This window comes from Vibrio sp. V15_P4S5T153 (assembly GCF_963874485.1).
Taxonomy (GTDB): Bacteria; Pseudomonadota; Gammaproteobacteria; order Enterobacterales; family Vibrionaceae; genus Vibrio; species Vibrio anguillarum.
Genome location: NZ_CAWNHR010000017.1, coordinates 155,770 through 269,949, shown reverse-complemented (window position 1 = coordinate 269,949; position 114,180 = coordinate 155,770). Strand labels below are relative to the sequence as shown.

The 114,180-nt window shown below is 36.6% G+C and carries 115 protein-coding genes, 32 tRNA genes and 1 other RNA gene (2 of these 148 cut by a window edge); 95 read left to right on the top strand and 53 right to left on the bottom strand.

Going from position 1 to position 114,180, the window contains the following annotated elements; translation table 11 throughout:
- From AACT42_RS11675 to AACT42_RS11665, 3 genes are all read right to left on the bottom strand, one after another.
- A protein-coding gene (locus AACT42_RS11675) for a hypothetical protein (RefSeq protein WP_094133438.1) crosses the window boundary here: on the bottom strand, positions 1-1,586 show its 5' portion. It extends 52 nt beyond the left edge of the window; only the first 1,586 of its 1,638 coding nucleotides appear in the window; it begins with the start codon at positions 1,584-1,586; its stop codon lies off the left edge, out of view.
- Between the two features lie 65 nt (positions 1,587-1,651).
- Positions 1,652-2,479, bottom strand: coding sequence for a hypothetical protein (locus tag AACT42_RS11670; RefSeq protein WP_094182801.1), 828 nt, complete (start codon positions 2,477-2,479; stop codon positions 1,652-1,654).
- Positions 2,480-2,536: 57 nt separating this feature from the next.
- Positions 2,537-3,058, bottom strand: a complete 522-nt coding sequence (locus tag AACT42_RS11665) for a hypothetical protein (RefSeq protein WP_045595359.1) — start codon at positions 3,056-3,058, stop codon at positions 2,537-2,539.
- A gap of 479 nt (positions 3,059-3,537) precedes the next feature.
- Between AACT42_RS11665 and traF the strand changes: the two genes are divergently transcribed.
- The 3 genes from traF (at position 3,538) to AACT42_RS11650 (ending at position 5,918) form a co-directional block, all read left to right on the top strand.
- A complete protein-coding gene (traF, locus tag AACT42_RS11660; RefSeq protein WP_094132902.1) occupies positions 3,538-4,722 on the top strand; it encodes a conjugal transfer protein TraF in 1,185 nt (394 codons plus the stop codon).
- A gap of 195 nt (positions 4,723-4,917) precedes the next feature.
- Positions 4,918-5,757: a metallophosphoesterase gene (locus AACT42_RS11655; protein WP_094132900.1), complete on the top strand. Its 840-nt coding sequence runs from the start codon at positions 4,918-4,920 to the stop codon at positions 5,755-5,757.
- Positions 5,754-5,918 (top strand): hypothetical protein, encoded by a 165-nt coding sequence (locus AACT42_RS11650; protein WP_176432215.1) that lies wholly within the window; start codon positions 5,754-5,756, stop codon positions 5,916-5,918. The genes AACT42_RS11655 and AACT42_RS11650 overlap by 4 nt, the downstream gene beginning before the upstream one ends.
- A 23-nt stretch (positions 5,919-5,941) precedes the next feature.
- On the opposite strand, the gene AACT42_RS11645 is transcribed toward AACT42_RS11650, so the two are convergent.
- The 4 genes from AACT42_RS11645 to AACT42_RS24815 form a co-directional block, all read right to left on the bottom strand.
- Positions 5,942-8,791, bottom strand: coding sequence for a hypothetical protein (locus AACT42_RS11645; RefSeq protein WP_094132898.1), 2,850 nt, complete (start codon positions 8,789-8,791; stop codon positions 5,942-5,944).
- Between the two features lie 12 nt (positions 8,792-8,803).
- Positions 8,804-9,610, bottom strand: coding sequence for a hypothetical protein (locus AACT42_RS11640; protein ID WP_094182800.1), 807 nt, complete (start codon positions 9,608-9,610; stop codon positions 8,804-8,806).
- Positions 9,611-9,662: 52 nt separating this feature from the next.
- The gene (locus AACT42_RS11635; RefSeq protein WP_094182799.1) at positions 9,663-10,016 is read right to left on the bottom strand and encodes a hypothetical protein; all 354 of its coding nucleotides are present in this window, start codon (positions 10,014-10,016) and stop codon (positions 9,663-9,665) included.
- A gap of 310 nt (positions 10,017-10,326) precedes the next feature.
- Positions 10,327-10,509 (bottom strand): transposase, encoded by a 183-nt coding sequence (locus AACT42_RS24815; RefSeq protein ID WP_094132684.1) that lies wholly within the window; start codon positions 10,507-10,509, stop codon positions 10,327-10,329.
- 115 nt (positions 10,510-10,624) lie between these two features.
- Between AACT42_RS24815 and AACT42_RS11630 the strand changes: the two genes are divergently transcribed.
- The 3 genes from AACT42_RS11630 to AACT42_RS11620 are packed head-to-tail and all read left to right on the top strand — an operon-like array spanning position 10,625 to position 13,378.
- A complete protein-coding gene (locus AACT42_RS11630) occupies positions 10,625-11,032 on the top strand; it encodes a LexA family protein (protein ID WP_094132686.1) in 408 nt (135 codons plus the stop codon).
- On the top strand, positions 11,029-12,288 hold the full coding sequence (locus tag AACT42_RS11625; protein ID WP_094132688.1) for a Y-family DNA polymerase: 1,260 nt from the start codon (positions 11,029-11,031) through the stop codon (positions 12,286-12,288). The genes AACT42_RS11630 and AACT42_RS11625 overlap by 4 nt, the downstream gene beginning before the upstream one ends.
- A 52-nt stretch (positions 12,289-12,340) precedes the next feature.
- Complete coding sequence (locus AACT42_RS11620) at positions 12,341-13,378, top strand: hypothetical protein (protein ID WP_094132690.1); 1,038 nt, start codon at positions 12,341-12,343, stop codon at positions 13,376-13,378.
- 53 nt (positions 13,379-13,431) lie between these two features.
- Here the strand turns inward: AACT42_RS11620 and AACT42_RS11615 are convergent, their stop codons facing one another.
- From AACT42_RS11615 to AACT42_RS11600, 4 genes are all read right to left on the bottom strand, one after another.
- Positions 13,432-15,021 carry a phosphoethanolamine transferase gene (locus tag AACT42_RS11615; RefSeq protein ID WP_094132692.1) on the bottom strand — a complete coding sequence of 530 codons (1,590 nt, stop codon included), beginning with the start codon at positions 15,019-15,021 and terminating at the stop codon, positions 13,432-13,434.
- A gap of 110 nt (positions 15,022-15,131) precedes the next feature.
- The gene (locus AACT42_RS11610) at positions 15,132-15,491 is read right to left on the bottom strand and encodes a diacylglycerol kinase (RefSeq protein ID WP_094132694.1); all 360 of its coding nucleotides are present in this window, start codon (positions 15,489-15,491) and stop codon (positions 15,132-15,134) included.
- A gap of 150 nt (positions 15,492-15,641) precedes the next feature.
- Positions 15,642-16,196 carry a hypothetical protein gene (locus AACT42_RS11605; protein WP_053319171.1) on the bottom strand — a complete coding sequence of 185 codons (555 nt, stop codon included), beginning with the start codon at positions 16,194-16,196 and terminating at the stop codon, positions 15,642-15,644.
- A complete protein-coding gene (locus tag AACT42_RS11600; RefSeq protein WP_094182798.1) occupies positions 16,193-17,197 on the bottom strand; it encodes a hypothetical protein in 1,005 nt (334 codons plus the stop codon). Before AACT42_RS11600 ends, AACT42_RS11605 begins: the two co-directional genes overlap by 4 nt.
- A gap of 75 nt (positions 17,198-17,272) precedes the next feature.
- On the opposite strand from AACT42_RS11600, the gene AACT42_RS11595 reads away from it, so the two are divergent.
- From AACT42_RS11595 to AACT42_RS11515, 17 genes are all read left to right on the top strand, one after another.
- Positions 17,273-18,121 (top strand): hypothetical protein, encoded by an 849-nt coding sequence (locus AACT42_RS11595; RefSeq protein ID WP_094182797.1) that lies wholly within the window; start codon positions 17,273-17,275, stop codon positions 18,119-18,121.
- A 550-nt stretch (positions 18,122-18,671) separates the two neighbouring features.
- Positions 18,672-18,757 (top strand) — tRNA-Leu (locus AACT42_RS11590).
- 38 nt (positions 18,758-18,795) lie between these two features.
- A tRNA-Tyr gene (locus AACT42_RS11585) sits at positions 18,796-18,886 on the top strand.
- A gap of 53 nt (positions 18,887-18,939) precedes the next feature.
- Positions 18,940-19,030, top strand: a tRNA-Ser gene (locus AACT42_RS11580).
- A gap of 5 nt (positions 19,031-19,035) precedes the next feature.
- Positions 19,036-19,122 (top strand) — tRNA-Leu (locus AACT42_RS11575).
- 9 nt (positions 19,123-19,131) lie between these two features.
- Positions 19,132-19,219 (top strand) — tRNA-Tyr (locus tag AACT42_RS11570).
- Position 19,220: 1 nt separating this feature from the next.
- A tRNA-Leu gene (locus AACT42_RS11565) sits at positions 19,221-19,305 on the top strand.
- Positions 19,306-19,345: 40 nt separating this feature from the next.
- A tRNA-Ser gene (locus AACT42_RS11560) sits at positions 19,346-19,432 on the top strand.
- Positions 19,433-19,439: 7 nt separating this feature from the next.
- Positions 19,440-19,515, top strand: a tRNA-His gene (locus tag AACT42_RS11555).
- A gap of 5 nt (positions 19,516-19,520) precedes the next feature.
- A tRNA-Leu gene (locus tag AACT42_RS11550) sits at positions 19,521-19,604 on the top strand.
- Positions 19,605-19,712: 108 nt separating this feature from the next.
- A tRNA-His gene (locus AACT42_RS11545) sits at positions 19,713-19,789 on the top strand.
- Between the two features lie 8 nt (positions 19,790-19,797).
- Positions 19,798-19,890, top strand: a tRNA-Ser gene (locus AACT42_RS11540).
- Positions 19,891-19,895: 5 nt separating this feature from the next.
- Positions 19,896-19,981 (top strand) — tRNA-Leu (locus AACT42_RS11535).
- A 9-nt stretch (positions 19,982-19,990) separates the two neighbouring features.
- A tRNA-Tyr gene (locus AACT42_RS11530) sits at positions 19,991-20,078 on the top strand.
- Position 20,079: 1 nt separating this feature from the next.
- Positions 20,080-20,164, top strand: a tRNA-Leu gene (locus AACT42_RS11525).
- Between the two features lie 40 nt (positions 20,165-20,204).
- Positions 20,205-20,301 (top strand) — tRNA-Ser (locus AACT42_RS11520).
- 39 nt (positions 20,302-20,340) lie between these two features.
- Positions 20,341-20,426, top strand: a tRNA-Tyr gene (locus AACT42_RS11515).
- Positions 20,427-20,526: 100 nt separating this feature from the next.
- Here AACT42_RS11515 and AACT42_RS11510 read toward each other — a convergent pair.
- The gene (locus AACT42_RS11510) at positions 20,527-20,796 is read right to left on the bottom strand and encodes a hypothetical protein (RefSeq protein ID WP_094131802.1); all 270 of its coding nucleotides are present in this window, start codon (positions 20,794-20,796) and stop codon (positions 20,527-20,529) included.
- A gap of 92 nt (positions 20,797-20,888) precedes the next feature.
- On the opposite strand from AACT42_RS11510, the gene AACT42_RS11505 reads away from it, so the two are divergent.
- Together AACT42_RS11505 and AACT42_RS11500 are read left to right on the top strand one after the other, a co-directional pair.
- Positions 20,889-21,641 (top strand): HAD hydrolase family protein, encoded by a 753-nt coding sequence (locus AACT42_RS11505; protein WP_094131801.1) that lies wholly within the window; start codon positions 20,889-20,891, stop codon positions 21,639-21,641.
- A 3-nt stretch (positions 21,642-21,644) separates the two neighbouring features.
- Complete coding sequence (locus AACT42_RS11500) at positions 21,645-22,733, top strand: cysteine protease StiP family protein (protein WP_094131800.1); 1,089 nt, start codon at positions 21,645-21,647, stop codon at positions 22,731-22,733.
- A 398-nt stretch (positions 22,734-23,131) separates the two neighbouring features.
- Here the strand turns inward: AACT42_RS11500 and glyA are convergent, their stop codons facing one another.
- From glyA to AACT42_RS11480, 4 genes are all read right to left on the bottom strand, one after another.
- Positions 23,132-24,367, bottom strand: a complete 1,236-nt coding sequence (glyA, locus tag AACT42_RS11495) for a serine hydroxymethyltransferase (protein ID WP_094131798.1) — start codon at positions 24,365-24,367, stop codon at positions 23,132-23,134.
- Between the two features lie 104 nt (positions 24,368-24,471).
- Complete coding sequence (locus AACT42_RS11490) at positions 24,472-24,945, bottom strand: hypothetical protein (RefSeq protein ID WP_045595376.1); 474 nt, start codon at positions 24,943-24,945, stop codon at positions 24,472-24,474.
- A gap of 539 nt (positions 24,946-25,484) precedes the next feature.
- A complete protein-coding gene (locus AACT42_RS11485; RefSeq protein WP_094131834.1) occupies positions 25,485-26,663 on the bottom strand; it encodes a hypothetical protein in 1,179 nt (392 codons plus the stop codon).
- Between the two features lie 109 nt (positions 26,664-26,772).
- Positions 26,773-27,552: a hypothetical protein gene (locus tag AACT42_RS11480; RefSeq protein WP_094131835.1), complete on the bottom strand. Its 780-nt coding sequence runs from the start codon at positions 27,550-27,552 to the stop codon at positions 26,773-26,775.
- Positions 27,553-27,620: 68 nt separating this feature from the next.
- Here AACT42_RS11480 and AACT42_RS11475 point away from each other — a divergent pair, with 68 nt between their 5' ends.
- The gene (locus AACT42_RS11475; protein WP_094182796.1) at positions 27,621-28,313 is read left to right on the top strand and encodes a hypothetical protein; all 693 of its coding nucleotides are present in this window, start codon (positions 27,621-27,623) and stop codon (positions 28,311-28,313) included.
- A gap of 92 nt (positions 28,314-28,405) precedes the next feature.
- On the opposite strand, the gene AACT42_RS11470 is transcribed toward AACT42_RS11475, so the two are convergent.
- A complete protein-coding gene (locus tag AACT42_RS11470; RefSeq protein WP_020331835.1) occupies positions 28,406-29,071 on the bottom strand; it encodes a Bax inhibitor-1 family protein in 666 nt (221 codons plus the stop codon).
- 115 nt (positions 29,072-29,186) lie between these two features.
- Positions 29,187-29,405 carry a hypothetical protein gene (locus AACT42_RS11465; RefSeq protein WP_020331834.1) on the bottom strand — a complete coding sequence of 73 codons (219 nt, stop codon included), beginning with the start codon at positions 29,403-29,405 and terminating at the stop codon, positions 29,187-29,189.
- Between the two features lie 75 nt (positions 29,406-29,480).
- Here AACT42_RS11465 and AACT42_RS11460 point away from each other — a divergent pair, with 75 nt between their 5' ends.
- From AACT42_RS11460 to AACT42_RS11445, 4 genes are all read left to right on the top strand, one after another.
- The gene (locus AACT42_RS11460) at positions 29,481-30,035 is read left to right on the top strand and encodes a regulatory protein RecX (protein ID WP_045595380.1); all 555 of its coding nucleotides are present in this window, start codon (positions 29,481-29,483) and stop codon (positions 30,033-30,035) included.
- The gene (locus AACT42_RS11455) at positions 30,036-30,770 is read left to right on the top strand and encodes a hypothetical protein (RefSeq protein ID WP_094133494.1); all 735 of its coding nucleotides are present in this window, start codon (positions 30,036-30,038) and stop codon (positions 30,768-30,770) included. It abuts the gene before it with no gap.
- 197 nt (positions 30,771-30,967) lie between these two features.
- Positions 30,968-31,357 carry a hypothetical protein gene (locus AACT42_RS11450; protein ID WP_094133495.1) on the top strand — a complete coding sequence of 130 codons (390 nt, stop codon included), beginning with the start codon at positions 30,968-30,970 and terminating at the stop codon, positions 31,355-31,357.
- Between the two features lie 97 nt (positions 31,358-31,454).
- Positions 31,455-33,689 (top strand): hypothetical protein, encoded by a 2,235-nt coding sequence (locus tag AACT42_RS11445; RefSeq protein WP_094133496.1) that lies wholly within the window; start codon positions 31,455-31,457, stop codon positions 33,687-33,689.
- A 28-nt stretch (positions 33,690-33,717) separates the two neighbouring features.
- Here the strand turns inward: AACT42_RS11445 and AACT42_RS11440 are convergent, their stop codons facing one another.
- Positions 33,718-34,395, bottom strand: coding sequence for a hypothetical protein (locus AACT42_RS11440; protein ID WP_141193238.1), 678 nt, complete (start codon positions 34,393-34,395; stop codon positions 33,718-33,720).
- A 460-nt stretch (positions 34,396-34,855) separates the two neighbouring features.
- Between AACT42_RS11440 and AACT42_RS11435 the strand changes: the two genes are divergently transcribed.
- The 4 genes from AACT42_RS11435 (at position 34,856) to AACT42_RS11420 (ending at position 38,094) form a co-directional block, all read left to right on the top strand.
- Entirely contained in the window at positions 34,856-36,652 is a 1,797-nt protein-coding gene (locus AACT42_RS11435) for a competence protein CoiA family protein (protein ID WP_094133499.1), read from the top strand.
- 9 nt (positions 36,653-36,661) lie between these two features.
- Complete coding sequence (locus AACT42_RS11430; RefSeq protein ID WP_094133500.1) at positions 36,662-37,189, top strand: CinA family protein; 528 nt, start codon at positions 36,662-36,664, stop codon at positions 37,187-37,189.
- A gap of 117 nt (positions 37,190-37,306) precedes the next feature.
- Positions 37,307-37,681: a hypothetical protein gene (locus tag AACT42_RS11425; RefSeq protein ID WP_094133501.1), complete on the top strand. Its 375-nt coding sequence runs from the start codon at positions 37,307-37,309 to the stop codon at positions 37,679-37,681.
- A 62-nt stretch (positions 37,682-37,743) separates the two neighbouring features.
- Entirely contained in the window at positions 37,744-38,094 is a 351-nt protein-coding gene (locus tag AACT42_RS11420) for a hypothetical protein (RefSeq protein WP_094133502.1), read from the top strand.
- Positions 38,095-38,110: 16 nt separating this feature from the next.
- Here the strand turns inward: AACT42_RS11420 and AACT42_RS11415 are convergent, their stop codons facing one another.
- Entirely contained in the window at positions 38,111-38,851 is a 741-nt protein-coding gene (locus tag AACT42_RS11415; protein WP_094133503.1) for a hypothetical protein, read from the bottom strand.
- Positions 38,852-39,064: 213 nt separating this feature from the next.
- Here AACT42_RS11415 and AACT42_RS11410 point away from each other — a divergent pair, with 213 nt between their 5' ends.
- On the top strand, positions 39,065-39,604 hold the full coding sequence (locus AACT42_RS11410) for a hypothetical protein (protein WP_141194974.1): 540 nt from the start codon (positions 39,065-39,067) through the stop codon (positions 39,602-39,604).
- A 526-nt stretch (positions 39,605-40,130) separates the two neighbouring features.
- Positions 40,131-41,462 (top strand): RNA-guided endonuclease InsQ/TnpB family protein, encoded by a 1,332-nt coding sequence (locus AACT42_RS11405; RefSeq protein ID WP_094133298.1) that lies wholly within the window; start codon positions 40,131-40,133, stop codon positions 41,460-41,462.
- Here the strand turns inward: AACT42_RS11405 and AACT42_RS11400 are convergent.
- Together AACT42_RS11400 and AACT42_RS11395 are read right to left on the bottom strand one after the other, a co-directional pair.
- Positions 41,455-42,468: a metallophosphoesterase gene (locus AACT42_RS11400; protein ID WP_094134078.1), complete on the bottom strand. Its 1,014-nt coding sequence runs from the start codon at positions 42,466-42,468 to the stop codon at positions 41,455-41,457. The genes AACT42_RS11405 and AACT42_RS11400 overlap by 8 nt on opposite strands.
- A 7-nt stretch (positions 42,469-42,475) precedes the next feature.
- Positions 42,476-43,234, bottom strand: a complete 759-nt coding sequence (locus AACT42_RS11395) for a hypothetical protein (protein WP_094134077.1) — start codon at positions 43,232-43,234, stop codon at positions 42,476-42,478.
- 130 nt (positions 43,235-43,364) lie between these two features.
- Here AACT42_RS11395 and AACT42_RS11390 point away from each other — a divergent pair, with 130 nt between their 5' ends.
- The gene (locus tag AACT42_RS11390) at positions 43,365-43,553 is read left to right on the top strand and encodes a hypothetical protein (protein WP_094134076.1); all 189 of its coding nucleotides are present in this window, start codon (positions 43,365-43,367) and stop codon (positions 43,551-43,553) included.
- 49 nt (positions 43,554-43,602) lie between these two features.
- Here AACT42_RS11390 and AACT42_RS11385 read toward each other — a convergent pair whose 3' ends face one another.
- Complete coding sequence (locus AACT42_RS11385; RefSeq protein WP_094134075.1) at positions 43,603-43,827, bottom strand: hypothetical protein; 225 nt, start codon at positions 43,825-43,827, stop codon at positions 43,603-43,605.
- A 51-nt stretch (positions 43,828-43,878) separates the two neighbouring features.
- A complete protein-coding gene (locus tag AACT42_RS11380) occupies positions 43,879-44,439 on the bottom strand; it encodes a hypothetical protein (RefSeq protein ID WP_038129619.1) in 561 nt (186 codons plus the stop codon).
- Between the two features lie 258 nt (positions 44,440-44,697).
- On the opposite strand from AACT42_RS11380, the gene AACT42_RS11375 reads away from it, so the two are divergent.
- Positions 44,698-45,045 carry a hypothetical protein gene (locus tag AACT42_RS11375; protein WP_094134074.1) on the top strand — a complete coding sequence of 116 codons (348 nt, stop codon included), beginning with the start codon at positions 44,698-44,700 and terminating at the stop codon, positions 45,043-45,045.
- Between the two features lies 1 nt (position 45,046).
- Here AACT42_RS11375 and AACT42_RS11370 read toward each other — a convergent pair whose 3' ends face one another.
- From AACT42_RS11370 to AACT42_RS11360, 3 genes are all read right to left on the bottom strand, one after another.
- A complete protein-coding gene (locus AACT42_RS11370) occupies positions 45,047-45,670 on the bottom strand; it encodes a ribonuclease H family protein (RefSeq protein ID WP_094134073.1) in 624 nt (207 codons plus the stop codon).
- Positions 45,670-46,167 (bottom strand): hypothetical protein, encoded by a 498-nt coding sequence (locus AACT42_RS11365; protein WP_094134072.1) that lies wholly within the window; start codon positions 46,165-46,167, stop codon positions 45,670-45,672. The genes AACT42_RS11370 and AACT42_RS11365 overlap by 1 nt, the downstream gene beginning before the upstream one ends.
- 97 nt (positions 46,168-46,264) lie before the next feature.
- Entirely contained in the window at positions 46,265-47,524 is a 1,260-nt protein-coding gene (locus AACT42_RS11360) for a DUF945 family protein (RefSeq protein WP_094134071.1), read from the bottom strand.
- Positions 47,525-47,855: 331 nt separating this feature from the next.
- On the opposite strand from AACT42_RS11360, the gene AACT42_RS11355 reads away from it, so the two are divergent.
- Together AACT42_RS11355 and dcm are read left to right on the top strand one after the other, a co-directional pair.
- Positions 47,856-48,494, top strand: coding sequence for a hypothetical protein (locus AACT42_RS11355; RefSeq protein ID WP_094134070.1), 639 nt, complete (start codon positions 47,856-47,858; stop codon positions 48,492-48,494).
- Between the two features lie 70 nt (positions 48,495-48,564).
- A complete protein-coding gene (gene dcm, locus AACT42_RS11350; RefSeq protein ID WP_094134069.1) occupies positions 48,565-49,758 on the top strand; it encodes a DNA (cytosine-5-)-methyltransferase in 1,194 nt (397 codons plus the stop codon).
- Positions 49,759-49,794: 36 nt separating this feature from the next.
- On the opposite strand, the gene tilS is transcribed toward dcm, so the two are convergent.
- A complete protein-coding gene (gene tilS, locus AACT42_RS11345; protein ID WP_094134068.1) occupies positions 49,795-51,042 on the bottom strand; it encodes a tRNA lysidine(34) synthetase TilS in 1,248 nt (415 codons plus the stop codon).
- Positions 51,043-51,341: 299 nt separating this feature from the next.
- Here tilS and AACT42_RS11340 point away from each other — a divergent pair, with 299 nt between their 5' ends.
- Positions 51,342-51,599: a hypothetical protein gene (locus tag AACT42_RS11340; protein WP_020331815.1), complete on the top strand. Its 258-nt coding sequence runs from the start codon at positions 51,342-51,344 to the stop codon at positions 51,597-51,599.
- A gap of 232 nt (positions 51,600-51,831) precedes the next feature.
- Positions 51,832-52,401 carry a hypothetical protein gene (locus tag AACT42_RS11335; RefSeq protein WP_094134067.1) on the top strand — a complete coding sequence of 190 codons (570 nt, stop codon included), beginning with the start codon at positions 51,832-51,834 and terminating at the stop codon, positions 52,399-52,401.
- Positions 52,402-52,447: 46 nt separating this feature from the next.
- Here the strand turns inward: AACT42_RS11335 and AACT42_RS11330 are convergent, their stop codons facing one another.
- The gene (locus AACT42_RS11330; RefSeq protein WP_094134066.1) at positions 52,448-53,287 is read right to left on the bottom strand and encodes a hypothetical protein; all 840 of its coding nucleotides are present in this window, start codon (positions 53,285-53,287) and stop codon (positions 52,448-52,450) included.
- Between the two features lie 70 nt (positions 53,288-53,357).
- Here AACT42_RS11330 and AACT42_RS11325 point away from each other — a divergent pair, with 70 nt between their 5' ends.
- The gene (locus AACT42_RS11325) at positions 53,358-55,055 is read left to right on the top strand and encodes a hypothetical protein (protein ID WP_094134065.1); all 1,698 of its coding nucleotides are present in this window, start codon (positions 53,358-53,360) and stop codon (positions 55,053-55,055) included.
- Between the two features lie 213 nt (positions 55,056-55,268).
- Here the strand turns inward: AACT42_RS11325 and AACT42_RS11320 are convergent, their stop codons facing one another.
- Both AACT42_RS11320 and AACT42_RS11315 read right to left on the bottom strand, forming a co-directional pair.
- The gene (locus tag AACT42_RS11320) at positions 55,269-55,541 is read right to left on the bottom strand and encodes a hypothetical protein (protein ID WP_094134064.1); all 273 of its coding nucleotides are present in this window, start codon (positions 55,539-55,541) and stop codon (positions 55,269-55,271) included.
- Between the two features lie 75 nt (positions 55,542-55,616).
- Positions 55,617-55,862: a hypothetical protein gene (locus tag AACT42_RS11315; protein WP_094182793.1), complete on the bottom strand. Its 246-nt coding sequence runs from the start codon at positions 55,860-55,862 to the stop codon at positions 55,617-55,619.
- A 129-nt stretch (positions 55,863-55,991) separates the two neighbouring features.
- On the opposite strand from AACT42_RS11315, the gene AACT42_RS11310 reads away from it, so the two are divergent.
- On the top strand, positions 55,992-56,561 hold the full coding sequence (locus AACT42_RS11310; RefSeq protein WP_094133768.1) for a hypothetical protein: 570 nt from the start codon (positions 55,992-55,994) through the stop codon (positions 56,559-56,561).
- 21 nt (positions 56,562-56,582) lie between these two features.
- Positions 56,583-57,494, top strand: coding sequence for a hypothetical protein (locus tag AACT42_RS11305; RefSeq protein ID WP_094133767.1), 912 nt, complete (start codon positions 56,583-56,585; stop codon positions 57,492-57,494).
- Positions 57,495-57,815: 321 nt separating this feature from the next.
- On the opposite strand, the gene ssrA is transcribed toward AACT42_RS11305, so the two are convergent.
- From ssrA to nhaA, 7 genes are all read right to left on the bottom strand, one after another.
- Positions 57,816-58,192: a transfer-messenger RNA gene (gene ssrA / locus AACT42_RS11300) on the bottom strand.
- 143 nt (positions 58,193-58,335) lie between these two features.
- The gene (locus AACT42_RS11295; protein WP_094182792.1) at positions 58,336-59,160 is read right to left on the bottom strand and encodes a hypothetical protein; all 825 of its coding nucleotides are present in this window, start codon (positions 59,158-59,160) and stop codon (positions 58,336-58,338) included.
- A 118-nt stretch (positions 59,161-59,278) separates the two neighbouring features.
- Positions 59,279-59,587: a hypothetical protein gene (locus AACT42_RS11290; RefSeq protein ID WP_094132117.1), complete on the bottom strand. Its 309-nt coding sequence runs from the start codon at positions 59,585-59,587 to the stop codon at positions 59,279-59,281.
- A 285-nt stretch (positions 59,588-59,872) separates the two neighbouring features.
- On the bottom strand, positions 59,873-60,727 hold the full coding sequence (locus AACT42_RS11285; protein WP_094132116.1) for a hypothetical protein: 855 nt from the start codon (positions 60,725-60,727) through the stop codon (positions 59,873-59,875).
- 119 nt (positions 60,728-60,846) lie between these two features.
- Positions 60,847-61,356 carry an RNA chaperone Hfq gene (locus AACT42_RS11280; RefSeq protein ID WP_094132115.1) on the bottom strand — a complete coding sequence of 170 codons (510 nt, stop codon included), beginning with the start codon at positions 61,354-61,356 and terminating at the stop codon, positions 60,847-60,849.
- Between the two features lie 17 nt (positions 61,357-61,373).
- On the bottom strand, positions 61,374-61,913 hold the full coding sequence (locus tag AACT42_RS11275) for a hypothetical protein (protein ID WP_020331804.1): 540 nt from the start codon (positions 61,911-61,913) through the stop codon (positions 61,374-61,376).
- Positions 61,914-62,147: 234 nt separating this feature from the next.
- Complete coding sequence (gene nhaA, locus AACT42_RS11270; RefSeq protein ID WP_094182791.1) at positions 62,148-63,335, bottom strand: Na+/H+ antiporter NhaA; 1,188 nt, start codon at positions 63,333-63,335, stop codon at positions 62,148-62,150.
- A gap of 242 nt (positions 63,336-63,577) precedes the next feature.
- On the opposite strand from nhaA, the gene AACT42_RS11265 reads away from it, so the two are divergent.
- The 3 genes from AACT42_RS11265 (at position 63,578) to AACT42_RS11255 (ending at position 66,706) form a co-directional block, all read left to right on the top strand.
- The gene (locus AACT42_RS11265; protein ID WP_176432213.1) at positions 63,578-64,354 is read left to right on the top strand and encodes a metallophosphoesterase; all 777 of its coding nucleotides are present in this window, start codon (positions 63,578-63,580) and stop codon (positions 64,352-64,354) included.
- A 128-nt stretch (positions 64,355-64,482) separates the two neighbouring features.
- Positions 64,483-65,142, top strand: a complete 660-nt coding sequence (locus AACT42_RS11260) for a hypothetical protein (RefSeq protein ID WP_094134254.1) — start codon at positions 64,483-64,485, stop codon at positions 65,140-65,142.
- Positions 65,143-65,458: 316 nt separating this feature from the next.
- A complete protein-coding gene (locus AACT42_RS11255; protein ID WP_094134253.1) occupies positions 65,459-66,706 on the top strand; it encodes a hypothetical protein in 1,248 nt (415 codons plus the stop codon).
- A gap of 73 nt (positions 66,707-66,779) precedes the next feature.
- Here AACT42_RS11255 and AACT42_RS11250 read toward each other — a convergent pair whose 3' ends face one another.
- Entirely contained in the window at positions 66,780-67,607 is an 828-nt protein-coding gene (locus AACT42_RS11250) for a hypothetical protein (protein WP_053319138.1), read from the bottom strand.
- A gap of 156 nt (positions 67,608-67,763) precedes the next feature.
- Here AACT42_RS11250 and AACT42_RS11245 point away from each other — a divergent pair, with 156 nt between their 5' ends.
- The 7 genes from AACT42_RS11245 to AACT42_RS11215 all read left to right on the top strand — a co-directional run bounded on the left by AACT42_RS11245 (position 67,764) and on the right by AACT42_RS11215 (position 72,764).
- Complete coding sequence (locus AACT42_RS11245) at positions 67,764-68,153, top strand: hypothetical protein (protein WP_053319137.1); 390 nt, start codon at positions 67,764-67,766, stop codon at positions 68,151-68,153.
- A 10-nt stretch (positions 68,154-68,163) separates the two neighbouring features.
- On the top strand, positions 68,164-68,703 hold the full coding sequence (locus tag AACT42_RS11240) for a hypothetical protein (RefSeq protein WP_053312502.1): 540 nt from the start codon (positions 68,164-68,166) through the stop codon (positions 68,701-68,703).
- Positions 68,704-68,707: 4 nt separating this feature from the next.
- Positions 68,708-68,986 carry a hypothetical protein gene (locus AACT42_RS11235; protein ID WP_094134252.1) on the top strand — a complete coding sequence of 93 codons (279 nt, stop codon included), beginning with the start codon at positions 68,708-68,710 and terminating at the stop codon, positions 68,984-68,986.
- A gap of 140 nt (positions 68,987-69,126) precedes the next feature.
- Positions 69,127-69,966 carry a hypothetical protein gene (locus tag AACT42_RS11230; protein WP_094134251.1) on the top strand — a complete coding sequence of 280 codons (840 nt, stop codon included), beginning with the start codon at positions 69,127-69,129 and terminating at the stop codon, positions 69,964-69,966.
- Positions 69,967-70,060: 94 nt separating this feature from the next.
- Entirely contained in the window at positions 70,061-70,699 is a 639-nt protein-coding gene (locus AACT42_RS11225) for an RNA ligase family protein (RefSeq protein ID WP_094134250.1), read from the top strand.
- Positions 70,700-70,711: 12 nt separating this feature from the next.
- Positions 70,712-71,893 (top strand): potassium channel protein, encoded by a 1,182-nt coding sequence (locus AACT42_RS11220; protein WP_094134249.1) that lies wholly within the window; start codon positions 70,712-70,714, stop codon positions 71,891-71,893.
- Between the two features lie 79 nt (positions 71,894-71,972).
- Positions 71,973-72,764: a hypothetical protein gene (locus AACT42_RS11215; protein WP_094134248.1), complete on the top strand. Its 792-nt coding sequence runs from the start codon at positions 71,973-71,975 to the stop codon at positions 72,762-72,764.
- A gap of 45 nt (positions 72,765-72,809) precedes the next feature.
- Here the strand turns inward: AACT42_RS11215 and AACT42_RS11210 are convergent, their stop codons facing one another.
- The 3 genes from AACT42_RS11210 to AACT42_RS11200 form a co-directional block, all read right to left on the bottom strand.
- Positions 72,810-73,445, bottom strand: a complete 636-nt coding sequence (locus AACT42_RS11210; protein WP_094134247.1) for a hypothetical protein — start codon at positions 73,443-73,445, stop codon at positions 72,810-72,812.
- A 413-nt stretch (positions 73,446-73,858) separates the two neighbouring features.
- Positions 73,859-76,420, bottom strand: a complete 2,562-nt coding sequence (locus AACT42_RS11205) for a TerD family protein (protein ID WP_094134246.1) — start codon at positions 76,418-76,420, stop codon at positions 73,859-73,861.
- 92 nt (positions 76,421-76,512) lie between these two features.
- Positions 76,513-77,121, bottom strand: a complete 609-nt coding sequence (locus AACT42_RS11200) for a hypothetical protein (protein ID WP_094134245.1) — start codon at positions 77,119-77,121, stop codon at positions 76,513-76,515.
- Between the two features lie 315 nt (positions 77,122-77,436).
- Here AACT42_RS11200 and AACT42_RS11195 point away from each other — a divergent pair, with 315 nt between their 5' ends.
- The 5 genes from AACT42_RS11195 to AACT42_RS11175 all read left to right on the top strand — a co-directional run bounded on the left by AACT42_RS11195 (position 77,437) and on the right by AACT42_RS11175 (position 81,244).
- Positions 77,437-78,048, top strand: coding sequence for a hypothetical protein (locus tag AACT42_RS11195; protein WP_094134244.1), 612 nt, complete (start codon positions 77,437-77,439; stop codon positions 78,046-78,048).
- Positions 78,049-78,067: 19 nt separating this feature from the next.
- Positions 78,068-78,520: a hypothetical protein gene (locus tag AACT42_RS11190; RefSeq protein ID WP_094134243.1), complete on the top strand. Its 453-nt coding sequence runs from the start codon at positions 78,068-78,070 to the stop codon at positions 78,518-78,520.
- Positions 78,521-78,612: 92 nt separating this feature from the next.
- Positions 78,613-79,830: an AAA family ATPase gene (locus tag AACT42_RS11185; RefSeq protein ID WP_094134242.1), complete on the top strand. Its 1,218-nt coding sequence runs from the start codon at positions 78,613-78,615 to the stop codon at positions 79,828-79,830.
- 345 nt (positions 79,831-80,175) lie between these two features.
- Positions 80,176-80,913: a hypothetical protein gene (locus tag AACT42_RS11180; RefSeq protein WP_094134241.1), complete on the top strand. Its 738-nt coding sequence runs from the start codon at positions 80,176-80,178 to the stop codon at positions 80,911-80,913.
- 88 nt (positions 80,914-81,001) lie between these two features.
- Positions 81,002-81,244, top strand: a complete 243-nt coding sequence (locus AACT42_RS11175) for a hypothetical protein (protein WP_094134240.1) — start codon at positions 81,002-81,004, stop codon at positions 81,242-81,244.
- A 183-nt stretch (positions 81,245-81,427) separates the two neighbouring features.
- On the opposite strand, the gene AACT42_RS11170 is transcribed toward AACT42_RS11175, so the two are convergent.
- The gene (locus AACT42_RS11170; protein WP_094134239.1) at positions 81,428-81,688 is read right to left on the bottom strand and encodes a hypothetical protein; all 261 of its coding nucleotides are present in this window, start codon (positions 81,686-81,688) and stop codon (positions 81,428-81,430) included.
- 143 nt (positions 81,689-81,831) lie between these two features.
- Positions 81,832-82,581: a single-stranded DNA-binding protein gene (ssb, locus tag AACT42_RS11165; RefSeq protein WP_094182787.1), complete on the bottom strand. Its 750-nt coding sequence runs from the start codon at positions 82,579-82,581 to the stop codon at positions 81,832-81,834.
- A gap of 158 nt (positions 82,582-82,739) precedes the next feature.
- Here ssb and AACT42_RS11160 point away from each other — a divergent pair, with 158 nt between their 5' ends.
- Positions 82,740-83,258 (top strand): disulfide bond formation protein B, encoded by a 519-nt coding sequence (locus AACT42_RS11160; protein ID WP_094131637.1) that lies wholly within the window; start codon positions 82,740-82,742, stop codon positions 83,256-83,258.
- 29 nt (positions 83,259-83,287) lie between these two features.
- Here the strand turns inward: AACT42_RS11160 and AACT42_RS11155 are convergent, their stop codons facing one another.
- Positions 83,288-84,046, bottom strand: a complete 759-nt coding sequence (locus tag AACT42_RS11155; RefSeq protein ID WP_094131638.1) for a hypothetical protein — start codon at positions 84,044-84,046, stop codon at positions 83,288-83,290.
- 31 nt (positions 84,047-84,077) lie between these two features.
- Entirely contained in the window at positions 84,078-85,094 is a 1,017-nt protein-coding gene (locus AACT42_RS11150) for a hypothetical protein (protein WP_094131639.1), read from the bottom strand.
- A 114-nt stretch (positions 85,095-85,208) separates the two neighbouring features.
- Between AACT42_RS11150 and AACT42_RS11145 the strand changes: the two genes are divergently transcribed.
- The 17 genes from AACT42_RS11145 (at position 85,209) to AACT42_RS11065 (ending at position 91,760) form a co-directional block, all read left to right on the top strand.
- Positions 85,209-85,532, top strand: coding sequence for a hypothetical protein (locus AACT42_RS11145; RefSeq protein ID WP_020331782.1), 324 nt, complete (start codon positions 85,209-85,211; stop codon positions 85,530-85,532).
- 506 nt (positions 85,533-86,038) lie between these two features.
- Positions 86,039-86,116 (top strand) — tRNA-Arg (locus AACT42_RS11140).
- Between the two features lie 237 nt (positions 86,117-86,353).
- Positions 86,354-86,429 (top strand) — tRNA-Arg (locus AACT42_RS11135).
- 258 nt (positions 86,430-86,687) lie between these two features.
- A tRNA-Met gene (locus AACT42_RS11130) sits at positions 86,688-86,762 on the top strand.
- A 91-nt stretch (positions 86,763-86,853) separates the two neighbouring features.
- Positions 86,854-86,929, top strand: a tRNA-Arg gene (locus tag AACT42_RS11125).
- A gap of 75 nt (positions 86,930-87,004) precedes the next feature.
- Positions 87,005-87,081: transfer RNA gene (locus tag AACT42_RS11120), tRNA-Met, on the top strand.
- A gap of 106 nt (positions 87,082-87,187) precedes the next feature.
- A tRNA-Met gene (locus AACT42_RS11115) sits at positions 87,188-87,264 on the top strand.
- 92 nt (positions 87,265-87,356) lie between these two features.
- Positions 87,357-87,432 (top strand) — tRNA-Arg (locus tag AACT42_RS11110).
- Between the two features lie 454 nt (positions 87,433-87,886).
- Positions 87,887-87,971, top strand: a tRNA-Ser gene (locus AACT42_RS11105).
- A 409-nt stretch (positions 87,972-88,380) separates the two neighbouring features.
- Positions 88,381-88,473, top strand: a tRNA-Ser gene (locus AACT42_RS11100).
- 169 nt (positions 88,474-88,642) lie between these two features.
- Positions 88,643-88,714: transfer RNA gene (locus AACT42_RS11095), tRNA-Lys, on the top strand.
- A gap of 562 nt (positions 88,715-89,276) precedes the next feature.
- Positions 89,277-89,361 (top strand) — tRNA-Leu (locus tag AACT42_RS11090).
- Positions 89,362-89,495: 134 nt separating this feature from the next.
- Positions 89,496-89,570: transfer RNA gene (locus tag AACT42_RS11085), tRNA-Gly, on the top strand.
- A 277-nt stretch (positions 89,571-89,847) separates the two neighbouring features.
- Positions 89,848-89,923: transfer RNA gene (locus AACT42_RS11080), tRNA-Asn, on the top strand.
- 112 nt (positions 89,924-90,035) lie between these two features.
- Positions 90,036-90,108 (top strand) — tRNA-Lys (locus tag AACT42_RS11075).
- Positions 90,109-90,190: 82 nt separating this feature from the next.
- Positions 90,191-90,266, top strand: a tRNA-Asn gene (locus tag AACT42_RS11070).
- Positions 90,267-90,668: 402 nt separating this feature from the next.
- Positions 90,669-91,760, top strand: coding sequence for an AI-2E family transporter (locus tag AACT42_RS11065; RefSeq protein ID WP_094132298.1), 1,092 nt, complete (start codon positions 90,669-90,671; stop codon positions 91,758-91,760).
- 146 nt (positions 91,761-91,906) lie between these two features.
- On the opposite strand, the gene tenpIN is transcribed toward AACT42_RS11065, so the two are convergent.
- On the bottom strand, positions 91,907-92,386 hold the full coding sequence (gene tenpIN, locus AACT42_RS11060) for a type III toxin-antitoxin system TenpIN family toxin (protein ID WP_094132296.1): 480 nt from the start codon (positions 92,384-92,386) through the stop codon (positions 91,907-91,909).
- A gap of 676 nt (positions 92,387-93,062) precedes the next feature.
- Positions 93,063-94,160: a GTPase gene (locus tag AACT42_RS11055; protein ID WP_094132294.1), complete on the bottom strand. Its 1,098-nt coding sequence runs from the start codon at positions 94,158-94,160 to the stop codon at positions 93,063-93,065.
- Between the two features lie 317 nt (positions 94,161-94,477).
- Between AACT42_RS11055 and AACT42_RS11050 the strand changes: the two genes are divergently transcribed.
- The 3 genes from AACT42_RS11050 to AACT42_RS24810 all read left to right on the top strand — a co-directional run bounded on the left by AACT42_RS11050 (position 94,478) and on the right by AACT42_RS24810 (position 97,541).
- Complete coding sequence (locus AACT42_RS11050) at positions 94,478-95,230, top strand: hypothetical protein (RefSeq protein ID WP_094132292.1); 753 nt, start codon at positions 94,478-94,480, stop codon at positions 95,228-95,230.
- Positions 95,227-97,209 carry a hypothetical protein gene (locus tag AACT42_RS11045; protein ID WP_094132290.1) on the top strand — a complete coding sequence of 661 codons (1,983 nt, stop codon included), beginning with the start codon at positions 95,227-95,229 and terminating at the stop codon, positions 97,207-97,209. Before AACT42_RS11050 ends, AACT42_RS11045 begins: the two co-directional genes overlap by 4 nt.
- A gap of 170 nt (positions 97,210-97,379) precedes the next feature.
- Complete coding sequence (locus tag AACT42_RS24810; protein WP_141193189.1) at positions 97,380-97,541, top strand: RNA 2'-phosphotransferase; 162 nt, start codon at positions 97,380-97,382, stop codon at positions 97,539-97,541.
- 103 nt (positions 97,542-97,644) lie between these two features.
- Here AACT42_RS24810 and AACT42_RS11040 read toward each other — a convergent pair whose 3' ends face one another.
- On the bottom strand, positions 97,645-99,021 hold the full coding sequence (locus tag AACT42_RS11040; RefSeq protein ID WP_094182786.1) for an RNA-guided endonuclease InsQ/TnpB family protein: 1,377 nt from the start codon (positions 99,019-99,021) through the stop codon (positions 97,645-97,647).
- 280 nt (positions 99,022-99,301) lie between these two features.
- On the opposite strand from AACT42_RS11040, the gene AACT42_RS11035 reads away from it, so the two are divergent.
- The 6 genes from AACT42_RS11035 to AACT42_RS11010 all read left to right on the top strand — a co-directional run bounded on the left by AACT42_RS11035 (position 99,302) and on the right by AACT42_RS11010 (position 105,291).
- The gene (locus tag AACT42_RS11035; RefSeq protein ID WP_094131691.1) at positions 99,302-100,267 is read left to right on the top strand and encodes a hypothetical protein; all 966 of its coding nucleotides are present in this window, start codon (positions 99,302-99,304) and stop codon (positions 100,265-100,267) included.
- A 97-nt stretch (positions 100,268-100,364) separates the two neighbouring features.
- Entirely contained in the window at positions 100,365-100,838 is a 474-nt protein-coding gene (locus tag AACT42_RS11030) for a hypothetical protein (protein WP_094131692.1), read from the top strand.
- 14 nt (positions 100,839-100,852) lie between these two features.
- Positions 100,853-101,437: a hypothetical protein gene (locus tag AACT42_RS11025; RefSeq protein ID WP_094131693.1), complete on the top strand. Its 585-nt coding sequence runs from the start codon at positions 100,853-100,855 to the stop codon at positions 101,435-101,437.
- Positions 101,438-101,448: 11 nt separating this feature from the next.
- On the top strand, positions 101,449-102,435 hold the full coding sequence (locus tag AACT42_RS11020) for a hypothetical protein (RefSeq protein ID WP_053314534.1): 987 nt from the start codon (positions 101,449-101,451) through the stop codon (positions 102,433-102,435).
- Between the two features lie 15 nt (positions 102,436-102,450).
- On the top strand, positions 102,451-104,007 hold the full coding sequence (locus AACT42_RS11015) for a hypothetical protein (RefSeq protein WP_094182785.1): 1,557 nt from the start codon (positions 102,451-102,453) through the stop codon (positions 104,005-104,007).
- 96 nt (positions 104,008-104,103) lie between these two features.
- Positions 104,104-105,291: a hypothetical protein gene (locus tag AACT42_RS11010; RefSeq protein ID WP_094133642.1), complete on the top strand. Its 1,188-nt coding sequence runs from the start codon at positions 104,104-104,106 to the stop codon at positions 105,289-105,291.
- A 181-nt stretch (positions 105,292-105,472) separates the two neighbouring features.
- Here AACT42_RS11010 and AACT42_RS11005 read toward each other — a convergent pair whose 3' ends face one another.
- Genes AACT42_RS11005 through AACT42_RS10995 form a run of 3 tightly spaced genes read right to left on the bottom strand, consistent with a single transcriptional unit; the run spans position 105,473 to position 107,579 of the window.
- A complete protein-coding gene (locus AACT42_RS11005) occupies positions 105,473-105,712 on the bottom strand; it encodes a hypothetical protein (RefSeq protein WP_094133641.1) in 240 nt (79 codons plus the stop codon).
- Between the two features lie 28 nt (positions 105,713-105,740).
- Positions 105,741-106,127 carry a hypothetical protein gene (locus tag AACT42_RS11000; protein ID WP_094133640.1) on the bottom strand — a complete coding sequence of 129 codons (387 nt, stop codon included), beginning with the start codon at positions 106,125-106,127 and terminating at the stop codon, positions 105,741-105,743.
- A gap of 9 nt (positions 106,128-106,136) precedes the next feature.
- Entirely contained in the window at positions 106,137-107,579 is a 1,443-nt protein-coding gene (locus AACT42_RS10995) for a GTPase (protein WP_094133639.1), read from the bottom strand.
- 407 nt (positions 107,580-107,986) lie between these two features.
- Between AACT42_RS10995 and AACT42_RS10990 the strand changes: the two genes are divergently transcribed.
- From AACT42_RS10990 to AACT42_RS10955, 8 genes are all read left to right on the top strand, one after another.
- Positions 107,987-108,985, top strand: coding sequence for a DUF2333 family protein (locus AACT42_RS10990; RefSeq protein WP_094133638.1), 999 nt, complete (start codon positions 107,987-107,989; stop codon positions 108,983-108,985).
- Positions 108,986-108,990: 5 nt separating this feature from the next.
- Positions 108,991-109,335 carry a hypothetical protein gene (locus AACT42_RS10985; protein ID WP_094133637.1) on the top strand — a complete coding sequence of 115 codons (345 nt, stop codon included), beginning with the start codon at positions 108,991-108,993 and terminating at the stop codon, positions 109,333-109,335.
- A 350-nt stretch (positions 109,336-109,685) separates the two neighbouring features.
- Positions 109,686-109,751, top strand: a tRNA-OTHER gene (locus AACT42_RS10980).
- Between the two features lie 456 nt (positions 109,752-110,207).
- Positions 110,208-110,657 (top strand): hypothetical protein, encoded by a 450-nt coding sequence (locus AACT42_RS10975; protein WP_094133636.1) that lies wholly within the window; start codon positions 110,208-110,210, stop codon positions 110,655-110,657.
- Between the two features lie 34 nt (positions 110,658-110,691).
- Positions 110,692-110,913 carry a hypothetical protein gene (locus tag AACT42_RS10970; protein ID WP_054390393.1) on the top strand — a complete coding sequence of 74 codons (222 nt, stop codon included), beginning with the start codon at positions 110,692-110,694 and terminating at the stop codon, positions 110,911-110,913.
- A 50-nt stretch (positions 110,914-110,963) separates the two neighbouring features.
- Positions 110,964-111,617 (top strand): hypothetical protein, encoded by a 654-nt coding sequence (locus AACT42_RS10965; RefSeq protein ID WP_053319112.1) that lies wholly within the window; start codon positions 110,964-110,966, stop codon positions 111,615-111,617.
- 257 nt (positions 111,618-111,874) lie between these two features.
- Positions 111,875-112,444, top strand: a complete 570-nt coding sequence (locus tag AACT42_RS10960; protein WP_176432211.1) for an RNA-guided endonuclease InsQ/TnpB family protein — start codon at positions 111,875-111,877, stop codon at positions 112,442-112,444.
- A complete protein-coding gene (locus AACT42_RS10955; RefSeq protein ID WP_176432210.1) occupies positions 112,374-113,081 on the top strand; it encodes an RNA-guided endonuclease InsQ/TnpB family protein in 708 nt (235 codons plus the stop codon). Before AACT42_RS10960 ends, AACT42_RS10955 begins: the two co-directional genes overlap by 71 nt.
- Positions 113,082-113,137: 56 nt before the next feature.
- On the opposite strand, the gene AACT42_RS10950 is transcribed toward AACT42_RS10955, so the two are convergent.
- A protein-coding gene (locus AACT42_RS10950) for a hypothetical protein (protein WP_094182782.1) crosses the window boundary here: on the bottom strand, positions 113,138-114,180 show its 3' portion. Its footprint extends 370 nt past the window's final position; 1,043 of the gene's 1,413 nt are visible here — the last part of the coding sequence; the start codon falls outside the window, past its right edge — the gene reads right to left on this strand; it ends in the stop codon at positions 113,138-113,140.

Below are 114,180 nucleotides of genomic sequence, written 5' to 3'. Positions count from 1 at the left end.
CCATCACCAAATAGAAGGTCATGTTGCTTATTCAATACACTTACGAAATCAAAGTTGCTTCCTTGTTCATAACCACAGATCTTTAGTCCATTTTCCTTAAGAACTCCAACAAGCGAAGGTGATACATTCTTTGGAACAATCGCAACAGAGAAATCGTTTAATCGAATAGGATTACTCATTTTTAACTCGAAGTAGGTATACGGAGCAACAATTAGACTATTTCTTAAATCATCGATTCTAGTTATAAGTTCATGCGGCAACTGGTCAACGAAAAAGCTTTCACGTAGTTCATCGTTAACTTCACACCGAGATTGAACAAGTGCTTCTGTAGCTGCATTATTGTAAATTGATGACACATTTCCATTAGGATCTTTGAATTTGTAGTAAGCAGCTAATTCTTCGATTATCGCACTCAGTTCATCTTTAAGGCTCATGAAATACTCAGTTACTTCTTCTTCAGATTTTAACTGGTCTATGTAATTCTCGATTTCTTCTAGAGAGTGTAATCGCTCTTTTACTGATGCAGCAATCTTAACTATCGAAGTAGAAAACAAACTATCACATGTAATCAATTTTCTATTCATTTCTTTTGACAGGTTGTTTAGAGTCGCTAACTCTCTTTCTACTCCGTAGATCTCATCATGCGAAATATCTTCTTTGTCGTAATCTACATCATGCTCAGATGTTTTAAAGAAAAAGGCTTTTCCAAAGCCAGGCTCAATTGTCTTTGATACCCAGTCTTCAAAAGTTCCGCGTGGCACATGATTTTTGAAGTATTCCTCAAGATCGCTTATGTATTTCGACTCGTCAATTGAAGGTGTTCTTCTAAGGTGTTCTTTTAAATCATTCCTTGCATTGTCACAATAGCTTACATAGAGCTTTGGAATCCCGTCATCAAAGTACATGCTGTTTTCTATGAATGCGTTTAACTTCCTAAGTTCAATCCTGTTTTTTCTTGAGTTGCCATCGCTTCCACCTGTACTGCTTAGCATTTTCATTTTTAACTGCACGTCAGCCAGAAGGAGTTTTGATATTTCTTTATTAGCATCATCATCAGGAAGATCTAAAACATTGTTATTAATAAGAGCTTCAATTGATTCATTAGATAAAAAATGTATCTTTTTCTCCTTAGGGATCTCCTTAGGCTTACAGGGGTTGAGTATATTTTTCTCTTTCAAATAGAGTAATTTTACAGCAGGATTCTTAACCAACAAGTTTCTTGCTGAAATAGCTCCTTTTAATAACTCAGGATGTATAACTGTTTGGGTTTTATATTTCTCGCCAACATTAACCTGATTTGCTTGCAGGGCTGCATCTAACCGATCATTTAATTGATCCCAGAATGAGTGATTCAATTCAAAAGATACATCTGGAAATACTGAGCTGTACACATCAATAGATGAAGCGTAATTATTGTTGAAATCAATTTTTTTAGGGTCAAGAAGTAGTACGCAAGAGCCATACTTAAAGAACTCTTGGTCTGAAGGGATGAAGCCAAGTGAAGGATTTGGAAGCCCTCCGATTAGGTTTGCGAACTCTAAATCACTTTCTGTTAAAGCGTGTGCTAATGCTATTCTTTTTTTCATTAATAATGACCATTATATTTATTTCTTCTAAAATTATAACATAATGGTCATTGGCAATTAAATAATTAAAGTTCTATAGATAGGCTGGTGCAACCTTCCTCAAGTTGACTTAATACCAAGGTAAAGCAGTCGTTATCGTTCACGTTGAATTCATGCCTTTTTAAGGCTGCGTATCCAAGTAAAATAGACTTTGCATCTCTTACTGTGTTTTTCTCAAGTGCAACATCTACAGCCGCTCTAACTATCATGTTAGGGTTATCTTCGAACTCTTTTACATCTAAAGCAGATATAACTTTTCTGGAGGTTATTTTATTCAAGCTTTCGCCACCAGGACATGCGAATTCTGAAGATATTAAGTGTGATTCATAATCTTCAAAAAGCACTCTAACCATGAAATCATTGTCATTAAGAATACTTACTCGAATATCATCATAATAAACAAAATCAGGGTGTTCTCCAGTTCTATAGTATTTAATTAGATCTTCAAACACAGAATTCCAGTCTGGTGCTTGCGATGATTCAGTAATTACATCAACAGGACATTCTATGAATTCAATTGGAAGTAAAGGAGCATCATCAATATCGCGGTTGATCATAAACAAGTGCTTATGACAAGTGATAGAGTCTTTATCTATAAGTTTAAGGTATTCATTGGGTTTGCTGCGCTGTAGCTTGAATAAGCTACTTGCTATCATGGATTCAGCTAAATCTTTAAGATCTTTGGTTCCCATCAATACTGACTTGGTATTAATTAAGTTCAGATCTTTCTTGCATTTGCTCGAAGTGTGCTTTTCAATGGCATGGTATTTTGAAAGCAGGCAATCGATGTCGATATCAACTGATGTGCTAACTCTAGCTTCATCTGATGAGTAGATAATCAGATTTAAAATCATAAAAAACATCCCTTTGCTTTCTTGAAAGGGATATTTATATCATAATATTAATTAGTTTCAAGAGTACTCGACTGAAATTTCATTTGTTTTTTCTCTTCTTACAAACTCAATACGTTTTTCAAGTGGGTAACTTTGCGAATATGGTGAAACAATTCCATCATGACCTAGCCAAGACCAAAGACGAGGATTTCCATATCTTGTTATTATTTCTGTTTTGTCATTACTATCTTGTAAATCGTAAACAAGCTCATTTTCCCCTTTGTTATGAAATATCCATAAATCAACGATAAATCTCTTATCTACTACAGCAAAGTAATGTTGATTTTCATCAGTTACGTTTGGATTCGAAACTATAGGGTTGTCGCCTCTGAAAAATCCGTAAACTTCGGCTTCACCTTTAAGCTTGTTTGCGACAAAACACGCACATTTAACACTGTCCGCGATATCATCCCCAGATGATAAGTATTTTGTCGCACTCACATTATCTGAACCTAGCACTGGTTCGCCACGCAAATTGCCAAAATAGATACCTATTGATTCTGGAGATTGAAACTGTTCTTTTAGGAATTTTTTATCCATTTTGTCATCTCCTAATCACACAAAAAATGTGACGAATATCTTTATTTAACTATAGCATGACAAATACAATATAAAAACTAAGTTGAATATTTTTATAATAATATTCTAGTGATCGGGATCACATTTCTGCTACTTTATGGTAATTTTGATTTGATTTTATTTGCCATATGTTTTTATAGTTTGCGTTTTTTATAAAAAACTAAATCGTGAATTTTTTATCTTTTTAACTCAAGTTGTTGATTTAACTCTACTAATAAAAATCAGGCTAAGTTTTGTTTTTATATTTATGTGATTATTAATTTAATTATAACTTTATTTATAAGAGTAAGCCAGATATGTTACACCAATGTTAACGAAGAGTTTCGGTTAAATTTTACTTGATTTTCCATGTTTTTGGTTATACATTGATAAAAAATTAAGTAATGATTATATATTAAACTTAATTTGTTTTTATTTACTATTAATTTATAGGTTCACAAATGAAGAAAGTATTACTTACATTGGCTGTCTCTGCCGCATTCTCATCACAAGCTTTTTCAGCAACAACCTTTGACGCTCGTTCAGTAGGTATGGGTGGAATCGGTGTTTCTACTTCAAACTACCTTATGGCACCATTCCACAACCCAGCCCTTGTAGCAAAATATGGCGATAGCGATGACGTGGGTATCTTGCTACCTTCTATCGGCGTCAATCTACAAGATAAGGGCGAAATGGTAGATGGTATTGATAGTGCTGTTGATGCCATTGACGCTTTAGAAGCGAACCGCACACAACAGAACGCTTCAAATGTTGTTGATGCTCTTGCAGCGTTAAATCGTGATAGCGCTTATGTACAAGCTGGCGTTGGTATGGCAGTAGCGATTCCAAATCAATTGGTCTCTGTGAACTTGTTCACTCAAGGCTATGCAGACGCATTTGTTTACGCAGATGTCGCTGATAGTGATTTGAATGAATCGGAACTTCTTAACCCTTCTCACACATATGACTCTACAGCAACTGTCGCTGGTATCGCTGTTGTTGAATTTGGCGCAGCTCTAGCTAAAGAGTACAAACTAGAAAATAGTGTAATTTACTATGGTCTAACACCGAAAATCCAACAGGTGAAAACCATCAACTACGTTGCAGATATCAACAACTTTGAGTTTGATGATATGACAGATGATCAGTACCAGAATTCTGAAACAAGTTTTAACCTGGATGCTGGCGTTGCATATACAATGAATAACGGCTTGTCTCTTGGTCTTGTTGGTCGAAACTTAATTTCACAAAGTTATGATACCGTTGAGCTAGATGGTGTAAAAGCAAGCTATTCGATTAATCCTGTTTTCGTAGCAAGCGCAAGTTACAACTATAGCTGGTTCACAGTTGGTGCAGATATTGAGCTAAATGAAACAGAGCGATTCGAAGATATGTCTGGATTCATGAATTCAATTGATTCTTCATCAGATAACACTCAGCTAGCTGGAATTGGTATTGAACTAAATGCGTGGGACTGGGCGCAACTTCGTGCAGGCTACCAAACTGACATTGCCAACAATCTTGACGATCAATTCACAGCAGGTATCGGGCTTTCTCCATTTGGTACGGTTCGAATTGACCTAGCTGGCTCTTATGCTGGTGAAAATCAATTGGGTGTTTCACTACAAACATCTATGACATTCTAAAAGAAATCTCAAAAAGCCTAATCTTTAAGAGCCTTACATGTTAAGGCTTTTTTTATTCCATAATCCTAAACTAATTAAATACTAAGACTTTCACACTTCCTCTGGTACAATAATTTCATCTATAAATTTTAAATATCTAATCATACAGAATTCGAACATAGTTTATTCAGATAACCATTAAATGAGATTAATTTCATGAATGAATTTATCAAACAACTGGATTTAAGCTCAGCAGAAAATATCTATATACCAGGAGATATTCATGGGGAGTTTAATTTTCTACAGTTAGCCCTTAATGAATTAGGGTTTTCTAATAAAGATCATTTACTACTAGTGGGTGATAATATTGACCGTGGCTCACAGAACTTGGAAATGATTGCTTATGTACTTAGCATTGAAAACGGTCACTCCGTTGAAGGTAATCACGAAAGAATGGCAATCAACGCCTTTGTAAACAACGATAGAGCAAGTTATCATGCATGGTATCAAAGCGGTGGCGATTGGATTGATAAATATCCTGACTGCATGACTAAGTACATGCTTTCTAAGCTCAATGGTCAATTACCATATTGTATTGAATTTGAGTTCTTAGGTAAAAAGATTGCAGTTTCTCACGCTTCAATTCCTGATTATGACTACTTAGAACTTATTAAACAGGGTGTATCCAAGAGAAATATTGACTTGTTAACGAGCCATCACGAAGAGTTTGTTGAATATGGTGTTTTAAAGAACGAGCATCATAACGTTCCTGTAAAGGGCTTGGATCTTTCAATTCATGGTCATACTGGGGTTTCTAAACCTGTAATGGTTCATAATCGAATTTACCTGGATACAGGCTTGAGCAAAGATGCTGGTATTGGCGAAGGTTCGAAGAACTTCCTCAGCATTTTATGTTTCAACAAGACCAAGGGTACATCACTCGTACACTTCAAAAGAAACCTTTTTATGAAAGGGATTGAGTGGCTGGAAGATGTTGATAATAAAAAGACATACGAACAACTACAGAATCTAGGTTTTAAGGTAGATCCAAAATGAATATTGACGATATAGTTATTCTTGATGAATACGAAACTTTGATTGAGAAGTCATTTTCAAAGCAAGATGATGGAAAATCTGTTTTTTTGGATAATAAAGCCTCTAAAGAAATCATGATTCAGAAAAAGTCAGAAATAAAACAAAAGAAGAGTAAAAAATAAGTGGAGCCATGCTCCACTTATTGTTAGAAAGATAACGCCTCTTTCAATTTTGCACCAATCCCTTTATTTTCTTCTTCCTGAACTCTTCTTTTATACTCTTGGGTAATAACGTGATTTATATATGGTTCAGTTTGTTCTTTAACCGCAGTACCGAAGTAATCCCAACCTGTATTCGTAGCTTTCAAAGGTAAGCCCATTTTTTCAGCGTAAGGGACTACCAGTTTTCTGAATAATAACTCAGGGTCTCGAAGCATATTATCTGTTATTTTGAATCCCATTTGATTCTCAATAACTGAGTAGTCTTTTTTATAGTTACAAATCGCCATTTCGTTAGCCAATGCCTGTAATGCATCGTACTCATCGTCATGCCTTTCAAATGTTCGCTTAGAGAATGCGTATAACTCAAAATCCTTCGCGATTTCCGCCTGCTTTTTAAGCATAAAATCGATAGACTTTAGCTTAAACTCAATATTTTGCTCAAGTGCTTTAATTTTTATTTTGTTAACAAAACCCCCATTCTCTTTTTGAAGATTGAGTATATGGATTTTGTCCTGCTCTGTTTCTTCAGCAGCCTTATATATCGCATCACGATTTTTATGGAGTTCAGTAACCATTACTGCAAAAGATTTATATCTTTTATGAGCATTTGATAATGCTTCAGCCCTCTTAAATACATCATCAGTAAACTTTTCCTTGTTACCAATAACCATGTCACCATTTAACTCTTTGTTGACTTTATTTAGGCTTTTAATCAAGGAGCTTACCAATTTCTTTGGACTCATTCTTTTCGCTTGTTCTGCCAATAATATTTCGCTGCTTACATCCATAAAATCCGTAAAATCGTCTTTAGTAATTATGTCTTTTATGTACTTATCAAAAATGTCAGGGTGTTTTGCTTCTCTATACATTTGAGCTACAACTGCTAAAGTTGTAATAGCAGGAGCATCGAGTTTTTTAACGGCTTCAATTACCTTATTTTTTCCAAGTCTTGAAAAAATACCTGATATATTATTATCCATTTGGTTATTAAACACCCTGTTAATTTCTATATCTTTTTCACTTAGGTATTTTTTAACCATTTTCCAAGAACCAGAACTTGTCATGTTGAAATACTTATCCTTACCCTCTTTCATATGTAAGTATTTTCCAACTGACACCACCAGCAATGAACCAACAGTTAAAAATGCAGCAGGAGCAAAATAAGTACTGCTTTGCAATGCGTTAACAGCATTATTAAAGTTCGTCATTACAGCATCAGGATTTCTTATATAAGTGAAAAACTCAGTAAGAATATTTCCGTAGTTAATTGGAGCGCTTATGTAATCTGCATCTTTCACTGATGTGGCAGACTGAGCTATATTTGCAACCACATTCATCCCTACAGCGATGTTTATGCTATTTCGGATAAACATGTCTTGTCTTTGATATGCCCTATCTCTTATTACTTGATCGCTATGAATTTTTCCATCCCGATCAATTTTGACATCAGCACTATTGTCTATTTGTTTCTTAATGTGCTCACCGAAGTGTTCCCTTGTCGCAATCGATAGGTAATCAAGCATTCCATGTTCCATAGAGATATTTTCATCTGGCAGGATCTTTTTGACTGCTCGTTCATAGAAAAATTTAGGGTCTGCATATTGAGAAGCGCGAATCTTATGCTTACTATCGTTTGCTCCTACAAGATCTTTATAATTCTCTGTGGACAAAGTAATTATATCGTGCCTAACCAACCATGCTTGATGTTGCAATTGAGAATACTCTTCACCATTATGCTTTACTTTGTCTGTTATAGACTCAAAGTATTCCAGTTCAGAAACAATGTCATCAAGATCAGACTTGTCTGCTTCACCTTTGAGCACTCTCCCTTGCATCTCATAAGCCATAGCCACTAGATTAGCAAAAGAATGATATACAATGTGCTTATTGTGAAGCTCTGAGAGTCTGTCGAATATTTCATTATACGCTTTAGTGTTTGAAGTGATTTTATCCTTTGTAGGATCACTCTCTAATTGCTTATTAAGAATTTCAACATACATGTCAATTACTGACCTGAATGAATACCCTCGTTCCAAGCACTCTTCTATCACTTCTGGCTTGATAGCCTGCATGATAGCTTCAAAATCCTCGTATCCCTCACCAGTAATCCTTTGTAGTGTTTCACGCATGAATTTTTGCTCTTTACTTGGGGTTCCTGTAATAGCGCCAGAAAACTCAGATACAAATCTGAGAGAGAGCAACTCGTGCGCCTCTAGACCCTTAAAAACACTTTTGATTCTCTTACCAAGTCTAGGGATTTTTCTGAGCGATATTGATAGCCCGTTAGAGCCACCTAGAAGGTCATCAACGGATTTTTTGTATGCCTGTGCTTCGCCCTCTTGAAAGCTTCTTTGAAAATGTTCCCAAGATTTATTCTTATAGTGAACCAATGGTCTATTTTCGTCGTCAATGTGTTTTATTGACATACCAATTGCCATCGTGAGACTTGCAGCCGATGCCAAAATCCCTGCAACTGCAAGAGGATTACTTGTTAATGAGATAAAATTCCCCATTTTATAGCTTAAATAATCCATAAAAGTGGGATCTATCGGGCAATATCCGATATGTTCACCGAAGTAGATAGGATCTTCATTTTTAGTTGAGTTTGCAACGCTAACAATGCCTTTCCCCGCTTCTTGAATTAATGATGGAATATTCCAATCTGCAAAAAATGGCTTAAGATCAGCATAGCCTGGATTAGCATTTATGTATGATTTAAGGTTAGACACGAGTATTAGCATACCAAATGGTAATACCTTCCAACTCCCATCAACAATTTTTTCTCTTACTGTTTTTTTCTCGTCTATAGATATGCTGTATTTGTTATTGTTCATTGTTTTTCCTAACTACATATTTAGCGCAAAGTCTTTTTTTACTTTCAATTTTGGCGTGTGCTCATTCATGATTGTGCTGAATCTATTTATGGTATCTGAGTACTCATTGTACTTTTCAGGCCAATGACTAACTGCAAACACTTCCGCAAATGCTTCTGAAGACCCACTAAGAGATTCAGTAAACGAGTATTTGGTTGTCCTATACCAATCATCAGAGAACGATTCAGGTAATCCAAACTTATTCTCATATCTATGACCAAGCTCATGAACCAGTAAATATCTCATATGACCATATAATTCATTATCAGAAAGTGATGTGTGTTTAATTAAAACCTCATCATTTTCTGAATCGTATTTAGCTAGAGAGCGAATATCCTTAGCACCAACAAAAGAAATTTTCACACTTCCTTCCATAGCTCTGGCATGGAATCCGTCTAGTGAATTTATTGTTTGAACCAAATCTTTGCACTTCGCAAGAAATGCCTTTTCAGAAAGCGGGCTTTTGTTCGAAAACTCAATATTTCTGTATTTAAAAACATTATTTTTTTCGTTTTTAATGAAGCTGTCCACTATGTTCTCTATTTCTATTTCGTCCCAATACGTAAGCACGGCTTTGATATTGCTACCATGAAGACCATATTGTTGAAACATATCAACTTCACTTTTAATACTTTTTAATTTTGACAAGTTTTCTTTTTGCCCCTTTGGACATCTACCAGTTAAAGGAAAATGCTCTATCCACTCTTTCATTTCATGGATTCTAGATTCATTATAATCAAGAAGGCTCTTACCTTTTTCTTTTAACTCTTCTTTATTCATTTTTTCAGCCAGACTTTTTATTTGTTAAATTATATCACACTTTTTCAGCTAGCTAGAAAGAGTAATTTATAGATAGCATATTAGCATCGCTAATTTTACTCATGCCGAGCTTGAATCCAAGCTCATCACCAATGACGGTTCCTACTGCGCAGCCAACCAAGTTCATCACCATGTCATTTGTATCAAATCCACCGTAATCAACTTCGTCGTACAGTTCTTTTGCCACACCTACTGCTGCGCAAGTATAAAATCCAGAATCCTTATCTTCAAAGAAAGACTGCGAAGCAAATCCTATCGCGGTAGACGCACCAAAATGTAATATTTTGTCATCATCGACATTTGCTGATAGGGCATTTGATGCGAATACAAGTGATAGTGACAATGTGAGCGTCTTTAATATTTTCATTTTTAATCCTTTATTGAGTATTTAGGCTTGATTTTTGACTTTTTTCTGTCAGTATCTTTTTTAATTAACAAACAAAATCATTTTTTATTCAATCATTATAATATCTATGAGAGCTACAGATCTATGAATAATATTGATATTTTAGCAGTAAAATCAAACCTATCTATCTATGCAAGAGATATGCTTTCAGACCGTAGAAACCTCATGGTTTTTCTACCCAAAAGCGCCAAGTGCTCCATCTAAATCTAATGAGCCTAAGCGAAATTAATTTAGGTGGTGGTGAAAGGCGCACCACCACGAAGTGGTGGCTTTAATCAAAACCTTCCTGCTGATCCAAATACTGTTTTACGATGTCTAGCGGCGCACCTCCACAACTAACCAAACAATAGCTCCTGCTGTAAAAAACGGGCTTCCAGTAAAACTTACCCAAGTGCTCAGAAAACTCCTTTCTTACCAGTCTTGATGTGACAGTTTTTAGACTACGAGAAATCAACCGATGATTGTCTGCTTAAGCAGGCTTCATATTACAATTTCTGATGTTTTTCATGTTTGCAGTTACAGGTTCGTGATAGTACACTTAACACTGTGTATCCATACAGTGTTTTATCATGAACATCATCCCATTCAAAGCTTCTGCTGGAATCACTGGGTTTGAATCCCCAGCCAATGATTACCATACTTCGTCACTCAGCTTAGATGATCTCCTAATTCATAATCCTAACTCAACCTGGATAGGCTGTGCCAACGGCGATTCTATGGAAGGTGTGGGGATCTACAACAATGACCTTCTAGTCGTGGATAGAAGCAAAGTGGCAACTCATCATTCCGTTATAGTCGCGACACTGAATGGCGAATTTGTTTGTAAAATATGGGATGAAAAGCGACATCTACTGCTTTCCGCTAACGATAAATATCAAGCTGTCCCTGTTACCGAATACGACTCTTTTTCTTTCGAAGGGGTTGTTATACATTCTATCCGCAATCACTCTCAATCAACATTGGAGCTGTTTAAATGACCTACGCTTTGGTTGATGCAAATTCATTTTACGCGAGTTGTGAATCTGTTTTTAGACCTGATTGGAGAGGGAAACCCATCATTGTGTTGAGTAACAATGATGGTTGTATTGTTGCGGCTAACAGGCAGGCAATCGAGTTAGGAATAAAGAAATTTGAACCCTACTTCAGAGTTAAAGATATGTGTGAGCTTAAAGGCATCATAGCTCTTTCATCCAACTACGAGCTTTACTCCGACCTCTCAATGAAAATGATGGGGGTAATTGGTAGGTTTGCGCCTGAGCAATATATATACAGTATTGATGAGTCCTTTTTATCATTCAAAAGGACTTATCCCGCAATTCCATGCTTGCTAACTCATTGCATGAACTTGAGAAGGGCTGTTTGGAAAGAGTGTAGACTACCTGTAGCTGTAGGGGTTTCTAAGACGCTTACACTAGCTAAGATTGCGAACCATGCTGCTAAGAAGTTGGGGTATAGAGGGGTTTGTGTACTTGAAGAAAATAAGGAAATTGAAGCTGTTTTAAAGCAGCTTCCCGTTTCTTCTGTATGGGGCATAGGAAGTCAGCTATCATTCAGAATGAAGTTAATGGGAATTAATACTGCTTGGGATTTGGCAAGCGCCCCAATTGACAAAATTAAGAGAAACTTCAGTGTGGATGTTGAACGAACGGTTAGAGAACTTAATGGTCAGGAGTGCTTATATTGGGACTCAGTTCGTCCAGCTAAAAGGCAGATATTCTCAACTAGAAGTATGGGAGAGAGGATCACAGACCAGATTAGCCTCGAACAAGCGTTGACTAAACACGCTTGCATAGCTGCAAAAAAGGCTAGAGAACAAGGTTCTTTGTGCAAGACAATCATGTTTTTTGCTGGCAATTCACCACATGATGAATCACACCGAAGCTTTAGATTTTTACATGAGTTCACGTTTCCAACTTCTGATTCCCTTCATCTTTCACAGGTAGCGACACGCGCAGCAGAGGCATTATTTCAAGAGGGTATTCGCTATTACAAGATCGGTGCTGGCTTGATTAGCCTTATCGATGGGAAGCACTATCAAAATGACCTTTTCAACGAAAAACCAGTTAATGACGAATTGATGCATGTACTTGATTCTATAAACCACAAATATGGATCTGACACCCTTTTCGTTGGGTCTCAAGGTATCAACCCAAAGTGGGGAATGAGAAGGGATATGCTAACACCTCGATATACAACACAGTGGAGCGATATCCCAAGAATAAAATGCTCATAATTTATGATAATAATGATATAATTGAAAAAAATTATAATAAATAGGTGATGCAATGAGCATACAAAATGAAGAAATGAGTAAATGGCTTATTCTGTCAAAAATTGAAGAGGACAAAAATACATTAGGTGTATTAGATGGGATTTCCAAACACCCCAACATGCTTTCTTCAGCAGAAGACAAGTCTATTTTTTTTGATGAATTTAGAGAATATTTTCAGGTTGAAAAAGACGATTATGATCTTGTCGATGATCTGCATAAAAAAATCTCTGATTTTCACTTTTCAGAACAAGGTGATTCTCATTTTGTAGGTATCAAATTCGAGAACTCTATCATATCAATAGGGATGAATGGCTCATTTTCCATAGTAAAACAAACAGATAATGGGTTTGAGTTTACTAAGCATAGCTATGATAGATACAAAGGATTCATATCTAAGGTAATCTCAGACATGCATAAGGATATGATTAATTTATCTCCAAAACTAAAGATTAACCGAGCAATACGTGAGGCGACTAAAACTGAAAATCTTAGAAGAGAGTTGCGAATAAAAAATGTTCCTCCTATGCCTGAAGACTTTTGGGAAGCAATACAGAGATTAGCGGATTATTCAGAAAACTTTCAGGAGTTCCAAATCCTATTGAGACCAAATATGGATGATATCAGTGATCGTTGTTTAACTCGCTTAGGTAGAGCTTCAGAAATTTTAGAGCGTGACCCTGACTTACTTAGTGATGATGATTATAAAATCACCGTATATCGCTGCCTTCCAGCAGGAAAAGAAATCGAAGCTGGTGATTGGGTTACAACCGATATCGAGTATGCAAAAGCTCATATATCAAACGTAAAGGGCGAGTGGGAAATCATTGAGAGGTCAATTGCAGGAAATGAATTGATACTTGGAGCAGATCCTCTTGAAATGTATTACGCACCAAGAAGCATTTGGGGTGACTTACGGTCAATTCAAGATGTGTGGAAGTCTGTTACATATCGAAAGCCGATGAAATATGAATCTATGGAGCGAATTGTAAATCGCGCTTTAAAGGAGCAAGGACTAACCTCTAAAGAGGTTAGCGCTGAATATTCAATCTAATGAAAAAAGACTGAATCTAAGGCTAAGATTCAGTCTTTTTGATTTCATGAGATTTAAATTCTACACTCAGAAATAAAACTCATTTCTGGATTGATATCTTTTGTTTCAACACCGAAGAAATCAATTAAGCTATGGAAGAAGTTATCGTGAGAGTAGCTATTTGATGCAGCTTTTTCTCTCAAGCAAGCTTCATCAATACCTTTAGCCTCTGCATACCCCTCTCCCATCCATAGTAGTAAAGGAACTTTCGTTTGCTCTTCTGGAGCAAGTACGTATGGGGTTCCGTGTAGGTATAGACCATTCTCTCCAAGTGACTCACCATGATCGGACAGGTAAAGCATAGCTACATTGTACTTATCTTGATAAGACTTAAGCTTGTTAATAACTTGGCTTAAGAAGTAGTCTGTATAAGCAATAGTATTGTCATATACATTCACGATTTCTTCATCGGTGCAGTTCTCAATATCACTTCGATCACAAGAAGGAGTAAATTGTGTCATGCTTGATGGGTAACGCTTGTAATAAGTTGGACCATGACTGCCAATTGTATGAAATGCAATCATTTTATTTCCTTCTGAAGATAAAACTTTATCGTCAAAATCCTTAAGCATTACTTCATCATAACAGGTAAGCCCATCACAAAGTTGCTTATCAGATGATGGGTCGATTTGAATTAGCTCTAATCGTTTCGCTACAGCTTTATCTCCACCATCATTTTCATACCATGAGATAGAGACATCGGCTTTAGAAATAATATCCAATGCGTTACTTTGATTGTTAGCAACATCTTTCCTATACCCGTCTCTATCCATATTAGAGAACATGCATGGAAGAGAGTGCGCTGTTGCAGTTCCACAGCTACTTACGTCCTGAAACGAGATAATGCCTTCACCTTTTGTATACTTGTTGGTATCTCGCTGATAGCCATTGTATGCAAAATTCTGTGAACGTGCTGTTTCACCTACCACTAAAACAAACAAAGTCGGCTTCCCATTAGATGCTGAGATCATTTTAGCATCCTCACCTAATTCATTGAATGGTAGTTGCTCTTTAGGGAAAACGGTATTCTTAATGTATCGAGTAGAATAATAGATGTGAGTAGGAACAATCATCTTGTTTAGATACTTATTGTTTCTACCTACAGACGCGTAATCCTTGTAAAACAGAGCCGCTATAGCGACAATACCAACTACTGCTACTACTAGCCCTACTGCTCGGTGAATCATACGTGTTTTTAGAGGCTTGTCAGTATCGATTTTAACCAATGCGATAAGGATTGAAGGCACAATACCTGTGAAGAACACGTACATTACAGAACGCATGTTTACATATGAAGCTGCTTCACTTGAATGTGTTTCGAAGATATTTTCAATCATTCCATAATCGAAAATTACCTGGTAAGTGTTTGTTGCATAACAAGCGGCTGCTGACGAAATAGTAAACAGGATAAAAACAGGTCTGAATACAAACTTAAATCCAAATGCTGAAAAAATGATGAAAAATGCAAATGACAGCAATAATGGTGAAGTGTATGAGAACAGATGGCTTTCTGAACCTTTCGTTAGCTCAATAAGTTTTGAAGTAACAGGAGTATTCAGAACAAAGCCAAAGTACAATGACATAATTGCAAGAAATGCTGTCATTGAGATCTTATATTTTTCCCTTAGCGATGAAATGCTAAAGGAAGCAGGTGGATTAACTGCTTCTGTAGTCAACTTTACTTCCTCTTTTTAATTTTTTTAATAAATTAATATTACGCAAATAGAACGGCAGACCAAGTTAGAGCGACTAGGACTAAAGCGAAAAACACCGCAGCGGAACCAATATCTTTTGCACGTCCACTTAACTCGTGAATTTCAGAACCAACACGGTCTACTACTGCTTCGATTGCAGAATTGAGCAGTTCTACAATAATTAGAAATACAACAGAACCCACCAGCATGAATTGCTCCATTACTGTGAAGTCACCAAAGGCTGCAACCAAAACAGAAACAGCTAGAGCAAAGAACTCTTGTCTAATAGCCGCTTCATGAGTGAATGCTGACTTAATGCCTTTAAATGAATAACCTGTTGCTTTATATAATCGAAAAACGCCAGTATGCCCTGGTTTCATTGTATTACCCTTCCTTTAAAGAATTATTACATAATACTGATTTCCAATTATTTATCAATACCTTGAATACATTATTTTGCATGGTATTTTTTAATCAATAAAACCCGTCATATAGACGGGCTTTTAATCGTTAAAAATGATTAGATTTGTTTAATGTGCGTAAGCAAGACCTGTGATTTCTTCTGCTTTTTTCACAAAATCTATTCTTGATAGGTTATTTCTTAAAATATCAAAAAGATCTTCTTTTATTACATTGTTTAGCATTGACTTTATGAAGTCATAAATATTTTTTTCATTATGAAAAATAGACCCTTCACAATGACCTAAAACACTTTTCAACTCACTGCCGATCATTCCAGAGCAATATACTAGACATTCCTGACATTTTGTTGACGCCAATTTTTCGACCATACTATTGATTTCCCAGACATTTTCCTGATAACTTCTCGACCTAGATAGCTTATCAAAAACATCTGGCTCAGTTGATAAAACAGACATAGTAAACTGCCGCATATGCGATAGCACCACCTCTTCAGATATTTTATTAACTAATAAAATGTCATTTAACTTCAAATTGCGACTTGAATCAGCCCACAGAAGCTGATCAATCTCTTTTTGATTTAGATAGTTAGAAGAGTTTTTTTGTATCGCAGACATCAATTCTTCTTTTGATTTGTAGTTAAAAATGTTTTGAACGATATTCATGACTTAACTCTTTTTTTTCTTTTAATTAAACCAAGTTGTATATTGAGATTTTTATTCTCTATTCGATTACCATTAATAAAGGTGCTGATATATAGATGGTCTTCTCTCTTTAGGTGCTTGAATGCATCCTGGCAGGCAAAAGTGATTTCTGTTGGGGGGGAATATCTACAAGCAAGTGAACTATAAAACGATAACTGGATTGAAGCCTTGTGAAGCTCTGTATAGAATCCTTCATCAGCTCTAGTGTTGATAAAGTATAGGTAATTATCACCAATTCTAATGTCAAACTCCACACTTAGTGTTTTGTCATTTAAGTCTGCTATCGATTTTTCTAATTTTTCAATTTCTGCTTTAATCTCTTTAATCGATACAATTTCCATCTCATCGTTCAGATACGCGACATCCTCATCTGTTGCCCCGCGAGATTTCATTAACTCGATTTCAGACTTCTTGTTATTAATTGATCTTTTGATTCCTTCGGTTGCATTGAAGTCAAATCTCAAAGACTGTCTATCAACAAATTCGACTGAATGTTCATCAATAAATTTTTTATAGTATTCAGTCAATTTTTCGCTGTCATATTCATCTACACCGTCAATACTCATTAGTCCAGAAACAGAACTTCTCAAGCAGTCTCTAAATTTTTTTGTGCTTCCTTCAAATCCACTAACAAACTCAATGATGCCAAGGTTTAAATGCAGTCTTCTGCTACCATTCTTCTTAGCAATTGAAACATAGTATCGGACGCCTTCAATTAAATCGCTTCTATCCCATCTATAGGCACGGTTAAAGATAACTGGAAACTTTGATTTTATGGTTAAAATACTGCCTTTTCTAGAGATTACAGTATCGCCCCCGTCCGCCTTTATTTGTTCGTTCGCTTCTTTGATTTGCTGATCAATATCACTACCTCTAAAATTACAGTTCTTATCGATTTTTATGGCTATTTTATTGGATTTAACTTCATATCTACTATACTTAGAAATTTCATCAATATTCATTCTTCTTTCTCTTTATTTTCTTTTGATTGTTAAATATTATATGCATTTAACGAATGCAAATAAAGAATAAAGTCCATGAATTATAAGAACACGGTTACGATTTTAAACAATTTTTCCCATAACACTACAATTGAATATTTACTAACAAATTTGTCTTCAAGTCATTTTGAGCCAGATGATTACAGCCACCTTAAAAGCTTGAAAAATCTTAATGTTGGTCAAGCGATACTAACTCTGTTGGAAAAGGGGTGTGAAGATGGAGACCCATACTGTATTGATGTTACTGTTTCTAACTATCTAGAGAAGAAACTAACAAGAGAAGCTTTACCGTTAGTGCGCAAACACCGAAACACTAAAGATATTGATGTTGCTATTGCTTGCGCTAAGGTTGAGTCTTCACTTGGGTATTTAGGTGACTCAATTAAGATATTGCTAGACCATAATATCAATTCATTTAAAGCATGTAGTCATCTTTATACCTTCACCATCATCAACTTTGCTTCAGCATTTTGCCAAAAATCAGATAAAAACGCGTCAACATTAGAAATCGACTTGGATCCTACTACACTAACTCTTGTAGAGTGCGCTGAAAAAGATATTGATGCCGAGTTTATACATCAGGTGACTAAGTTCATGGTATTTTCAACCTGGTTCTACAATAACGCTCAGAGGATAATCAATAGTTCTGAAGATTTAGGTATTGATGTTTCTACATTAACTATTGATGGTGAAGACTTCTTAGGTTCATTAGCAACTGTCACAAAACTTGTTGGTGAATTACCTAAGTTATGTTTTGAAGGGACACTAAAAGAACAAAAAGAAAAAATATTTGAAAAAAACAAACTTCTTGATTTCAAACGCATCTCATTGATTAATCTATGGAATTTTCTATACTCGACAGATGAAAGTAAAAGTTTTCATTAAAAAGTTTAGTTTTTTTCGATTTATGGGTTGACGAAGATTAAGTTTAGTTTTATATTTTAATCATCGAAGCACGGGAACAGATTCCGATGCGTTTTTCAAATAAGTTTTTGAGGAAATGAAAATGTTACATTCATACTTACATCTAAGTTATCTATCGCTTTATAACTAGGTTGTGTTGCACCTGTCAGGTTCAGCACACGCTCCCTGGCAGAAGTATGAGTTTTCATTTCTGTAAATCTATAGGCTGAATCTATAAGTTCAATCTATATCGGGGAGGCTATAATTAGTCTCCCCTTTTCGTCTTGGTTTGTTTTAAATTTAATTTTATACGGTTTAATTATGTCTTACTTATCGCATTTACATTATTCACTAAGTTATTCACTGCTATCTACGTAGCATTGTGACCAGATACGTATACCTGGAAGCAATGTAACTAGAAGCTTCCAGACCTATCGTATCTATGATCTGCGATATGTCTATAAGGGGGCTTCTACGGAAGCCCCCTTATTGTTTTTAAAGTCAATTAAAAACTAGTTGATTTTCAAAACATGCTCTTGTGGCGTAATTGGTAGGCGCGGAAGGTTGAGAGCCTTCTAGTGGAAACACTGTCCCAGTTCAAATCTGAACTGAGCACCATTTTAAATAGGAATATTTTTTATATTCCTTAATATTTCGGATGTGTAGTCACGTATGGATCGTGAGTGGGCTGTAACCCCAATGTGTGCGAAAGCCACCAGCAAGGTTCGATTCCTTGTACATCCACCAGAATATTGGTGATAGTGGTTGAGAGGGCAATTCCCCTCTATTACCAAAAATTTGGAGAGTTGGCAGAGCGGCTGATTGCACTCCCCTGCTAAGGGAGACTGTACTAATAGTGCAGCGAGGGTTCGAACCCCTTACTCTCCGCCAAATTTGCATCTATGGCGTAATAGGTAGGCGCGGCAGGCTCAGAACCTGCTGGTGGAAACACCGTACCAGTTCGAGTCTGGTTAGATGTACCATAACAAATTGGTTGAGTAGCGAAGTGGCTAAACGCCTCTGACTGTAAATCAGATCTCCCATTGGAGTTCGAAGGTTCGAATCCTTCCTCAACCACCATGCTGACATGGCGTAATTGGTAGGCGCGAGAGATTCAAAATCTCTTACCGTAAGGTGTCTGGGTTCGACTCCCAGTGTCAGCACCAAGTTCTAAAGAGCATTCAAGAGTGTTCTTCAGAATTTAATAGAGGATTGGCTGAGCGGCGAAAGCAACAGTCTTGAAAACTGTAGGATGTTAACAGCGTCCCAAGGGTACAAACTTATCCTCTGCCAAATTATGGTGACGGTAGTTCAGTGGTTAGAATTTCTGGCTGTGAACCAGAAGGTCGCGAGTTCAAGTCTCGTCCGTCACCCCATATCTGCTTCTATGGCGTAATAGGTAGGCGCGGTAGGTTGAGAGCCTGCTGGTGGAAACACCGTACCAGTTCGACTCTGGTTAGAAGCACAAAATTTCGGGTGTGTAGTCACGTATGGATCGTGAGTGGGCTGTAACCCCACTGTGCGCGAAAGCCACCAGCAAGGTTCGATTACTTGTACACCCACCAGAATACTGGTGATAGTAACTCAGTTGGTTAGAGTCCCTGATTGTGATTCAGGAAGTCGAGGGTTCGATTCCCTTCTATCACCCCATTTACACTGGAGAGATGGCAGAGCGGCTGAATGCACTAGCTTGGAAAGCTAGCAGGCGCAGAGAATGCGCCTCGCGGGTTCGAACCCCGCTCTCTCCGCCAAACTTGCATCTATGGCGTAATAGGTAGGCGCGGTAGGTTTAGATCCTACTGGTGGAAACACTGTACCAGTTCGAGTCTGGACGATGCACCATAACAAATTGGTTGAGTAGCGAAGTGGCTAAACGCCTCTGACTGTAAATCAGATCTCCCATTGGAGTTCGAAGGTTCGAATCCTTCCTCAACCACCATGCTGACATGGCGTAATTGGTAGGCGCGAGAGATTCAAAATCTCTTACCGTAAGGTGTCTGGGTTCGACTCCCAGTGTCAGCACCAAATTCTAAAGAGCATTCAAGAGTGTTCTTCAGAATTTAATAGAGGATTGGCTGAGCGGCGAAAGCAACAGTCTTGAAAACTGTAGGAACTGTAGGATGTTAACAGCGTCCCAAGGGTACGTCCCTTATCCTCTGCCAAATTAAATAGTTGGATAAATCATAAATCCCGCTAATTAAGAGTAGGTAGCGCGTAAGTGGAAGCGCCCTGGACTGTAAATCCAGTGTCTCAGACCTTGGAGGTTCGATCCCTCCCCTGCCCACCATTTTTAAAATGCTGATATGATGGAATAGGCATCCATAATAGGCTGAGATCCGATATCTTACTACATTCGGGGTCTAATCTCGATATGATAGGCATTCATATCAAGGTAACTTTTTATTAGCTTTAATATATAAATGCTCTTCTGCTAATCCTCTAATTTCGTTAAGAGTCACACCAGCACTTAAGATTGTGATTGAAGACAACCCCAAAAACGCCAACGCTTCAATCAATAGTGTTGATTTTTCGAATGAATGAAGAATTGAGCACATAGTGATAGCACTCAAACCCAATCCCAAAAGTCCAGAGACAAAACTTAGAATATGATCATTTTTAATCACTTCTTTTCTTGTATTTTCTATATACTTAATCATTAAAATTCATGCCTTTCATCTTTTCATTGACAACGAACCAAAAAAACATATAATTCATGAAAATCTTAATAATCAGATAAATAAAGGTAAGTATGATTTATTGTTTTAGTGACTTAGATGATTCACTCTTTCAGTCTGCGCATAAGTGCAGCGTTGATACTGAAAACTGTAAACTCGTTTCATTTAAAGAAAATGGCGACATGCAAGGTTTTAGCACTCCTGCTCAGCAACAGTTTATTGATCTTATCAAGAAAAACGGCACTCTGATCCCAGTAACCGCAAGAACCGTTAATAGTTTTAATCGTGTTTCAATGGATTTTGACTCATACAAAGCAATCTGTCATGGAACAATCGTTCTTGCGCCGAATGGCGCTATTGATCCTGAATGGAAAGAATACTTGGAAGATCAAATTAGTATTCATAATGAAAAGTTTCAACAGCTTGTAGATCTAGTTCGAACATTAGTTAATGAGATTAATATTCAGCCAACTATGTTTGGCGTGAAGGAAAACTACGGTTATCCCTGCTACTTTAATTTGAAAGTCGAATCAAAAGACTCAAGTAAGCTAGAAAAGCTATTCTATCATTTTCATAGTTTTGTTAACTCAAACAGAGAATTTGATGAGTTCGCCATTCATTGGAATGACAGAACATTTGACATTTTACCTCCGTACACCAGCAAGGCGAAAGCAGTAGAGTTTATTTATAAAAAGCTTGGAATCACAAGCAGTGACCTGGTATTTGGTCTTGGTGATTCTCTCAGCGACTTACCATTCATGAATCAATGTGATTTTTTGATGATTCCGAAAAACAGCCAAATTGTAAAAAGAAAAAATTTAGGATAGAACATGAACAAACCAATGCAAGGTTCTTACAAAGAGAGTGATTGCTTATTTTTAATGCAAGAAGTACAAGTCAAGTTTGAAACGGCTGAACAAAGAGAAAGTAAAGTTCAATCAGGTATTGTCCATTACTCCGAAAAGGTAGGTAATGAATCACCTCCCACTGAAGAATACAGTAATCTTTTTTATGAGATGATGGAAAAGTATAAGGGGCGATTAGCGACAGAAGTTATGTCTTTAGCTAAAAAAATTGTTTCCAATCGTTCAGCATACGGTACGGTAGATAATCCTATCGTATTACTATCTTTAGCACGAGCAGGTACACCAATTGGCGTTCTCCTGAAAAGAGCACTTGATAAGCTTCAAGTATCTTCTGTTCATTACAGTATTTCAATCATTCGAGATAAAGGCATTGATGAAGTAGCTTTAGACTACATTGTTCAGAATTATGACGATGGTGCTGCGGTCTTTATCGATGGCTGGACTGCGAAAGGGGTTATTACCAAAGAGCTTCACCAAGCTGTAGAGAAATACAATGCATTGAAAGGAACCAATATTCCGAAAGAGCTTTTTGTGATTAGTGATATTGGTGGTACTGCTGATGTGACAGCAACTTACGATGATTACACAATGCCTTCAGCATTGATGAACTCAACTGTGTCTGGTCTACTGTCTCGCTCTGTTTTAAATGATGAGATCCTTGCTACTGGTGGATTTCATGGATGCGTTGTCTACCGACACTTAGCAGAGCACGATCTCTCAAATTGGTTTATTGATGAAATTGATAAGCTTATGGATGTACATTCAGTTTGTGATGATGTTGTTGTTTCAAAAGAAGAACGTCAACTGGTTACTAAAAAGTTTATGAATACCATCATGACTGAATACTCGGTATCGAACATTAATCGAGTTAAGCCTGGTATCGCTGAGGCTACACGCATTATGCTTCGTCGGACACCAGATCTTTTAATGGTTAAAGACATGCAACATGTGGATACTGCACATCTGGTTCAAATCGCAATTGAGAAAGGTATTGAGATTGTGGTTATTGAAGATATGCCATTTGGCGCTTGCTCAATCATTCGTGATTTATAGTTCAGGGAAGATGCGAGTGAAGATGACTAAATGTAAAAATATCGAAAACTCAATAACATATTGTTTAGTTGTAGCTCTTTCATTCAGTATTTTCGCGCATGTTTTCGTTAGTGTTGTTTATGGGATTTGCAATCCTGAATCAATCAAAGAAGATTCACTTTTTAAATATAATTTCTTCTCTCTTTCCCAAGGCGAAACTAACATGGTCTGGGCTATCACATCAGGTATTATGCTCATTATATCAGGGTATAGACTATTAGCACTCGCCAGAGGGAAGTAAACAAGAGCTGAAGCTTAGTTAATTTTAAGGCACCACATGGGAAAGTGGTGCCTTTCTATAACTAGAATCAATGAAATCTTATCTCATTGGGACATTAATATTTGTGCAGTATCGAGTATCAATACACTGGATATTGCCTACAAATATTTAGCATTTTTTCTTTCACCTTAAGAATGACACTTTCATCACCCTTACTATCCAAAATATCTGCAATTCCATCGCCTATCACATCCATTTCATCTAGACCAAAACCGCGTCTCGTTACGGCAGGCACACCAATCCTAAGTCCAGATGTTACAAATGGAGACTGGGGATCGTTAGGCACTGAGTTTTTATTTAGTGTGATGTTCGCTAAACCAAGAAGGTGCTCAGCTTCTTTCCCTGTAAGCTCTTTGTTCTGTAAATCAACCAAAAACATATGAGACTCTGTGCCATTCGAGACAATTTTATATCCACGCTCTGAGAGCTTTCTAGAGAGTCTTTGTGCATTATTCAATACGTTAGACTGATAGGTAGTGAATTCTTCGCTCATAGCTTCTTTGAAGGCTACAGCTTTAGCGGCAATGACATGCATCAAAGGACCGCCTTGAATACCAGGGAAAATTGCAGAATTTATTTTTTTAACGATGTCTTGATTATTTCTCGCAAGAATCAAGCCCCCTCTTGGACCGCCTAGTGTTTTGTGCGTTGTTGATGTTACAACGTCAGCTACATCGAGTGGGTTCGGATACAATCCAGCAGCTACGAGTCCCGCAACATGAGCCATGTCAACCATAAGCAAAGCGCCAACTTCGTCAGCGATATTTCTAAATTCAGTCCAATTTGCGATCTTTGAATATGCAGAAAAACCTGCAACGATGAGCTTAGGCTTATGCTGGACTGCTAGCTTTCTTACTTCCGAGTAATCAATGAATCCATCATCATTTAAACCATAACCAATAAAGTTGTAATTCTTACCTGAGAAATTAACGGCAGAACCATGTGTTAGATGACCACCATGATCAAGTTTCATTCCTAAAACCGTATCGCCAGGGCGTAAAATAGCTTGATATACAGCGGCGTTGGCTTGAGAACCTGAGTGAGGTTGAACGTTAGCGTATGTTGCATCAAAAAGCTTCATGGCTCTTTGCACGGCTAATGATTCGATATTATCAACGAACTCACACCCTCCGTAATAACGCTTGCCAGAATATCCCTCAGCATATTTATTTGTTAAGCATGACCCCTGAGCTTCCATGCAAGCTTTGGATGCATAGTTTTCAGATGCTATAAGTTCAATATGATGCTCTTGTCTTTCTTGTTCATTATTGATTTGAGAAAAGATTTCAGGATCTGTATTTCTTAAATTATTCATAATGGTCTCTTTTATTATTTGTACGCAGGATATTATACCATTAGATAGATGAAATTTGAAAAACAATCCCATAAAACCCACAGTTAGACTATTTTATAAACAGTTTATTTTGACAATAGACTTCGACATTTTTCTAAAGCCTGCTTAAAACTCAAACCTTTAAAAGACTTATCTTTCGCACTTTTGATTGCGCAAACCAGTTCTTTATCATCAAATTTTTCAACTGCCGAATGAACCTCATTGAAGCTTGCTTTATATGTTCTGATAACAGCATTGTTCCTACTCAACATTTGAACTTTAGAGATGTTTTTAGGACTGTTATTCGTACAATAGTGGAAAGCATTATCGGCTTTCCCTTCAAAAAGCCTATTCTCTCGCAATCCTTCAGCGCAAACGATAGTGGAAGCTTTATTGTTACTACAGTAGTCTAATCTTTCTTTTAGGTTTCCGTAGAATTCTTTGTGATTAGATAGACCTGACTCGCAATCAATGATATCTAAGGGTTTTTGAAGAGCGTATGAATTGAAAGAGATAATTCCAATTCCCACACAAAATATGGATCTTGCTATTGATTTCATTTTCTTATTCTTTATTTATTATTATTAATTAAATTATTTTTAAGGAATAATATATCAATAGTGACAAAAAATCAAAAATTGCACCATTGCTAATCAAGTAATGTTAACTTTCAACTCTAGATTACAGAAATGTTTGATGTGAATTCAATAATCACTATAATGAAAATAGTTCAAAGGTCACGAGACAAGAAATGAATCCGCAATATATTGATACAAAGGTCTATACCTCAGACATAGAAATAATGCGAATGTATGCAGAATTGTGCGGTAAGACAACTGACAACTTATCTGAACTCAAACTCAGGGAAAATCGAGTTGGCATAAGCATGTGGTCAGATGGTAAATGTTTCGGCTTGTTTGCAAAAGGATCCTCAATAGATAGGAATAAGGGATACAAAGAATTAAGCGAGGAACAAGTACGAGATCAATTTTTACAATTGAAGACTGAACACTCCATTAAATAATTTATTTTGTTTGTTTATAGAAAATATAAAGAGGGCGTGTTAACCCTCTTTTAATAATTGCTGAAAATTTAAAGTCTACATCACTAAAGTTGATTCTGAAGTTTTTTCTGTAGAGTATCTAGCTCGTTTGCTGACAATTGAATCTTCAAAGTTCTTTAGCTTGGCTGAGAATATTTCGTCAACCTCTATAAACTCAGAAACCTCATCAGTAAACTTTTTAGAAATTTCAGTCAATTGAGATTTTAATTCACTTGGCTGTAGACACAACGCATGAACAACAGCGGCGTTTGTATAATCTTCGAATGCTCTACAGGCTTTCCAGCGCGTTTCATTTGGAATTTCACCAAGAACCCCTTCGACTTTACCGTAATACGTCGAATACTTCTTACCAACAAATGAAGATATTAAGCTATCTAGATCCTTTTCGCTTTCCGAGCAAAAACCTCGTAGTTTTGTTAAACTAGGAATGTTCTTTATCAAGAAAGATGGATCAACATGCTCATAAGAAAACTCATCTAAAATTATAGGGTTAAGTTTCGTTTTAGGGAATTCCATTTTATCAATTGCTGGTTCCATCCACTCATTATGAGTCTTTAAATGTTCGCTTAGATTATTAAAGAAGACAGAGCGAGGATTAATCATATGGTGCTTGATTTGTGTTAAGACTTCACCTTTTTGCTTATATTCACCAGCCTCTTTCATCCTTACGTCACTATCTTCAGAATAGCTGGCGTTATAACCATAAATTTCATTCTTCAATTCAATGAGTTTGTATAATTCCTTGAAATTTTGGTGAGAGCAATTTTCAATTTGTTCTTTTATTTGGCTTGCGAACTTTGCCTGCACGGAATCAGATTCAGAATTAATAAACTGATCCAAAACTTTATGTATTTTAATTAACTGCAACTTAGAAAAATCACTTACAGGTTCATCAGGAAGATGCTTAACAGCGTCGATGAATACCTTTGAATGAGAGTGAATTCCATTATTAACAGAATTTTCTAAGGAACCTAACTGCATGAACATATCCTTTATTGATATATCATTTAAGTCAGTCTTATTGGACTTTAAATCAACAAGGCATACAGCGATTTTCGCTAGTGCTCTCTCCGTTCTAATGCAAATAGCAGTAGCTCCAGAAAGAACATCTTTGCTTTTCTTGAACCTAGACATCGTGATGAGTTCATTAACATCTTCGATCATCACTTTACCTATGGCATCAGATATCGCTTTATAGATCTGAATATCGTTCATAATTTCGATTCCTTTATTTTTATTTTTATTTTATATCAGAATTATATCATGAACTAAAAAATAAGTGTATAAAAAAGAGCCACTATGTGGCTCATAGAACGAATTTCTACTAATACGTTAGTTCTCTGCTTTTTTGCGCATTAACCTTTTTAACTGAATTATCAAAAACTCTTTTCGTAATCTCAGTAAACTCAGCGAAAGGAGATTTTTTCATTTCCATCTTAAAGTATTTTGGTTTATCGAAAGCGTCAATACCTTTTACACCAATAGGAACATGATATACGTCATGAAGAGTTCTAGTGCTGCTATCAGGATTAACTTTTGTTCTTGCTACTTCAATAATTGCCTGACCTACACCATGTCGAGTAGAGATTTTAAATGCTGAAATCTCATTATCATTACAAACGTATTTATCAAACTGGGTTCCACTTAACCCACTAAATTTAGGGCTTTCATCAAATGGCGTTCTTAGATCAAGCATTTCTTCGAGTCGTTGTTTTAGAGAGATTCTTCTTGGTCTGTATCCTGGAGCATCTTCAAATTGCGTAGACAATCTTAGAGCCTGCTCCTTAGTAACCTCAGTGATCTCCCCTGTGTTATGACCTTTGCACTCAATATGATAAAATTTTGAGTTATCAGCGGCATCTTTAACGCATTCTTTAGTGTGGTTTTCAGGAGATGTACTTGTAGAGTTGCAGCGGTTTAGATTGGTTCCCGCACCACTACCTTTTAAAATAGCGATCCAGTGCTGTCCATATTGGGTATCATTTAACAAAAGATCTTTATCATAGACATCCAAGTCAACCATAAACGTTTTTAGGTATTCTGGATTTTTCTTTTTTTCTTCCAAATAGATAGCCTTCAGTGACTCAAATAAATTGTCAGTCATTATTGTTTACCTTTTATTAATTTTTTTATATTATACCACTTTAATTAGTATAATAAAAAGGATTAGAGATGGAGTTGGCATCAAAGACATATGCTGTCGAAAAACATGGAGAACAACGATATGGGTTACTCCCGTATGAGTATCATTTAGAAATGGTTGCATCTATAATTCGTGAGTATTTCGAAGGTCATATATTTCATGATAGTTTAGTCAACGTTGCATACTTACATGATGTGATAGAAGATACTAATACAACTCTTGAAGATTTACTGTCTCGATTTACTATTACTGAATCATATGCAGTTGTTCTTCTTAGTGATGAAGATGGTTCAACGAGAAAAGAGCGCAAAACACTGACATATCGTAAGTTCACAGAGTTTAAAGATCTTCTGATTAAAGCTCTTGCAGCCATACTGTCTCGATTTACTATTACTGAATCATATGCAGTTGTTCTTCTTAGTGATGAAGATGGTTTAACGAGAAAAGAGCGCAAAACACTGACATATCGTAAGTTCACAGAGTTTAAAGATCTTCTGATTAAAGCTCTTGCAGCCACTATTAAGTTTTCCGATAGACTAGCAAACTTGAGACATTCAATCTCTCAAATCAAAGATATGGATGAGGGAAAAGCTAAAAAAAAGTCCATCTCTAAGCTAAAAATGTATATGAATGAGCATCAAGAATTTGTATCCATATACAAGGACTTTGTTTTATCTGAGAAGCTAAAGAAGGATGTAATCGAGTTTGACTTCTCTGTATAAAACATAAAAGCCAGAATCGGATTCTGGCTTTTTAAGTAATCAAACATTATGACATAAAAAAAGCAGCTAATGCCGCTTTCTTTATTATTAGTTTAATCTTTCAAGATGTCTGAGAATCCCAAAAGCTGAATTAGGCTTAAGAACATATTGTAGATTTGAACAAACAATGTGATTGTTGCACGGATATAGTTTGTTTCTCCACCGTTGATGATTTCAGATGTTTGCCACATGATAATTGCGCCTGAAAGGAACATTACCGCAGTGGATATTACCATTGAAATTACAGATGATTGAAACAATACCACGTTCATAATCGACATGATAAATGCTGAAATCATACCAACAGCTAGGAAGCTTGCGAACTTAGACATCTTAAGTCGCATCTTAATAGTCCAAGCCGAAAGAACCACAAATAGGATCGCGGTAGACATTAATGCTGTTGTAATAATCTCACTACCATTCGAAATTTGCATTACTTGGTTCAAAATTGGACCCAAAGTTAATCCAAGGAAACCTGTAAAGACGAATGTTAGTGGTAAACCAGCAGCGCTATCTGCATTTTTCTCAACCAAATAGAGCAACACGAAGTACACTGGCAGCATGAAGTACCAAGGTATTGCACCAATACCTGAAGACATAGAGATAAATGCTACACCTGATGCGGTTAGTAAATTCATACCCAACAGCATATACGTGTTCTTGAGAACCTTCTCTTCCGCAGAAATCGGAACTTTATCTATTGTTGCTTCTTGTTTCATAAAAAATACCTTCTTTTCTTTTGATGTTTAATATATATAATAAAAACAATAAAAACTCAAGTGAATAATGTAAGATTTTGTTAATCTGACTTAATCTTAAGGTTATTTAAATGATTTAATCAATCGTTAGCGATTTCTTTTTCTTAAAGCAAAAGTAAGGTTGAGCGATATCATAAGCTGTAGCATAGATATCGCTATCGAATTTTCGAATTTCTATCTTACCTAGATCTAATAGCGACTTAGCTTCTTCCTGCATATCATCTGATACATCATTGATATGCACTCTGCCTTCATCTTCGATACGCTGTATAAGGCTCTTAGTAACTTTTTCCATAATTAACTCTTTCATGTATACTTTTTATTTCGATATTAAATAATAAACTATTGCTTAGCAATAAGGAGTGACTAAATGTTTGCAGGAAAGGTAAAGCCAGCACGAACTATTGATAACGTGTTCAATTCAGCATACTGGCACTTACAACGAAAAGATATGAGCGAGCATGAAATCCTTACCAAGCTTCAGAATAAGACAGATAATGAAGAATGGATTGCTACTGTCATGGCTTCACTTAGAAATGATAACTACATCGATGATAAGAGATTTATTGCTAGTTACATAAGAAATTGTTTTAATAATAAAAAACAAGGACCGAATAAAATAAAGTCTGCGCTTATACATGAGAAAAAGGTTAATCATCAAGAACTTATCGATGAGATGCTTCAAGATCCTGACTATGATTTTTTTGATCTAGCTGTAGCTGCATTGCGGAAAAAATGGAAAGGTGACAGTATCGATTATAAAACTCGGTCAAAATATTACGCTTATCTTGCTGGAAGAGGTTTTACGAGCGACATGATTAATCATGCTATTGAAACCCTGAAAGAAGAAACCAAAGAACAGAATGATGTCGAATTTACAGCACTAATTGTTGGTGTTAGTTCAAAGAATAAAAGAGATATGTAAATGAATACAGAAGAATTCGGTAAAATTACACATTTAACACCTGGCAGGGTGTTTGATTCTAACTCATACTGGTTTAAAGGCGGCTCCTTTTTAAAAATGGATAACTGCCTTTACAAAGAGTTTGAAAAAGCCCTCTCTGAAGTAAAATGGGTTCAAGACCCAGCAAAGGTTTACAATGAGATCCCAGAGCATATAAAACTTCCTGAATCAGAGATTCCCAAAAACCTAACCCGCTCTCAAACTAGGGATCTTTTAAATGCTCATGCTAAGACAAACTTCCCAGAAGAACTAAAAGGGTCTATAGAAAAGCTTCTGCTTAGCTATCAAACTGAAGAGCTTCAAAGTTTATACAACTTCCAAATTGTGTTCGCTGACTTATGGAATGGGAGTGAAGGTTGTCCTTGGCATTGGGATGGTACTGATGGTGGTGACGCGTTAATCCTTGCGTATTTCAGTGATCACAAAAAGTGGAAACCTGAACTTGGTGGTCAGCTTGAGATAGGAAAGAATTTAGGCTCGGATTCTATGTATCTTTCTAAAATTGGAGAAGTGGAATCTTATGGGTTTGTGCCACCTCAACAAAGAAGCTTCATTATTGTGAACAATAAAAACCCGTGTTTTATTCACCGATGTAACAAGTTAATTGACCCTAAGATAAGAAGAATGACCCTTACTCTTGGTCTTAAGTTTGTAGTCAAAGATGATTGGTCTCAGCCATCGAAGGTGATTTGGTAGATAGATACCCGCTTAACTGCGGGTTTTTAATGGCTACGCCACAAACTTCAATAAGCGATTTTTATTTGTTATTTAAAAGCATATATTTTCTTATTGACTTTTCATACGCAATTCGTATAATTATTTTAAAGGTTGAGACAATTCAGCTAAAACAAAAAAACACACACACATTAAACAATATAAAAGGAACACTGAATATGAACGCACAATACGATGAATTAATGCTCGATCAAGAAGCTTTAGCTAAAGCAAACAGCCTGAGTGTAGTAGACCAAAATGAAATGCGTCTGGATGCCTTGTTTGGTAATCACGTAAGTAAGCCAAATAACCACAGTCATCGTCAAGCTTCTCGACCATCTCTTCGCGTTGTTAAGCAACAAGAAGAATCACAAGCTATGAGTGAAGATTTCGAAATCGACCTAGTTGGACTAGATGATGTTGAATGCGCTTCAAATAGTGTTATTGGCGGATTCTCATTCGGCAAGACTCTAACTGAATTGAAAGAGCACGGTGGCGCACCAAAGAAAAACACATCTCGTCGCGGTACTGGTTATTTAGGTCGCAACGGTCGCAACCGAAAAGCTTAAAAATCTTGATATCGAGGGGGTATCACCCCTCTGAATTGAACTGACATATCAAGTATTTACATGCTATAATTCCTCCTGACCACAAGGAGGATTTTTCATGCAAGAAAAACAGGGGTTTAGCTTAGAACCCACTTCAACTAGCTTTCTAGATTCAATTTTTGGGGATAAGCAGCATTTCGAAATATCTCAAATCGCAGAAGGTTTTTTAGACTACATTCAAGGAATGTCTGAAAAGCACAAAATACAACGCGTCCTTTCAAAATTCCAAGAGTCTATGAGCATAGACTATCTCTCTATGATTGCGGGTTATGAAGAATTTGTTGATTGCTTTGATAATATGCAAGTTGGCATTTACCCTGAGTTAAAGATTGAGCCAGGAATTACCTTCTCTGATTACCTTGTCAAAGCAAAAGTCGTAAACAAGTCCGAGCTTAAGCGTATGCTTGGCAAGCATTTCAAGGTAAGTTATAACGCAACAAAGTCAGACCCTCAAGCTCTTATTAAGATGTGTGTAGGCTACGGAACTCTTTTTGTTGGTGATGACAGGATCTACGCGTTCAATAATTGCATTGAATATCGAGTCTTTAATGCCGCAGCAAAAATTCTCGGTATGCCAACATTCAAAAACTCACTAGATTTTGATAAGAAATATGAGCTATCAGAAGAGTGCCTTAACATTCTAAAAAGCTCTAACATAAAGAACGAACTTGATAAGCTAGGTAGTGGTTACGATAGCGATTACCTTTTCTCACCTCATTTCGTTATGGAAATGTTTGAATTCATTTACCAGCTATGTCAAAACTCAGCAAGCATTTTCGAAAACGAGCAAAGTGAATCGTTCAACACCGCCTATAATCTCATAGCATTAACCTTATATCCAATATGCAGCATCTTTAACTCTCCTGCATTTATCAGTTACACGATTAGCAAATTTGGTGGCAATCACCTACTTCCGATCATAAACAACATCTATAGAAGGTTTATGATTATTGGCACGCTTTCTCCTATGTTTGAAGGCAAAGGGAAACTCTCCACGTTATCCATGTATTCAGCACTCTTGATTGATAGCGTAGTCTCCGATGGTGAAATGGGATATTTTGAAAGTCTTGATAGAGTTTTTAGTAACATCCCTGAAATCCATAGGTTTGGATACTTCATTACTCACGATGAAAAACCTATAGAGTCTATTAACTCGCCTATCATTAAACACTACTTCAAGCTCTTCCAAGAGCTGAACACCAAGAATTTACCTGGTATCAGGAGTTCCGCAGAACACTTGCCTGACGATCTAAAACATGAAGCTATCTCATCATTAGACAATCTAGAAAGCAGATTCGAGGAATTGTACAAGATAGAGATCAATGACGAAAATTCGTCTCATCTCTTCATTAAAGTGTACGCAATTTTAAGAGGGATTAAAAACGCCTACAAGCAGAAGAAAAAATTTATTCGCATATCTGAGGCAATAGTTGACAGGAGAGAGCTTGCAAGAAGCCATTTTGATAACAATAAGCTATCAGAAGCTCAAAGCGTTATTGCTGAAGTCGATAGTCTTCAAAAGAACATTCATGAAGCTCTAATCACATTTACAAAGCAAACATTTGAAGCTATTGATTCATGCTTCGAAGCACAGAAAAACATCTCTGATTCAGATTCAGTCTCGTCAGATTCTGCTTCTGCAACCGATATGGTAGAACGGGAGAAATTAGATGCGTTAAAAAACGCAAATACACAAAAGGTTTTGCAGCTTGAAACCGCAATTGAAAAGCTTAATACCGATAATCAGCGCCTAAACGACATCCTGTCAGATAAGAACGAGCTTATCTCAAATCTAGAACAGCGCTTACAAGGCGCATTATCAAAGTCTTCTATTACCATTAGCGATTCGCTAAAACAGTGTATGTATGGCAACCCTTCATACAATGACGTAGTTACTGCTATTCGTGAACTATACCCTCACGCAACTTTCGCTGACAATATCGAGAAGGTAATTTCAAAATGCAACTACGAAAATCCAGCTCGTGTATTTAAGTACCTAAACCTAATTTGCTCAGACTACTTCAATAGCATCAAAAGCGGAAAGCCTGACGCAGTATCAAAAGAGATACTTGAGCCGTACTACAGCGCAAACGAGAGCAATACAACAGTGCAAGATATTAAGCTCCGCTCAATGCGCGAGTTTCCCTTTAATGGGAGCAAGGTTCTAATCACCAAGCACTTAACCATTGGTGAAACTTTCAACCCTACAAAAACAGTACAGATATTCTTCGATATCCATTTCAATGAAGTGCGAATCGGGTACATAGGACAGCACTTAAAGACAAGCAGTTGATAGCTGGGGGCGGATATCCGCCCCCTTATTATTTGAAATGTGCTAAGTACTCTTCTTGGTAGTACTTAACAATTTGCTCAGCGTTTTCGAAATGAGGCTCAATAGAAGAGATATTTAAACACTCCTTTACTTGAGAGGATAGTTTTTCAAATTCTCGATTAAACTGATCTTCTTTGAACTTAGGAATGATGCCAGATTTAAGGCTTTGACCATAAATTAGCCTATGCGCAATCTTTGCGTCATTAACAATTAGGAATCCAATCAGTAGCTCATTTTCTTCATCTGAGTTGTTTTCAAATCGAGAGTTTAAGAGATTGATTAACTCAATTCTTACGCTTGCTCTAGTGTTGCTGTATAGGTAATACAAGCCATTAGTGCTAGAAAGAAGAACCTTTTTTTCTAATATGGCTAACTCTGTTAAATCAACAGGCTCCAATTTCAAGCAATGAAGAGCTGGCTCTATTGCAAGAATTGCGGTATCAGCCCATTTGTACTTTGCTGGTAAACCATTCTCGGAAACAATCTCGGAGATTTTTTGGTAGATACTATTACGAGTAACTTTTGAGCGAATTGTTTCGATTAACTTGTTTTTGATTTCGAATTTCTTTTCAATTGAGTCGAACGTAACAAGGGTTTTACCGTTAAATATGATCTTGATTTCACCAGGCTTGGTTATGACTTCAAAACATTCTTGCATATTTATCATTTTCTATCCGTATGAGTTTACAATTTTCTTACTAATTAGAAAATCCATAACATCTACAAGAATGTTGGAAATGTAGTCGTCATCAACTGAAATCTTCCTAGACCTAAAATAAATCTCATCATGTAGAGCGATTGATGAAATGCCCCTTCTAATACATGACTCACAAAACTTAAGCCATTCATTGAAATCAGCATTAGATAAAAGAAGATTGTTGATTGTTTTCCTTTCGAAGGAAGGCACATAATCAACAAACTTAGCAATTACAGATTCTAATATTTGCATTTTTATATTATTTTTTAGGTTATTGTTAATAACAACTTACATTATAAGATCCATACAGTCAATTTACTGTTTATCATTAATTCCTAAAGTATGATGACCCACTCACTTCTTGATTCCAATTCATGATATTTTGAGCTATAGTTACTTATCAAAAAATTAAAGACTAAAGATTGTATTTATGGATTATAACAACTGGAAGATATCAGTTCGTGGTGCAGACAAAAGCATTACTGCAAATGATGTTGTATCATTTGCCAATCAGAATGATTCTGTGACGCTTTTCGGTCTACGAAGAGAGTTAACAGGCTCTATGTCTGATGAAGCTCCTTTATTGATTTGTGAGCACTGTAGAAACCCAGTTACAATCTCTAGAAGACATAAATCGGTTTTTTTGAAGCATCAACCATTTTCAAATCGTAAAACTGGTGATGCTGTTTATTCATGCCCATTTTATAAAGGGAAAAGTAGCCCAATCTTCGATAGGATCGAAGATAAATCGGAAAGTCGCTTAAGTAAATTCGTAAAACTTAACTTAGTCAAATGCCTTTTGAAAACAAATTCAGTCAAAAAGAACACGATTCAACTAGACCCCAAAATTATCGATTCAACAGGCACAGGTGAATGGCGAAGCCCTGATGTGTACTTTGAGCAAAACAACGATCAAAAATGGGCATTTGAGGTGATTAATGTCTGGATTAATCCTCAAACAATTGAAGAACGTGAACGATTCTATATTGCCAACAATATAAATTTGGTCTGGCTAATCCCAGAAGAACGATTGAATGCATTCTCCATTACCTATGGAGACCTTATGTTTGGAAGCAATAAAAATCACAATGTGTTTTCATTAACAGTTAAGAATGTTCGAGAGTCCAGAAGAAAAAAAGACCTGTTTTTAACAGTAAATTACCCAACATTTGATAATAAATACCTAAAGATTAAGTCAAAAGTTGTTCAGTTAAGAGATCTTAAGACAACATTGCCTAGTGGTTTGCCATACGCAGTAAATGTAGACTCCATTAGCTATGCTGACATTCGTTCCTATCTGATAAAAAGTGGGTTGATTACATATATCCGCTCAGATGATGAAATTAAGATTGAAGCTCAAAAGCGGGTTACACAAGAGTTGATGAGATTACATAATCTATCTAAGAAATTTATTTTTGACTCACTTGTTGCCGCAAAGTATCTGAAAGCTATCAAGAAACAGTATCAATCACTCCCTGGCGATATTCAAAGTATCGTCTACAAAAAGTATGAATCAGCATCAAAGAGACTGAATGCCAACTTAGAAACATTGCGCGTCATGGATAGAATCGCATTACATTCAATGCATCCTGATAAAGATTTAGATTTCATGAAAGAACTAAAATCTACTCGTTTAAGCTTAGTTCAGTTTGATAACTGCAATGACATTCAAAACGCATTCTCTGGAGTTATTAAGGATAGACTTAAGGATGAACTAAGTAAGGTTAAGCTCAATGACTTGAACATTCAGTCTCAAAATATTCGTGATTTTGATGAAAACGACCTGATTATGCTGGAGCTTCATATCACTAAAATGAAGAGAACCCCTTCATTGATCAATATGCTCACATGCTCGTATCTAATGAGAAAAATTGATTCAGTAAAATCACCTTCTGATACCTTGATACGTGACAGGATTAATTTATCTAAGTCAAATTTTGAATTGATTATTCAGAATCAAGTATCCACTCTATCAAAGAGCACAGAGAAACTTGAGAACCAAGATTTGGAAGTATTACGTTTATTAATTGTAGAAGTTACTCACTTAACCAAAACGACAGGAAATAGATTCTTTTGCAAGAATTACTTCCTTAAAAACAGTAAAGCTCTAATTCTTGATTTGATAAAGACGATTGATCAAGCCTATTGGATTTCAGGCTCAAAAAACGAATATAAGAAAATTTATGCGGGACTTGTTCGCCATATTAGTGGATTACCGCAGTTTTAAGGATTAAATATGAATAATAAACACTCTCAGGCTATAGTTCAAACATTACTAGAAAAGTCAAATGTCGAATTCTTGCATAAATACCTAATAGATAATGGCTTTACTATCTCTTGCGCGGAAAGCTTAACAAGCGGTCTTGTTCAGTTAGCCCTTTCCTCACAATCAGGATCTTCAAAGTATTTCGTCGGAGGATTAACAGCGTACTCAATTCCGATGAAAGTAACGTTGTTGGGGGTTGATCATGAAGAAGCCGTTCGTTCGAATGCTGTTTCTGAGTTGGTTGCCAGACAAATGGTAGATGGGTGTACAAAGCTATTTTCTTCTGATATTGCAATCTCAACAACAGGATACGCAGAACCATTTACTGACGATAATGGCGTTGACCGTAAAAGACAAGCATTCATTGGAATCAAAGTTAATGGAGATATAACCGCACTCGAAGTAACCAGTGAAGAGCTTCAAGATAAGAATCGAGTCGAGGCGCAATTTTATGTGGTTAACAAAGCAATAGAGCTATTAATAAATCTTATTTCATAAAGATGTGATCAAATTATCAACAAAAGGAAAATGCGCAAGTTAAGTAAACTTGCGCTTTATTTTTATTCTTAATTGTTTAGAATGTAAAAAATTAATCAATAAGAATAAGAATTAAAAATGAACAAACTAAACAATAGAAATACTTTGCTTTTTAAGTGCCTTATTATAGAGATGTGTGCAGATAGAGTTCGTCAGTCAGAAAGCTTGAATCCAATAGACTACGTGAATTATATACAGCAAAGAACTTTGGCAGAAATATTTACAATAGATCCGTCATCGACTTCTGATTTTTACGAATATTTTCTCAATCTTTGTGGTTCAGAAGATTTGTTCTACCAGCTAATGTCTGAAGAGAATCAGAAATTGTATAAAGAAGATCTGGAAATAGTCTGTAATGTTATTACAGACAAAGTCAATGAGTTCGGTGAGATCTACGTTGGTATCGCATTGGAGCAAGAAGATGCAGACAATATTCTGTATTTCTTTAGATAAAAAATTTCTAATGCGTTGTCGAATATAGTATAATTAATAAAAATTAATTACTTAAGAAAATTATGATCACAGTAAAAACAATTTCTAATAGATTTTTATCTAGCAAATTAAAACCAAAGGTTACTATCGGAAAAGGCGGTAAGGTATGTGCTGGTTTCGGTGTATTTGATCGTGAAAATAATGCATATGAGATCCCTGTTTTAGTAGAGCGCAGAGCTAATGGGATGGTTTTCCATAAGTGGGATCTCGACCATTCACCTATTATTGAACAGCGTGAAGATTTTAGCTTTGTAGGTACAATGGAAGAATTACGCGCCATTTGTGATAGTGAACTGGCAACAGTTGAGCATGTTGATTTATTCTTAAAACAAAAGACCCGAGATAATTCATCTCAAGGTCTTATGTATGGTTAAGTTTAGAATTGGCACGTTACATGGTTAAACCATCCATCTTCATGGATGGTTTTTGCTGTTTAGCCATCCAAGCGTTAAACACCTTTTCGAGGTCAGGGTTCTGCTCTACAAAAAACTTCATGCTTGCGTTTGAGGGATTATCCTTTGTAGTCAAAAGTTCACCAAGCATCTGATCCTGAGCATCTTCATTTGCAAATGATATAATCTCATTTTCAGACTCAAAGACCCAAACATCCTCAAAATTTCCAGCTCTGCGAACAAAACTTTTTAAATCCAAATCGTATCCGAAGGTTCTTGCTTTAATGCCGTTTGGCTCAATACCAAGCTCTTCCATTCGTTCTGAAATGCTATTTAAGGCTTTGAATACTTCAGTGCGCATTTCTGGGAAGTCAGTAAATTTTAATCGCAAAGATATATTACCAGGAATATTTCTGTTGCTTTCAGACACATCTAAATAATTCAATAGCGCTTTATTTTCAAAAGCTTCTTCGGCTATATCGCTAAACAAATCCTTCAATGATGTCTCATCATTTAAAACTAATGCTTTACTTAATGGGAGGTTATCAATTGTATCTTGAGACAACACAATTGTAGTAGTCTTTTTAGCGATGTTAATATCATGCTCCAAAGCGAGTGTTTTGACTGCTTGTTGAGCTTGCTCTCGTGCAAAGCGGCTATCACTAGAATCACCAGTCATTAACTTTGAGACTTTAAATAATTCAAATCTAGCAATTTTATTGGATGGTTCTTTTATCATATTCTTCTCATCAACTAATCTTTTTTATTCTATTAATTATATCATTCTAAGGTTCGCTTAATCAATCAGTAATCATTTTTTATTTTTAACAATTTAATAAAGCGATTTTTCGGCAAACTTACTTGTTATATATCAATATTATATCGCAAACAATTGAGCTATACACCTAGTTATGCTTTAATGAGTTACATAAAAATATTCGGCGGACTAGTAATGAATTTTTGGAAAAAAAGTAACCGCGTAATGCTACATCTTATGACAATTCTAGTGATAGTTTCTGGTGTTTTCATTTATAAAAATTCGGTTTTAATCTCAGATCAGGCACTTATCGACGGGAAGGAGCCTGGATTGAATGTTTATGTTTCTTTCCTAGAAAACCCAGATGGTGCAAATATAGACGAACTCTTTTACCCTGCTCAATCACAGTTGAGTTTTTTCGAGAATAGAATTGATGACAATGATGCATCGATATCAAAAATGTATAATGTGGTTGATATAGACTTTAATGAGTCATTAATAGACATTAGAGACAACTTTAAAATTGAAGTTGAAAATTGCAATAATACTTTTGAGCGCCTATCAAGTCGCGCTGGATTTACCAAGATTGAGTCTAAGCATAACATCAGGATTTATGCCCACACTATAGACTGTAAAGATTTGTATTTACATTCTTTTGTATTTATGAAGGATACAGGTCACGGATTTAAAGTGTACAAGACAACATTTAACCAAAAAAAACTTAAGAGTGGTTAATATCCAATGTTTGGCGATAAAATTAAAAAATGCTGTAGAGAGTCCTTGGATAATAATGGTCAGGGATTGAATGGTGGTTTAGCATATTTCGGAGAATTCAATTCAATTAGTGGTACTTGCAAATGTGGCATTAAGTGGTATAGAGCCGAAACAAGAAATGATTCAATTCAAGGATATAAGGGTAAATGGTCTCAATATTCATATACCCCGACAGATAAGCTTAAACCCTATTACCTCAAAAAGCATCCTAACAAAAGAACCGAACAAGAAACAATTTTAGCTCAGCATAGAAAACTGAGACTCTATAAGCGAATTGTATTCATCCTATTATTTCTTATGAGCTTATTCCTGTTTACATAAAATACAAATTTCACTAAAGCCGCAGCACAATGCCTACGGCTTTTTTTATCCTTCCTGTCCGAAAGACTCCATCTAAGTCATGAAGTGATTTAGGTGGAGATGGATAGGATATTTTCGTAATAAGATAAAATTTGAAACACGGTAAAACATGAGTTAAATTAGTCAGATGAGATCAGAAAGAGTGTTAATAAAGCCTAATCATGATGATTATTCTTCTTGCAAGAAAATCGCACGATTAAGCAAGCAAGTCTTTAATCAGGCGTTGTACTACAAGCGTCAGGCTTTCTTTCGCTCTGAATTTCTTTCATTTTCTAATCTCGACCAGCTAATGAAAATTCACCATAAGTCGCTTTACGATTCATTGCCTAATGCTGGTTCTCAAGCAGTGATTAAAAAGCTGAGTGGTGATTTTGATAATTTCTGGAAAGCCTTAAATGATTGGAAAGCACATCCAGAAAAATACACTGAAAAACCACAAATACCGAAGTATAAAAAACAGGGTCAATTAAAGACTTTTCTTTTACCTGCAAAGCCGATTTCAGTAAAAGAATCACATATTCTTTTGCCAAAGAAAATGAATATTTCCCCTGTCATTAGCCGATTTGCAGAAGATAAAAAGGCTAATTCAAGCTGTGATATTTTCAAGGAAATTCGCATTGTCCCTCATGGGAGTTGTTTTTGGATTGAAATCGTTTATGACGAAACCCAATCCAAAAATCACTTTAAACAAAATGTAAAACTCAACCCTGATAATAAGTTAGCTATTGATATTGGCATTAATGTTCTGATGGCAGTAACAAGCAATCAAGCCAATTTTAAGCCTGTCTTGATCAACGGCAAGCCAATCAAGAGTATTAATCAATATTTCAATAAACAGAAAGCTAAACTCATGAGTCAGAGCAAGAAACGCAAGATTAATAGGCTTTCGATAAAACGCTACAACCAGATAAGAGATTACTTCCACAAGTGCTCAAATTACATTCTCCAGCTTTGTTTAAAACACGATGTTGGCGAGGTCATTATCGGTAAAAATAAAAACTGGAAACAGGCGGTCAACATCGGCAAAGTAAATAATCAGAAGTTCGTTTCTATTCCTCATTTCCAGCTAATTGGTCAGCTTAAATATAAGCTCGAAGCCTACGGCATCCTTGTTCGAGAGCGCGAGGAAAGTTACACCTCTAAAGCGGACTCCTTAGCTTGTGACAAGCTTCCTGCATATAAAAAAGGAGTCTCACACATCTTTAGCGGAAAACGGGTTAAGCGTGGCTTATATCGCTCATCAACAGGTAAAACCATCCACGCTGACGTGAATGGCTCCTTGAACATATTAAGAAAAGCATCGAATGATGACTTCATTGAAGGTCTAATTCGTAGTGGCTGCGTCTTTCAGCCGAGCTACTGGACACCGAATGGTTCAGTGGTTAAAAAATCAAAACCGTTAGACTGTTTCTCTGACGGGGCTGATTTTAAGCTCCATCTAAATGGCATCGCTATTTAGGTGGAGTTATTGACTTGAAGCTTATCTGGATAGGAATCTGTTCTCTCACTTCCCTCAGTTCCTTTCTATTGATATAGCCAAATGGATCGCTTTGAATAAGCGTATCCCCGATATAATAAGATATTTTTTCATGTATATGACCATGAAACCAAAAATCAGGCTGCAACCTTTTGATCAATGGGTCGAGATTAGAACAATACAAACTTGTACCTTTACCAGAATATTTGGCATATAGGTCAATATCCCCACTCTCTAATGGGTTTAGTCTCGGTACTATACCTTCTGAGTTCAACTTTCTAATTGCATCTTTGAATTCAATTGGTGTACCTTTCTTAAATCTCGACGCAGACTTAAAACTTGGGCTGTGATGTGTGATTACAATCACTGTTCTATTTTCATTTTTGTGTTTTTCGATTGTCTCATCCAAAAACAACACACATTCTTTATGTCTTAGGGTTTGGTCAATTGGTTTTAGTCTGGCATATGAATTTTTTCCGATAAGCTTTTTCCGAATAGCTTTAAAGTCTCGGAATCGATACGTCCCTTGACCAAGATACTCAGATACGTAATCTGCATCTTCTTTATTTAGAGCAATATCTGTCCATAAGGTAGATCCTATAAATGCAATCTCTCCATCTTCACCCTTTAGAATAATCTCATCATTATCAAGAACAAATACACCATCAATCTCATTGAGTTTTTCAATACCTTTCAATGACTCACTATCAAAGTTAGAATTGTAGTATTCGTGGTTTCCTGGCACATACAAAACAAGATCAAATCGACTCCTAAATTCCGAAACTACCTCTTTCGCGAGCACACCCTTTCTAAGTTTGAAAATATCTCCTGCTAGAATAAGCACATTGAAATGATCACAGTGGATAGGTTTAATGGCATCGAATTGACTCCAAAATACACTTCTTGGATATAAATCGTTAAAGTTTTCCGTATGAATATCAGATGTCTCGTAGATATCTATTCTTTTATTTGTAATTACTTTACTCATATTTCACCTATAATATAGATTCAACTACATGCTTGTCATACTCACTTTTCAGGCTTTTATTTAGCTCATACTTCATAACTTTATTGACCCAGCCCAACTGCCTATCAGCCAATGCTTCAAGGCTTCCTAGAGCACTAATAGTTCCCGTGCCAACCCTAGCTACATAATTTTCTTTATCACTGTATTCAATTTTGTATCCAGATTGTTTATCAATCTCAAATACCATTTTAACCTCATAATCCTCTGTAATAGCGGTACTAAAGTTATAGTTGATTGTATTTGAGTATTCGAAATCTCCCTTTTTACATTGGTAGTTCATTACCCAAGATCGTTTAAAACTTCTGACTGTACCTACCATTTTCAGTGAATCGCAAAAATCTAAGTATTCTCTGTTTTTAGCAATAGAAGACTTAAGATCTTCAGGTGTCCCTTTTCTCAATAAGTGCATACCAATATTTTCAGTTTCTTTAGCTTTACTTACGTCATTTTTGATTATTCTCAGGCTCTCTTTAACATCTTCACTGATAGCGGCTTCTGTTATTACCACATCATTTTTCACCTGAGAGGATCCCTGATCATCTTTCGGTAATGTTGCTAGTCCATAGCTAAGCATAGCACAAACTATGATAGCAATTGTTGTGAAATCAGAGCGATCAAAACCGCTTTCTTTAGAATCGTCGCGATTTTTCTTTCGCAATAACTGTTCTTTAGCTTTTGCTAGCTTATCCGATAGATCCGATTCGGATTTAGTCGTTATCTTTCTCATAATTCCTTCTTTATTCTAATTAATTAAATTGATTTTTACTCATTAATATACAATTTGACCAAAAATTGTCAATAAAAAACACCTCATGCTATCATTAGATAAATGAATAAAAAATAATAAAGTGAATAAAATGAATATCAATACTTACCATGCTCGAAAAGTACCAACCGTATACATGGCAAGTCCCTCAACGCCCAGGGCAAATGAGAATGAATTAAATCATTTCAAGGATTCATCTCAAAACAGAAAAGTAATTGGTTTGGAGCAAAAAAGCGCTGGTGATAAGAGTAAAGGTTGTTCCGTAGATGTTTTTGTTTAATAAATAAAAAACCGAGAAGCATCTCGGTTTTTTGTGTCTTATCTGACGATTAAGGAGTAACTAGCTCGATATGTTCTCGACATTCTGGATTTTCAGCAATATTAACGCCTACCCATAAGCACATAACCTGATCTGGTTTCAACTCAGGAAAAGCTTCTAGAACCCTAGTACATGGATCTAGAGCGGTTTCATATTGGTGATATAGGTGCTGCATTAATCGTCCAGCTTTTACGACAGTATGATCTTTACTCAAATCAGGCAAATCAAAATTCATTAGCCCACCAGCCTTTTCTTTTAATTTAATCTAAATTATATTCAAGTCAGCTTAAGCTGCTTGCGCTATCTTCTTTTCTACATACTGCCACTCGATCAATGGGTTAACAATTAGAACTAATGTTTGCCCCTTAATTGTCATCTTGATTCCATCATAGCCTAGTTTAGCTGCAATTCTACCTTTTAGCCTGATAATCTCATGCTTTAAAAAGTTCAACTTACCAGCTTTAGTGGCGTTTGGCGTGTAATCTGCCTTAGTAGGAATAACGTCAATGAAAGCTTCTAAGTCAACAATATTGCTTCGACCAAGGAAGATAAAATCAGAAAACATATCCAGTATGTTCCCATCATCCACATTACATATTGATTTCAAAATCGCCATATTTTCTGGTGTTTTTTGAAGATTTCGAGATGATATGATATTCTCTTTATTGATTGAGCACTTGTAAATACTCATACCTTTATCTTCGTAGCTTTTGAGGGTTTCTGGATTTTCGTTTGCAAAGAAGCCATCGAAAACATTGCTAACATCGTCGTTAAGCAATCCCACATCTAAACGAAGAGCGATACCATTTGCTGACTTATTAGCATGGTAGAAATCAGTGTATGACATGTTCCCTCCTATTTCTTATTTAGGTATTATAGAACACTAGAGGCTATAAAGATAGTTTTTATTATACATATAAAACACAACAAAACAATAAAAAACGAATAAAGAATAAGACCCTACATTATGAGTAAGTCAAAAAATAAATTATAAGATTTTTTATCCTTCATCGGAATTGCACTGCCAATAGATGCGTTAGCCATAGCGAATTAAGGAAGCACTAAGTTAACAAGAGATTTCCAGCGATATGATAGAAATGGCGATATGGTTTTAGAATTGGAAGAGTGGAAAGCATATGCTTATAGATCTCTGATAAATAAAAACTCAGAAACCAACCGCATACTTTTCGAAATGGACATAGATCTTTCTGACACAATCTCAAAGGATGAATTCGATATCTTTATAAAACGACATAGCTTGGGAGCTATTATTAACGAGTCCATTGTGTATTCATGGGGGAGTGACCAAGACAATAACATCTATGAAGCGCCTAAGTCAGATTTCATAGTCGATGTACAAACATTCCCTTATTTGACCATCTTTGAAAGTATAGACACCAACAAAGATGGTCACATAAGCAGATCAGAGTTTTTCAAACTCAAAGCCAAGTGATTTACTTCTTCCCAAAATCAGCAGGGATTTCTTGTGACCACTCTTTTGTATGCCACTTACGAATTTCAATTGAGCCAGCATCTTTACAAGTTCTAAGGAACTGATCGGCCTCTCCCATTAATCGCACAAGCTCAGGGTCTGCATTGCCACTGCGGATAACGTCTGAGTTGTGTGCTTTGTTTTCATACCAGTAAATGGCATTCGCTGAATCACTGTAAATGATTAGTGGTAAGTTGTATACATTCGAGTTCATCAGGTATTTGATACCATCAACAAGCGCTAGATACTCACCAATGTTTGCAGAACCACCAATGAAGACTTTACTTCTAAAGACCTCTTCTTTGGATACGTTTAATACGCCCCTATAAATCAGTTCTTGTGTCTTTTGTGAATAAGAGGCATCAACTGTTAGGCATTCGAATAACGGCATGTCTGGTACATGTTGCTTAGCTTTTTCTGGGTAGTATGCTTTCCAACCCTTCTTAAAGGCTTCGTTAGCCTCGCTTGGCGGGAAGCTTTTGTACTTAGCGCCAGGGAATTTATTAACTGCTGCTTGTGTTTCAGCCCACGTTTTCATAACCCCTTTCTTTCTGCCTACCCAAACAACATATACTTTCTTAGCCATTATTTTTTATCCTTTATCATAGATTCTTTTATAGCGATTAGGTCAACAAACTGTTCTTTGATTGAACCATTCTCTTTAACAAGCAAGTCATTCTCGCCAATGATGAATGTCCAATTTGCATCGTAGCTTAACAGGCTTTCATTCACCCCTTTTACACCTAATATACGGACGCTACCATTCATATCCCAGATGCCAACACTAACTTTACTTTCAAGTGTAATTGATTGACCGCAAGAATTGGCAAATCCAATAATCTCAACCTTATCATCGTTTAAGATTGAAATGTTTGAATCTTTTATCGAGTACGTCCAATCTGTTGTATTCTCAATAACTGTTAACACATTCGTCTTATGACGATCATATGAATCAATAGCAGCTTTATTGGCAACAAACATGGCGAAAACTGCTAGAAGAGAGAATGTAAGCATCAGGGCTAACAAGGTTAGTACGATATGCGTAGAAAAAACATGCTTCTCTTCTTCTGTCATACTACTCATGCTTTCCTCCATTATACACAAAACGAATTAAAAGTAAATAAAAGGTGAAACTTCTCGTTCCACCTCTTTTTTGGTTACGTGACTTAACTAAAAGCCATTACATATTTTTTGGAAGTAGAATTTCATTCCCGTTAATGGTTAACGTTCCTTCTTTCACTTCGGCGTGAGTCTCAATGTTTTTACCATTATCAGAGATAACGCCTTGATCAATGTGATCTTGAATCATAAATGGAGGAATTCCTAGTTTAGCTGTCATTGCTTTATCAACTGACACATTTAATTCAGCAGTAACTTTTTCTAAGAATTCATGTAAAGTTCGCGGCTCTTCAGAGAAGCTCTTAAACTTAACATCTAAGTCAATATCAAACCAATCTGATTTCAACTCGTTGATTTTGAATGTTATGCCTTTCTTAAACATGCTGCTAAGAAGCTCACCACTCATATTTCGAGAAATATCATCACTTTTTTCAGATGCGTCAATGATGTCTTTCATGTAAACATCGTTTAACTCCCAATCAAGCGTATAATCTGATTCTTTTAGCTTGATGCCATTAAACATGCCTGTAACGCCATCTAATTTGATTTTTTGATGAATAGACATTGAGTCTGTCATGGTTAAATCAGAAGTTGCCGTTAGCTTTCCGAAATCTATAAATTCCTTGTTTTCATTCAGCATGATTCGATCAGCGGAGAAATCAGTCTTAGCTTCGGTAATCCATCCGTTTTTCCATTTATAAGTTTCAGTACCACCAAACTTAGAAATGTCAAAAGTCTTATCACCATCCTTTATGTTGAGGTTCTCAATTTGATAAACAGCGCTCATCTGGTCTTTATCAAATTCACCAGAAAGTGAAACACCTTTAATTCGGAATTGACTCTGAATCTTTCTACCGTAACTACCGATGTAGTGTTCGCTCTTCTGCATATCAGGGAAATTAAGCTCAAACTTAAACTTTCCATCAACTTTAGCTACCCAGTTCAAGCTAATATCTTTAAGTTGTGGCATTTCCTCAACTGTTGACTCGCTAATTTCGTTAAAATCAAGTGTGATCTTTCCTGGAATCTCGACAGGTCTAATTTTTACAGCATTTTTAAGGTATAGCTTATCAGTATGCCCTTTCATGGAAAGTTCAAAAGTGTCGGTTACACTGAAGAACCCTTTTTCTGCATTTACCAGCTTGATGCTCAGGTCGCCGTTACTGCTAAAGTCTTTAATGAAGCCATCACGCACACCCTCATATTTTTTAGTAAATACGTGATTTCCATAGATAGTACCACCAGCAAGTGCAATTGCGATTGCAGAAGCTAATATGATCCCTTTGCTGCTTTTTTGTTCGGTTTGTTTATTTGTAGACATTTTTATTATCTCTTATTTAATAGCTGATAAATGATAACACTATGCAGCAATTCTTTCAATAAGTCATTGTTTTTTATTTCCCTTAATTATGAAGCGTGTTTGAAAAAACTAAGTATTGCTTCAAATTATTAAGTAATTTATTTGTGATATTTATAATAACTCTAGACTATGAATCAATCATTAGGTTGCAATTAAGTAAGAAAAGCCACTTGATTTTACACTTAAACTTATCTTTTAATGGATTATTTTTGACTTTTTATTATGGAATTAAAAAATCTTTGCTGATAGAATTAAGAATGCAAAAATTTAATAATAATAAATAGGTGTACAAATGTCATCGGAAAAGTATACAAATTCAGTTAGTAGCACTGATAATGCCATTGATATTGAAAAGGAAATTCAAGGCATTACTCAGATGCAGCAAGAGCAAAATAGAATAAAGCTAGCGAAAGCTAAAGAGAAAGCTAAAGAGAAAGCTAAGAAAACACACTCTATAATCAATATCATTGCACTTTCTCTATGTGCTGGAGGCTTTTTCATGCTTAAAGATCGCATCCTTGATGATAATGGATCCGTTAGTAGCCCTACAATGAAGGTGGTTTCGTTTTCTGATGTTAGTCAATGCTCTTCTTTTGCCGCAATAAATCCAGACTTTAAATCAATTAATTGTAATAAACTTTCAGTTCAGGCTCATGAAAAGTCTGAGCAGACTGGTGGTGCATGGATAATGCTCAATGGTGAAAACCGTAAGAGATGCTATAACATTCCAAAAATGGATGGGTTTTCTGTAATCAAGCAAAAAAATGGCGATAAAGCTTTTAGCATTCCTTTGTACTACGTTAAGAATATCGACTTGAGCAAGCCAGGACTATATTTTCCTAGTGGTCATCAAGCACTGCTAAACAATGATGAGACAAAAACAATGCAAAACATAGCGATATACAATAAGCGCTCTGATGTTTGTAACTAAAAAAGGCGCATAGCGCCTTTTTTAATATAAATAAGTTTAATAAATAAAATAAAGAATAAAAAGAAACTATATGATCAAATATTTCTCACCTGAGCTGGTCAGTGACTTGCTCGGCGTATCATTACGCACAATAAATACCTGGATAAAATCTGAAAAACTGATTGCTTCTTCGCAACGAGGATTTACGCGAGAAGATCTGGCACATCTTGATGGATTGTCGTTTCTTCTTGACGATAAAATTGAACCAAATGTAACTCAATCCGTTAATTTAAAGTCTATTGAACTATTCAGTGGTGCTGGTGGAATGGCGCTAGGATTAGCCAATGCAGGATTTAATCACGTACTGCTTAACGAAATCGATAAGGATGCATGTGAGACTTTGAGAGCAAACATCAATGGTAATATTGTTAATGATGCAATTGAAAATATTGATTTTACAAAGTGGTATCGAAGAGTAAATTTGATTTCTGGTGGAGTACCATGCCAACCATTCTCACATAACGGAAACCGACTAGGGTTTGAAGATACTCGTGGAACACTATTCCATCAGTTCGCAAGGGCAATAAAAGAAGTTGAGCCAGATGCTTTTATTATGGAAAACGTAAAAGGATTAGCGACTCATGATAAAGGTAGAACGCTAAAGACTATGGTTTCAGTGCTTGAGGATTTAGGCTACAACGTTGAAGCTCCCAAAGTACTCAATGCGTTCCACTACGGAATACCTCAAAAGAGAGAAAGACTATTCATTGTAGGATTCAGAGAAGATTTGAAGATACAATTCAAGTGGCCTGCAAAAAACCCAGACATAAAAGTTGTCTCAGATGCTCTGTGTAGCGGCTCACTGTACCCAATAGATGTACCTGAATCCATAGGTCAAAAGTACCCTAAAAAGGCTCACGGGGTCTTTGATCTGATTCCTGAAGGCGGTAACTGGCGAGATTTACCCGATGCTATAAAAATTGAAGTAATGGGAGCCAGCCTATTTAATGGCGGGGGTAATTCAGGGACGTTTAAAAGGCTCGCAATGGATAGACCATCCCCCACCCTAACCTGTTCACCAGCCCAGAAACAAACAGGGAGATGTCACCCTATAGAAACAAGACCATTATCCGTAAGAGAATATGCCAGAATCCAATCTTTCCCTGACCATTGGGACTTTAAAGGTACTATGGGAGCGCAATACAGACAGATTGGGAATGCTGTTCCACCAAAACTTTCTGAAGTACTAGGGGAAAGAATAGTAAAAGCAATAAAGCCCATTTGAAATTACCCACTGCATTAGCAGTGGGTTTTTATCTAATTAATCCTTTGTGAGGATTGGTCTATACTTAGGCTCTTTACTTAAATAAAGGTCAGATACCCACTCCCCAACTGTAACAACCTCACCGTTGAATAATTTAATAGGGTACTTTTCCCTTTCCCAAGATGGCACACGCTGTTCTTGTAGGAATTTCTTTAAAGTTCTATTGCAGCCTTTGAATCTAAATTTTAAGGATCCTTTGTACACTGAATCTTCTAGCTCTGTTGGTTCAATAGAGATACCAACATCCCCTTTCTTAGCAGGCAAGAAACTGACAGCCAGCCTTTGATTATCTTTAACAATATGCAGGGCATTATCAAAGAACATGATTTTTGTCTGATGTTCAATCTCAACGGTAAATTTAGTGTCATTTGATGACAAACCATTTAACCTTTCGATTAGATATGCAGTCTTTCCTGACGAGATTGCTTGATGACCATTGCTTTTAAGCCATGCTCTCACCAGTAGTGTTTGTGAATCACCATCTAGATTTTTCACAAAATCATTTACAATAAGTTTTTCTTTCTCTTGATGTGAGCAGTTTTTAAGCCATTCATTTGCTTTTTCAGCATTCATTTCTGAGGCAAGTTGACACAATGAAGCTGATTTTGAGATAGAGGATGATGCATTTCCCCATCGAGTTCTCAATAATGGAAGAACTTCATTCCTTAGGAAGTTTCGATCATAGTCAGAAGACTGATTTGATTCGTCCTCTACCCATTTCAAATAGTTTTCCTTTGCGTAAGCCATGAGTTCATCTTTAGAATAACCTAGAAGTGGTCTAGCAAGAATTCCATTACCCAAATCTCTAGTTGGGCGCATTGATGCAAGACCATCAACACCAGCCCCTCGCATTAATCTAAGTAAAAAAGTCTCTGCCTGATCATCCATGTGATGCGCAGTAAGTAAAACATCTCCATCTGAAATATTTTCAATGAAAAACTCATACCGACAATCTCTAGCTACACTCTCAAGATTGTTAACGCCTTTAAGGTGAAATTGTTTAGATTTGAATTTCGCTCCAATCTGCTTACAGAATTCAAAGCAAAAGCTCTCCCACTTTTCAGCGTTATCGGAAATCCCATGATTTACATGTAGGCAGTAAAGAGATTCATGAGATACGCGTGAAGCAGCGTGAGCTAGTACAACACTATCTACACCGCCACTTAAGGCAATATTGATTTTATTACCTTGGAAGTTCTCAATGACAGTTCTTACTGTGGATTGAATTTGTTCTGTAATAGTCATGATTTTTGCTAATTTTGGATATTGTCTTGATTATACCCACAAAAACATCAGAGTCAATATACATTTCTGTATGTTTTTTCATCATTTGGGCTGAATATCAAAAAAAACCTTTACACAGCACTTAAAAAAAGTAAAATCAAAATCAAATAAATTAACTAATAAAAATTATTATTATGAGAAATAAATTTGACGTTATAGAAGCATCAATAGATGACATAAGTGTGATTGGATTCATTATAAGCAAAACAGAGAAATCCATAAAAGTTTGTTATAGAGACCCAAAATCTGGCGAAATCGAAATGAAGAATACCAATGATGGCATAACCATCACTGGCGATGCCGATCCTTCCACTTTACCTATCTCACTAAATCAAGTACTTGAACATTACAAAGAGCAAGACTCTCGAATTTTCAAGAAAGGCGATAAAGTGTCATTCATTGACCCTAAATCCAGAAAAATACTGAAAGGGGTTATCGAATCCAATATGGGTGAATACTCTAAAGTTCTAATGGCTGACGGTTCTCACAAACGCGTTCTAAAGACATCTTTTCAGTAAGAACAAGAGGCCAATTTTTTATTAATAACCACCAGAAAGCTCTGGTGGTTTTTTTCGTCATTTAATAAACACTTAGTTGCATTCATTCCGTTGAAGAATTTGAAAAGAATTGTTATTAAACACAGTAATACTTTTTATTGAATATTAAAATTGTAATATCTAGCTCCATTTGTTATTCTATTAGTAGAAAAATATTAAAACTAAATAAATAATAACAAAGAAGAGAATTGATATGACAAATTTAACGAACAGACAGATCACAGATGCAATCAAAGATCGATCTCCTGCTGATATTTTGAAGAATGATGCTAAGATCGGATTCAAAGTTGAGCCTAGCAACCTAAAAGAAGATGGATTTACATTGTGCGCATCGTTCAATTTAAGTAACGCAGAACCTGCAATTAAGCATCTTCTACATAAAGCATTAGGAAGTAAGCGTTCATTCGCAAACTTCACAACCTTAAATGATGGCACCAAACTGGACTCGTTCGTAATCAAGTCTGAATTCACTTCTTTCTCACTAGATACCGATCAAGATAAAACATATACTCTGGAAGATTTGAAAGGGAATAAAGATCTACAGAAAAAGTTCTTAGGTGAGTTTGCTAAGCGTCACTTTATCCAACCATTGAGAACTACAATGGCTGACTATATGGAAGTGGATAAGCGAAAAGAGATGAAAATTTCTGGAACCCCAACAGGAAAAGAGCAAAGCCAAGAATCCTTTCGTGGGAAAGTGGCTGAATATATTAAATCGTTTATTCCTGGCGCTAAAGGTCGAGAAGTCGGTCTAAGCATCTAGACCGAAATCTGACTTAAAAAAGCAGAGTCATCGACTCTGCTTTTTGTTATTGAACTTTAATTGTGATATCCGAAACATTCGAAAGTTGTTTCAGTTTCTCTTGCAGGTTTTTATGATTCGCAAGCTTTTCTCTCACTTCAATCACCCACTTCGCGTTCATTAGTGTTGATTTCAATATAAAAGTGTTTAGTAGATTGATATCCGTTGCCTTCATTAATCTAACTCTATACAACTTTCCACTTAAGTCTGTATCAAGCTTAATATCTTGATATTTTTTGAACATATTCTGGATATTGATTATCTCTACTTGGTATCCCATTGATTCAGGATCATAAATATCTAGTAGACCATCTCCTGGTTCAGACAGGCTAATTGAAACTCTGTTTTCAGGGTTTTCAACAACATGCTTCACTGAATCTTCATCTAGAGTGTATACTTCCCAGTCTTGTTGGTCGTATTCAAAAACATCAATGAATTGCAATGCCTCATTGAAAAAGTCTTTAATTATCGTAGCTCGCTTTTTGATTGGATTGTCACTTGCCTTTTCTTCAAGAGCTGATGTAAAGATGATGGGCGCTAATGCTTTTCTCACAGCCGACAAAAATAATTCTTCATTAGGGAAAAATTCAGAATCACCTAACGATCTATTAACCCATATTTTTTTCTCATTATTCTTAGTGAACCTTAAGAGTTCATCATGATTATTGAACCCAAGAATCGAATAGAAGATATCTTTCATCTTTTGCTTTTCAGGGATTTCTCCAATTCTAAAACTTTTTCCCAACTCAAGATCGTCTTCTGAAGGCAGGTTCTTTTCCCATATCGTGATAAATGAGTCCATTACCAACTGTAATTTTTTACGCGGGATAATTATCTTTTTTTGCATAACTTTCAATTCTCTTCATTGATTTATTTAATTGATATATAATAAATTAAAAAAGAAGTCAAAGAAAGTCATGACCAAATTAATTAATTCAAAGGAAGCTAAAGTCTTAAGGGATAGGCTTACTCATGCAAATCTCGCAAGTAACCAGGAACCTATTGATGTTACTGTCGAATTGCTAGCAGCACATATTGAAACTATAGCTCCCATATTAAAGAAAAATCCTCATGAAATGCTGAGTGCTATTAGCCTTAATATCGTTAATGAGCTTAAAGCTGCTGCCAACACAAACTCCACTCGGTATTTTCAGCTTATTGGAAGAACTTCAAATCTCATTAGTGAAAGACAGTACGCACTTGCAAATGAGCTTCATAATCTTGGCGCATCACAAGAAGAAATTTTCTCCGCTACAAAACTGGTATGGTGTGATAACGATTTTTGTTTTAAAGGATTTACATTCGACCCAATAAGGATAGACCCATCGTACTTAGCTATGATGTTAGATAATCCTCATAGTGATAAATACAGGGTTGCGTCACTGCTGAAGATGAACCCTCAAAACTCAATCTTCACTGCTTATCCTAAAGCTAAGCAACTATCTATCAGAATGGTTGAAGGGATGAGTGCTGCGGGGAGTATAACTGTTAGTTCTTATGAAATAAACATCTCAAAAGAAAAGCTTTTAGAGTTCTACAAAGCTAATGGCTTCGATCAGGCATGTTGCTATATAAATGAAGTAATCAACCACGAACTTGCGCACATTATTCAAAATTTTGAACCAGGATGGTCTCGCGGTATGGCTGAAGCATTAACATTCCCGCATTACATTGGACAACTACTCAGCCAATCGAGAACGAGATTACTGAATGCATACCCAAATCTAAAAAAGGCTGTTGATACTTATGATCAATGCCGATTAGAACTCGCGCAAAAATATGAGTGCAACCCGAATGACATATTCGAATACATCAATGACGATGAAGAAAACATCATAATTAGTTACGCCGATGAGATTGATAACCAACCTGAATCTAGATTTCTAGAGCGGCTAGAGGATTCAATTTATGACGTTAATGGTAAGAAAACATTCTCAAAAGATGAGCGATTAAAATGGTACGAAAACACTATTGGTGAATCAATGGCAAGGTTTGTTGGGAGAATTAACAGTCAGTCAGGTTCTAACGAACCATTTAACAAGTCTTTTCCTTTTCTCTCTGAATTCGCGATTTTAAGTCAGTATCCAAACATTCCTTTATTTAGGGGAAAAGATGATTTTGAATATAATCACCAAGACTTACCGAACGAATACTACTCATCATCTCTTGGGTTCATTGATTTCTATCAGAATGGACAGACGCTAGTAAGCCTAGTTAGTGATAAGTGCAATATATCTACCGTTGTGCATGAGTTCTTAGGACACTACGTTTATGAGAATGTGTGTAATGCTGCTAATATGCCAGACTGTCCATCATGGTTAATTGATGGTCTTAAAGATCTTGATAATTCAATTTTCGAAGGTCTATTTAGTAAGTGCGCAAAGCACGAAAGATTTTCAGAACATGCTGAAAGCTTGATGCTAACTCATGCAGCAAAACACACCAGCCCAAAACTAAAAGCTGCTGCAAGAGTTCTTGAGAAAGAGTTAGCATCAACACTATCATCGGAATCGTTACACTTAAGAGACGATATTCAAGAGTGTCATAGTTTTTCTAAGTTCTATTCAAGAATTATGGGCGCTGATGAGTCAAATGCAATCTCATTGTCCAGATAGCAAAAAGGCAAGCTATGCCGCTTGCCCTATCTATTACTTTTTAGTTTGAACAGCCCAGTTGTTGCGTTTACGGCTGTTACGAAGTGCTAGATTACGTTTCATGATATATCTCCGAATTATTTTTGTTTTTATATAAAGTTAAAATCGAGAGCTTTGGATGCTCTCGATTTTTAATTCGCAGCCAAGCTCTTGATAATTGAGCTTGGTATATCATTAAAGAAAGATGTTTTCTTCAATACCTTGCTTAGTAGCTTCTGTACTTAGCAGCTCAATTAGTTCGTCATTTTTTGTTTCTACAACCATTTGTACGGTTGCATACTGATGAATTCGAATTAACGATTCAGCAATTTTTTGCAAGTTACCGCAAGGAAGATCACGGAACATGCTAATACCTTCGACACTGTCATTAATCTTTTTATCTGTGATATTAATCTTAATGCCAGTTCGAACGGTAGGATCCGTCGATGGCGTAATAACTTTTATCATTGTAAAACCTGTTATATTGTTATTATCCCAACCAGATAATGTTACTGATTGTTTTTGTTGTTGTCAATAGATTATCTATTTAATATCTAGCGGAATTTCTTCTGGAGAAGGACTCCATTCAAAAAGCCCAGAAACAACGTTCTTACAGAAATCCAGAATGATTTCCCACAAAAATTGAGCCAGAGGCTTAATCAAATCCATGAAGTTTGACACATACTCATTTACGTCTTTGTCTGTAACGTATGCATAAAACGCAACTAAACCAAGCAGAAAGCAAAAAACGATAAAGAGAAAGCCTGCAATTTTTTTTGCTAGCCCCATAATAAAATAACCTTTCTTTTAATTTATGATTAGATTATACATTCATTGAGATTAGAGTCAAGCATTTAAAATTCTTTCTTTTTCCATGTCTTCTTATGGGATATAATTTGAGCTTAAATGAGGATAATTATGAATATAAAAAACACAATCGGCTTACTCTCTATCCTGCTTTCCTCTAATGCCTTATCCACAGAAGTAAAATCAATTCCCCTACCATTAGGGGTAAGCTTTGGGATGACATTAGAGCAAACGAAGTCATTTTTAAGTGGGTACGAGCTAACTGTGCCAAGAGGGTATCCGAACACTATTGTGGTTGATAATCCTAACTCTCAAAACTTCATTTATAAACGGCTAGGCTTTTACTTTAATGAGCGTGGTCTTCAGTACGTCCAGGTGCAATCCAAAACTATCGGTAATGATCCTTATGGTAGAAATGGCGTTACGCTTTACTACAGCGAAAAGAAGCGGATATTAACTGAGAACCCTTCACTTGATATTGTTCACTTTGAGTTTGCTGATAGACGAAACACATACGATAAAACCAGCTTTTATCAATGCCTCAACTATCTAAATTGTGGTAAATACAAAACATACCTTTTAAACGGTGATGAAGTGAAGGTGCTTTTGAGCCTAAACCCTAAAAGTGATACTGAAGGGTATATAAATATTGATTATAAAGGCGATTATTGGGATTGGTAATCAAGCAGCAAGGGAAAAGAAATGATTTTAACAAACAGTATCGATATTGATTCTAAATTTCTAACGATTCAAGATGAGTCATATACACTCAACTTATTAGATAGCAATATAAGGCTTGAGTGTAATTCACATGAATTCAATGACCTTAAGAAAGCTATCGTAGCTTCATATGAGCTAACTGAAAATTCAAACCACTGGATTCAACAAAGAGTTAAAACAGTATTGAAGGCTCATAGGGCAGCGTTTGATTTTTTGGTTCATGAAGGTTACTTCAGTGAACAATTTGTCATTACAGACAAGTCTTTTGATAAGAATCATTTTAATCGCTTACAGATGACGATTGAAGATTTTCTGCATAAGTACATGAATTCAGTGAAGGGATTTCCTGTAGCCACAAGGGAATTATTTGACTTTCTTAATAGAAAAATTGGAAACAAAACAGAAATTTGCATCAATGATGGCGAAAGTCAGCTTAATGAGTGGAACGATCTCAACCATAATTTTAAACCACTAAACGAAGAAGAGAAAAAGAAAAGGTATAAGCTGGAACCCTTTTGTGTCAGTAATGCCTCTGTATTTATTGGGTTTGTTAGACCTGAAACTACTGTACAAAACATTCTAAAAATCAAAAATAGCTCAATAACATTTGAAGTCAGTGGCGATGATGTACTAAAAATGTACAAACTATTTCTTACAGAAGATCAATTTAACCTACATAAACAAGGCATAGAGTGCTGGAAACTATTTGATGACACAATTAAAGCGAACAAAATCTTTTTTGATAATTTAGAAACAATTGGCTTTGATAAAAAGTGGGCTGAATTCAAGTCGGACGAAGAGCTTAACAAAAATAGACTTTCAGATATCATGACTGAATATGATCAAGCGCTTATCAGCATCGATACCTTATCATCATACATATCGAAGCATTAGTGATTTGCTCATTTTGACTAATGGTGATCTGGCATTGTTAAATGCCAGATTTTTTTGTTCCGAAAAATAGAAAACTCCAGACCGAAGCCTGGAGTTTCTAACTAAAACAAAATTAGGGATAAGAACATCAAATTATCTTAAACAAAAATGGCAAAGGATAAAAACAAGGTCTCTGTAAAAGCCTGGATACCAGACCTTCACAATGCAGTCTCGGAATCGGAGCAATTCATGAATCGCGTCCTTCGTTAATAAATAACGATAATATGCTCGAAAACTGCATTTAACTAATTGACTATTTCCCGATAAATCAACAAGTTGAATTGGTGGAGATGGGCGGATTCGAACCGCCGTCCAAATGCATTCCAGAAAGCAAATACTTACAGCTTTATCTTCTCTTATCATTAACAATTTAGGCTGAGAGAGACAATCACCTAAATGTCTTCAGCACATCCCATACGGGTTACTACGCAATATCGGCTGTATTTCTTGCGCTCTTCCCTAATCTAATAATGACCCATGCATATACAACACCGATTAGGGCTGGTGTTGTGCATGAGGCAACCTACTGGTTATTAAGCAGCGATTGCAGTGAAATGTTCGTCGTTTGCGAATATTTTAATTTCGGTTTTTTTACGAGGCCAACCGACCCTCGGCTGATTGCAGACCTTCCAACACCTGTCGAGACCTATTTCATCCCCAAGCTTTTACAGAAACCTAATTTTTAAAGAACTTTGGTTTGTTGCTAACCTTTGATGTTGTAAATAATACACCATCTAAATTATTTTGCAAATGTTTTTTATGTTCTTTTTAAAAAAATTGAAAATTTTTGTCTGATTGCTCATTACATAGTCAATGCGGTGCGATTTAACCCCATTTTCTCAACTCTTTCAACTAAGCTTACTAAATCACTTGAACGGTAAGATTCAATATAGTCAACCGCCTGCACGTTGTGAATAGCCAAAGAGTTCAGATTCTTGTCATAAACACCATCAATGTTCTTGATCTTCAATAAGATCGGGAAATGCTCTTTATCCATATCTTTTTTCAACTCTAAAAAGTCAGGATGATCAGAGCTAACAATGTTTGCACCAGGCTTAACCTGAAGGAATGCTATCCCCTTACTATTTTCGGTATCTCTATCCTTAAATGAAGAACGCGCATTAACAGCATTCTTTAAGTCTTTGGAAGCATATAATGCTCGACCTAAGAAGCTAGGTATCATACTTTGCTTCAATGCTTCTTCACTATCTGCTTCAAACCGCTCAATGTTCCCAAAGTCCATACTTTGCGCGATAATCATTCCCGAAAAGTCTATTTCATCCGTTCTGTTCATTCTGGATATAAGGTTGATCGCCCCCTTATTCAGATCAGACAATCTATCTGGAGAAATTCCTTTTGGAGTAAACAACGTAACTTCGTCTCCATCAAACTTAGCGCCTAAAGTGTATCCTTTAATCAAAAATAGCTTCAAAACTGTACGTTTGTTTATGTTAGCTAAAGCCTCTTTGCTTTCACTACAGTCTGGCTCGATAAATTCAGCAAATTTTTCTGCTGACACCGTTCTTTCATAACGCAGTTTATCGGTAAAGATCGCGTGATGGAATTCCGTTTGATTAATCTTTAACCACTCTTTTGATTTTTTGAATACTTTAAGGTTTGTTTTCATTTTTCGAGTTTTCTATATTATTAATAACCAAAGAATTATATCATTTAATTCTTAATAAAAAAATAAGCCGCTAACTACGCCTTAGTTAGCGGCTTATTCATAAGGTCTTTTGTAAGTTTTAAAGCATATCAGGCATAAACTTGAATTCTTCAAAGACTAACTCACAATGAGATTCAAGCTGTTCCATTGTTACCTTTTCATTTGAAGCTGTAGCTTTACATAGCGTAAATGTTGCCATGTTGGTGAAGGCTCTCTTTAAAAATACAAAATATCCAATTTTAGCCAAATTTAAAGCCTCTGGATCAGGCTTTCGTAAGTACACACAAAGTTGACCGCGATACAGGCTTAGGATGAATGATTTGGTTTCAACCTTCTCTCCGCTAAAGCCACCAGCAGCCTCTATTTCTTTGACCCTGATATTTGGCACTCTCCCTTTGCCTTCGATAATGTACTGTACGCATTCAATAAATTTAACCTGATCTTCACTTAGGTTATTCTGTCTTGCGGATTTAACTACAGAATCCTAATTTGAGTAATGACCAATTCTGCTCTCTTTTTCCTCACCCGTATTCTTACTTCTGTGATGTTCAGAGTTAAATACACCCCATCTACCAAGTGTAATGTTATGTGCAGTAATTGTGAGGACTACGCCATTTTCATATATCTTCATTAATTTAATTCCTTATTATATTTATTGTTATTATAAATTTTATCACTCAACTTTCAATCTGAACGATTTGATAAAGTTGACATCGAGCATGAAGTAAGCCATAACCTCATTCGACTTCTCTTTCATAAGTCTTTCATAGTTTTCCGAATTAGCTTCCCCATAAATACGCTCTACAATAGGCCAGACCGATTCATCTGTAATATCCTGGTAACTCCACCCAATATGGATAATTCGCGATGTTGTGAGCGCACTGAGAGCGTTTAGCTGTTGCTTTTGATCGCCAAATAAAAGTCCTGATGATTCCATAAAATTATTAGAAAGCTGGATAAGGTCAGGGAAAGTCTTAATAACAGAGTTTTGATCTGTAACAATATTTGCTTTGTCATTATTTTCAATGCAGTAGTCCATTAAAAATTCTGCAAATTTTCTGGTCAATTCATCTTTGTTCAAGACATGCCTTCCATAGACAACTTTTGAATATTTAGGGTTATCATGAAACGCCGCATGTTGTAAGCGAATCAAAGACTTTATCGAATCATGAAGCTCGGCTCTGTCCGAGCTTCTATTAAATGAAAGGTATGATGTAAAACCTTTAGAAATGTTATCAACAAATCCAAACTCAAAGGAATCAAAGTCTTCGGTGGCGCTAAAAAGCTTATCAAGCAACTTTCCGATCTTGTAATCCGCGCTATTAATACCATCATTCGAATCACAACATCTTCTAGAAGTCTTAATCCACTCAACTGTTTCATCGCAAACCTGAATGCCTTCAGGTGTGAGTTTGTATGCAAATGCAAAAATCGGATTAGAGTATTCAAAGCTATCTAAAGCAAACAAGAGTCGATTCACTTCTTTCAACTTGCAGATTTTAACTAAATCATCAAATTCAAAATTCATTTTATTCCTTAACACTCCTTACGGAGTGAGTTCACAATGGGGTTCACTTGTTCTTTATTTATCTCGACATAATAAAAAAAGGGTAGCTAAAAAGCTACCCTCTTAATCATTTATCAATCTTAGAAAATGATTTCAGTTTTAATTGAACCCGAAACTACGTTGTCAGTCACTACAATTTGTAGTTGTGGAACGATTTCGTTTGTTTTTCTGTCACGAATCTTACTAAAGATTACTAGAACATCACCGCCGTAGCGAAGTAAGCGACCACTAATGCTGATTCGGTTAAGGAAGAACATTTCAATGTCCATTTCGCTTTGAATCGCAGGCTCACACAGTTCAGCGTTGAACTTTTCATTGAAAAGAGCTGTGTTTTCTACTTCATTAAGTTGAGTAAGCAGCTTTTCAATAATGCTCTGGTCATTAACTGTGATCGTGTTAATTGTGTCAGAGTTAACGATTGATGATTGACCATCACGTTTCACTTGAACAGCACATTCATCGTATTGCTCAATTTCACCATCAATTTTGATACCGTTCTGTAGAAAGATATTAAATGACTCACTGTTCAGGTTTTTCGCTTCTTTGATAAGCGTATCAAGTGTGATTTTGTAAATTTCTGATTTAATCATTATAACCACTCCCCTGATTAGTATGCTTTAGCTTTTGGAACTTCACAGTTTACAGTTGAGATAGCATCCCAACGTACAAGCTGTAGACCGCCAAAGTGGTTCATGATGATTTGTACTTCATCGTCACACACTACTGGTTCACCTTTGATTGGTGTGCCGCTTACTGTGTAGTTAGCAACAATCAGTGAAGAGTTTCGGCTTTCTGCAAGATTACGCACCTGACGGAAGAAGTGCTGTTGAAGCTTATTTACCGTAGGAGTTGGCGCATCTTTCTTGTTTTGCTCTGCAAATAGAGCATCAACATCCAATACTAGAGCTTTCGAGTCTTTGCTCATGTTGTGAGACTCTTGGCGCTTAGGAGAAAGAGATGCTAGTGCGTCCCAAGCAATTACTTGCTGGCTCTTGCCGTGCGAAGCTAGCACCAAACCAGTTTCATCTACCATGATAACTGTGCCGATTAGTTTTACGTCATTCTTCAAGAATGCAAAGACTTCTACGTCTTTAATTGCTTTTAGGTATGCGTCACGTACTGAGGTGATTTTAAACTGGTTTTTCATAATCTTTTTCCTATTAAGTTTGTTTGCTATTATTCAGCGTTGTTATTAATTATACATATTTAAGATTTCTGGTCAAGTTTTTTATTAGTCACCAAGTTTTCTTAAATCTGTTTGGAGGTTTCCCTCTCTGTTGTTGCTAACTATATAGCCGTGCGGTTCACCTGTCAACAATATTTTTATAGTATTTTAAAAAAATCGCCTCATAAGAGACGATTTTAATTGGAAGGTAGATGATTACTTGTTTCTGAGGCTATATTTCATTACTGAAAGACCGATAACGCCAGAGATTGCCGAACCAACCAGGATAGGTAGCTTATACTGCACAGTAGGGTCGTCGAAAGAAAGACCTCCAATAAACAAGCCCATAGTAAATCCAACACCACACAATGCTGCGATACCATACATTTGAAGCCAATTTGCGCCTTGTGGCATTGGTGCAACTTTTGTTTTTACAAGAATGAATGCTGTTGCGAACACGCCAAATTGCTTACCAACAATCAATCCAAGGATAATGCCTAATGAGACATTGCTAGTTAGACCACTAATATCTTGTGCTGAAATTGCCACCCCTGCATTCACAAAAGCGAAAATCGGTAGAATGAAGAAGCTTACTGTTTCATGTAGTGTGTGCTCCAAAGACTCTAGCATTGAGCGTCTTTGATGCGCTTTTCCTTCATTGTCATAGATTTTACGTGGCGACATTGGAATAAACATGCCTAATACAATACCTGCAATGGTCGCATGAATACCGCTCATGTATACACAGTACCAAAGCACAAAACCAATAATTGCAAATGGAGCAAAGTTTTCTACGTTTTTCTTGTTCATGTACCAAAGCACTAAAGAACAAACAACTGATGCAATTAGATAGTTATAGTTCAATGATTCAGTAAAGAAGAAGGCAATAATGCCGATCACCATAACATCATCAAAAATTGCTAACGTCATCAAGAATACTTTTAGCGATGTTGGCGTATTTTTACCAGCAAGTGCCAATAACCCGAATGCAATTGCAATGTCGGTTGCTGCGGCAATAGCCCAACCATTCTGTGTTTCTGTACCAAAGTTAAAGAAGTGGTAGATAGCAATAGGAACAATTAGACCACCTAGTGCAGCGGCAGCAGGTAGGATCACATTTCTTGGATTGCTTAATTCACCATTTACAAATTCCCGCTTAACTTCAAGGCTAATCAGGAAAAAGAATACGACCATTAATCCGTCATTTACAAAAAAATGAAAATCTTTCTCAAGATCGATACCCAGCAGTTTGAGAGTAAACTCACTATGACTCAAGTGGCTGTACATTGTATACAAGCCTGTATTTGCCACCAGCATGGCGATTGCAACAGATGCAATCAGTACGATGCCAGTTGCAGTCTCCATTTTGAAAAAGGACTGAACACTATAAACAAAGTTCTTCATTTACTACCTCATTTTTATTTGTTAATTAATTGTCAGAATTGTGTTTTACAATACTGATAGCAGTCAAAAGCCCAAAGCGGTTGAGTTCGCTTTAGGCTTCAAATCTTTAAGGTTATTTAGTCACTATGACTGACTTTATATTCGGAATTATACATACGTTAATTTTATGGTCAATTATTTTTTATCTCTTATTGAAATTGTTATCAGTCCTGTTAAAATGAATGAAAAATAAAGGGAAAATCATGAAAGAATTACATTACCTTTTCGAAAAGACAACGCACAATCTTGATCAGTCAACTGGTCGAGTTCTTTTTGCTGGTGACATTCATGGGCATTACAGCGATTTCATGCGCGAGTTAGAAAAGCTAAAGTTTGATCCTAATAAAGATGTTGTCTACTCACTCGGTGATTTAACTGACCGTGGTAAAGAAAACTTACAATGCCTAGAACTAATCAATGAGGATTGGTTTAAAGCTATGCTTGGTAATCATGACCTCTTTATGCTTCTTTTTCTAATTACGGGTGAAAATGAAGGCTCATTGCCTGGTCGTATGTGGTTTTCCCCTCGTACTGGTGGAGCATGGTTTAAAGATTTAAATTCAGCGCAAAAAGATCGTGTACGCGAACTAGCACAAATTTTAAGTCTTAAACCTTCTGCAAGACAAGTAGACATACATCACTCAAATGGACTAACTAGATTTGGTCTTGTTCATGCTGAAGTACCAAACAATGATTGGAATTTCGTTTTAGACAAGAAAAAGCTAGAAAACCATGCTGACGTTGTTACAGAAAGCAGAAAAAAAATTAAATCTTTTGTACGTGATTACGTTAAAGTTCATGACATTCCCCATGTTAAAAACATTGATATTTTAATCTCTGGACATAGCATTGTTAATAAACCTCTATGGTTACATAACCATCTTTATATCGATACTGGATCGTATAAACCAGATGGATATATCTCAGTGTTAGACCAAGAAGAGATTAGATTAAGCAAAAAAATGTATAACATATCTTAAAATTGGCTTCTGCCATTGGCAGGAATATTATTGCTCTATTACTATTACCTTAAGGCTATGATCTATTAAGTTGAATTTTTGGTTTTAAAGGGTTAATTTTAGCATTGGTTAAAGAAAGGATCTTATATATGAAGAAGATTTTAATACCAGCGATTTTAGCAGCATCGTTCACTCAAGCTGCTTCAGCTTCACAATTTAATGAAGGTTGGGAGTTTTCATTGGGCTTAGGCGGAGCTTACAGCGCGAGTGAAGACATAACTATTAAACGAGACAACGCATCCGATATCGAGCTTGGAGACGTTGAATTTGAAAACAAGCCATTCCAGGCACCGCTTTATTACACCATTCGTGGTGGAAAATGGTCTCTAAATGATGGATGGGCTGACTCAACAGCTTTTGAAATGGAGCTTATTCACCACAAAATCTATGCTAAAGGCAGTGACCTCAGTCAAGGCGTATCAAAGTTCGAAGTGACTGATGGTTACAATCTACTCTATGTAAACTACGCGGTGAAGAAAGACCATTGGATTGCTCGTGCAGGTATTGGTGCAGCGATTCCTCACCCTGATGTGATCATTGACGGAGAGCGCACACATGGTGGATATCAATTGGCAGGTATTACTGGTCAACTTTCACTTGAGCGAGAGTTTGAGTTGAATGAGACTTTTGCTCTGGGTATTGAAAGCAAAGTTACCTACTCATATGTAGATATCGATATAGACGGTGGTAGCGTTGAAGTACCAAATACAGCCATTCACTTGGTTGCAAACCTAAAATACCGTTTATAAGAAAACACTAAAAGAGGGGTATAGCCCCTCTTTTCAATGATTTACACGCAGTTCCCTTCCAAATTTTTGAATTTATCAAAATTTTTCAATTTAATTAAATCCTCAAATTTCATCTTTCCAAGCATTGTGATTGATCAAGTTTCACTCATGGAAAATCTGTTTTTGATCATTTACAAAGATCGCACATTGCTCAATTGTCAATAAAACGCATCCAAATCACTATTTTTTTTAACTATTTTTATTTGACATGAATATTTTTAGTCTTATACTCCACATTGTTCTTTGATTTATTACATCTCTGAGAGAGGAAGTCATTATGAAGACATTGGAACAATTGGCTAACAGCACCAAAGGTCTTAAGAAAACAAAAGACGGTATAACAGCTAGCTTTGATTTATTGTACCTAGAACCAGGATACAACGTCCGTGACGTAAACATGAATCAGGTGTTTAGCTTCTCCAAATCATTTCTTCGTGGTGAGCTTATCCCTCGACTAACAGTTCAACCAATTGAACTGAACGGCAAAACGGTTCTTAAGGTTATCGATGGTCAGCACCGTTACTTTGGCTACAAGCTGGCAATGCGGGACAAATCGTTTAAAAGTGAAGGTTTGGATGTTGTCGAATTCTCTGGCAACCTACGTGAGCAAATCATTCACATGGTTCACGCGAACAGTGGTCGTAACCTGACTAACCTTGAGCTTGCAAAAGCGATGCTACGTCTACAAGAAGAGAATGAGACTCTTGATAGCATCTCGAAACTGTTCAACGTTAGCATTTCAACAGCAGCAAACAATATCGCTGTAGCGCGTTTCTCGAAAGAACATCCTGATTTCGACGTTCTTATTGATCACAACATTGTTGGTATGTCAGTGATTGCTTCAAACATCACTAAGCATAAAGAACGTGCTTACCAACGTCTATGTGGCATGATTGGTTTCGAATCACTTGACCTAGCTCCAATTCGTAACGTTCCTCAGATGACTGACAAGATAACTGAGGAAGAGTTTGAAGCGAAAATGACTAAGTACAAGTCAGAAATCGCTAAGATCAAGAAGCAAGTTGCAGCAAACATGAAGCAGCTTAAGCCTAAGAAGGTTGAAAAGGAAACTGTAGGCAATATGTCTACGCTTATTTCTGACATCACTCTTCTAATCCGTAACAGCAAACATAAGAGTAATGCAGATGGCACGGTCTCGATCCGTTTGGATGGACCGATGATCAAAGCTCTGTATCTTGCTAAAGCTGACATTGATGAAGTTGACTCGCACAACCTGAATGCTATCGAAATCGGTAAGCAACTAGGCATGTCTGAAGAAGAGCTGGCAGAATATCAAGTGGTACAGAAGCAAGCTATTGCTGAGGCTGCAAGCAAAGCTCCTGAAGCTACACTACCTGTTAATAGCTCTGAAGAGCTTGAGGAAGAAACTGGAACTCAAGTAACTGTTGATATCGTGGACGAACAACCAGTAGACGACTTCAACCAAGATCCAGGTGGTATTGATGAGTTCGACGCTTACGATCCAAACATCGACCCTCTTCTTGATGAAGAACAAACAGCATAATCGAACTTTGAAGCTTTAGCTTCTTAATAAAAAGCCATAGCACATGCTATGGCTTTTCTGTTTTTGAGCCGTATCAGTCAAAACTCAATACAGTATCAATCTCACACTCATCAGCTTCAATTAGCACCCTATCAAGCTCTGAGGATAGCTTTTGAGCATTTTCTAGAGAAAGGGTAATCCGCTTACCATCTATATTTAATGTTACTCGCTTTGGCTCTGTTGTTCTCAACTTAACTGCGATAACTTTCTGTTTCTCTTTACATGACTTTCTAACTTGATTGATCAATCCCTTTGACTTGAATATGAAGTCATTTGGATTCGGAACGCTATCAATCTCTGCTTTTAATAACTTAAGCTCAACAAAAATCTCTAGACCAAACTCCTTAGAGATTTCATCCTCATTATGATTGCACGACTTAATGAGATCCGATAAATGAATAAACCATCCATTTATAAAAGCTTTTTCTACTTTAAACTGTTTACTCTTCAGCCACATAGCTGAGCAGACTAAAACTGACAACAAGCTAATATCTATTGCTACCAGAGCATCATCAAAATAGTTACCGTCTTCCAACTTGCTTAAAGTAAGCACAGTCAAAAATGGAATTAGTGAAACCGAAATCACCTTGGTTACTGAAACTTTATTAAATTGTTTATTTTGATATAATCCCATGAGCATTGGAATTATAAATACAACAAACATAAACAAAGCCCATAAGCTGCTGGTGGATGTTAAACTTCGTATCAGGTATGAATATTCATGATCCGTGAAGAACACAACACCAACAAACAATGAAGTCATTAAGAAGTAACTAACTGAAATCATCGATAAAGCAGTGGGGTTGTTCCATTGCTCAAAAACGTATTCAGCTTCTTCTTTAATTTTTGCATAATTCATCATGGCATAAGACACACAATTACAGTATAAATGTTGATTATTAATGAATGTTTTTACTGTTTTTAAACATACATTCAATACCTTTCAGAGTCAATGTATTTTTTATGCCATATAAAAAAGAATTGACTTTTAACCCAACAAATGTAGAGTAAAGTGAAAATGAGCAATAAACCATTACTTCGATCAGATTTAGATACAAAGTACATCGCTGTTAATAAGCAAGGCGAATACAAGATATACGATAATCAAAGTGACTGCGCTGTTGATCAAGATTCTATCGTAACACCGATTAACCGACATACACGAGTCAGAACAAGCTCTGTAGAAATGTTGGCGCAGATACTTGCTGAGACGGAAGGCTATAAAGAAATAGTCACTGACCTTCCACAAGAGCATTTTGGGGTATGTCTTGATTATCTGTTTTTTAAACATCCTGAAGTATTCGAAACAACAGAACCTGCAAAACAAGAAGCATTCTGGAATACTCAGAGAATGAGACGAAAAACCATTGTTGAATCTGTAGAAGCATACTATCACCACGCAAATTAGAGAGGACAATATGTCTTTAAGATACGAACATCCTAAAATGACTTTTCATACTGATCGCGAAGATGTATCAATTGTTGCTGTATTTCTTAAGGGTGAACAGATTGTATCTACAAAGTCTATTCTGTATTTCAATAACCAAAGTGTTCCTAATAGCGGCTATATGCCATCACAGCACGGTGATCATGCTATTATCAACCTTGATGGTGCTTACCAGTCTGGCTATCAAGATATTTTGATTTTCACAATGCATGATTATCAGAATAACTTAGATCCTAGCCGATTGTTTCTTGTAAACAATGAGGTTCAACCTGCTGAACTGGCATCAGCTCGACCATTCTCAACAAAGAACATTGAGGGTGTCCAAGCAGGAATGAACTTGTGTTTTCATATCTCGCTCGATGATTATTTTAGAACGCGTCGAGTATCACTTAATCAGATCCCATCCTGGCGTTTCAGCCAGAAAAGTGGTTATTTCGAAAACACTAGTGATACCCTACAGTCGATTCTTGCTAACAGTTTTGATTATTTAAGCATTCCATTAAAGAAATAAAATTATGAATAAAAACATTGAATTAATTAATAAAAGCATTACGTACATCGTTCAAGTAATTGAGTCTTTAAACGATACTTCAGACGAATTAACAAAAGAAGCTATCGAGGGTTACGGATTTAGTGAAATCAAAGATGCTGTGAAATCCGAGGATCTATCTGAATCTACGATTCATAGCTACCTACTTTCATTAATTCATATCTTTGACGTTTTGGATGAAGAGCTTTGTATGGAGTCAGATTTTTACGACCTAAAAGATGAGGTTGAATCAATCTCTCTTTGATAGATTGTTATCATCTTATTGATTTTTCATTATTTTATTTCCGAGTTCTTTACCTTAATGCAAAATTTGAATTTAGGTGTTTACTTAATTCATTTTTTGCATTAAGGTATATACATAAGTTGAAACAAGGACTCAGAATTATGAAAAACAAAACCCTACTACTAATAATTGACGCACAAAATGATTTTTTTGACATCCCTGAAAGTGTCTTGAAATACCGCCCTACTCTTCCAGTGCCAGGGTCATGGGCTGACGCTCAGCGCCTATCCGATTTTATCAAATCGGAAAAATTCAATATCGACTCCATCTTTGCTACTTTTGATACCCATAGTGAATACGATATCAGCCACTGCTCTTACTGGATTGACTCTGAAACTGGAGAGAACCCTCTTCCGTTCACAGAAATTACCGTCGAGAGCTTTATTTCTGGTAAGCACACAACAAGCGACCCCGCGTTGAAAGAACATGCGCAAATGTACCTACAAAGCCTTAAAGACAATGGAAAGCCGAATCACTTCATTTTCCCTAACCATTGCATTCCTGGTACTGAAGGTTACGAAATTGTGGCTCCAGTAGCAGAAGCATTGGCAGAGTGGAGTAAGGCGAAAGAGAATAAGTCAATTGAACGATTCAATAAAGGTGAAAACCCTAACTATGAGTTTTTTGGACCTTTTGAATCTCAAGTTGTAGTTGAGCATGACGACGAAACCAAACTAAAAGTCGATGTCATTAAAAACATGGTGGATAACTTTGATTCCATTCTAGTTAGTGGTCAGGCGTTATCTCATTGTGTTGGAACAGGCTTGAAGCAAATCATTGACTGTATTGAAAGCAATTACAGTGAAGATGAAGCTAAATCTCATATCTCTAAAATTTCGCTGCTAACAAATACAACTTCACCAGTTGGCGGGTTTGAGCAAGTTGGGACAGAAATCATTGAGTTTTTGAAGCACAAAGGTGTTCAAATTACGGATGTATAATTAGTTTTGTTAAAAATATCTATTAACAGAGGGCTTGATTAGCCCTCTTTTTTATATATAATAAAAACAACCAATAAAATCAAAGAGATTAATAATGGAAATTTTAAAACCTAAATACCCAAGAACGTATCACTTACCGTTCAGTGAAGCGGTATTTAATGATGATAAATTAGCTGATGATTTTTCCATGATGGATGGCGAAGAAGTGTGCGTGTCAATTAAGAAAGATGGGCAATGCACAACATTCACTTCGGACTATATTCATGCTCGCTCTGCTGAGATGAATTCACACGAATCATCTACATGGGTAAAACAGCTTCATGCAAAAATCCGTTACATGATGAACCCGAATCATCGTATTTGTGGCGAAAATCTATACGCCAAACATAGTATTCATTACAAGAACCTACCCGACTACTTCATGTGCTTTAACACATGGGATCGTGATACTGACATGTGCCACTCATGGGACGAAACTGTAGAGATCTGCGAAAGTCTGGGATTAACAACAGTAGAAGTTGTATATCGCGGCATTTTCGATATGGATAAGATTAAGGCTATCTTCCAAAATCTGGATAAAGAAAAGGAAGAAGGTATCGTAGTTCGTCTAGCGCGAGGATTTCACTACGATGAATTCCAGAAATGTGTGATGAAGGCAGTTAGAAAGGGACACGTTCAGACTGATCAACACTGGTCACATCAAAAAGTCGTGCCAAACGAATTGGTTCAGTGATTTGGTGACTAAATGCTTGGTTTTCTATTTCGAATAAAGGTTTTGGAGCGTTTGGGGTTAATAAAGAACTATTCATCAAACAAATTGTTCAAAAGACCCATAATCCATGCAGCACTATTCATAACTGAATTTTTATTGATTGGTTTCTTTTATTACTACTTGGAAAATTATGTAGTTGTAGATAGCGATCCAATCAGTTTATCAAATTCATATTACTTTACCGTGATAACAGCATCGACAGTTGGATACGGGGATCACGCCCCTGGAAATGTCTTAACGCAGTGGTATGTGATTATTTTTATGATCCTGTACCTACCGACTAGATTTATCTATACCGCTGGTGTAGCTGGCTTTTTGTTTAAGCATCACAGAGAACTTAAAAAAATTGGACGATGGTTCCCTATGTTAAAGAAACACATAATTGTATATTGTGACTCATCAACTATTGAGAGAAACAACTTTTTGTGGCTTAAGCGGTTTGTGGGGCAACATCGAAAATCGCTTAAATACTGTAAGACTCCAATCTTATTAGTGAACAACAATCAAGACGCTAACAGCAGCCTAATTAACTACTTCACAGAGTTTTCAGACGAGTTGAAAGGTGTTGAGTTTGTTAATGCTAATCTGAACGAAAAGCACTTCTTTGAAAAGATTTCGATTGATCACGCGGAGCGTGTCTATATTCTCGCAGACGAAAATGATGTTTCTACTGATAGTGATGTTTTTGACATGGTTTATCGCATCGAAAAGGAAACATCCTACAGTAATGGTGTAACCGCAGAAATAGTTAACGACAGAAACCGTGAGCGTATTCGAAACTTGGGAGCAAATGTAATCCTACGACCAAATCGCTCTATGCCAGAATTATTGGTTACGTCTACAATTGCTCCTGGCGCTTCTCAAATGGTTGAAGAGATTGTTTCACGCGGAGGTGATAGCATTGAACGGTTTGAAATTGACTGTTCTGAGTTTCGATGGGGAGATGTGTTATATCAGTTATCGATGAATGATGTAGGTATAGCAACGGCAGTCATTTATAAAGATGAAAGTGTTGATTCTAATCCATGTGGTAAATCAATAATCAAGGATGCAAAAGCTCTATTAATACTTATTCATGAAATGAAAAATCGAGATTATGATCAAGTACAAAACAGGATTAATGAAGTCATTAATGACGTTTGTAGATCTAGTTAAGGTTATTTTAATTATTAAAAAGCACTCTTTTGGAGTGCTTTTTAATGTATAATTAAATAAAAACTAAATGGTAATATTAATGCTTGGTAAACATACTGTCTCAAACATCAAAATGATCGCAAAAGGTAAGCCTTCTCTCTACGTTAAATTGGGAAAAGAGCATATCACTATCAGTTTATATATGAATTGCGCTGAAAAAAATGAAGGCATCACTATAAATGAAAACCAAAAGGTTTCAGTAATTGGTTCTATTGCTGCGCTCAACACCAATGAAAGTATTGGTGGAAAAATCGCATATAGAATTTTAGGGAGTGTTGGAGCACATCCTGGTTTTGGTTCTTTGATGTATGAAGCACTTCTATATGAATTGAATACAATGTCGAAAAGTGCTGTACTGATTTCTGATAGAGAGTCAGTTAGGGGTGAGGCTGAGAATATCTATCACAAGATGAATGAATATGACGGGATTGATACTTTTAAGATCCCAGTAAACCATTCATTGTACTCTCACGATCTTCAAATAGATGTATTTGATATTATCCTAAAAAACTCCAATCTTGATGAATATATGGATTATGATGAATTCATAGAAAGAGTTGAGTCTGGAGAGATTTCACCATATGTTCTTAATATGGCGTATGCATATAATGGAAGCTCAATCGAAACTCAGAAATATTTAAATATTCTTAAACTAAATCATCAATCAAGAAATTTATCTACAAAAGTCCTCAACGACATTGAATCTGAAAGCGCAAGCTTGGGTGATTATGTAGATTGCAATCGAAATGAACTGATAGATCTGCGAGACAGGAATTTTGAAGATTATATTTATGACATAAATACTTCTAATGAAAAAGCTCTAGAGTTCTAGAGCTTTAGAAAACATAGAGACCTCAAGGTAGAGGTTTCTATATTTTTATCTATTCGGCAAATTAACCCAAACCTTAACTTTATCCATATTTGCATTAAGGTCTTCTTTTAGTTTTTTTAACTGATTCAGGTATCTTTCTCTATCTTTATGAATTACAAGACCATTGACTGCATTTCCATCCATGCACCAGATTTTATACATTGAAATCTCATCTGCAATGTCACTGGCTCTCTTTATTGAATGAAAAATCAATCGAAAATCTTTTTTATATGGAAGCCTTTTTAGTGAAGTGATTGTGAAAGGCGCTCTCTTTCCAAAACTGGTTCTACTACACTTCCCCCTTAAATAGCTATGAAGACCAGCCAGACGCTCTCTGAGCGATTCTGATAAGCATAAATCGAAGTCAGTTAGCTTGTTTGGGTTTTTGTTTATCAGTTTTTCTAAGCACTCTATGGTATCAATAACATTCACTGGCAAAGCCACTTTCTCAAGCTCAGAAACCTTTCGCTCAAGCTTATTAATTACTGTTTCCTTATCGTTTTCTTTGCTCATAGACCTGATCATGACAATCTTTTGATTAAGAATGTTCTTTAGGTGTAGTGCGACGATAATATCCTCAGTAGTTATCAAATCCCGATTTTTTTCTAAAATTCCTTGATATATCAGCTCATAATCTTTCATTTATTAACCCCTTATCGCCAATTTTATTATTTTATAAAAGCAAAAAGCACCCTTCTGGGTGCTTTTATCGGAAATTAAACTCTCTATGATCAAATATGCAATTTTAATTTTGTAAGTTAGAAGGAAGAAAGTTTTGTGCCGTGCAATCTCTAATGAGATACCATTAGACGCTAGAAAGTATCTAATGGTATCGCAACAAAGTTGCGAATCATGGAAATTGAATTCTCTATCAGAGTTTTTTTGAAAGAAAAAATATAGTTAGAAGGAAGAAAATTCTAAGCCATGATATAGAAACTCAAAGTCATCTCTAAGCTTCCATGTTGTAAATACTACTCTAAAGGTATTCTAAATGCAATCTTTTTTATCTTTAAATTAAAAGCCCATTCAATTGAATGGGCTTTTTTATTACAACCTTAATCTACAAGCCATTTACCCATTACGGTATCTAATTGCATGGCAAAATCCATATCGAATCTAAAGTCAATTTCGTGCCTCACGACTTCATCATTAACGATTTCTTCAATAGGTTTATCTACTAAAGTGACACGTTGACCTCTTGCAACAGCATTCGCTAACACCAAGTCGTACATCGTAGGATTTGTACGGCTCATTGCTTCCGTTGATTTAGCGATATTAATCATCTTTTTAGATTCTGTGCTGGAGTTTAGACCATCGGCTCTAGTCGAAGAGTCCATATCGCAAACGAAGTAAGACATATCCTGGACATCCAAGATTAAAGGAACGCAACCTTTGCTTTCTCCAACAAGGTCAAGTTTCTGACTAACAGAAGATGGTTCAAACAACTCACCAACTTTAGCATCCTTTCTTTCCATCACTCCAACAAAGGCATTGTAATCTTCAAATTTACCGCCGCTGAAGATATTAACGAACATAACTACATATCGGATACCCATGTCAGCGCATTTTTTGATATTGATATCAATACACTCAGCAGCGCCCAATGGTGCATCTTGAATATCGCCACTGAACCTAGCCCATTCGTCCTGACTCCAATCAGAGTATGTATCCTCTGGCTCACAATCCCAGTATGTCCAATACCCAATATCTTTCATTGTGTTCCAGCTTTCATCAAGCGCTTTTGCACTCAAGTCAAAATCAACTTCACCTTTCCAGTACATGAACATACGCAGGATGTCAGCATCTTTCTCTAAAGGAATTCGGCTACCTCTTGGATAAAGTGATAGTGAGGAAGCCATAGATCGCATGGAAAGCGGAAGAACAATGTTCTTTAATGCTGGATCAATGTAAACAGTACCCAAGGATTCTTTTTGAGATAGCCGATTGTTGATTTCTGCTAATAAACATAATGATACTTTATTAGCATTAGCTTGACTCAGTGAATCTCGCTTATCCTCTTCAAGATAGAAAAGTTTAGCTCGGTTTCCTTTTGGAATGAAGTATCGGTATCCTTCATTTACCACAGGGCTATTAAAATAAGCTCTTAGTTGGAATAACTGACTAATCTTCAATTCATGAACAACTGATTTTTCTAAAGCATTAATTACAATTTCGGTGTAATCATCGCCTAAAGCATCGCCAATTCTCAACATCAAATCGATATTTCTGGCAAACTCTCCTGGTCGTGAAGAAAGCAAGCTTACCAAAGCTGTGAATGCTTCACCTCTTTCTTTTAAATCAGTAGCAAGCTTTTCAGAAGATTCAACACTTTCATGTTTTTCCGAACACATGGCTAGGAGAGTTTTTAGTGTTTTATCACCAACAGTATCACCAATAGTTACTTTCAAAGATGTGTTGTGTAAATGAATTTCCACGTCTTTTTTAGGGATAGTTCCTTTTGGAGTCTGCTGAACACCCATAGCATCCATCAACAGAGCTTCTTTCTTCGAGTTAAAAGTCTTGATACTTTTATGGTCGTTGCGTAGGACATTGAAAGCATGTGCAGCATGAGGATACTTGTTTGATTCAGCTCCAACATGTAAGTATCGACCTAAGGCTAAGAAAAGCCCTCTACGACGAATCATGTCTTCCATAAGCATATGTCTATCTAATAGAGTCATAACCAACTTACGTTGCTTTCTGGACAGCTTAAATCTGATTTTCTTACATGCCTCAAGAGAAACATCAAAACCACTCAGGTAAGCTGCTAATCGCAACACATCCGTATATGTTTTGAATTTGTCTCTCATAAGCCCAATAGCATCTGGCAAGTGTTCAGAAATCACTCCAGTAAGAAAGCAAAGTTGTTCTTTATGTGCAATCGAAACAGGAATGTATTCAAGAGCCTCTTCTTTGAATGTAATAATGACTTGCTTAACAAACTCTTTATCAAAAGCCGTAACTGATGTGCTTGATACTAGTAAGTTGCCGAAAACCTCAAATAAATCAGCTTTAGATGCTAGTCCAACATTTGATAACTTAACGATGTTATCGTTAAGAGAAAATTCAACAGTTCCTTGCTTTTCACCTTCTACATTGTCGGATAATCCCTCGACTTGATGCTGGCATACAGGGCAAGCATTGAACATGGATAAGTCGAATAATTGATCATCGAAAGAACAACCGCATGGTAGCTTGACCTGAAGTGAAGTAGGTTTGGCATTTAAGCCGAAGATGTGGCTAAAAATCACTCCAGCTCGGTTATCATGGTAAGAACGATCTTGAGCTGTATAAGGGAAGTTGGCGTGAAGAGTCACAAAATTATTAAGATCACCTTTTGCTTCAGAAAGCGTATAGATAAGTGATTTGGCTTCTTCAATCAAAGATTCTTCTGAAAGCTGTTTTAACGAAAGCTTTAAATGTGCTGACATGACGTAACCTAGACGCAGCATCTCTGTGTCTATCTCATCAAAAATCTCTTTAGCGATTTCAGCGCTCACAGGGTTGGAAGATGATTCGCTCTTTACATAGTACGCACTACGCTTTGAAAGCATTATTGATTGTAAGTGTTGAAAGTTCGAATTATCTTGATTTTCTGTTTGCACATGAGTTTTCATGAAGAATCCTTTAGATTGACTAGATTTTATTTAATTTAATTTAATTAGCCATTAACCATAACGTTATGACAATTATTAATCAATATAAAAAGTTAAAATATAAGCACGTATTCTAAGGATAGCTGAGACTCACTCATACTCTTTTGATACATACCCTTTTTTGATCCGAATGCGTCAAAATCCTTTACGACCTTAATCCCAAAATTTATAGTTGAATGCTCTGAGATCGGTTGGATTGTATTGAATGAAATTTGAGACATCATTACGGGAACGCCTGTCTTTTCAATTACCAAAGCATTGTTCGCAAGAAGATTTCTCATGGATTCATCAGTTTTAAATGATAGTACCGCGCCCACACCCATAGACAGACTGGTTCTTTCATCAAACTGAATCTTTCTATTCAGAAAATACTGCTGATATTGCTTAGCGTTTTGAGTTCCTTGCAAATCATCACCGCCGAAATCTATAAGTCTCGATACCACTTCAATCTCGAAGAATGACATTTTTAAAAATCGACATACCGTGTTTTGCTCACTGAACATTGAAATTTTCATATCCACAATGTCATAACTTTTCATGAGATCATCGGCAATTTTAGAAAAATTGAATGGATCTGACGGTTCGACTCCTGTCTTATCCATTGCATTCGCTCTTGCACAGCCGAGCATTAAAATCATACAGATTAGTAATGAGTATCGCATTCAGCATTTCCCTTACAGATCAAAAAACCCTGGCTTAATAGCTAAGGTTTTCTTAATACCTAAAAATTAGGATTTGTCTTTGGACTCTTTCTTAGCTTGTTGAGCAACATGCTTTTTAACATCATCCATCATTTGAAGTGCTTTCTTAGCACCAACGCGCTTAGCCATAGTTAAATCCTTACTTTAATTGATTAATTTTTTTGTCATTGGTATTGCTTACCAACCACCCAAATATTAAAATAAATAAAAACCAAGTCAAGCATTATTTACTTTAAAAACAATAACTGTATAATAAACACTCAAAGAGAATGAAACATGATTTTTTTCAATGCAATTTTCAGTATAGCGATAGCTATAGGCTGTTACTTTCAATTCGTACCTTACTACCTTGCTGGGATCATCGCCTTCCTACTTGTTTACTACGCCTCTGAATACGTTGACGGACTAAGGCAAAAGTTTTCTGATAATGAAACTGCTTGGAAAAACGACACGAAAGTAACCAAGATAACAAACTACGATAAATATCGCTCGATGAATAATGCAATTGAACGAAGTGTAAGAATCTCAATTACTTCTTTGATACCGCTCTTAAGTGCATTCTATGTTGCTAATACTGCAAATCAAGGAATAACAGTTATTGCTTTCGGCTCATTTGTGTCGCTGATCATGTATGGAACATTTATCAGTTCCATAGTAAGGGCTTCAATTCAAAGTAACCTATACGACGATCTACACACGGCAGCAGTGAGAAAACAAAGAGAGCTAGACGAGATAAAAAATCCGTCTAAATACAAAGCTGTAGATCTCAGTAAAGATTCAAAAGTTGAAAGTTCAGTTTCTCACTTGATTGAAATTTCTTCACAGAACACTTCAAAATTAGATACTATAATTTCAGCCTTAGAGAAAGGCACAATCAGAAAACTATAATCGCAAAAGGTAAGATAAAGTGGATAAAAGAAATGAAAGAAATCTGAGTTTAAGAATTGTTTTACTTGTCACAGCTTTCTGTGCTTTTAGTACGTTAGGCTTCTCATTTTTTAAAGACGTAAAAACGGCTCAATACGAACAAAGGCAAGCTCAGTTTCAAAAAACTGATAGCATGAAAGAGATCGCTAAAAATGAGTTTGAAAGGATTGGAACTGTCGAGCAATCATATGTTTACACCTATAAAGATTTTGATTCTGGTATCACTAGAGACTCAGTACATATTGTTAGGAATTTAACCCTTGTTTTAGTTAGCAATAATAAATCTTTTGCTCTGGATAGAGAGATACCCTTAATTAAGCCTGGTTCTAGCGTCTGGAAAGGCACCAAAGAAGGAATTGATTACTTATGTGTCGGTGATAAAAACGTTGTTTGTTCTACTTTAAATCCAAAAGATTTAATGTTCGCATACTAATTTATAGCTACAAAAAAAACTCGCTTAGTAGGCACAAGGCATTTACTTGTGCCTGTTTTTATATATAATAAGAAAAGCTATAAGGAGGCAGTATGAGTGATTTTGTTCATTCTTTCTCTCTAGACTCAGTTTTGAACAATCACCTTCAAGAATTTCCTCTACTAGCGGAATTTGAAAGTACCGTTCAAGACAGTCGTTGGCATAGTGAAGGTAATGTGAAAATTCACACAGACCTAGTTATCCAAGAGATGAAAAAACTAATTTTAAAAAATCCGCAACTTTCTGAGTCTGAACAAAAAATTCTTCTTTGGTCAGCAGCTTTGCACGACTACGCGAAGCCAATCACAACTCATGAAAGAGAAATCAATGGCGAGATTCGCTTTGTAGCGCCAAAGCACGAGCAGATTGGTGCATCATTATTATTTTCATGCAAAAAGCCACATGAGCTTACATATGAAGAATGGTTGGTCATCATCAAGCTAGTTGGATTCCACCAGCAAGCAAAGTTATTGGTGATCCGAAATGAAGACTACCGTTCATACATTCGCCTATTTAGAGAGGTAAAATCTCTCGACCTGCTTTATTACTTAGCAATGGCAGATATCTTAGGCAGAGGCTGTGAAGACAAACAAGAGCAACTTGACTATGTTGAGTTTTTCAAACTCAACTATCTAGACTACAATCTTGGTGGTTACTTCAAAGATTATGAGCTAAAGCAAAAAGAAAAAGTTGCTAAATTAATTCATAAGCCAAGTCAAAACCCCGAGCATATTAGTATCAAAGGCATTTCAAATATTATTGATGGCAACATCTATATGATTGAAGAGTCTCTAAGTAAACCTTATGCTCACATGGGCTATCCAATTGTAGATGTTTTGGTTGGTGTGGCTAGCTCTGGCAAATCTACATACACAAAAACAGTACCTGAATGCCCTGTCATTAGTATGGACAACATTAGAGTCAGGTTTAAAAACATTGACTCACAAGATGTGAACAATGAAGTGTTAAGAATTGCACTAGAGGAACTAAAGGATCACTTGAGAAGTGGAAATCATGTAATTTGGGATGCAACAAACTACAGATACGACTTTAGGAGCAAGGTTACTGAACTTGCGTTTAAGTACAAAGCTTATGTTCGATTTTTTGTTTTTATCAAAGATAAAACGCAACTTCACATTGATAACAAAAGCCGTAAAAAACGAGTTATCCCTGAGGTTATTGAAAATCAGTGTTCAAAGTTTGAATTGCCAATTGAAGATGAAGCTCATAAAGTAAACTGGTTACATAATGGAGTGCTTATTGATGTGTGAATCAGAACTGCCAACAAAAGAGAATCCAATTATCCTTCATAGGTTGAAGTGCTTTAACTGTAAGGAAAGTCCGAAGTATTTTTATGACACAACTTGGGGCGAAAACTGCTCTTCAGAATGTTCTAAAGAGTCTCCATGCGAAGGATGCCTATTAGATAGAGATCATCCTCATGTAGTTGTGCATGACCCAATTTCATGCCCTTATGGGTTTGAGTCACATGACACAACAAAGAAACTAGCTATTGAAGGCTGGAAGAAAGCAAACAACCCTCATAGAGGCAGGAAATAGACATTGAGGGCGTATTTTATTAATATAAATTAAATAACTTACGCCCTGGTTTTTATATGAAATTCGAACACGACAAAAAGTTAATTCAACATATAACTCACTCTAAAAAGAGTGATAGGTTTACAAGTGAAGATTTCCTTACCTTGTTCCCTGAACTTGTAGAACTTAGCCAAAAGTCATATACCCCAACTCGTTTGTATAGAGTTCTAATGTTAGAGAACGATAGTGACTTAAATGGGTTTGGGGTTGATTCATTATCACACAATATTTCTAGCTGCTTGAATATAGCTAACTCAATGCCTTCCATCGTTTTCACAAAGGATTCTACGATTTCTTTAGATGCACACCTTTTTTCCTTTAATGTGCCAAAAGATAGAATTCTGATTGACTTCGATACTTGCCTTCCTTTGATAGAGGATAAGCTGAAAAAGTGCTTAAACCACAAGGTTTATGATAAGCATGGTAGTCCAGTAAGTATCAAGAAAGCTATTGAGCAATATAGAAATAATGACGAGAGAGAAGTGATTGCTGATATTTCAGGATTAGAGTTTACTCGAACTAAAGTTTCTAACCAATTATACTCGATGAATTTGATAGCTAGAGATTTCGAGAATCTTAAGGAAAGCACACTTTACTACAATAACCTTGATACATTCCAAAAAAATCTTTTCCCAATAATGAGTAAAATAGATCAGAAAAAATTTCATGTATGGAAGGATAGACTTTTGATTCCTGAAGAAAAGCCAATAAAGAATAAAAGCAGTACTCCAAAAGGATGGGTGCCAGCATTTTAATCAAAAAGCCAGCTTATAGCCAAGCCGCTCGCTTAATTTGTTGAAAATTAAGCGAACCTTAACTAACTTAAGTAAAAAGGACAAAACAATGAAGCGATTTTTAGCTTGTTTTGAAAAAACAGGTCAAATAACATTTAGGAAGCCATTAAAGCAAACTGTCGAGATACTTTCTGATGATCACGTAACTCTTTCTCAAGTTACTGAGTATTTTGAAAAAGAAACTGGACAGAGGGTTGGGGAGATGAATGCATTTGGGGCAACCCTTGTGGAAATAATTGAAAAAGACACTGGTGGTGAGATAATTATTAATGAAAATACATTGACTCACTAAAAATTGTTGCTAGAAAACCTCATTCACCCACTTATCATCTGGGGAAAATATCTTACCAAAAAATAAAGACCTACAATGCAGATAGTTACCTGTATTATAAGTCTTTATTTATAGCCCAGCATTTATTTCAACAAATTAGTCGAACGCCTTGGCTTATAGCTGGCTTTTTCGTTTCGATAAAAGTTAGTACTTTCTTTTTGCTGTGAAAGTATCAAGTTTTGAAAGCTTTGACATGCACGTATTGTAGATGTCTTCCCTAATAGCTGATTGAGGACTTAGACCCGCTTCAATCAGAGATTCTCTTGCTAGATTGAAGCAAACAGATGCTACATGATCAGACTTAATTGCATAGTATGTATCAGCTCTTTCCATTTCGTAAGTTGCAGACTGAACGTTTAACGAGATTGTAGCCAAAACTCCCATTAGGACTTTATTCACTTTCATTACTTTTACCTATTTTTTGATTTCTCAATTGACTCCATTATACATATGTTGAACTCTGAGTCAATATGTGGTTTTTAGGCAAAATAAAACCCACTATTAAGTGGGCTTTTTTTGGAAAATATCGTTACAAATCAGAGACTTAGCTAAAACGGGATGTCGTCATCAAAGTCCATTGGCGGCTCATTGAATTGCTGCTGTGGAGCATGTTGTTGCGGAGCAGCGTATTGTTGAGGTTGACCATTACCTTGTGGGAAGCCTTGATCGCTCGGCTGAGAGAATTTTTGAGGTGAATCATAAGACTGATGATTACCTTGATCAGGTTGACCTTGGTGTTGACCTTGGTGTTGACCTTGGTGTTGACCTTGGTGTTGACCTTGGTGTTGACCTTGGTGTTGACCTTGGTGTTGACCTTGGTGTTGACCTTGGTGTTGACCTTGGTGTTGACCTTGGTGTTGACCTTGGTGTTGACCTTGGTGTTGACCTTGGTGTTGACCTTGGTGTTGACCTTGAGCAGGTTGACCTTGAGGAGGTTGACCCTGTGGGCGACCACCAAGCATTTGCATTACGCCTTGGTATCCTTGAACAACTACTTCAGTTGTGTAGCGATCTTGACCTTGCTGATCTTGCCATTTACGAGTTTGAAGTTGACCTTCGACGTATACTTGAGAACCTTTTTTCAGGTATTGAGCTGCTACATCAGCCAGAACGCCAAACAGTGACACGCGGTGCCATTCAGTTTTCTCACGTTGCTCGCCTGTCGCTTTATCACGCCATGACTCAGAAGTAGCGATAGTTATGTTAGCTACATTACCACCATTCGGCATAGGACGAACTTCAGGATCGTTACCTAGATTGCCGACAAGAATGACTTTATTTATGCCACGAGATGCCATTTTTTATTCCTTAAATTATTACTATTTAATTTATTGATTAATGATTCTTGATTATTATAAAGCATAAAAACTTAGCGGCAAAATCTTTTTGAAAGTTTTACCAATTTATGTAATGCTCCGTAATCAATAGCCCGAACTATAACACTAGGTTTAATCAAATGAAAAGTAAATTTATAGACTTAATTAAAAACAAACAGTTATTTGGATATTTTTTAATCGCAATTTCTTTGGGATCAGAAGCTTTAGCTCTCTTCATACAGTATGGTTTAGGATATCAGCCATGTTCTTTGTGTGTGTTGATGAGAAGCGCTGTAACTCTTATGGGTATAGCAGGGTTAGTTCAAATTGTTTTACCTGATGGGAAGATTGACTGGTTCAAGAAACCTCTTGTTTTCCTATCATCTGTAGCTTCAATCTACTGGATGCTTAGCTTTACTTATGAAGGTCTAATGATTGAAAAAGGCAAAATGATCGCAACTTGTTCAACATCATCACCATTCCCAAGCTTCCTTCCTCTGGACTCTATTTTTCCTTTTATATTTCAGCCTCATGGTATTTGTGGGGTATCACCAACCCTGTTTGCTGACATCACACTGATGGAACTAAGTTTGTTTGGATTTATTGTAGTGGCATTACTAATGGCATTGCACTTCACATTCATTTTAATTAAGAAATAAAAAAGGGCGGTTTGTACCGCCCTTTTACTTTATTTGATGATATTCAAAATGTCTGCTTTTGACAGCTTAATGTTTACGCTTGAGTCTTCCAATAGTTTTTTAACTTCTTCGATAAAGTGATTCTTTAGATTTCTTTTCGAGATTTTAGTCTTTTTAACCATATCTAAAACAGTATCTCCCACAAGCAATTCTTCAACTTGTTGTGATTTTTCATAAAGTTTATCAATTAATGAAAGATGCTTACTGACTGATTTTTCACCATCTTCAAAGCTTCGTTTAAGCGTTAAAGTAAGATAGTGCTTATCTGATAAGATATCAAACATAATAATTGCTTGCTTAATATCGATACCGATATCAAAACTTTCTGAGAATTTCTTCAAATCCGAAACAAGAGAGTCTTTAATATCTTTTTGTTTAAGCTTCAGATCTTTGTAGTATGCATTAAGCTCTTGAGATGATTTTAGCTTATCCTTTTCTTCTAACAAGTATTTGAATTTTGCTGCGAACATTGCCATCTCATCAATAAAATGAGGGATTACGTTTTCATTACTTGCTAGGATGATAGAAGACTTAATGTCATTCACCGTACTACCGAAGGAAGATTGTAGTTTATATACTGGATCTGCCATAACCGAAATTTTTCTAAGCTTCTTATCATCATTAATTTTCGTCATTACAGACGGTGGATACACATCGATGAAGTCAAGCATAGCTTTGACGGTTTTATGGAAGTATGAATTTTCGATTTTTGATTGATTTGATTTTGTAATTTCAGCGTACTTTTTCATGATTTCACTTTAATTATTTAAGGGCTGAAAATCAGCCCAGTTTCAATAAAACGTCTCTTAGCTTGTTGATGGCTTTTGACTCCGACTCACTTAAATTGAATCGGTTCGGTTCTTTACTAAACATAACGATGATTCGCTTTACTTCATCTCGTATCTGAGGGGTAATTTTTTCTAGCCTATCTTTAAGAGGCACCCATCTTTTTGAAGTCAAAATTTTTGCTAGTGCTTCTTTAATCATAACTTCTGACTGAATCTTATCCTTGATGAATTCTTTATCACCTAAGTACAAGTCAGCTATGGTGTATGATTGACGCTTTAACACGGTGTGTAATGCGTAGACAGCAACATCAATGCTTTTTCTGAAGTCTCCAGGAGTATAATCCTCAGGCATCAAATAGCCAAAGTACATTGATTGATTAACATGATCTAGATAATCATCAGGGCTATCTAAAGAAAATAGCTGAATAAAATGATCCCTGAATGTTGAGCTTCCTGTACATCCACCAATTTCACCATAAAAAAGGATGGGTTTTGATACACCCCATTGCAAAGCAAGCTCATAATCTAGCTCACTCATCTCAGGCCAGCACAATGATAGTAGATCGTATTTGTCTTTATGGATTTCTACAAGGTTTTTTGCACAGCTCTGTTCAACTTCAGTTACAGGTTTGTATGGGTTTATATCGCCAGCCAGAACCTCAACGCCGCGCTTTCTCAGTGCTTTTGCAAAGAATCCTCTTCCAGCTATTGGGTCTATAACTGAAAGCTCATTAAAGAACCTTACGAATAAATCAGCTCCCTCTAAAGAAATAGGCGCGTACATTCCAATCGATTGCAATTTTTCCGAGATTAACAGCGAACGAAGTGATTGAAAATGGTTGCTAATGAAGTCTTCAGAAAGCTTCCCGTCATCACTAAATCGCTTTTGTAGCTCATTCATTCCTACAAAATCACCCTGTTTTACGAATGATAGAATCTCATCAAATGAATCTAGAATTACTCCAGAATCAATCTTATCAATCAACTGCTGTACATTTTCAGGTATCATTTAGCCTCCAGGATTTTGTTTGTAGTATACATGCATAGCATTAAGAGTCAACAATATTGATAACTATCATCTTTAATGGTATAAAGGTTGAAACAAATTAAAAGAGACTATCGAATGAAGAAAAAGATCATCATGTTCGATTTTGATCGAACGATCAGCCTAAACGTGTCCCTGTTCAAGTCGGTTATGAGAATTTTTAAAGATTCAGGTTTCGACATCATGATTTGTACTGCGCGTTCAGTTCACAGCGGTAATGATGACATCTTTGAGCACTTTCCAGAGGATATTGTTATCTTTTGTGAAGGGATGCAAAAGGAAGATTTCATTTTGCAGCATACAAGCATTTCGTTGGACGATATTGCCTTTTGGATTGATGATGATTGCTCTTCTGTGACACGCATTGAGGAAATTAGACGCCTATCTGAAACCGACCTTTAAAGAAACGATTTTGAATGAAAATCTTTACATGGAAAAATCCAATCTATATAATTAAATAGTTGTATATAAATAATGAGAACAAAAATGAAAACGTCAAAAGAATATGGTTCTCCCCATATGGAGACACCACAAGCTGAATGCCTACAGTCAGAATTCCTCTCAAAGATCTCTGACTTTGATGCTATTGAAACTTTCGAAACTCCAATCTTCTTATCCAGTCGAATATCCAGTTTATCTACTATAAGACGTAGGTAAGCTTCTCTGTGCGCATCTCTGCGCAATATTAAACAAATTTTGTATTAGCTTTCCTTTGTGACTATGTGATTTTTATAGTCCGATGATTGCATCTTAATCAAAAATCGTCTTAATTGGCGAGGGCTTTTGTCGTCCATAGAAAAATGTCATAAGCGTTTGATTTAATTGGATTTTTTTCAATTTAGTTGTTGACAGGCACTTCATATTCCCCATATACTGTAATCAACAAGAGGGCGAGAGCCTTCTGGTCTGGGGGTATAGCTCAGCGGATTTAGAGTGTCGGTCTACGAAACCGAAGGTCACAGGTTCGAATCCTGTTACCCCTGCCAGGACACCCTAGCTTTTAATGTATTTATCAACACTTGAAGTGCATTTAAAGGTAGAGCAGCCAAAATCACCAATATTGACTTCTTTCATTCTACTTATGGTTTTTCAATAACGTTAAGTGGTAACAGAGATTGAAATTTAGAGTTGTTGATTTATTAAGCTTAAGACGTTGATTTAAAGAAAGATAAAATTTGTTATTGACATTCTAATTTGAATCATTAATATAAAGTCTCATCAGCGGGGGCGTAGCTCAGGGGATAGAGCAATGGTCTTCTAAACCATTGGTCGCTGGTTCGATTCCAGCCGCCTCTGCCATACTTAAGTGCTTTTTTATGTCTTTAAAGCATTTAAGTATGGCTAACAAATATAAATAAACAAACTAATGGTAAGCTAATGAAAAATATATATTTATATTTTTTAACATGGTAGTTTTCTTGCCCAGCTTGCTTGATAATGTTTATCTTTACTTTTATATTCGTTTTCTATAGTGGCTTTAGTCATTAAAACTTGTAAAAAAATTTGGTTTTAGTTAGTTTTGATTTTAAGCTGTTATTTATTGTTATTTATCTAAATGGCTCGGTAGTTCAGTTGGTTAGAGAGAACTCATAATTCTTGTGTCGGGGGGTTCAAGCCCTTCCCGAGACACCAGATAAAATCATTATAAACTGTTGATTAAAAAACTTTTTTTAAAAACATCTTGACTAGTTAATTTGATTTGATAATATAAAGTCTCATCAGCGGGGGCGTAGCTCAGGGGATAGAGCAATGGTCTTCTAAACCATTGGTCGCTGGTTCGATTCCAGCCGCCTCTGCCATACTTAAGTGTTTTTTATAATAATTTAAAGCACTTAATTGTGGCAAACCCATAGAATGATATTTTTTTAAGTAATTGGTCGATAGTTCAGTCGGTTAGAACGCAAGACTCATAATCTTGATGTCGGGAGTTCGAGTCTCCCTCGACCAACCATCTTAAATTTAATCTTAGAGGGTCTTCATTTAGAAGTTAATTGCTTTTAATGTGGCTTTTGTTAGCAATAAATAATCAAAGTCATATAAGATAATGTTTATTAATCGGCTCGGTAGTTCAGTTGGTTAGAACGGAGAACTCATAATTCTTGTGTCGGGGGTTCAAGTCCCTCCCGAGCCACCATAAACATAAAGAAATAAGTTGATGATTACATTTGATTAGTTTATTATGAGCTTACTCATTTTATTTATTCTAATTAATAACTCAACGGCAGTGGGGGCGTAGCTCAGGGGATAGAGCAATGGTCTTCTAAACCATTGGTCGCTGGTTCGATTCCAGCCGCCTCTGCCATACTTAAGTGTTCTAAAATGTAAGTTTCAGTGCATTTAATTATGGTAAACATATAAATCATAGTTTTTGTTCTTTAAAAAATTGGCTTTCTTATTTTAGCTGTTGATTTTCAGCAGCTTATGCATAATGACTCTCAAGGTGATAATCGCCTACCTACAATTTATTTGTAGACAATGACCAATTTGAGAGTGGTGTAGCGGCGATTGAACCAGTTCAAATCTGGTCATTATGCAAACATGACGGCTCGTAGATGTGTAAATGGGTTGAGTTCGCCGTCCTATCTCAACTCGAAGTGGCTGTTTGATCGATGTTTCGGTCTTTCAGCATACTTCTAAATTCATGTTCGTGAATTTAGAAATGTGCTGAATGTGGTCTGGTTAAGTTACAAGAAACGGTAAGACACTTTGACTTGTAAAATCCCAGTAACCTTAATTCAGCCTAAATTTGGAGAAATGGCTGATAGGCTGAAGGAGTGCGCCTGGAAAGCGCATATATAGTTTATAGCTGTATCGAGGGTTCGAACCCCTCACTCACCGCCACATTTTGCGAAAAGTATTGATACATAATTCCTATGGGTTTGTGTTGTAGCACTCTACTTTTCTCATGCGGGTATCGTGAAATACCCGCACCAATTTCGCGACAATATCGCTAAACGAATGTCTGATTGCTCCACTTCGGTGATTTGACGGATGAAGCTGTAAGAGCATCTAAGGCTTCCGACTCATAATGGTATGCGCGGTGTCCTCTTCTACCGCAAAAGGGCTTATGAGGCTAAACAGAGGTCGTGTGTTAGGGACGCACAAGTATTGGGTATAACCATGATTCCCTCCCTTGGAACATAACCATACCGCGAGTACTAAACTTATTTTGTGCTGAATGGGCAGTACTTACACTGGATATGACTTTAACTCTCGCCCTTGAGTAAGACTTTATCACGAGTGTAAAAACGGAGAGGTGGCTGAGAGGTTGAAAGCGCTCCCCTGCTAAGGGAGTATGTAGTTTATAGCTGCATCGAGGGTTCGAACCCCTCTCTCTCCGCCACTTTTTACGCAAGGCATTCGGGGTTGCTTGCTTAATCCTCCCGACCGCCCTAGAAAGCTTACTCGCTAGGGATCTATGGGAAAGAGAAGGCTCTAGCCAAAGAGCTTGTTTGGCTTCAATTAAGTTGTTAGTGAACAGCTATCTCTAGATAGCTTCTCAGTAACAATTTCCTCGTTTAGCTCAGTTGGTAGAGCGCCTTAATCCTTTTAAGGGGTCGCAGGTTCAAGTCCAGCAACGAGGCTGATTTCAAGGTTGCCGCAGAAGACGTGAGTTGCGGTTAAAGCCCAAAAAATTTGGGAGTTTAAGGGGTGATGCCGATACATTCACTCGACCTTGTTCCAAACATTGAGAGATAGCCCCCAGCTCCACCTAGTCAGTGGATCTCTCAATTAGATTAGTGTGAGTTGTAAGTTAAAATGGCTAGACCTGGGGGAGTGTGCTGACGACTTTAAGCTTTACGGTTCGATTCCGACGCTTACACTAATTGGTTGCATCACATTCTCAAATCGATACTATTTATTTGAGAATTAAGTGTGTTGTTTATCTTTAAAGAAATCGGAACTCAAATGAGTGCTAAAGCCTGGCGGATAAGGCAAAGATTGAAAGCTAGATCTGCAAACCGTCTAAATTATAATGGATAAGGTGATTAGATATTTGAATTGGTTGATGTCCAATTCTCAGTAATATCAGCATAGACTGCTTGCATACTGTTAAGTCAAGCACAGCCAAGCACATAAAAAACAGTCCTCCATCGACTGGTGTTTGATTACTGGTAGAGCATTAGGTATTTAAACTATTTATTTGCGCGAGTGATGAAATTGGTAGACATTGGGGATTTAAAATCCCCTGCCTTTTGGCGTGCGGGTTCGATTCCCGCCTCGCGCACCAATACTAAACTTACACAGTGTTATTAAAAGGGTAGACCTTTTTAATAAGATTGTGGGGATGAAACTCTGTTTGACAGCTCTGTTAAGATTAACATCTGAGTGGGTTCGATTCCTACTCATCCCACCAGCTTTTACGCGTACATTGTATAACGGCTATTACCCCTGCCTTCCAAGCAGATGATGCGAGTTCGATTCTCGCTGTACGTTCCAGTTTTTAAAGAATAAACGTCAAGATACCCCATCTTTGATGGTTTGGATGCAGGTGTAAGGTATCAGCAAGCCTGCCGACCCATACAGGAATTCGTAGTGTCCTTTCCCTACTACTAAACGGCGTATGGGGCTAAGAGAAGGTTCTGTCTCAATAGGCAGAGATACGGGAAGCTATTTTTGTTTCACGAGTATCGAGCTGTATTCTGACAATGTATAGAGGTGTTGGAATTTAGTTGCGCTATTGTCATGCATCTAATATCACGAACACTACAAATTTGCTCCTTTAGTTCAGTTGGTAGAACGGCGGACTGTTAATCCGTATGTCGCAAGTTCGAGTCTTGCAAGGAGCGCCAGTATCATGCGGTTTTTTATAAACTATTAAACTGCTTGTCCTGTAAGTTAATCTCTTACACATGGTAAGTGCAATGGCTTGTAGAGGGTTGGACACAAAGTCGTGAACCCATCACCTCTTTAATTCAGTCGGTAGAATGGCGGACTTTTAATCCGAGGGTCGCTGGTTCGATTCCAGCAAGAGGTGATTTAACCTGCTCGTTAATCGCTTACACATGGTAAGTGCAATGGCTTGTAGAGGGTTGGACACATAGTCGTGAACCCACTCCGCTCCTTTAGTTCAGTTGGTAGAACGGCGGACTGTTAATCCGTATGTCGCAAGTTCAAGTCTTGCAAGGAGCGCCATTTTTAGAATGCATCCAATTTTAAGGATGCATTTCAGAATCTCGCAAAGTGAGTCTCACAATCATTTCGTTGAATGATCTTAATTCGAATGGTTGGTAAGGTTGGTGTTTTAGAGGCTGCTATGTATTTGTTAGGGATACCTGAGAGATCATAAGGTATCAGGGTTGATTTACGCGATTTCAGCCCATGTTAAATCATGCCTAGCAAATATGTTTTGAGTTCAATCCTCTGCTTTGCGAACCAATTTAAGAAAGCCAATTTTTTAGAGTCTACCTCATATCAAAGCCTCTAAGCCTGCAATCATTAAAAGCTATCACAGAGCGCTTTTTATTTAGGTATTGGTAAAATATGTTTTCGTGATGGTTTTTATTTTATTAATCAATAAATTTAAGAAATAAAATCATGAATGAAAACGTAACTCCTATAGAAGAACAGCAACATCCTGTTCATCAGCCTCTACAACCTGTAGAAAGCGAAACCCCTAAGAAGAAACCACCAACAAAAAAGTCAATCTCAGTAATTAAAGATTACTCAAATCCTTTACTGATCATGGCTTCAGTAATTATTATTATCGCTGGTCTTAAAGAAGCCCAAGACATACTTGCCCCTTTACTCTTGGCGGTTTTCCTTGCTGTGCTTTGCAATCCAATTGTGGACAAAATGGAATCCTACAAGATCCCAAGAACGTTAGCTTCTTTAGTAACTGTAGTTCTGCTAGGTTACAGCGTTTACATGATTGGTGATGTTGTCGCATCTTCATCTAAAAGTTTTATCAAAGACATGAACTCTTCAGTCATGGTTCTCATCGAGAAGATAAATGAATTTAGTGGAGATAATGAATCTTTAATCAAAAACAAATTGAGCAGCATTAATCCAGGCTCTTTTATAAATTCGGGTTTTGCTGTACTAAATACCATTAAAAGTTCGATTTCTTTCACATTTGTAGTTGCTTTTACAACATTCCTAGCTCTCTGCGAAGGCAAGTCATGGCAGAAAAAAATTACTGCGTTTTTTGGAACGAGCAAACTCTCTGATGGCACTTCAAAGCAAATCCAGACATATATTTACGTTAAGTTTCTGGCAAGTTTTGCAACAGGCTTTATCATCGCAACGGCTCTATACTTCATTGGTCATAAGTACTGGTTACTTTGGGGCATTATTGCTACTACATTGAACTTCATTCCTAATATCGGAAGCATATTAGCTGCAATCCCTGCTCTAATCGTTTCTATGGCGACTATGGGGTTAGTCCCTACCCTTGGCACTCTAGCGGTCTATGTATCTGTGAACGTTGTAATTGGGAGCTATTTAGAGCCTAAAATCATAGGTGATAAACTAGGTCTTTCGACTTTGATTGTATTCCTATCTATGATTGCATTTGGAAAGATCTTTGGGATGGTTGGGATGTTCTTAAGCGTTCCAATAATTGTAGCTATCAAGATTGCACTAGATGTGATCAAGCCAGACAACAAGATAAGCCTACTTCTTAAATAATCCATAAACATAAAAAGAAAAAGAGGATATTGTCTACAAGACGTTAGGTTAACGTGTTGCTACATATGAATGGCTGAGAAAGTAGAAAGCCCTACCACAGCAGTGAATAGGGCTTTTTTAATTCTGACTTATTACCTTTAGAAAAATCAGAGTCCAAGTTCTGTATGGTAGTTTACTAAAGTGGTGAAGCGATATTCGAAACTATTGAGTATATTGGCATCGTTGCGCTTTACTGCATCAATATATTTTTCAACATACTTCTGAAATTGACTGGTTATATGTTCTTCTTTGCCGATGAGTTTTTTACCAGACTTCTTATTTCGTAAGACAAATACATCATCAGTAACATGGCTATCATCTCTGATTAAGAGTGCCTTTGAGTAATCCAGCCCCATGCCTTTGATGGTTCGATCTTGGCGGTTCACCTCTAAGATATATGAGGCATTGTGCTTGATATATGATCTTACAGGAATGGCGAATGTTAATCCGTTAATGGTGATTTTAACAATGCCATGACCTCTGGTTTTACTGCTATTCCATGTGCCTAAATGACTATCAAAATCCAAAGCTTGTTCTACTTTGGGGTTATCTACATAGAAAGATTGATCTATTTTTTTTAGTTCCATATCCGATCCCATATACAAAAAAACCCTGACTTGAGTCAGGGTTTTCTGGTAGATAATACAAGGAATTTAGGTTTTTTACGTGGGGATGTTCCTACCGCCACAACAAACAAGGAATTTGGTGTTTTTTACGTGGGGATGTTCCTACCGCCACAATCTACACTTATACTTTAGTACTCGTAGCCACTGCTGTCAAGCACTTTTAAGCCTTGTCTATCAGAGAGTTACTTTGATCAAATAGTCATCGTATAACCCAACCAACTGATATGAATACTATACCAATATTTGATGTAGCTCTAGCTTTCTTTCACATCATTGTGATAAATGATTTTTCCTATAGAAACTGCGCCTTTTGCTATACCTAATCTCATAGCTGGCGTTTTTCCATCTTTCCCCTTAAGGACAATATCATCGGATTTGAGAATAATGGCTGTGCAGCGAAGTTACTGCAAAAAGGGTTCTTGCAGAAATTGACCTGAATGCCACCACTTGGTGCAGGGAGCCTTAAAGTGTCTGAGAAAGATTTTTACTCACAAAAAAGCCCCCACATACAACCATAACATACTGTATATAGGGGCTTTTATTGATTATGTCAACATATCAGCAACACATTAACCAAACGCCTTGTATTGTCTATCCTCTTTTTTTATGAAGCGAAGTCTTAATAACCTTATCTTATTTAAGATGTTTTTACGTCTTTCTTCGAATCAAATGCTTCTTTAAAAACTCTTTGAAGCTCATCTGAATTAACCGCTACACCCTTCTTCTTGTAACATATGTACAAGCAAGCTGCTTTACCTAATGCGAATGTTGCTGCGAACCCAACAGAGGCAGAGATAGCCGCTCCCGCTGTTTGACCGTATACAGGTATGAACTTTGTCGCTTGACGGATAAGAAAGCTTGCACCAAATTGAATAGCAATTGTCGTACCAAGACTACCTGTGAACTCCAGGAACTCTTTCTTGTTCCACTCAAGATCCAACTTTGCGGCTAAGTCATATAACATCTTCCCCTGTATTGTTGGTACAGTAAAAGCGCCAGCAACAGGAATCGCATCTGCTGCGCCAGCAGCTAAAGAATACCAAATAATGTCTTTCTTAAGCCTGCTGTAGGCAAAATTATCCCCCTCATCATCAGCAAAGAATAAGGCTTCATAAACTAGAGGGAGTTCATCAACTAACAATTGATTAAGTGCATCAATATTTTCTAGTGAGTCGAAATCGACATGCGTTGATTTAAAATTTGAACCCCACACCTTCTCAACTTCACTGTTTTGAAGAGTGAACATCCTATTTCTATCTTCTTCTGATAGCTGAGAGCAGAAAGTGTGTATGACAATTAGATGGTTAGTAAGAATCTTTTTGGACTTGGATTTCTTTACTTTCTTAAGGGATGATAGAACATCCTTCTGCGATGGGTCGTCTAGTCGCATCACAAGCAAAATCACGTTGCTATCTATTGATAAATGTTCAATATCCTCAGTTGGGTCATAGCTTGCTTCGCATAACCCTCTTGTATCCAAAAAGCTTACAATTGGCTTATCAGATGGAAAAGTGAAGATAGACGAGACTTTAGTACATGGCATAAATCCATTACCAACTTCGACATCATCTTGTTTGGTTATGTACTTTACTAGCGAGGATTTTCCTGCTCCTGTTTTTCCAAAAAGCCATAGCGTTGGAACTATGTCTTTCAACTTGTCGTTAGCTTTTATGATTTCCTCATCTTTCGATGGGGTTATGAAATCATAAAGTGATTCTTTTAAGCTATTAAACACGAAACCACCCTTCTAAATCAGCTTGCGCCTAAACCAATAAGAATTCCCAAAATAGTGCCGATAACAATACCATATATCAAAATCCTAGTGTTGTTTTTATGAAACTCTTTTCGTGTCATTTCCATTACTTTATTTCCACTCGTTAATTAATTAGTTTTTATTTGTTAATCGAATTGTATCATATAGAAGCCCGATGTATCGGGCAATAACTCAACTGGGTTCTTTACTTCAATGTGACATAAATCTTCTTGCTACAGCTATGATTTTCATTGACTGACGACTCTATTTTTGCATAATTAGGAAAAATGGAGAAAATTATGAATAACAACATTGCTATTGCTTTCGATTTTGCGGGTGTCTTAGACGTTCAAGATTCATTCAAAATTTGCGACTCAAACCTCAACGAGCGCGTTATGAAACAAACCGACCCTGTCAAAGCTTATAAACTGCTAAACTTGATTTATAAGTATCAGTTAAAGTTCTTTTGCATTTCCACACTGGAAAAGTATGGTGCTAATGTTGTTACCGCTCTTATTCGAAGCATGAGAAATTCTGATGATGAGAATATCTCTATTTTCGCAGAAGAGTTTAGAAAGCCATTTGCTCGAAAAAACCACCTAAGAGTTAGTTCTAACTGGAATACTAAGAATTCATCAATTGCTGAACGTATTCAGTCTCACAATTTGAGTGCTGTTGTTACCATTGAGGACGATGAGCACATTGATAGCGAGTACAACCCTGTAATGGTGTACAGTCGCAAAGGTCTAGACGATATGCATTTAGCTAAAGTTGAGGACAAAATCATCAAGCTGATTTTGGGAATGGACTATATCTCACCAGAGGAAAAGTGGAACTCTGAGGCAGATCAATACAACCAATGGCGAGAACTCGATTTATCCGAGCGCACAACCTTGTTTGATAGTATGATTGATTCCTTAGACAGTAAGATTCAGTGTATTTCTGAGGAAGAAACAAACTCAAATCCTCCACACCTAGTCGCTTTGAAAACTCTCAAGCAAAGACTGGCAAGCGAAAGAAATGAAATCCTGAACACAGAGGACACTGTATGAGCATCAAGGAATCAATTTTTGAAACATTAAAGTGGTTTGAGGAATTATCGAAAATTCCATTCTCTAAGATTTTTGATGACTCCGTATCCTTCCTTGGAAAGCATCAGCACGACAACCTTATTCTTGCTAGCAAGCTTGATGATGGGTTATTTATCATGGGTATTAACAGTTACTTCAAATCGTATAGTGAAGTAACCACCTTTGCACTTAATGAATTCCTTGAAAACAATGATGCATACGCTCGAATCGATAAACATAAAAAGCTCAATCTTGATATTAAATCATTAATGGAACATGGTTCCGTAGCTGCTCAGCTAGAAAATATTTCATCAGTTATTGCGAACTTTTCTGATCGAAACCTAACCTGTGAAGAGCAAGAGTCTATCAAGAACGATGTTTGGGAGTCTTTTGTCAGAGGCTACGATTTCATTCGCAATTTGAAGCGAAGAAAAATCGGGAATATTAATGAGAATAGTGTTTTCACATCTAAGTTTGATCGACGAATTTACTTTGTTGAGTCAGAAGCTCATGTTCTTGATTTGGCACATCATGCCAAGCCTGGATTATATACAATTGCAGTCATTGACAATGACAACCCATCAGCCTGTCACTTCAATTTAGTCATTAAAACTTGTGATGGCGCAGTAATTATTAATGATTCTGAGCGAAAGGCATACGAAGATCAGGAGCGCAGAACGGACAGAGAAAATGTACAAAGGATCAACAAGTCTCTTTTTCCTTATTCCGTATTCGAGCTTACAGCATCACCAAGCGGCAAACACCTTATGTTCAGTGAGACAAGCAAGTCCACTTCTCTAACTCATTATGACGGTATCGATGACTCTAGCAGTGTTATCGATAATATTCGTGAGATCAAGGAACTTCCATTTTCTGAGTTATGCGAACTTTCAGTCTTATACGCCTCGATTGCTCTAGACTGGAAAAGTTTCATCGATGCAGAAGAGCTAATTTATGGACATGAAATCTCATTCTCTGTTGAAAGCAATACAATGCCTGTGGTGTTTAAAGGAAGTGAGAAACAATTCAATTTGCCTAAGACCCCAAGCCGTGAAGATTTTTATTCTTCTAGCCGTGATAGCAGCGACTATGCCTCTTCTGTTTCCAGGTTATCTGGCACAGATTACAACTCATATTTTGAGAGTGTTTTCAGTGAAGAAGTGAGCAAGGTTCAGATTCTGCCTAGCAATTTAGCCTTAGAGCATAAAGGTAAGCCGACATCCAAAAACATCATCACCATTCCAGAAGATGTTGTCGGTTCTCCTGAAAAAATTATTGCAGATACTGTCTTCCAGGCTCGAAGTCAGCAAGCTAAAAATCTCAGTAAAAAAATCGACAACTATTTTGAAGAACATTTTGATGATATGGCAAAATGGATTGTTGAACGCATCGATACAGATAAACTTATTCAACGAGCCTGTGCTAAGTTAGCGCTCCCACAACCAGAAAACTGTCCTGAGTGGATGAAAACTCAAGAGTTTGAGAGTAAAACGGCTAGATATGGCACGAACTCATACCATGTTAAAGGTAAATACACTCGCAGGGAGTCTGATACGTACCGACCTAGATACCCTATTTATCTGAACAAAACTAAGCCCAACTTAAAAGAATCAGGAATGGTCGATTTATTGTGTGTTGAGTGCAACAATTTCGCTAATTTCTTTGTTGAATACATCATCACAGATGCATACGATATTTCGTTCTTAACAAATACACCTGTTGACGAACTACCATTTCATTTAAAAGAGTTTGGCGTTGTTCGATATACTGGCAATAGTCTACTGTATCGCGTAGACCCGATTGAAAGTATGGATCATAGATTCCAGAACCATCAACTAGATTTACGCCTAATGATTGGATTTAGCCTTAAAGGATTGAATGCTGTAAGAGAGCAGAACGGACATTCAAAACTTAGCAGGACAGAAGCGGAAGAAATGTTTGGCGAACGTTATAGTTATTAATAAAATACATGAGCCGTTGTTTACAACGGCTCTTTCATTTTGACCATAATTTAATTGACGCAAGCCTCGCCCGATGAGGGCGGGGAATGTCAGGGATTAGATATGAAAAAAGACATCACAGAATCAAGGGTTAAAGAACTGGGTCAAATCATTCTCTTGACTGGGTTAATATTAATTACGAAAGCTATTCACCGAATAGCGACTTGTACCACGGAACGAAGAGCGAATCAGTTGCCTCAATTCTTTCAAATGGCTTGCTTGGTCGCAAACGAAACTATGTGCATCTATCAGTTAACAATGAACCTCCAAGCCCTAACGTGCTGGGTTTCTGAATAATTGATGCCGAAGCCCAAATATTCATCCTGTTAGAAACATTTCTGATGTGAAATATCAGGCGAAAGGTGCCATAGTTTTATGGTCTTATGGCTAACATCACTAGGACGTTAGCACCGCGCTTTCTTTGTCTCTCGTTTTTATACTGGTGTCGGTTCTGTCAACCAGTTTTTTCTTTCTTGCTACGATACTTTTACGAGTTTTGCTTTTGGCAAACGTATTCTCTTTAATGTAATGTATCAGTCGTTTCTTTAGTACTTTAGCTGCATTTGAGTCAGCATTATCTCTGTTCCCACATGACAAACAGATAAAAGTCGCTTGGTCTGGACGCTCTGTATTTAAGCTCCCACAGCAAGCACACTCTTTTGAGCTATTCACTGGATTCAACTCGCTAATTGCAATCTTACCCACTTTACGAGCTTTATACGCGATGTAAGTAGCCAATTGACCTAGCGCAACGCCAAGCAGTGATCGATTTAGACCGCTTTTCGCTTTGGCTCGGTTTCTGGCATAACCTTTTCCATCTTCTTTTTTCTTAGGTGTGGCACGTTTAGTCATGCCCGTTAAATTCAAATCTTCCAGACCGATAATTTGATTGGAACTTTCGACTAATGCTTTTGAAATGTGGTGATTATGATTGTTTCGGCAATCGGACTCTTTCGCTTGAATGCGACTAATCCTGGCTTGTACAATGCGCTGTTGATTCGTTTCACAAGCTTTAGTTTTGTTCTTGTTTAATCGCTTCTTGCGAGCGAGGATACGCTGATAATGCGCTATCTTTTTCGCTCTGCGCTTTTTACGCGCTATTTCTTCAGGGCTGTAAGTAACTGAAAATCCATCACTAGAACAAAGGTGAAGCGCAACACCTCTATCAACACCAGTGGTTTTAAGCTCAAGCTCTTCATAAGATAAATGCGACAAATCTGAAAGGATTTGTTTTTCATCTAAAACCAAGCGACCATCATCAAAACTGCCTGACAAAGTAAATTTTGCCCCTTGTCGTGAAAGCCTGATTTGATTCCCGATTTGCTCAGGCTTGTGGGGAACAACCAATGAAAACACAATTCTTCGCTTCGCTTTGGCATGATTGTTAATCACGATCCGAGAGCCATTCTCGAAAGGCTCAACAAAGAACATTTCTTTAGTTAAAACAACACTTCGTTTTTTAAACTTGTTTTTAATTTTTGGAAACTTCCTAAGTCCTTTTCTCGCAGCTTCCGCATCAGAAAAAACCAAACTTGCGGCATTGCGTAAAAGTTGAACTGGAATGTCTTTTAAAAATAAAAGCTCAGGATTGTTTTTGATTGAAGCGTAACCTTGAGCGATAAGCTCTGGTGTTTTGTTTTTTAGAAAGGTTTTGTATTCGTTAATCTTTTGATTACGGATCACATTTGCAGCACCAATCCACTGAGCAAAAAGTGTGGCTTGCTCTGGATTGAGTTTATCAGAAATATTGTAGCTAAAGCCTAATATTGCCAAGGTAAATCCCGATAAAACATTAGATTAATGAAAACCTTAAATTATCACGCGATACTTTTTGTGGCAACAAGGTTTTTAGTGAAAACAAGAAATAATCTGGTTTTGTTTTCATGTTCGCTCACCCCTACCTAAAGGAAGGGGATTGCGCTCGCTCTCGCTCAATTTTAAAAGAAGATAAGAATTAATATTCACTCATAAAAAAGCATCGTTAATCAACTTATTGTTATGATTTATCGATTTTTGATATAATAGTGACCAAAACCACATAAGAATAAGAACAATGTTATCTGAATACATAGCAACCATAATGATTGATGCTGCCACCTCTATACTATTCAAAGAGTATCAAAGTGAAATTGAAGCAAAGAAAGGCTTTAAAATCACTACAATAGTTGGTAGTGGTCATAGAACCAAGTGCTCTCTAAAAGGCTATAATGGCTACCTTAAGATCACCTATCAAATAGGTAAGAAGATAATTGAAAGCAAGCAAACAAGCTATTTGGAACTTGCTAAGTGGCGTTCATCCAGCGAAATCGTTTCTAAACACAAGTTTTTTGATGGCAATCTGACAGTGCAAACCTCACTTGCGCATACGGTACTTCACGAATTTGCTCACCTATTAGACATCATAAGAAACTTTACTTATGACCCAAATCGCAAGCGGAACAAAATTCATGGCGCTGTTTTTATTTCAATTCTAGAAGAGCTGAGACAAAAAGGTCTTGATAAGAAAGTTTATGATCAGCTTATGCTAGATCCATTATTCAGATCGCTTGAGATTCAGGACACAAGCAATATTCCAGCTAAAACCTATTCACAGGAAAATGTCTCTAAAGGTTCATTCTACAAGGTGATCATTGAAGACAGAATCGGAACCTTTAAAGTTCTTAACACAAACCGAAAAACGGTTAGTGGAATACTTAGTTATGACGGTTCTGAATTCATACAAGGTAAAATTGGATACGCACTTATATTGTCTGATCTTGATATCAATGAAGTCTCTATCACTTTCCCGTCAGCTCTGATTCAAGAAGGCTCAATCAAGAAAGGAAGCTTGTTCCAGGTTAAGCATGATGGCAAGTTTTACATGGGTAAAGTTACCAGCAAGAGAAATGGAACAATCAGCATGTTGGTTACAAATAATTGTGAAAACTTCTATAAAATGAAGGTTCACTCTGCTCTACTTCAACCACTAGGTGAAGAAACTAAACACATCAATCCACACTGCCTATCTCGATTCAATTAAAGGTAGTAAGCCACTATCAAACAAAGCATTTGTAATTGACCGTTACTTTTTATTATGTATAATAAATGTAATTAAAAATAAATTAAAAGGGCTGTTCATGTCTTTAGAATCAAATACAAAAGAAGAAAAATCACTTCTTGATAGAATTAATGCTAAATCAATTGAGAGTGAAAGGGACTCCGATTCTGAACCGAGAATTGCATTCTATGTTGGTTTAGACTCTCACGTAAGTGCTCATACGGTTAAAGCCATTTTAAGTAGTGAGAGATTTTCTAACTCTATCGTTTTAGCCCATTCAGAAGATGTCGTTAAGTTGAGTCATGAAGGCATTAAGGCACATGATGTTGAGTTTTATAAAGACACTGACGAACTATCCATCTTCTCTTTGCGAAATATTGAATGCCGCGATCCACTAGAGCATGAGTTATTAAAGCTAAAAAGAGATCTATGTAGAGCACCTAACTTTAATCTACAGCCTAAGAAAGTAGATTTAGATTACGGAAATACCTACCCTGGTATGTCTAAGAAAAAAGGCGGTCATCGCCATCAATTCATCAGAAAATTGAAATAATTAAAGTCAACACCATGAACATTAAAGAATTAAATGAAAAACTAATTAACTTGATGATTGTGTTTAGCCTTGAGTCCGAAGATGATAACAGGATTCGTCGTCTTAGCACTGCGTATTCTATGCTTGTAAACAAAGCAAATTACTCTGGCGAAACACATCACTCATTAGCTGACATTGACCGAATCTTATCTTCAGGCGAGAACAAATCTTTCTTTGAATATTGTGTAGAGCATGGGTTCAATATTGATATTAATGAAGGCGCACTAATGCCTCTTGATAAAGAATATTTTGAGACTTGTCCGCATAACATCTCGACACTGTTAACCACTGAGCAATTTGAGTCACTACTCCCTCATAAAGAACAAGCTATATGGGATACCGACAAGGTCTTTCTCCCTGTATCAGAATGGGATGAGGATTATGGTGATTGTTTGTTTTTCAGACTAGAAGCTGGTGAACCACCAGCCGTTACAAGTCCAATTTCTTCTGATTGGGATGCAGATTATTTTACGCATTTCATGCGATTACCAAGAGAGCTTTCTTTTACCACTAACCACCGAGAAGCCTGCATCAAAAGCGGTATCCCTACTACTATTTAAGGATAATTATTATGCTAAAAAGTATTTCTGTTAGAAACTTTATGGGGATTCAGGGGCTGCTTAGATTCGATACTACGAAAAGTGATGACCTTGAACTTTCTGTAATCAATGGATGTCCTGGTTCTGGTAAGACAAGCCTTTGTCTTGCAATGCTAGATCCTATCAACCATCTGTCTATGTATGAGAATAATAGACCAATGAATGGCAGAGAGATTCCATACATCAACATTTACTCAGAGCAAGGTTTGGCTGAGTTTCGATTTGAGTATGATATTGATGGGTGTAAGGTCTACTATGGTTACGGTAAAACAAATAAAAATGGTGTTGTTTGGGAAGAGCTTCATATAAACGGCGAAGTCATGACTAGGATTGATCGTAGAGATAGTCATATTGCAGAGATTAACCTGCCTGGAGCTGAGACATTACGCAGAAATCTTGAGACTAACCAGACTATCAGCGTTGTTCGTTATGTAAAATCTAATTCCGTATTAGATCGCAATTCAAAGGTCACTGAAATCTTCCTAAAGTTTTGTGATTTTAACGAACATGTATATTTCAGCAGCCCTGCTTACCTAACGCATTCTGCTCGTAGTGATAACTCTTACATACTTAGCAATAATGCGAAATACATCCATCAACATCAACTCACAGAACAGTTAAATAAGTACTTTCGCGATCTCGGCTTGAATCTTTGCCTCTTTACACAAGAAGAATGGGGCAATGCTACCATTAAGGTTAAAAGGGAAGGAAAAACGTTCAGCGCTAACTTTGCTCTAACGGAGAGTCAGATTATGCTTATTGATTTCTTCGTTGCGATACACAAATCAGAACAGTGCTCTTTGGTGATTATTGATGATGTATCTAAAGTTGCTGGAGTAGAGTTTGAAAGAAAAATCTCACAATACATTATTAATAATTGCAAATCACAAATTGTGTTAACTGATATCTCTAAAGAAATTAATAAACTGAATAAAATAGAACCATTTACATTTAAATAAATAGTAGTGCTAAGAATGAACAAATCTAAAATAATAGAGTTTTTAAATCGCATTGATAAACCTAAGCATCCTTCATCATCTAGGTTTTTTGCATATATACTTCTTATTATGGGAGTCTTTGCATTAAATTGGGTTAGTAATCTAAATATGTTTGAAGATGAAATATTTGATAAAATAAATGCCCGTCCAAGCGATATTTTTTCACATTTATATTTCTTTCCTGCGGTAATGATATCTATTTCAATTTCAAAAATCATAAACTCTTATGATAAATATACAGATAAAATATTCAATTTCGAGAAAAAGCTTGTAGAAACATTGAATTTAGTGAGAATAAAAGTTAAGAATGAGTATGCATTGATTTTAATTGATATAGCTTCATTTTTATTTTGTATGTTCTCAGTTATTTTCTTTGCATTTAGCTTAAGCTACAGTTTTGTAAATCTTTCCGAGTTTTCAAAATTATTCGAATTTGGTAGCCACTATGGTTTCAAGGACGATTTATTTAACACCTCAATATCTCTTTTGCTCTCATATTTGTTTTTCAACTTAATTTTTGTTAAGCCTGTAGAGAAAGAAGATAAAGATACTAAAAAAATACCATATTCAGTTATCTTTGGAATGATAATCCCGTCTCTAATCTTTATGCTTCCATTCACCCCTGGCTTTTCTGAAAATATAATTAATCAGGATGAATTTACAAGTAGCCATTTTTCAGAAATGAAATTTTATATGACTATGATGTTAGGCTTGCTCACAATAGCTATATTTTTATCAATCATATTTGACGAAAAGCCAAAGATTGATTGGAAAAAGGCAATTTTCTCATCTGCAACATCATACACTTTGATTTTATTAGTTGTATTTTCAATCAATAACTCTGTAATAGATGAAATGTTCGATAAATCAAAGTACGAGAGAACAATATCAATTAATAATAAAGAATTTACTTATCAACCTGGTAGCGTAGCACTAAAAGAAAGTGACTTCTTTTTCGCGCTTGAAGCCTATGATAAAAACGGACTACTTTTTATTAATGCGATTAATGAAATGATTTACTATTCACAAAATAATGAAGATGAAACCATTAGAGCAATTGGTAATTTAGCACAAAGACGCTACAAATTGATTGAGGATAATAAAGAATTTATTGAAAAAACCAGCGCCAACAATCTAAACGTTTTTGATTTTCTTACCTTATATATCGCCAAAATCGAAGTTCAGCATCAAGTTTATGAAGAGAGCCTAGTCTACAAGCTTGCTTCTAGCGGCAAATACCAAGATGCAGCCGATATTTATCTGAATAGACTAATGAACTCTGATATGAAGTTTGTACCTATAGAAGGCAAAGAAGTAAAGTACCTTACTGGACGATTTGAACTACCTTCTATGATGGCACTAATCATAGCATCAGGAAAAGCGAGCCTTGATACAAGCAAAATCCAAGATCAAGAGACGAAAGAAAAGTGGGAAAAAGAACTTAACCGAGTAAGTGAAATACATAACGGCAAAAAACCGTCACATATTAGGTTAACCCCTGAAGAAGCAGAAGAGATAAGAAGCTGGTTCTGAGTATATCGCATCATCCCCGCTGTTAAGCGGGGTTTTTATTTGTTGTATAAAAAAGCCGTGATATAATAACAAAAATATAAACTCAAGGGAATCCACATGAGAGCACCAATTTTATCTTATGCAAGATTAAAAGATTCAATTTTGGCGGTTGAGAAAAACGGAGATGCTGTTTTTAGCAACTTCCTTGGCAAATACGATCAAGAACTAACCATTGAAATCTTCAAAGAAAATGAAAAAGTAAAGTTTGGTTTTAATAGACCTGCAACGGAATATTATGAGATGACAGACTTCAATGTCCCTCATTTACAACATCTTTTCGATAAAGATGAGTGTTTCCCATCTGAATTCTTCGCACATGAACTTGCAGAAGCCATTATGACTATCACTGATAGACAAACTGGTGAAAATCTTACTGCTGTATTCGATATCGATTCAGAGAAAGTTATCATTCCAGAAAGACAAGAGATTTTGAGCCTTGCAGAAACGGAAAACAAATACAACGTTCAAATTCCTGAGCATGACTTAAGCATGTATGAGAAAGCTAACTCATTCTCAGAATCCCAATTCTGGAATGTAATTAATTCTATTGAAGACAAAAGTAAGAGCAATCTTGGACATGAAGGGTATTTCATTGAAAAATCAATGTCAGATCCAGAGATGCATGGTTTTAATTTACGAGCAAGAAAGCTAGTACGAGAACTTATGGATCATCTTAATGATGAGTACGATATCTTAGATATCGCTCATACAAACAGGTTAGCAAATCACGTTGTAATGCTAGGAAAAGATGAGTACTACAGTGTAATTAATGGCAAGGATATTCTAGAAGTTGTCGGAAGCGATCTTAACTCCACAATGTCAGTAGATCAGTTAAATATTCCTTACACTCTACAATCATCATACCCGTATCAACCTAAATTATCTGTTTCATCTCCAAAGCTCTATGCGCAAAAAGAAGCTGGTAGACTTTTAAGCTATCTAAGAGATATCGATTATAAAGCTCTAGAAGCAGAGACAGGGATTAACACGGATAAAGTCAAGGCAACTACCTCTAATGCAATTGCAAGGCTTGAGTGCGTTCTGAAGGGTGATTTTGATACAGCTATTAAAGGCTGGTCACATCAACAATACGAAAACTTATTGTTCCCAAGTATCAACATCCCAATGAAAACACATGAAACCGATCCTATCATTGGAGCATCAGTTTCTAATCTTATGAAAGACTTTGTTCTATGCAATGCAAAAACCATCCACCGAGATAGAGATTCTACACTTAGCATGTAGCACCTACATAATAAAAGGAGTCATGATGACTCCTTTTTTATAACTCATAAGCTATACTTTAAGTAATTTGAAAGCCCATTTTTTGAGCTTCGATTTTGATTCTCTCAATAAACTCGATATCAATATTGATGTAGCAGATCACATGCTTTTCAACATCCTCGTAGGTCTCTAGGCTTCTTAATCAATCAACAGTAAATGAATATGACTCTGCAAGCATTACTTGATATTTAACACCATCTACTTGGAATACACTTACAAAAAATCTTGCTGTCTTATAACTTTTGCTAAACTCAGAAAAAAGAACTACTGGAAATTCAATCTCTTTCGCTTCAGGGAATTTCTCAAGTATCGCTTCATTAAGCTTTTCCTGGTAAAAACGTGTTAAGTTTGATTCCAAATCCGACAAATCTAATCTTCTCATTTCTATTCTATTTCCTATAACTTATTGACTAACATTTTATTGAAAGAACAATAGAATCAATACCTTCACTAATCTCTTTGCAATTGAAGATTTCCATGTATTTTTTACGATCTTCTTCTAAATGAAGATTTAGTCTCAAGTGTTTATGCTTTTCTTTTTTGCGCTTTGAGTTCGTGCTGTAAATTTGCAAACCTTTCTTCTTGTACTCTTCTCTATCTCTAGAGACAGAGTATGGTTCAAATGACTCTTCTTCTTTATGGAAATGATACCAAGTAAAACTGTTTGCAATTGCCCCAATGATATGTCCATTGCGTCTAGCATAAGATTGACCACGGATGAACATGTCTCCATTAGCCATAATTTTCAGATCACCATCAGATGGTTTTCTCTCACTGTGTTTGTAGTAAATAATCATGTGTCACATCTACTTTATTACAATTTTTAATGATTTAACCAGTGCGTTTTTCAACCGTTTAGCTTCACTTTTCATTGATTCAATGGTTGATGTGTCAAATCGTCTACGATTGAATTGAACATGTAATGCCTGGTCGCACCCTTCTATGAAACGTAACTTCAGTTCTTCATACCCTATTTCTGAGGATTGTACTAAGCAATATTCATCAATAACGCTCAAACTCTCAAAAACAGACTTGTTGTATTCAAGTGCAGCATCTTCATTTCCCTTAACCATGTCGGCATGTGTGATTGCCATAATGCATACAGGTTTTTTCTTTTTAGGGTTCGCTTCGTAATACTTATGCACTCTACCAATCAATTCAATATCATTGTTTTTAGAGGGCTTATTTGCTTTAACAGCAAATATTACAATGTCGCTTTTTGAAATTTCTTTAAGCGTTAATTCAAATTGATTTTCACTTCCATCAATACCTTGACTATCAACCAGAGTAAAATCTACTTCATTGTTTTTGTATTGATAGGCTGTAAACTTATCAGTCGTAGGTAAGACCGACACTTCCGACATTACCTTTCCTAATAATCCATTAATAATACTGGACTTTCCAGAGCTAATCTCACCTACAACTGAAACTCTAATCGGTTCAATTTTGAACTTGCTAATTGACTCTTTATCCTTCTTACTTGTTTCGCTTACTGAAGTATACAATTTGGAATCGTATTTTTTACCATAGAGATCAATCGCTACTGTCGCGACTTCCTGATATAGAACTTTAAGTAAATGAACTCGCAAATCATCATTAAACTTATCGTAGATTTCAGAGGTAATCATTCCTCTCAGTTCTGAAATCAAACCTGTAGGAGTCGTTACTCGATATGCGCGATAAATATTCCATAGAATATTTGCCGTATCTTTATGATCATAACAAGTTTTCAGAGTCGAAACTTTCACGCTATCAACGAAAGGTATGTTTTCGAGAAGATGCTCTCGGTATTTTTTAGATACCTCTTCTAACATGATCAGAAATTCTGGCGCGGTAAAGGCAAGTTCACCATTGAATCTTGAGTTGGAACAACGGTTAGCTATCAAAGTAACAATTGAGAGTGTGTTTGCCTTAATACCCTCAATTGATGGCTCTTTCTCAAGATAGGTATCAATCAATTGATTGGCTTCTATCCAAGCATCTAGCTCTACTTGGTTCCAATTGCTGGATGGTTCAAGCCCATTAAGATCTATTTCAACTGCTTCACCTAACCTGCTTTCGTTTGCTCTTATTCTCTTCTTTTCAAAAATTACTAATGCAATAGAAGTAATAATTGCAGTAGCAATTAAATAGATGACGAAATCCAGTAATAGCTTTTGCTGAAAGATTGCGTAAAAGCCGAATCCAAGTATCCCTAATGCAGGGAAGGCAAGGTAAGCCAAACCAAATCTAGTGAATATTTTTTTCATATTAACCTCTTGTAATTTTGTATAATATAATCACATAACTATTGACTTTTCAATTTTTATTTGTATTATAAAAGGCAAGTTCAAGTTACCCACAATGTAACTTGACTTAAAATCCTCATAGAGGCTAACGTCACGGCGGTAAGACAAGGGTTTGAATGAGTACTCGAAAACCGCCCCTGATTCAACACAACTCTTCCTCACAAAACTCATCCCTTCTTACTCAAAGGCAGGGAGCAAACAATCAATCTCAATTAACCAAATAAAACATCAGTATAGCTGATGAATATCGATTCTTTTTCTTTTTCTTAATTTTGAATTTTTACTTTACTTTTAAATTGAAGTGTATAAGATTCATAACAACTAAATCAAAATAGTACACACAATTAATTAAATTAAAGGATCATTTAATGACTCAACCAAAAAAGTCTTATAAAAGTAAACTAATCCTGTCTGCTATAGCTGCATCTGTCATAGCGGTTACTGGTTATGTACATGTGATAAGCAACACACCAGACATAAAACAAACAAAAGAAATTCTTAAAATTCAGCAAATTAAGAACTCAGATCAAGTGGTTGGTGACGCATTCACTGCTACTAGCATTCAGTTGATCGAAACACTTCTCAATAAAACTGGCGGTTTTACATCGAACGATCTTCTTGTTAAGGCAAAGGTATTCGATAACATGCCGAACTGGGAAGAAGGCGTAATCGGAATGGTAAAGGACTCTGTTCTTACTCTTGAAAAAGAGTTCAGCCGTTCTCAATCGCAAGATCTGAAAGACAAAAAACTATCAGTAGCGTTTTCTTCGATCAGCTATTCTCCGACTAGCTGGTGGTTCCCATCATCAGAAGATCAATACAAGAAAGCTTCTAATGCTCTAGGTGATTACCTTTCTCGCATCTCTGATCCAAAAGATAAAAATGCTCAGTTCTATGCTCGTGCTGATAACCTTCGTGCATGGTTAGATTTGGTATCAAACTCACTTGGTAGTTACAGCCAGCGACTATCGGCATCAGTAGAACAGGAACGTTTTAATACTGACCTTTCTAATGACAAAGCTGCTGTGCAATCTACTTACAGTGATCAGAAGGTTGTAGCTAAAACCCCTTGGCTAGAAATTGATGATGTGTATTGGGAAGCTCGCGGTGCTTCATGGGCGCTAATTCAACTTCTATACGCAGTAGAAGACGATTTCGGTACGGTTCTGAAAGATAAAAACGCTGTAGCCAGCTTGAAGCAGATAATTCGAGATCTTGAAGATACACAGAAAACTCGCTACTGGCCTGTTGTCCTGAATGGTTCACCATTCGGCGTGACTGCAAACCACTCACTAAGTATGGCTAACTACATTAGCCGTGCGAACAACGGCATCATTGAGCTGATCCGTCTCCTAGAGCGTGGTTAATAGCTATGAAGTGGCTATTAAGAAGCGAAAGCCATGAGGTCGAGGTTTCAGGAGCTTCGCACCTTTCAATGGCAATGTTGGTTGGTCTGATTGAATCAGACCAGCTATATGCTCATGAGAGCCGAATTGGTCAAGACATCTTGTCTATCCCAAAGAAAAGTTCAATGAAATGCATTGATACCTGGTTTACGATGCGTTTCAATGCTCCTATGGCTGAATGTATTGAATCTGAGGGATATCTTTCAGTAATTGCGTTGTTAGAGCAAATCGTAGGTACTGATGAACCGACTCTGGGTGAAAATGACATAGTTGATGCTGCTTATAAGCTGCTTCATGAGCTACAAATGTAAAAAACGAAGAATTAATAAAACACATAAGAAGTAGTTGCACATATTTTTTATTGTTGATATTATTTCTTCTACCCGATGAGAGAACACTGTTCTTTCATCACGGAGCTGGAATCCAACTTAAGCTTTTGTGTATGGGATAGAATCCGAGTTGGAGGCATAGCGGATAAGGTCAGCAATTTTTAATTGCGTCACTACCTGTTTAGTCAATGAAGGTCGCAAAGCCGCTGGAGATTGACAGGATGTGACTGGACATTAGGGGCTGAGATTGCAGGTGACTTTTCGGTAGAATAGTAACCGTAGAGTTTTTCTTAGACCTTGGCAGGATTTCCTGCCCTGGTTCTAAAATAAGTGCGGTTGAAGTTAGAGGCTTAACGCCATCATGATGGAGTTCGCAGGTTCGAATCCTGCCTTCCGCATCCAAATGCGTATATAGCTCAGTTGGTAGAGCACTGTCCTTCCAAGTCAGGTGTCGAGGGTTCGAACCCCTTTATACGATCCAAATTTTGCTGCCGATATAAACTTTTGCTTGTTACAAGCGAGCCAGTAGTAATGCTGCTCTATCTGAAAGGCTTAAGCCTTGAGTTTAAAATTATCGGTGCAATAGAGCATCATAGCGGCTATCCCCATTTTGGAGGGGTTAACAAGTTCAAATCTTGATAGGCGCTCACTGAAGCTCACTCAGCACATAACCGATTATGCGGTCTGCATCGTCTATCACGATGTAGTGAGTTAAAGCTCTATGTGCGACCTACTGTTCACATACAGATCTAATCTGTATGCCTTTCTGGTCTGGTCAACCAGGAAGAGTTAAAGACCTAAAAGCCTCCCTCGTGGAGGCTTCTCTATATGTATTGAAAAGTAAGGTTTTTACTATGAGATTACTACTACTATTATCTATATTATGTTTAAATTCTTCTTTGTCCTTTGCCATAGAAAAAGACATTTCTTCTAAGGACGATGCAGAGCTTGATCGAATCTTTGCTGAGCTTGAGCAGCAAACTCAAGAGAGATTGATGTACAAGAGTGAACGTGATCAAGAATTTGAGATGTATAACGAGAAATTCCAAGAATTATTTAAAAATGCAATAAATCTGGATCTTGATCAGCCATTTGAGTGCCGAATAAACATTAAACTACTGCCAACAACAGATGGTTTTATTGTTCGAAAGGTAACTATGCTTTATGATAGCGGTCACTGCACACATATTCCTGAAGCGATAGAAACATTGCAATTTCCTATGCCAAAAAATAAAGAACTTATTCGAAGATTTCAAAATATTAATTTTACAATGCAAAGTGATAAAGTGTTAAAATCAGAATAACCTAATCGTTAGCATTCTACTTTAGCGAGAAACCATGATCATTTTAAATTTCAATCCTGTCTGGTTAATCATGTCTATCCTCTCAGGAGCAATGACACTGAACTTTGCTTTGGATGTACTACATCATGGTTCCTCACTAGATTCTCATGAAGGTGCAATGAAAGAGTATCATGAGATCTTCTACAAAAAATCCAAGTCACGCGCTTTAGCTTCTTTTATTGCCTTCGCACTATTTGTTATTCTATACATGGCATAACAAATTGACTCTCATAATTACCTATGTATAATAATAAACAGAGGTGATTTATGTTAATTAATATCGAAATTTCAAAGGTTTCAGAGGAAAAACTATCTGAATATCGAAAAAATCTTGCAGAGGTTTATGGTGAAGGCGAACCACCGATTAAGGTGTTTGCTGAAATGCACCAAATGGACAATCTATCCACTGAAGTCACGCGGCTGGAAGACAATACGGGTTTATATCCTGTTCGATTTGATATGAGCTTAAGCCATCAAGAACTTCTACCTGAAGGCATTAAAATCATTAAGTACCCGCACTGCTTGCCAGCTCTAGTAACACAAATCAATTACGACAAACACAATCGTATTGTTGAGACCAAAAGTAGACTTAATAAATATGGTTACTGCGAGTCTTTTTCCGATTTTATGGAAATCGCAGGTAATCAACTTAATGCATCAGCGCGTAAGTTCTTGGTTACATTCTCGTACATTAAGGGTTATGAACGAGCAAGCACAGAAGCTGACCGAGGCAGCTTAATTCGAAGCGATCACACGGTTCCGATCACATCTAATCAGATCGAAGGAATTCTTCACTATCATGTTTATGAAGTCGTGAGCAGCGATTATGAGGATATTTCGAGCAATCAAGCGTTTGAGCTGCTTGGAATGGACTTGCGAGGTGAAGTGATTAACACTGAAGATCTTCGAAGTAATTTTTGATAGCAAATGCTGATGGAAACTAAAGAGTCATTGCTCATGAAAACGACGACTAAACTGGATTGTCGGCTCTTAACGAACAACAACTGAATATAAGAAAACCTTGCGCGAACTTTTGATTCACGCAAGGTTTAAAACATTTCATGTATTTTACCAAAGATGCGCGAAAAGCTCCATCCTTCTAGGGCGGAGATGGATAGCGCACATTGCGTAGCAATGCGTTATTGATTTGAATTTATTATTCATTTATGATTCAAAACATGAAGATATTACGTGCATTTAAGTTTCGACTTAAAGTTGATGAAGAACAACAATCCGCTTTCTGGAAGCAGGCTGGCGCGTGTCGCTTTGTCTGGAATTTGTTCCTAAAACGTCAACAATACCGACTCAAGCGCGGTCACTACGTTGAAAATTATGCAACCATGTGCCTTCATCTTACCCAAGTAAAAAAGCACTTCACTTTTCTTAAAGAAGTTGATTCCACCGTGCTTCAACAAACCCTAAAAGATTTAGATAAAGCTTATAAGGATGCGTTTGATAAAACGCAACCTAATAAACGGATGCCCGTCACTAAGAAACGGTCAAAGTGCAATAATGGCTTTCGATACACGGGTCGATTTAAGGTTGAAGGTCGCCGCGTATGCTTACCTAAGCTTGGCTATTTTGGCTTTTTCAAGTCGAGAGATATTATTGGGAAAATCAAAAACACCACAGTGACACACAAGGCTGGTCACTGGTATGTTTCATTTCAGACTGAATATGAACGCGCTGACCGCCCTCATAATTCCAAGTCGATGGTTGGGTGTAAAACGTCTTGCAACGCTTTCTAATGGGTTTTATGTGGATGGTCTGTCCGCACTCAAAGTCCATTCGAAAACGTTAGCGAAGCTGCAAAGAAAGCTCGCTAAAAAAACACGTTTTTCCAATAACTGGAAAAAGGTAAAACAAAAAATCACTCGCCTACACAGCAAAATTTCCGCTGTTCGTCATGACTTCCTGCATAAATTCTCAAGTTACTTGAGCAAGAACCACGCAATCATCGTGTTTGAGGATTTAAAGGTGAAGAACATGACTCATTCATCCAAAGGAACACTGGATGAGCCAGGTAAAAAGGTTAAGCAAAAGTCAGGATTGAATAAAAGTATTCTCGAACAGGGTTGGGGAATGCTAATGGATTTTTGCAAATACAAGCAACAGTGGAAAAACGGCATGGTTTTAAAGGCTGATCCGACAGGAACCAGTCAAACTTGCTCTTGCTGCGGTCATAAAAGTAAAGCTAACCGACTTTCTCAATCGGAATTTGTTTGTGAGAAGTGCGGTTTAACCATCAACGCTGATGATAATGCGAGTCTCAATATTTTAACGTCAGGACATGGCGTGTTAGCCTGCGGAAATCCTAACTCATTAGAGTTCTGTAAGCAGGAATCAACTGGCTTCGTGAGAAGCCAGCCATTGTTAATCAAATAACAATGAATCCCCTTCCTTACCCACGCAGTGGGCGCGAAGCGAGGGGGGGGAGAATGTCAAAGGGAAAGCTCTTTTTCTTTGGTTTCTTTCAATTCTTTGTACGCTTCCTTATGCGCATCAATAAGCTTATTGATTGATTCAACCTTTTCGAGTTCCATTTTAAGGAATCTAGCATAGTTACAGTCAGAGTCAGCCTTAGCTTCATATTCCTTGATTCTTGATTGAGAGTAATCAGCTCTTTCCTCATGGAATTTAACGCGCTCTACGTGGTATTCCATCTTTTCTGCAACTGTACGATTATCGTCATCAAAAGTAATCTCACCGCTTCTCAACGCTGACTCCCTACCCAAGTAAAGAGGAGTAAAATGACGAGCAAAACCACCACCATTGTCACGCCATCTATCACTAATTGGACACGTCTCGGTGTAAGTTTTACCTGTTTTCTCATCTGTAAACACAAACTTAATGTCTGCTTTATACCCGAAATTATCTACAAAACGACTTTCCGCTGGATGGATAAAGATTTTTCCGCAATCGTAATCTCTTAACATCCCGTCACCCCAACAGTCACTTGAAGTGCTTAAACCACCAAAACGCATGATTTCTTCTTTAAAGGATTCTTCGAACTCAGCATCGATAAAGTCTGTCACCAAACCATTTTCATCAAAATGATGTGAGGCTAGGTATTTAACAGCACCTTTCAGGGTTTTATAGTCTTTCGTTTCATAACTAAGAGTACGACCACTAACCGTGTTCTTATTCATGCTATCGTAACTATGGAACGCTTGGTACTTCCCTTTTGAATTGATCACAATGCCACCAGGTGCTTCTAATTGCTTAAAGTAATCTGACAGCGTTTCACCCGCCTTAAGCTTAGGATAACCATCATCTGAATATTCTCGGTCAGCGTCTTTTTGAAACATCCCTGGATTCAAGATCTGTACTTTATTCACAACATAAGACTTGAGCTTTTCCATAGCCTGATTAAGCGCTTCATCAAGTTCTACAACATGTTTAACATGGATTTTGTCGTTAATGGTCTTACTACCATCACTTTTAGATACGTGGATAGTGTAGACACCCTCATGGTCATACAAAG

Excerpts from the sequence above, each read along its gene's own strand:
- AACT42_RS11320 (WP_094134064.1), bottom strand. The coding sequence starts at position 55,541 with ATGATAAAAGTTATTACGCCATCGACGGATCCTACCGTTCGAACTGGC.
- AACT42_RS11610 (WP_094132694.1), bottom strand. The coding sequence starts at position 15,491 with ATGAAACCAGGGCATACTGGCGTTTTTCGATTATATAAAGCAACAGGT.
- AACT42_RS11405 (WP_094133298.1), top strand. The coding sequence starts at position 40,131 with ATGAGATCAGAAAGAGTGTTAATAAAGCCTAATCATGATGATTATTCT.
- AACT42_RS11420 (WP_094133502.1), top strand. The coding sequence starts at position 37,744 with ATGATCACAGTAAAAACAATTTCTAATAGATTTTTATCTAGCAAATTA.
- AACT42_RS11600 (WP_094182798.1), bottom strand. The coding sequence starts at position 17,197 with ATGAATATTGATGAAATTTCTAAGTATAGTAGATATGAAGTTAAATCC.
- AACT42_RS11180 (WP_094134241.1), top strand. The coding sequence starts at position 80,176 with ATGAAATTCGAACACGACAAAAAGTTAATTCAACATATAACTCACTCT.
- AACT42_RS11360 (WP_094134071.1), bottom strand. The coding sequence starts at position 47,524 with ATGTCTACAAATAAACAAACCGAACAAAAAAGCAGCAAAGGGATCATA.
- AACT42_RS11465 (WP_020331834.1), bottom strand. The coding sequence starts at position 29,405 with ATGGAAAAAGTTACTAAGAGCCTTATACAGCGTATCGAAGATGAAGGC.
- AACT42_RS10960 (WP_176432211.1), top strand. The coding sequence starts at position 111,875 with ATGAAGATATTACGTGCATTTAAGTTTCGACTTAAAGTTGATGAAGAA.
- AACT42_RS11615 (WP_094132692.1), bottom strand. The coding sequence starts at position 15,021 with ATGACAGCATTTCTTGCAATTATGTCATTGTACTTTGGCTTTGTTCTG.
- AACT42_RS11035 (WP_094131691.1), top strand. The coding sequence starts at position 99,302 with ATGTTATCTGAATACATAGCAACCATAATGATTGATGCTGCCACCTCT.
- dcm (WP_094134069.1), top strand. The coding sequence starts at position 48,565 with ATGATCAAATATTTCTCACCTGAGCTGGTCAGTGACTTGCTCGGCGTA.
- ssb (WP_094182787.1), bottom strand. The coding sequence starts at position 82,581 with ATGGCATCTCGTGGCATAAATAAAGTCATTCTTGTCGGCAATCTAGGT.
- AACT42_RS11305 (WP_094133767.1), top strand. The coding sequence starts at position 56,583 with ATGATTTTAACAAACAGTATCGATATTGATTCTAAATTTCTAACGATT.
- AACT42_RS11330 (WP_094134066.1), bottom strand. The coding sequence starts at position 53,287 with ATGCAAAAAAAGATAATTATCCCGCGTAAAAAATTACAGTTGGTAATG.
- AACT42_RS11145 (WP_020331782.1), top strand. The coding sequence starts at position 85,209 with ATGAAGAAAAAGATCATCATGTTCGATTTTGATCGAACGATCAGCCTA.
- AACT42_RS11650 (WP_176432215.1), top strand. The coding sequence starts at position 5,754 with ATGAATATTGACGATATAGTTATTCTTGATGAATACGAAACTTTGATT.
- AACT42_RS11475 (WP_094182796.1), top strand. The coding sequence starts at position 27,621 with ATGGAGTTGGCATCAAAGACATATGCTGTCGAAAAACATGGAGAACAA.
- AACT42_RS11605 (WP_053319171.1), bottom strand. The coding sequence starts at position 16,196 with ATGAATATCGTTCAAAACATTTTTAACTACAAATCAAAAGAAGAATTG.
- AACT42_RS11200 (WP_094134245.1), bottom strand. The coding sequence starts at position 77,121 with ATGCGATACTCATTACTAATCTGTATGATTTTAATGCTCGGCTGTGCA.
- AACT42_RS11380 (WP_038129619.1), bottom strand. The coding sequence starts at position 44,439 with ATGTCATACACTGATTTCTACCATGCTAATAAGTCAGCAAATGGTATC.
- AACT42_RS11445 (WP_094133496.1), top strand. The coding sequence starts at position 31,455 with ATGCAAGAAAAACAGGGGTTTAGCTTAGAACCCACTTCAACTAGCTTT.
- AACT42_RS11400 (WP_094134078.1), bottom strand. The coding sequence starts at position 42,468 with ATGAGTAAAGTAATTACAAATAAAAGAATAGATATCTACGAGACATCT.
- AACT42_RS11175 (WP_094134240.1), top strand. The coding sequence starts at position 81,002 with ATGAAGCGATTTTTAGCTTGTTTTGAAAAAACAGGTCAAATAACATTT.
- AACT42_RS11325 (WP_094134065.1), top strand. The coding sequence starts at position 53,358 with ATGACCAAATTAATTAATTCAAAGGAAGCTAAAGTCTTAAGGGATAGG.
- AACT42_RS11150 (WP_094131639.1), bottom strand. The coding sequence starts at position 85,094 with ATGATACCTGAAAATGTACAGCAGTTGATTGATAAGATTGATTCTGGA.
- AACT42_RS10970 (WP_054390393.1), top strand. The coding sequence starts at position 110,692 with ATGATCATTTTAAATTTCAATCCTGTCTGGTTAATCATGTCTATCCTC.
- AACT42_RS11030 (WP_094131692.1), top strand. The coding sequence starts at position 100,365 with ATGTCTTTAGAATCAAATACAAAAGAAGAAAAATCACTTCTTGATAGA.
- AACT42_RS11390 (WP_094134076.1), top strand. The coding sequence starts at position 43,365 with ATGAATATCAATACTTACCATGCTCGAAAAGTACCAACCGTATACATG.
- AACT42_RS11010 (WP_094133642.1), top strand. The coding sequence starts at position 104,104 with ATGAGAGCACCAATTTTATCTTATGCAAGATTAAAAGATTCAATTTTG.
- AACT42_RS10990 (WP_094133638.1), top strand. The coding sequence starts at position 107,987 with ATGACTCAACCAAAAAAGTCTTATAAAAGTAAACTAATCCTGTCTGCT.
- AACT42_RS11280 (WP_094132115.1), bottom strand. The coding sequence starts at position 61,356 with ATGATTAAATCAGAAATTTACAAAATCACACTTGATACGCTTATCAAA.
- AACT42_RS11370 (WP_094134073.1), bottom strand. The coding sequence starts at position 45,670 with ATGGCTAAGAAAGTATATGTTGTTTGGGTAGGCAGAAAGAAAGGGGTT.
- AACT42_RS11500 (WP_094131800.1), top strand. The coding sequence starts at position 21,645 with ATGAACAAACCAATGCAAGGTTCTTACAAAGAGAGTGATTGCTTATTT.
- AACT42_RS11230 (WP_094134251.1), top strand. The coding sequence starts at position 69,127 with ATGAAAAACAAAACCCTACTACTAATAATTGACGCACAAAATGATTTT.
- AACT42_RS11470 (WP_020331835.1), bottom strand. The coding sequence starts at position 29,071 with ATGAAACAAGAAGCAACAATAGATAAAGTTCCGATTTCTGCGGAAGAG.
- AACT42_RS11210 (WP_094134247.1), bottom strand. The coding sequence starts at position 73,445 with ATGAAAGATTATGAGCTGATATATCAAGGAATTTTAGAAAAAAATCGG.
- AACT42_RS11265 (WP_176432213.1), top strand. The coding sequence starts at position 63,578 with ATGAAAGAATTACATTACCTTTTCGAAAAGACAACGCACAATCTTGAT.
- AACT42_RS11625 (WP_094132688.1), top strand. The coding sequence starts at position 11,029 with ATGACCTACGCTTTGGTTGATGCAAATTCATTTTACGCGAGTTGTGAA.
- AACT42_RS11460 (WP_045595380.1), top strand. The coding sequence starts at position 29,481 with ATGTTTGCAGGAAAGGTAAAGCCAGCACGAACTATTGATAACGTGTTC.
- traF (WP_094132902.1), top strand. The coding sequence starts at position 3,538 with ATGAAGAAAGTATTACTTACATTGGCTGTCTCTGCCGCATTCTCATCA.
- AACT42_RS11170 (WP_094134239.1), bottom strand. The coding sequence starts at position 81,688 with ATGAAAGTGAATAAAGTCCTAATGGGAGTTTTGGCTACAATCTCGTTA.
- AACT42_RS11485 (WP_094131834.1), bottom strand. The coding sequence starts at position 26,663 with ATGAACGATATTCAGATCTATAAAGCGATATCTGATGCCATAGGTAAA.
- AACT42_RS11225 (WP_094134250.1), top strand. The coding sequence starts at position 70,061 with ATGGAAATTTTAAAACCTAAATACCCAAGAACGTATCACTTACCGTTC.
- AACT42_RS11005 (WP_094133641.1), bottom strand. The coding sequence starts at position 105,712 with ATGAGAAGATTAGATTTGTCGGATTTGGAATCAAACTTAACACGTTTT.
- AACT42_RS11505 (WP_094131801.1), top strand. The coding sequence starts at position 20,889 with ATGATTTATTGTTTTAGTGACTTAGATGATTCACTCTTTCAGTCTGCG.
- AACT42_RS11490 (WP_045595376.1), bottom strand. The coding sequence starts at position 24,945 with ATGAAATCAATAGCAAGATCCATATTTTGTGTGGGAATTGGAATTATC.
- AACT42_RS11340 (WP_020331815.1), top strand. The coding sequence starts at position 51,342 with ATGAAGAATACCAATGATGGCATAACCATCACTGGCGATGCCGATCCT.
- AACT42_RS11635 (WP_094182799.1), bottom strand. The coding sequence starts at position 10,016 with ATGAAAATATTAAAGACGCTCACATTGTCACTATCACTTGTATTCGCA.
- AACT42_RS11510 (WP_094131802.1), bottom strand. The coding sequence starts at position 20,796 with ATGATTAAGTATATAGAAAATACAAGAAAAGAAGTGATTAAAAATGAT.
- AACT42_RS10965 (WP_053319112.1), top strand. The coding sequence starts at position 110,964 with ATGTTAATTAATATCGAAATTTCAAAGGTTTCAGAGGAAAAACTATCT.
- AACT42_RS11315 (WP_094182793.1), bottom strand. The coding sequence starts at position 55,862 with ATGGGGCTAGCAAAAAAAATTGCAGGCTTTCTCTTTATCGTTTTTTGC.
- AACT42_RS10955 (WP_176432210.1), top strand. The coding sequence starts at position 112,374 with ATGAACGCGCTGACCGCCCTCATAATTCCAAGTCGATGGTTGGGTGTA.
- AACT42_RS11245 (WP_053319137.1), top strand. The coding sequence starts at position 67,764 with ATGAGCAATAAACCATTACTTCGATCAGATTTAGATACAAAGTACATC.
- AACT42_RS11430 (WP_094133500.1), top strand. The coding sequence starts at position 36,662 with ATGAATAATAAACACTCTCAGGCTATAGTTCAAACATTACTAGAAAAG.
- AACT42_RS11620 (WP_094132690.1), top strand. The coding sequence starts at position 12,341 with ATGAGCATACAAAATGAAGAAATGAGTAAATGGCTTATTCTGTCAAAA.
- AACT42_RS11250 (WP_053319138.1), bottom strand. The coding sequence starts at position 67,607 with ATGATGAATTATGCAAAAATTAAAGAAGAAGCTGAATACGTTTTTGAG.
- AACT42_RS11185 (WP_094134242.1), top strand. The coding sequence starts at position 78,613 with ATGAGTGATTTTGTTCATTCTTTCTCTCTAGACTCAGTTTTGAACAAT.
- AACT42_RS11195 (WP_094134244.1), top strand. The coding sequence starts at position 77,437 with ATGATTTTTTTCAATGCAATTTTCAGTATAGCGATAGCTATAGGCTGT.
- AACT42_RS11310 (WP_094133768.1), top strand. The coding sequence starts at position 55,992 with ATGAATATAAAAAACACAATCGGCTTACTCTCTATCCTGCTTTCCTCT.
- AACT42_RS11240 (WP_053312502.1), top strand. The coding sequence starts at position 68,164 with ATGTCTTTAAGATACGAACATCCTAAAATGACTTTTCATACTGATCGC.
- AACT42_RS11235 (WP_094134252.1), top strand. The coding sequence starts at position 68,708 with ATGAATAAAAACATTGAATTAATTAATAAAAGCATTACGTACATCGTT.
- AACT42_RS11425 (WP_094133501.1), top strand. The coding sequence starts at position 37,307 with ATGAACAAACTAAACAATAGAAATACTTTGCTTTTTAAGTGCCTTATT.
- AACT42_RS11000 (WP_094133640.1), bottom strand. The coding sequence starts at position 106,127 with ATGATTATTTACTACAAACACAGTGAGAGAAAACCATCTGATGGTGAT.
- AACT42_RS11455 (WP_094133494.1), top strand. The coding sequence starts at position 30,036 with ATGAATACAGAAGAATTCGGTAAAATTACACATTTAACACCTGGCAGG.
- AACT42_RS11410 (WP_141194974.1), top strand. The coding sequence starts at position 39,065 with ATGAATTTTTGGAAAAAAAGTAACCGCGTAATGCTACATCTTATGACA.
- AACT42_RS11395 (WP_094134077.1), bottom strand. The coding sequence starts at position 43,234 with ATGAGAAAGATAACGACTAAATCCGAATCGGATCTATCGGATAAGCTA.
- AACT42_RS11045 (WP_094132290.1), top strand. The coding sequence starts at position 95,227 with ATGAGCATCAAGGAATCAATTTTTGAAACATTAAAGTGGTTTGAGGAA.
- glyA (WP_094131798.1), bottom strand. The coding sequence starts at position 24,367 with ATGAATAATTTAAGAAATACAGATCCTGAAATCTTTTCTCAAATCAAT.
- AACT42_RS11220 (WP_094134249.1), top strand. The coding sequence starts at position 70,712 with ATGCTTGGTTTTCTATTTCGAATAAAGGTTTTGGAGCGTTTGGGGTTA.
- AACT42_RS10975 (WP_094133636.1), top strand. The coding sequence starts at position 110,208 with ATGAGATTACTACTACTATTATCTATATTATGTTTAAATTCTTCTTTG.
- AACT42_RS11595 (WP_094182797.1), top strand. The coding sequence starts at position 17,273 with ATGAATTATAAGAACACGGTTACGATTTTAAACAATTTTTCCCATAAC.
- AACT42_RS11440 (WP_141193238.1), bottom strand. The coding sequence starts at position 34,395 with ATGATAAATATGCAAGAATGTTTTGAAGTCATAACCAAGCCTGGTGAA.
- AACT42_RS11435 (WP_094133499.1), top strand. The coding sequence starts at position 34,856 with ATGGATTATAACAACTGGAAGATATCAGTTCGTGGTGCAGACAAAAGC.
- AACT42_RS11665 (WP_045595359.1), bottom strand. The coding sequence starts at position 3,058 with ATGGATAAAAAATTCCTAAAAGAACAGTTTCAATCTCCAGAATCAATA.
- AACT42_RS11275 (WP_020331804.1), bottom strand. The coding sequence starts at position 61,913 with ATGAAAAACCAGTTTAAAATCACCTCAGTACGTGACGCATACCTAAAA.
- AACT42_RS11015 (WP_094182785.1), top strand. The coding sequence starts at position 102,451 with ATGAACAAATCTAAAATAATAGAGTTTTTAAATCGCATTGATAAACCT.
- nhaA (WP_094182791.1), bottom strand. The coding sequence starts at position 63,335 with ATGAAGAACTTTGTTTATAGTGTTCAGTCCTTTTTCAAAATGGAGACT.
- AACT42_RS11205 (WP_094134246.1), bottom strand. The coding sequence starts at position 76,420 with ATGAAAACTCATGTGCAAACAGAAAATCAAGATAATTCGAACTTTCAA.
- AACT42_RS11480 (WP_094131835.1), bottom strand. The coding sequence starts at position 27,552 with ATGACTGACAATTTATTTGAGTCACTGAAGGCTATCTATTTGGAAGAA.
- AACT42_RS11295 (WP_094182792.1), bottom strand. The coding sequence starts at position 59,160 with ATGAAAACAAACCTTAAAGTATTCAAAAAATCAAAAGAGTGGTTAAAG.
- AACT42_RS11255 (WP_094134253.1), top strand. The coding sequence starts at position 65,459 with ATGAAGACATTGGAACAATTGGCTAACAGCACCAAAGGTCTTAAGAAA.
- AACT42_RS11155 (WP_094131638.1), bottom strand. The coding sequence starts at position 84,046 with ATGAAAAAGTACGCTGAAATTACAAAATCAAATCAATCAAAAATCGAA.
- AACT42_RS10995 (WP_094133639.1), bottom strand. The coding sequence starts at position 107,579 with ATGAAAAAAATATTCACTAGATTTGGTTTGGCTTACCTTGCCTTCCCT.
- AACT42_RS11050 (WP_094132292.1), top strand. The coding sequence starts at position 94,478 with ATGAATAACAACATTGCTATTGCTTTCGATTTTGCGGGTGTCTTAGAC.
- AACT42_RS11655 (WP_094132900.1), top strand. The coding sequence starts at position 4,918 with ATGAATGAATTTATCAAACAACTGGATTTAAGCTCAGCAGAAAATATC.
- AACT42_RS11385 (WP_094134075.1), bottom strand. The coding sequence starts at position 43,827 with ATGAATTTTGATTTGCCTGATTTGAGTAAAGATCATACTGTCGTAAAA.
- AACT42_RS11215 (WP_094134248.1), top strand. The coding sequence starts at position 71,973 with ATGCTTGGTAAACATACTGTCTCAAACATCAAAATGATCGCAAAAGGT.
- AACT42_RS11285 (WP_094132116.1), bottom strand. The coding sequence starts at position 60,727 with ATGAATTTTGAATTTGATGATTTAGTTAAAATCTGCAAGTTGAAAGAA.
- AACT42_RS11375 (WP_094134074.1), top strand. The coding sequence starts at position 44,698 with ATGGTTTTAGAATTGGAAGAGTGGAAAGCATATGCTTATAGATCTCTG.
- AACT42_RS11450 (WP_094133495.1), top strand. The coding sequence starts at position 30,968 with ATGAACGCACAATACGATGAATTAATGCTCGATCAAGAAGCTTTAGCT.
- AACT42_RS11415 (WP_094133503.1), bottom strand. The coding sequence starts at position 38,851 with ATGATAAAAGAACCATCCAATAAAATTGCTAGATTTGAATTATTTAAA.
- AACT42_RS11365 (WP_094134072.1), bottom strand. The coding sequence starts at position 46,167 with ATGAGTAGTATGACAGAAGAAGAGAAGCATGTTTTTTCTACGCATATC.
- AACT42_RS11065 (WP_094132298.1), top strand. The coding sequence starts at position 90,669 with ATGAATGAAAACGTAACTCCTATAGAAGAACAGCAACATCCTGTTCAT.
- AACT42_RS11670 (WP_094182801.1), bottom strand. The coding sequence starts at position 2,479 with ATGATTTTAAATCTGATTATCTACTCATCAGATGAAGCTAGAGTTAGC.
- tilS (WP_094134068.1), bottom strand. The coding sequence starts at position 51,042 with ATGACTATTACAGAACAAATTCAATCCACAGTAAGAACTGTCATTGAG.
- AACT42_RS11335 (WP_094134067.1), top strand. The coding sequence starts at position 51,832 with ATGACAAATTTAACGAACAGACAGATCACAGATGCAATCAAAGATCGA.
- tenpIN (WP_094132296.1), bottom strand. The coding sequence starts at position 92,386 with ATGGAACTAAAAAAAATAGATCAATCTTTCTATGTAGATAACCCCAAA.
- AACT42_RS11640 (WP_094182800.1), bottom strand. The coding sequence starts at position 9,610 with ATGAATAAAGAAGAGTTAAAAGAAAAAGGTAAGAGCCTTCTTGATTAT.
- AACT42_RS11025 (WP_094131693.1), top strand. The coding sequence starts at position 100,853 with ATGAACATTAAAGAATTAAATGAAAAACTAATTAACTTGATGATTGTG.
- AACT42_RS11020 (WP_053314534.1), top strand. The coding sequence starts at position 101,449 with ATGCTAAAAAGTATTTCTGTTAGAAACTTTATGGGGATTCAGGGGCTG.
- AACT42_RS11645 (WP_094132898.1), bottom strand. The coding sequence starts at position 8,791 with ATGAACAATAACAAATACAGCATATCTATAGACGAGAAAAAAACAGTA.
- AACT42_RS11355 (WP_094134070.1), top strand. The coding sequence starts at position 47,856 with ATGTCATCGGAAAAGTATACAAATTCAGTTAGTAGCACTGATAATGCC.
- AACT42_RS10985 (WP_094133637.1), top strand. The coding sequence starts at position 108,991 with ATGAAGTGGCTATTAAGAAGCGAAAGCCATGAGGTCGAGGTTTCAGGA.
- AACT42_RS11160 (WP_094131637.1), top strand. The coding sequence starts at position 82,740 with ATGAAAAGTAAATTTATAGACTTAATTAAAAACAAACAGTTATTTGGA.
- AACT42_RS11260 (WP_094134254.1), top strand. The coding sequence starts at position 64,483 with ATGAAGAAGATTTTAATACCAGCGATTTTAGCAGCATCGTTCACTCAA.
- AACT42_RS11630 (WP_094132686.1), top strand. The coding sequence starts at position 10,625 with ATGAACATCATCCCATTCAAAGCTTCTGCTGGAATCACTGGGTTTGAA.